The organism is Actinoplanes oblitus (assembly GCF_030252345.1).
Taxonomy (GTDB): Bacteria; Actinomycetota; Actinomycetes; order Mycobacteriales; family Micromonosporaceae; genus Actinoplanes; species Actinoplanes oblitus.
In genome coordinates, this window is sequence record NZ_CP126980.1 from 9,153,039 (window position 1) to 9,264,699 (window position 111,661).

Annotated in this window: 116 protein-coding genes (2 of these 116 only partly in view); 45 read left to right on the forward strand and 71 right to left on the reverse strand. The window is 71.3% G+C overall.

All coding sequences use genetic code 11. From position 1 onward, the window contains the following. From Actob_RS40740 to Actob_RS40750, 3 genes are all read right to left on the reverse strand, one after another. A protein-coding gene (locus Actob_RS40740; protein ID WP_284917302.1) for a molybdopterin molybdotransferase MoeA crosses the window boundary here: on the reverse strand, positions 1–49 show its 5' end (the start). Its footprint begins 1,265 nt before the window's first position; 49 of the gene's 1,314 nt are visible here — the first part of the coding sequence; the start codon lies at positions 47–49; the stop codon falls past the left edge of the window. Next, a complete protein-coding gene (locus Actob_RS40745) occupies positions 46–957 on the reverse strand; it encodes a UTP--glucose-1-phosphate uridylyltransferase (RefSeq protein ID WP_284917303.1) in 912 nt (303 codons plus the stop codon). The genes Actob_RS40740 and Actob_RS40745 overlap by 4 nt, the downstream gene beginning before the upstream one ends. Before the next feature lie 81 nt (positions 958–1,038). Next, a complete protein-coding gene (locus tag Actob_RS40750) occupies positions 1,039–3,276 on the reverse strand; it encodes a diguanylate cyclase (RefSeq protein ID WP_284917304.1) in 2,238 nt (745 codons plus the stop codon). An 81-nt stretch (positions 3,277–3,357) separates the two neighbouring features. Here Actob_RS40750 and Actob_RS40755 point away from each other — a divergent pair, with 81 nt between their 5' ends. After that, entirely contained in the window at positions 3,358–3,969 is a 612-nt protein-coding gene (locus Actob_RS40755) for a 5-formyltetrahydrofolate cyclo-ligase (RefSeq protein WP_284917305.1), read from the forward strand. 421 nt (positions 3,970–4,390) lie between these two features. Here Actob_RS40755 and Actob_RS40760 read toward each other — a convergent pair whose 3' ends face one another. Then, a complete protein-coding gene (locus Actob_RS40760; RefSeq protein WP_284922555.1) occupies positions 4,391–4,546 on the reverse strand; it encodes a hypothetical protein in 156 nt (51 codons plus the stop codon). Positions 4,547–4,854: 308 nt separating this feature from the next. Here Actob_RS40760 and Actob_RS40765 point away from each other — a divergent pair, with 308 nt between their 5' ends. Continuing rightward, complete coding sequence (locus Actob_RS40765) at positions 4,855–5,313, forward strand: hypothetical protein (protein WP_284917306.1); 459 nt, start codon at positions 4,855–4,857, stop codon at positions 5,311–5,313. 233 nt (positions 5,314–5,546) lie between these two features. On the opposite strand, the gene Actob_RS40770 is transcribed toward Actob_RS40765, so the two are convergent. Continuing rightward, complete coding sequence (locus Actob_RS40770) at positions 5,547–5,726, reverse strand: hypothetical protein (protein ID WP_284917307.1); 180 nt, start codon at positions 5,724–5,726, stop codon at positions 5,547–5,549. A 64-nt stretch (positions 5,727–5,790) separates the two neighbouring features. Between Actob_RS40770 and Actob_RS40775 the strand changes: the two genes are divergently transcribed. Further along, the gene (locus Actob_RS40775) at positions 5,791–6,123 is read left to right on the forward strand and encodes a translation initiation factor 2 (protein WP_284917308.1); all 333 of its coding nucleotides are present in this window, start codon (positions 5,791–5,793) and stop codon (positions 6,121–6,123) included. A gap of 155 nt (positions 6,124–6,278) precedes the next feature. On the opposite strand, the gene Actob_RS40780 is transcribed toward Actob_RS40775, so the two are convergent. Next, positions 6,279–6,752 (reverse strand): DUF2231 domain-containing protein, encoded by a 474-nt coding sequence (locus Actob_RS40780; RefSeq protein ID WP_284917309.1) that lies wholly within the window; start codon positions 6,750–6,752, stop codon positions 6,279–6,281. 146 nt (positions 6,753–6,898) lie between these two features. Here Actob_RS40780 and Actob_RS40785 point away from each other — a divergent pair, with 146 nt between their 5' ends. Continuing rightward, positions 6,899–7,330, forward strand: coding sequence for a Fur family transcriptional regulator (locus Actob_RS40785; RefSeq protein ID WP_284917310.1), 432 nt, complete (start codon positions 6,899–6,901; stop codon positions 7,328–7,330). Positions 7,331–7,358: 28 nt separating this feature from the next. Continuing rightward, positions 7,359–8,216: an oxygenase MpaB family protein gene (locus tag Actob_RS40790; protein ID WP_284917311.1), complete on the forward strand. Its 858-nt coding sequence runs from the start codon at positions 7,359–7,361 to the stop codon at positions 8,214–8,216. Here the strand turns inward: Actob_RS40790 and Actob_RS40795 are convergent, their stop codons facing one another. The 6 genes from Actob_RS40795 to Actob_RS40820 form a co-directional block, all read right to left on the reverse strand. Next, positions 8,217–9,041 (reverse strand): RecB family exonuclease, encoded by an 825-nt coding sequence (locus Actob_RS40795; protein ID WP_284922497.1) that lies wholly within the window; start codon positions 9,039–9,041, stop codon positions 8,217–8,219. It abuts the gene before it with no gap. 89 nt (positions 9,042–9,130) lie between these two features. Beyond that, positions 9,131–9,748, reverse strand: a complete 618-nt coding sequence (locus Actob_RS40800; RefSeq protein WP_284917312.1) for a MarC family protein — start codon at positions 9,746–9,748, stop codon at positions 9,131–9,133. A 51-nt stretch (positions 9,749–9,799) separates the two neighbouring features. Then, entirely contained in the window at positions 9,800–10,654 is an 855-nt protein-coding gene (locus Actob_RS40805) for a PHP domain-containing protein (protein WP_284922498.1), read from the reverse strand. Further along, entirely contained in the window at positions 10,651–11,421 is a 771-nt protein-coding gene (locus Actob_RS40810) for a PH domain-containing protein (RefSeq protein WP_284917313.1), read from the reverse strand. Before Actob_RS40810 ends, Actob_RS40805 begins: the two co-directional genes overlap by 4 nt. Before the next feature lie 9 nt (positions 11,422–11,430). Then, positions 11,431–11,589 (reverse strand): hypothetical protein, encoded by a 159-nt coding sequence (locus Actob_RS40815; RefSeq protein ID WP_014447648.1) that lies wholly within the window; start codon positions 11,587–11,589, stop codon positions 11,431–11,433. Between the two features lie 108 nt (positions 11,590–11,697). Beyond that, positions 11,698–12,315 carry a DUF6758 family protein gene (locus Actob_RS40820; RefSeq protein WP_284917314.1) on the reverse strand — a complete coding sequence of 206 codons (618 nt, stop codon included), beginning with the start codon at positions 12,313–12,315 and terminating at the stop codon, positions 11,698–11,700. Between the two features lie 665 nt (positions 12,316–12,980). Between Actob_RS40820 and Actob_RS40825 the strand changes: the two genes are divergently transcribed. The 3 genes from Actob_RS40825 to Actob_RS40835 all read left to right on the forward strand — a co-directional run bounded on the left by Actob_RS40825 (position 12,981) and on the right by Actob_RS40835 (position 16,302). Continuing rightward, entirely contained in the window at positions 12,981–13,394 is a 414-nt protein-coding gene (locus tag Actob_RS40825) for a thioredoxin family protein (protein WP_284917315.1), read from the forward strand. Positions 13,395–13,527: 133 nt separating this feature from the next. Next, on the forward strand, positions 13,528–15,471 hold the full coding sequence (locus Actob_RS40830; RefSeq protein ID WP_284917316.1) for an intein-containing Rv2578c family radical SAM protein: 1,944 nt from the start codon (positions 13,528–13,530) through the stop codon (positions 15,469–15,471). Between the two features lie 423 nt (positions 15,472–15,894). Continuing rightward, positions 15,895–16,302 (forward strand): CoA-binding protein, encoded by a 408-nt coding sequence (locus Actob_RS40835; RefSeq protein ID WP_284917317.1) that lies wholly within the window; start codon positions 15,895–15,897, stop codon positions 16,300–16,302. Positions 16,303–16,594: 292 nt separating this feature from the next. On the opposite strand, the gene Actob_RS40840 is transcribed toward Actob_RS40835, so the two are convergent. From Actob_RS40840 to Actob_RS40850, 3 genes are all read right to left on the reverse strand, one after another. After that, complete coding sequence (locus Actob_RS40840; protein ID WP_185037959.1) at positions 16,595–17,530, reverse strand: SDR family NAD(P)-dependent oxidoreductase; 936 nt, start codon at positions 17,528–17,530, stop codon at positions 16,595–16,597. A gap of 162 nt (positions 17,531–17,692) precedes the next feature. Then, positions 17,693–18,304, reverse strand: coding sequence for an OTU domain-containing protein (locus Actob_RS40845; RefSeq protein WP_284917318.1), 612 nt, complete (start codon positions 18,302–18,304; stop codon positions 17,693–17,695). A gap of 230 nt (positions 18,305–18,534) precedes the next feature. After that, positions 18,535–19,479 carry a DMT family transporter gene (locus Actob_RS40850; RefSeq protein WP_284922499.1) on the reverse strand — a complete coding sequence of 315 codons (945 nt, stop codon included), beginning with the start codon at positions 19,477–19,479 and terminating at the stop codon, positions 18,535–18,537. Positions 19,480–19,613: 134 nt separating this feature from the next. Between Actob_RS40850 and Actob_RS40855 the strand changes: the two genes are divergently transcribed. Both Actob_RS40855 and Actob_RS40860 read left to right on the forward strand, forming a co-directional pair. After that, a complete protein-coding gene (locus Actob_RS40855; protein WP_284917319.1) occupies positions 19,614–20,312 on the forward strand; it encodes an HAD family hydrolase in 699 nt (232 codons plus the stop codon). Between the two features lie 123 nt (positions 20,313–20,435). Then, a complete protein-coding gene (locus Actob_RS40860) occupies positions 20,436–20,957 on the forward strand; it encodes a hypothetical protein (protein ID WP_284917320.1) in 522 nt (173 codons plus the stop codon). A 1,148-nt stretch (positions 20,958–22,105) separates the two neighbouring features. Here the strand turns inward: Actob_RS40860 and Actob_RS40865 are convergent. Next, on the reverse strand, positions 22,106–22,981 hold the full coding sequence (locus tag Actob_RS40865) for a PhzF family phenazine biosynthesis protein (RefSeq protein ID WP_284917321.1): 876 nt from the start codon (positions 22,979–22,981) through the stop codon (positions 22,106–22,108). Positions 22,982–23,008: 27 nt separating this feature from the next. Between Actob_RS40865 and Actob_RS40870 the strand changes: the two genes are divergently transcribed. The 3 genes from Actob_RS40870 to Actob_RS40880 are packed head-to-tail and all read left to right on the forward strand — an operon-like array spanning position 23,009 to position 25,988. After that, positions 23,009–24,286 (forward strand): magnesium transporter MgtE N-terminal domain-containing protein, encoded by a 1,278-nt coding sequence (locus Actob_RS40870; RefSeq protein ID WP_284917322.1) that lies wholly within the window; start codon positions 23,009–23,011, stop codon positions 24,284–24,286. Next, positions 24,283–24,807, forward strand: coding sequence for a DUF1003 domain-containing protein (locus Actob_RS40875; RefSeq protein WP_284917323.1), 525 nt, complete (start codon positions 24,283–24,285; stop codon positions 24,805–24,807). The genes Actob_RS40870 and Actob_RS40875 overlap by 4 nt, the downstream gene beginning before the upstream one ends. Positions 24,808–24,839: 32 nt before the next feature. Beyond that, positions 24,840–25,988 (forward strand): Mrp/NBP35 family ATP-binding protein, encoded by a 1,149-nt coding sequence (locus tag Actob_RS40880; RefSeq protein ID WP_284917324.1) that lies wholly within the window; start codon positions 24,840–24,842, stop codon positions 25,986–25,988. Between the two features lie 46 nt (positions 25,989–26,034). Here Actob_RS40880 and Actob_RS40885 read toward each other — a convergent pair whose 3' ends face one another. Both Actob_RS40885 and Actob_RS40890 read right to left on the reverse strand, forming a co-directional pair. Further along, positions 26,035–26,481 (reverse strand): Sec-independent protein translocase subunit TatB, encoded by a 447-nt coding sequence (locus tag Actob_RS40885; protein ID WP_284917325.1) that lies wholly within the window; start codon positions 26,479–26,481, stop codon positions 26,035–26,037. A gap of 71 nt (positions 26,482–26,552) precedes the next feature. Beyond that, on the reverse strand, positions 26,553–27,833 hold the full coding sequence (locus Actob_RS40890; protein ID WP_284917326.1) for a S1C family serine protease: 1,281 nt from the start codon (positions 27,831–27,833) through the stop codon (positions 26,553–26,555). Positions 27,834–28,068: 235 nt separating this feature from the next. Between Actob_RS40890 and Actob_RS40895 the strand changes: the two genes are divergently transcribed. Then, positions 28,069–28,677, forward strand: a complete 609-nt coding sequence (locus Actob_RS40895; RefSeq protein ID WP_284917327.1) for an O-methyltransferase — start codon at positions 28,069–28,071, stop codon at positions 28,675–28,677. Here the strand turns inward: Actob_RS40895 and Actob_RS40900 are convergent. Together Actob_RS40900 and Actob_RS40905 are read right to left on the reverse strand one after the other, a co-directional pair. Continuing rightward, positions 28,654–30,042, reverse strand: coding sequence for a leucyl aminopeptidase family protein (locus Actob_RS40900; protein WP_407653502.1), 1,389 nt, complete (start codon positions 30,040–30,042; stop codon positions 28,654–28,656). The two genes, Actob_RS40895 and Actob_RS40900, sit on opposite strands and share 24 nt — an antisense overlap. Positions 30,043–30,119: 77 nt before the next feature. Next, complete coding sequence (locus Actob_RS40905; RefSeq protein WP_014694782.1) at positions 30,120–30,287, reverse strand: DUF3117 domain-containing protein; 168 nt, start codon at positions 30,285–30,287, stop codon at positions 30,120–30,122. 272 nt (positions 30,288–30,559) lie between these two features. On the opposite strand from Actob_RS40905, the gene Actob_RS40910 reads away from it, so the two are divergent. Together Actob_RS40910 and Actob_RS40915 are read left to right on the forward strand one after the other, a co-directional pair. Next, entirely contained in the window at positions 30,560–31,357 is a 798-nt protein-coding gene (locus Actob_RS40910; protein WP_284917328.1) for a PaaX family transcriptional regulator, read from the forward strand. Next, positions 31,354–32,139, forward strand: a complete 786-nt coding sequence (locus Actob_RS40915; protein WP_284917329.1) for an enoyl-CoA hydratase-related protein — start codon at positions 31,354–31,356, stop codon at positions 32,137–32,139. The genes Actob_RS40910 and Actob_RS40915 overlap by 4 nt, the downstream gene beginning before the upstream one ends. 76 nt (positions 32,140–32,215) lie before the next feature. Here the strand turns inward: Actob_RS40915 and Actob_RS40920 are convergent, their stop codons facing one another. From Actob_RS40920 to ndhC, 5 genes are all read right to left on the reverse strand, one after another. Next, a complete protein-coding gene (locus tag Actob_RS40920; protein WP_284917330.1) occupies positions 32,216–32,725 on the reverse strand; it encodes a hypothetical protein in 510 nt (169 codons plus the stop codon). Positions 32,726–32,729: 4 nt separating this feature from the next. After that, positions 32,730–33,308 carry a DNA-3-methyladenine glycosylase I gene (locus tag Actob_RS40925; protein ID WP_284917331.1) on the reverse strand — a complete coding sequence of 193 codons (579 nt, stop codon included), beginning with the start codon at positions 33,306–33,308 and terminating at the stop codon, positions 32,730–32,732. After that, entirely contained in the window at positions 33,305–33,778 is a 474-nt protein-coding gene (locus tag Actob_RS40930) for an SRPBCC family protein (RefSeq protein ID WP_284917332.1), read from the reverse strand. The genes Actob_RS40925 and Actob_RS40930 overlap by 4 nt, the downstream gene beginning before the upstream one ends. Continuing rightward, on the reverse strand, positions 33,775–34,251 hold the full coding sequence (locus Actob_RS40935) for a DivIVA domain-containing protein (protein ID WP_284917333.1): 477 nt from the start codon (positions 34,249–34,251) through the stop codon (positions 33,775–33,777). Before Actob_RS40935 ends, Actob_RS40930 begins: the two co-directional genes overlap by 4 nt. A 180-nt stretch (positions 34,252–34,431) precedes the next feature. After that, a complete protein-coding gene (gene ndhC / locus Actob_RS40940) occupies positions 34,432–34,809 on the reverse strand; it encodes an NADH-quinone oxidoreductase subunit A (protein ID WP_284917334.1) in 378 nt (125 codons plus the stop codon). Between the two features lie 251 nt (positions 34,810–35,060). On the opposite strand from ndhC, the gene Actob_RS40945 reads away from it, so the two are divergent. Together Actob_RS40945 and Actob_RS40950 are read left to right on the forward strand one after the other, a co-directional pair. Further along, on the forward strand, positions 35,061–36,839 hold the full coding sequence (locus Actob_RS40945) for a 2-oxoacid:acceptor oxidoreductase subunit alpha (RefSeq protein ID WP_284922501.1): 1,779 nt from the start codon (positions 35,061–35,063) through the stop codon (positions 36,837–36,839). Then, positions 36,832–37,848 carry a 2-oxoacid:ferredoxin oxidoreductase subunit beta gene (locus Actob_RS40950; protein ID WP_284917335.1) on the forward strand — a complete coding sequence of 339 codons (1,017 nt, stop codon included), beginning with the start codon at positions 36,832–36,834 and terminating at the stop codon, positions 37,846–37,848. Before Actob_RS40945 ends, Actob_RS40950 begins: the two co-directional genes overlap by 8 nt. Positions 37,849–38,961: 1,113 nt before the next feature. Here the strand turns inward: Actob_RS40950 and Actob_RS40955 are convergent. The 3 genes from Actob_RS40955 to Actob_RS40965 all read right to left on the reverse strand — a co-directional run bounded on the left by Actob_RS40955 (position 38,962) and on the right by Actob_RS40965 (position 43,315). Continuing rightward, on the reverse strand, positions 38,962–39,978 hold the full coding sequence (locus tag Actob_RS40955; RefSeq protein ID WP_284917336.1) for a potassium channel family protein: 1,017 nt from the start codon (positions 39,976–39,978) through the stop codon (positions 38,962–38,964). Between the two features lie 75 nt (positions 39,979–40,053). Next, complete coding sequence (locus Actob_RS40960; protein WP_284917337.1) at positions 40,054–42,639, reverse strand: ATP-binding protein; 2,586 nt, start codon at positions 42,637–42,639, stop codon at positions 40,054–40,056. A 460-nt stretch (positions 42,640–43,099) separates the two neighbouring features. Beyond that, positions 43,100–43,315: an FmdB family zinc ribbon protein gene (locus Actob_RS40965; protein WP_284917338.1), complete on the reverse strand. Its 216-nt coding sequence runs from the start codon at positions 43,313–43,315 to the stop codon at positions 43,100–43,102. Positions 43,316–43,394: 79 nt separating this feature from the next. On the opposite strand from Actob_RS40965, the gene Actob_RS40970 reads away from it, so the two are divergent. Continuing rightward, on the forward strand, positions 43,395–44,633 hold the full coding sequence (locus Actob_RS40970) for a murein transglycosylase (RefSeq protein WP_284917339.1): 1,239 nt from the start codon (positions 43,395–43,397) through the stop codon (positions 44,631–44,633). 87 nt (positions 44,634–44,720) lie between these two features. After that, complete coding sequence (locus Actob_RS40975; RefSeq protein WP_284917340.1) at positions 44,721–45,737, forward strand: GNAT family N-acetyltransferase; 1,017 nt, start codon at positions 44,721–44,723, stop codon at positions 45,735–45,737. 9 nt (positions 45,738–45,746) lie between these two features. Here the strand turns inward: Actob_RS40975 and hemB are convergent, their stop codons facing one another. The 8 genes from hemB to Actob_RS41015 form a co-directional block, all read right to left on the reverse strand. Next, positions 45,747–46,736, reverse strand: coding sequence for a porphobilinogen synthase (hemB, locus tag Actob_RS40980; protein ID WP_284917341.1), 990 nt, complete (start codon positions 46,734–46,736; stop codon positions 45,747–45,749). Positions 46,737–46,791: 55 nt separating this feature from the next. Next, positions 46,792–48,378: a bifunctional uroporphyrinogen-III C-methyltransferase/uroporphyrinogen-III synthase gene (locus tag Actob_RS40985; RefSeq protein WP_284917342.1), complete on the reverse strand. Its 1,587-nt coding sequence runs from the start codon at positions 48,376–48,378 to the stop codon at positions 46,792–46,794. Continuing rightward, positions 48,375–49,337 carry a hydroxymethylbilane synthase gene (gene hemC, locus Actob_RS40990; protein WP_284917343.1) on the reverse strand — a complete coding sequence of 321 codons (963 nt, stop codon included), beginning with the start codon at positions 49,335–49,337 and terminating at the stop codon, positions 48,375–48,377. Before hemC ends, Actob_RS40985 begins: the two co-directional genes overlap by 4 nt. Positions 49,338–49,422: 85 nt before the next feature. Then, positions 49,423–50,736 (reverse strand): glutamyl-tRNA reductase, encoded by a 1,314-nt coding sequence (locus Actob_RS40995; protein WP_284917344.1) that lies wholly within the window; start codon positions 50,734–50,736, stop codon positions 49,423–49,425. Next, positions 50,733–51,473, reverse strand: a complete 741-nt coding sequence (locus Actob_RS41000; RefSeq protein WP_284917345.1) for a redox-sensing transcriptional repressor Rex — start codon at positions 51,471–51,473, stop codon at positions 50,733–50,735. The genes Actob_RS40995 and Actob_RS41000 overlap by 4 nt, the downstream gene beginning before the upstream one ends. 286 nt (positions 51,474–51,759) lie before the next feature. Further along, positions 51,760–52,401: an HAD family hydrolase gene (locus Actob_RS41005; RefSeq protein ID WP_284917346.1), complete on the reverse strand. Its 642-nt coding sequence runs from the start codon at positions 52,399–52,401 to the stop codon at positions 51,760–51,762. A gap of 9 nt (positions 52,402–52,410) precedes the next feature. Further along, positions 52,411–52,659: a glutaredoxin family protein gene (locus tag Actob_RS41010; RefSeq protein WP_284917347.1), complete on the reverse strand. Its 249-nt coding sequence runs from the start codon at positions 52,657–52,659 to the stop codon at positions 52,411–52,413. Further along, positions 52,656–54,182, reverse strand: coding sequence for a class I adenylate-forming enzyme family protein (locus tag Actob_RS41015; protein ID WP_284917348.1), 1,527 nt, complete (start codon positions 54,180–54,182; stop codon positions 52,656–52,658). The genes Actob_RS41010 and Actob_RS41015 overlap by 4 nt, the downstream gene beginning before the upstream one ends. A 351-nt stretch (positions 54,183–54,533) precedes the next feature. Here Actob_RS41015 and Actob_RS41020 point away from each other — a divergent pair, with 351 nt between their 5' ends. Next, positions 54,534–55,478, forward strand: coding sequence for an ECF subfamily RNA polymerase sigma factor, BldN family (locus Actob_RS41020; RefSeq protein ID WP_284917349.1), 945 nt, complete (start codon positions 54,534–54,536; stop codon positions 55,476–55,478). A gap of 175 nt (positions 55,479–55,653) precedes the next feature. Then, on the forward strand, positions 55,654–56,808 hold the full coding sequence (locus Actob_RS41025) for a DUF5667 domain-containing protein (RefSeq protein WP_284917350.1): 1,155 nt from the start codon (positions 55,654–55,656) through the stop codon (positions 56,806–56,808). 87 nt (positions 56,809–56,895) lie between these two features. Here the strand turns inward: Actob_RS41025 and Actob_RS41030 are convergent, their stop codons facing one another. The 5 genes from Actob_RS41030 to Actob_RS41050 all read right to left on the reverse strand — a co-directional run bounded on the left by Actob_RS41030 (position 56,896) and on the right by Actob_RS41050 (position 60,617). Further along, the gene (locus tag Actob_RS41030) at positions 56,896–57,903 is read right to left on the reverse strand and encodes a lysophospholipid acyltransferase family protein (RefSeq protein WP_284917351.1); all 1,008 of its coding nucleotides are present in this window, start codon (positions 57,901–57,903) and stop codon (positions 56,896–56,898) included. Next, entirely contained in the window at positions 57,900–58,979 is a 1,080-nt protein-coding gene (locus Actob_RS41035; protein ID WP_284917352.1) for an NAD-dependent epimerase/dehydratase family protein, read from the reverse strand. Before Actob_RS41035 ends, Actob_RS41030 begins: the two co-directional genes overlap by 4 nt. A gap of 73 nt (positions 58,980–59,052) precedes the next feature. Continuing rightward, on the reverse strand, positions 59,053–59,154 hold the full coding sequence (locus tag Actob_RS41040) for a 30S ribosomal protein bS22 (RefSeq protein ID WP_007465623.1): 102 nt from the start codon (positions 59,152–59,154) through the stop codon (positions 59,053–59,055). Between the two features lie 169 nt (positions 59,155–59,323). After that, positions 59,324–59,536 (reverse strand): helix-turn-helix domain-containing protein, encoded by a 213-nt coding sequence (locus tag Actob_RS41045; RefSeq protein WP_014694808.1) that lies wholly within the window; start codon positions 59,534–59,536, stop codon positions 59,324–59,326. A gap of 160 nt (positions 59,537–59,696) precedes the next feature. Further along, complete coding sequence (locus Actob_RS41050; RefSeq protein WP_284917353.1) at positions 59,697–60,617, reverse strand: proline dehydrogenase family protein; 921 nt, start codon at positions 60,615–60,617, stop codon at positions 59,697–59,699. Positions 60,618–60,706: 89 nt separating this feature from the next. Here Actob_RS41050 and Actob_RS41055 point away from each other — a divergent pair, with 89 nt between their 5' ends. After that, entirely contained in the window at positions 60,707–61,264 is a 558-nt protein-coding gene (locus Actob_RS41055) for a CGNR zinc finger domain-containing protein (protein WP_284917354.1), read from the forward strand. Between the two features lie 39 nt (positions 61,265–61,303). On the opposite strand, the gene Actob_RS41060 is transcribed toward Actob_RS41055, so the two are convergent. Continuing rightward, positions 61,304–62,116 carry a sugar phosphate isomerase/epimerase family protein gene (locus Actob_RS41060; RefSeq protein WP_284917355.1) on the reverse strand — a complete coding sequence of 271 codons (813 nt, stop codon included), beginning with the start codon at positions 62,114–62,116 and terminating at the stop codon, positions 61,304–61,306. A 133-nt stretch (positions 62,117–62,249) separates the two neighbouring features. On the opposite strand from Actob_RS41060, the gene Actob_RS41065 reads away from it, so the two are divergent. Next, entirely contained in the window at positions 62,250–63,083 is an 834-nt protein-coding gene (locus Actob_RS41065) for a hypothetical protein (protein ID WP_284917356.1), read from the forward strand. 131 nt (positions 63,084–63,214) lie between these two features. Here Actob_RS41065 and Actob_RS41070 read toward each other — a convergent pair whose 3' ends face one another. Together Actob_RS41070 and Actob_RS41075 are read right to left on the reverse strand one after the other, a co-directional pair. Continuing rightward, positions 63,215–63,898 (reverse strand): response regulator transcription factor, encoded by a 684-nt coding sequence (locus Actob_RS41070; protein WP_067697652.1) that lies wholly within the window; start codon positions 63,896–63,898, stop codon positions 63,215–63,217. Between the two features lie 117 nt (positions 63,899–64,015). Continuing rightward, entirely contained in the window at positions 64,016–65,302 is a 1,287-nt protein-coding gene (locus Actob_RS41075; protein WP_284917357.1) for a sensor histidine kinase, read from the reverse strand. A gap of 197 nt (positions 65,303–65,499) precedes the next feature. On the opposite strand from Actob_RS41075, the gene phoU reads away from it, so the two are divergent. Further along, positions 65,500–66,153: a phosphate signaling complex protein PhoU gene (gene phoU, locus Actob_RS41080; protein WP_284917358.1), complete on the forward strand. Its 654-nt coding sequence runs from the start codon at positions 65,500–65,502 to the stop codon at positions 66,151–66,153. A 58-nt stretch (positions 66,154–66,211) separates the two neighbouring features. Here phoU and Actob_RS41085 read toward each other — a convergent pair whose 3' ends face one another. Continuing rightward, positions 66,212–66,958 (reverse strand): phosphoglyceromutase, encoded by a 747-nt coding sequence (locus tag Actob_RS41085; RefSeq protein ID WP_284917359.1) that lies wholly within the window; start codon positions 66,956–66,958, stop codon positions 66,212–66,214. A gap of 113 nt (positions 66,959–67,071) precedes the next feature. On the opposite strand from Actob_RS41085, the gene Actob_RS41090 reads away from it, so the two are divergent. Together Actob_RS41090 and Actob_RS41095 are read left to right on the forward strand one after the other, a co-directional pair. Further along, positions 67,072–68,334 carry an MDR family MFS transporter gene (locus tag Actob_RS41090; protein ID WP_284917360.1) on the forward strand — a complete coding sequence of 421 codons (1,263 nt, stop codon included), beginning with the start codon at positions 67,072–67,074 and terminating at the stop codon, positions 68,332–68,334. A 619-nt stretch (positions 68,335–68,953) separates the two neighbouring features. Beyond that, on the forward strand, positions 68,954–70,183 hold the full coding sequence (locus Actob_RS41095) for an MFS transporter (RefSeq protein ID WP_284922502.1): 1,230 nt from the start codon (positions 68,954–68,956) through the stop codon (positions 70,181–70,183). A gap of 1,029 nt (positions 70,184–71,212) precedes the next feature. Here Actob_RS41095 and Actob_RS41100 read toward each other — a convergent pair. After that, a complete protein-coding gene (locus Actob_RS41100) occupies positions 71,213–71,854 on the reverse strand; it encodes a type III secretion system chaperone family protein (RefSeq protein ID WP_284917361.1) in 642 nt (213 codons plus the stop codon). Further along, positions 71,848–73,173 carry a D-inositol-3-phosphate glycosyltransferase gene (gene mshA / locus Actob_RS41105; protein ID WP_407653503.1) on the reverse strand — a complete coding sequence of 442 codons (1,326 nt, stop codon included), beginning with the start codon at positions 73,171–73,173 and terminating at the stop codon, positions 71,848–71,850. Before mshA ends, Actob_RS41100 begins: the two co-directional genes overlap by 7 nt. Positions 73,174–73,248: 75 nt before the next feature. Between mshA and Actob_RS41110 the strand changes: the two genes are divergently transcribed. Together Actob_RS41110 and Actob_RS41115 are read left to right on the forward strand one after the other, a co-directional pair. Next, complete coding sequence (locus tag Actob_RS41110) at positions 73,249–74,004, forward strand: SDR family oxidoreductase (RefSeq protein ID WP_284917363.1); 756 nt, start codon at positions 73,249–73,251, stop codon at positions 74,002–74,004. Between the two features lie 3 nt (positions 74,005–74,007). After that, the gene (locus tag Actob_RS41115) at positions 74,008–74,760 is read left to right on the forward strand and encodes a class I SAM-dependent methyltransferase (RefSeq protein WP_284917364.1); all 753 of its coding nucleotides are present in this window, start codon (positions 74,008–74,010) and stop codon (positions 74,758–74,760) included. Between the two features lie 29 nt (positions 74,761–74,789). Here the strand turns inward: Actob_RS41115 and Actob_RS41120 are convergent, their stop codons facing one another. Together Actob_RS41120 and Actob_RS41125 are read right to left on the reverse strand one after the other, a co-directional pair. Beyond that, positions 74,790–75,191: a response regulator gene (locus Actob_RS41120; RefSeq protein ID WP_284917365.1), complete on the reverse strand. Its 402-nt coding sequence runs from the start codon at positions 75,189–75,191 to the stop codon at positions 74,790–74,792. A gap of 119 nt (positions 75,192–75,310) precedes the next feature. Then, positions 75,311–76,537 (reverse strand): S8 family peptidase, encoded by a 1,227-nt coding sequence (locus Actob_RS41125; RefSeq protein WP_284917366.1) that lies wholly within the window; start codon positions 76,535–76,537, stop codon positions 75,311–75,313. 248 nt (positions 76,538–76,785) lie between these two features. Between Actob_RS41125 and Actob_RS41130 the strand changes: the two genes are divergently transcribed. Together Actob_RS41130 and Actob_RS41135 are read left to right on the forward strand one after the other, a co-directional pair. Further along, positions 76,786–76,998, forward strand: a complete 213-nt coding sequence (locus Actob_RS41130) for a DUF7455 domain-containing protein (protein ID WP_284917367.1) — start codon at positions 76,786–76,788, stop codon at positions 76,996–76,998. A gap of 47 nt (positions 76,999–77,045) precedes the next feature. Next, positions 77,046–78,647 carry a sensor histidine kinase gene (locus tag Actob_RS41135; protein WP_284917368.1) on the forward strand — a complete coding sequence of 534 codons (1,602 nt, stop codon included), beginning with the start codon at positions 77,046–77,048 and terminating at the stop codon, positions 78,645–78,647. A gap of 51 nt (positions 78,648–78,698) precedes the next feature. Here the strand turns inward: Actob_RS41135 and Actob_RS41140 are convergent, their stop codons facing one another. The 7 genes from Actob_RS41140 to Actob_RS41170 form a co-directional block, all read right to left on the reverse strand. Then, entirely contained in the window at positions 78,699–79,577 is an 879-nt protein-coding gene (locus Actob_RS41140) for an SRPBCC family protein (protein WP_284917369.1), read from the reverse strand. A gap of 85 nt (positions 79,578–79,662) precedes the next feature. After that, positions 79,663–80,358 carry a hydrolase gene (locus Actob_RS41145; protein ID WP_284917370.1) on the reverse strand — a complete coding sequence of 232 codons (696 nt, stop codon included), beginning with the start codon at positions 80,356–80,358 and terminating at the stop codon, positions 79,663–79,665. Between the two features lie 172 nt (positions 80,359–80,530). Continuing rightward, on the reverse strand, positions 80,531–80,764 hold the full coding sequence (csrA, locus tag Actob_RS41150) for a carbon storage regulator CsrA (protein ID WP_328518404.1): 234 nt from the start codon (positions 80,762–80,764) through the stop codon (positions 80,531–80,533). A gap of 97 nt (positions 80,765–80,861) precedes the next feature. Continuing rightward, on the reverse strand, positions 80,862–81,299 hold the full coding sequence (gene fliW, locus Actob_RS41155; RefSeq protein WP_284917371.1) for a flagellar assembly protein FliW: 438 nt from the start codon (positions 81,297–81,299) through the stop codon (positions 80,862–80,864). A 2-nt stretch (positions 81,300–81,301) separates the two neighbouring features. Then, positions 81,302–82,255, reverse strand: a complete 954-nt coding sequence (locus Actob_RS41160) for a flagellin N-terminal helical domain-containing protein (RefSeq protein WP_284917372.1) — start codon at positions 82,253–82,255, stop codon at positions 81,302–81,304. 29 nt (positions 82,256–82,284) lie between these two features. After that, a complete protein-coding gene (flgK, locus tag Actob_RS41165; protein ID WP_284917373.1) occupies positions 82,285–83,724 on the reverse strand; it encodes a flagellar hook-associated protein FlgK in 1,440 nt (479 codons plus the stop codon). After that, on the reverse strand, positions 83,724–84,209 hold the full coding sequence (locus tag Actob_RS41170) for a flagellar protein FlgN (protein ID WP_284917374.1): 486 nt from the start codon (positions 84,207–84,209) through the stop codon (positions 83,724–83,726). The genes flgK and Actob_RS41170 overlap by 1 nt, the downstream gene beginning before the upstream one ends. A gap of 247 nt (positions 84,210–84,456) precedes the next feature. On the opposite strand from Actob_RS41170, the gene Actob_RS41175 reads away from it, so the two are divergent. The 14 genes from Actob_RS41175 to Actob_RS41240 all read left to right on the forward strand — a co-directional run bounded on the left by Actob_RS41175 (position 84,457) and on the right by Actob_RS41240 (position 98,047). Then, positions 84,457–85,692: a flagellin N-terminal helical domain-containing protein gene (locus Actob_RS41175; protein WP_284917375.1), complete on the forward strand. Its 1,236-nt coding sequence runs from the start codon at positions 84,457–84,459 to the stop codon at positions 85,690–85,692. 119 nt (positions 85,693–85,811) lie between these two features. Further along, entirely contained in the window at positions 85,812–87,215 is a 1,404-nt protein-coding gene (gene fliD / locus Actob_RS41180) for a flagellar filament capping protein FliD (protein WP_284917376.1), read from the forward strand. A 58-nt stretch (positions 87,216–87,273) separates the two neighbouring features. Continuing rightward, on the forward strand, positions 87,274–87,657 hold the full coding sequence (fliS, locus tag Actob_RS41185) for a flagellar export chaperone FliS (RefSeq protein WP_284917377.1): 384 nt from the start codon (positions 87,274–87,276) through the stop codon (positions 87,655–87,657). Between the two features lie 7 nt (positions 87,658–87,664). Then, positions 87,665–87,985 (forward strand): hypothetical protein, encoded by a 321-nt coding sequence (locus Actob_RS41190; RefSeq protein ID WP_284917378.1) that lies wholly within the window; start codon positions 87,665–87,667, stop codon positions 87,983–87,985. A 180-nt stretch (positions 87,986–88,165) separates the two neighbouring features. Next, positions 88,166–88,513: a flagellar basal body rod protein FlgB gene (locus Actob_RS41195; RefSeq protein WP_284917379.1), complete on the forward strand. Its 348-nt coding sequence runs from the start codon at positions 88,166–88,168 to the stop codon at positions 88,511–88,513. A gap of 2 nt (positions 88,514–88,515) precedes the next feature. Next, a complete protein-coding gene (locus Actob_RS41200; protein WP_284917380.1) occupies positions 88,516–88,908 on the forward strand; it encodes a flagellar basal body rod protein FlgC in 393 nt (130 codons plus the stop codon). Between the two features lie 2 nt (positions 88,909–88,910). Next, positions 88,911–89,255 (forward strand): flagellar hook-basal body complex protein FliE, encoded by a 345-nt coding sequence (fliE, locus tag Actob_RS41205; protein ID WP_284922503.1) that lies wholly within the window; start codon positions 88,911–88,913, stop codon positions 89,253–89,255. A gap of 1 nt (position 89,256) precedes the next feature. Continuing rightward, a complete protein-coding gene (gene fliF, locus Actob_RS41210) occupies positions 89,257–90,879 on the forward strand; it encodes a flagellar basal-body MS-ring/collar protein FliF (RefSeq protein ID WP_284917381.1) in 1,623 nt (540 codons plus the stop codon). 12 nt (positions 90,880–90,891) lie between these two features. Further along, positions 90,892–91,917, forward strand: a complete 1,026-nt coding sequence (gene fliG, locus Actob_RS41215) for a flagellar motor switch protein FliG (RefSeq protein ID WP_284917382.1) — start codon at positions 90,892–90,894, stop codon at positions 91,915–91,917. Next, positions 91,901–92,569, forward strand: a complete 669-nt coding sequence (locus Actob_RS41220; RefSeq protein ID WP_284917383.1) for a FliH/SctL family protein — start codon at positions 91,901–91,903, stop codon at positions 92,567–92,569. The genes fliG and Actob_RS41220 overlap by 17 nt, the downstream gene beginning before the upstream one ends. Further along, the gene (locus Actob_RS41225) at positions 92,566–93,873 is read left to right on the forward strand and encodes a FliI/YscN family ATPase (RefSeq protein ID WP_284917384.1); all 1,308 of its coding nucleotides are present in this window, start codon (positions 92,566–92,568) and stop codon (positions 93,871–93,873) included. The genes Actob_RS41220 and Actob_RS41225 overlap by 4 nt, the downstream gene beginning before the upstream one ends. Before the next feature lie 660 nt (positions 93,874–94,533). Continuing rightward, the gene (locus Actob_RS41230) at positions 94,534–94,998 is read left to right on the forward strand and encodes a flagellar export protein FliJ (protein WP_284917385.1); all 465 of its coding nucleotides are present in this window, start codon (positions 94,534–94,536) and stop codon (positions 94,996–94,998) included. Beyond that, positions 94,995–95,981, forward strand: coding sequence for a transglycosylase SLT domain-containing protein (locus tag Actob_RS41235; RefSeq protein ID WP_284917386.1), 987 nt, complete (start codon positions 94,995–94,997; stop codon positions 95,979–95,981). Before Actob_RS41230 ends, Actob_RS41235 begins: the two co-directional genes overlap by 4 nt. Before the next feature lie 41 nt (positions 95,982–96,022). Continuing rightward, positions 96,023–98,047: a flagellar hook-length control protein FliK gene (locus tag Actob_RS41240; RefSeq protein ID WP_284917387.1), complete on the forward strand. Its 2,025-nt coding sequence runs from the start codon at positions 96,023–96,025 to the stop codon at positions 98,045–98,047. A gap of 85 nt (positions 98,048–98,132) precedes the next feature. Here the strand turns inward: Actob_RS41240 and Actob_RS41245 are convergent, their stop codons facing one another. The 15 genes from Actob_RS41245 to Actob_RS41315 form a co-directional block, all read right to left on the reverse strand. Then, positions 98,133–98,354, reverse strand: a complete 222-nt coding sequence (locus tag Actob_RS41245; RefSeq protein WP_284917388.1) for a hypothetical protein — start codon at positions 98,352–98,354, stop codon at positions 98,133–98,135. After that, complete coding sequence (locus Actob_RS41250; RefSeq protein WP_284917389.1) at positions 98,351–99,697, reverse strand: hypothetical protein; 1,347 nt, start codon at positions 99,695–99,697, stop codon at positions 98,351–98,353. The genes Actob_RS41245 and Actob_RS41250 overlap by 4 nt, the downstream gene beginning before the upstream one ends. Before the next feature lie 187 nt (positions 99,698–99,884). Further along, entirely contained in the window at positions 99,885–101,927 is a 2,043-nt protein-coding gene (locus Actob_RS41255) for a flagellar biosynthesis protein FlhA (RefSeq protein ID WP_284917390.1), read from the reverse strand. A 148-nt stretch (positions 101,928–102,075) separates the two neighbouring features. Next, a complete protein-coding gene (locus Actob_RS41260) occupies positions 102,076–103,167 on the reverse strand; it encodes an EscU/YscU/HrcU family type III secretion system export apparatus switch protein (RefSeq protein WP_284917391.1) in 1,092 nt (363 codons plus the stop codon). A gap of 51 nt (positions 103,168–103,218) precedes the next feature. Further along, positions 103,219–103,983 (reverse strand): flagellar biosynthetic protein FliR, encoded by a 765-nt coding sequence (locus tag Actob_RS41265; RefSeq protein ID WP_284917392.1) that lies wholly within the window; start codon positions 103,981–103,983, stop codon positions 103,219–103,221. A gap of 1 nt (position 103,984) precedes the next feature. Continuing rightward, positions 103,985–104,941, reverse strand: coding sequence for a flagellar type III secretion system pore protein FliP (fliP, locus tag Actob_RS41270; protein WP_284917393.1), 957 nt, complete (start codon positions 104,939–104,941; stop codon positions 103,985–103,987). A gap of 4 nt (positions 104,942–104,945) precedes the next feature. Further along, the gene (locus Actob_RS41275; protein ID WP_284917394.1) at positions 104,946–105,383 is read right to left on the reverse strand and encodes a FliO/MopB family protein; all 438 of its coding nucleotides are present in this window, start codon (positions 105,381–105,383) and stop codon (positions 104,946–104,948) included. A gap of 11 nt (positions 105,384–105,394) precedes the next feature. Next, entirely contained in the window at positions 105,395–106,159 is a 765-nt protein-coding gene (gene fliN, locus Actob_RS41280) for a flagellar motor switch protein FliN (protein WP_284917395.1), read from the reverse strand. Further along, positions 106,156–107,106 (reverse strand): flagellar motor switch protein FliM, encoded by a 951-nt coding sequence (locus Actob_RS41285; protein ID WP_284917396.1) that lies wholly within the window; start codon positions 107,104–107,106, stop codon positions 106,156–106,158. The genes fliN and Actob_RS41285 overlap by 4 nt, the downstream gene beginning before the upstream one ends. A gap of 112 nt (positions 107,107–107,218) precedes the next feature. Then, positions 107,219–107,674, reverse strand: a complete 456-nt coding sequence (locus Actob_RS41290) for a flagellar basal body-associated FliL family protein (RefSeq protein ID WP_284917397.1) — start codon at positions 107,672–107,674, stop codon at positions 107,219–107,221. A 20-nt stretch (positions 107,675–107,694) separates the two neighbouring features. Then, positions 107,695–108,756: a flagellar motor protein MotB gene (locus tag Actob_RS41295; protein WP_284917398.1), complete on the reverse strand. Its 1,062-nt coding sequence runs from the start codon at positions 108,754–108,756 to the stop codon at positions 107,695–107,697. A gap of 4 nt (positions 108,757–108,760) precedes the next feature. Continuing rightward, positions 108,761–109,552: a flagellar motor protein gene (locus Actob_RS41300; protein ID WP_284917399.1), complete on the reverse strand. Its 792-nt coding sequence runs from the start codon at positions 109,550–109,552 to the stop codon at positions 108,761–108,763. A gap of 1 nt (position 109,553) precedes the next feature. After that, the gene (locus Actob_RS41305; protein WP_284917400.1) at positions 109,554–109,805 is read right to left on the reverse strand and encodes a flagellar FlbD family protein; all 252 of its coding nucleotides are present in this window, start codon (positions 109,803–109,805) and stop codon (positions 109,554–109,556) included. A 254-nt stretch (positions 109,806–110,059) separates the two neighbouring features. Then, positions 110,060–111,316: a flagellar basal-body rod protein FlgF gene (gene flgF, locus Actob_RS41310; protein WP_284917401.1), complete on the reverse strand. Its 1,257-nt coding sequence runs from the start codon at positions 111,314–111,316 to the stop codon at positions 110,060–110,062. Between the two features lie 50 nt (positions 111,317–111,366). Continuing rightward, positions 111,367–111,661: the 3' portion of a flagellar hook assembly protein FlgD gene (locus tag Actob_RS41315; RefSeq protein ID WP_284917402.1), read on the reverse strand. The gene runs 149 nt beyond the window's last position; the window shows 295 of its 444 coding nt (coding positions 150–444); its start codon lies off the right edge, out of view; its stop codon occupies positions 111,367–111,369.

Consider the following 111,661-nt stretch of genomic DNA (forward strand, 5'->3'; position numbering starts at 1 on the left):
GAGGCATCAGCTCGTTGGCGGCCGCCTCGGCATCGGCCGTAGCGGTCATCCCTTCCGACCACCGACGAATTCGGCGAGCCAGGCTCGGAACTCCTCGCCCAGGTCGGGTCGCTGGGCAGCGAGCTGGACGACGGTCTGCAGGTAGCCGAGCGGCTGACCGGTGTCGTACCGGACCCCGCGGTAGACGATGCCGTGCACCGGGGTGCCGGCCTCCAGCAGCGCCGCCATCGCGTCGGTCAGCTGGATCTCGCCGCCGCTGCCTGGCTTGGTGTCGGCGATCGCCGCGAAGATCTTGCCGGGCAGCACGTAGCGGCCGACCACCGCGAGGTTGCTCGGCGCCTCGGCCGGCGACGGCTTCTCCACCAGGCCGGTCACCTCGACGACGCCCTCACCGAGATCGGACTCACGCACCGAGGCGATCCCGTAGCGAGACGTCTCCTCCGGGGTGACCTCGATGAACGCGAGGACGATGCCGCCGGTGCGAGCCTGCAGGTCGAGCATGTCCGGCAGCAGCGGGCTGCCCTCGTCGACGAACTCGTCGCCGAGCAGCACCGCGAACGGGTTGTCGCCGACGTGCGAGGCCGCGGTGCCGACCGCGTGCCCGAGCCCGAGCGGCTCACCCTGCCGGACGGTGTAGATGTCGGCGAGCTCACTGGTGCGGCGCACCGCCGCGAGCCGCTCGGTGTCGCCCTTGTCCGCCAGCCGCTGCTCCACGTCAGGGCGGCGGTCGAAGTGGTCGACCATCGAGGTCTTGCCCCGCCCGGTCACCAACAGCACGTCGGTGATCCCGGCCGCGGCCGCCTCCTCCACGATGTACTGCAGCACCGGCCGGTCGACGATCGGCAGCAGCTCTTTCGGCACCGCCTTGGTGGCCGGCAGGAAACGCGTGGCGAGACCGGCCGCCGGGATCACCGCTTTCACCGCGCGCTTGCCGGGCTCTTGCGCGTTCGTTGTCATCAGTCACCGCACCTTCGCTGGAATGTGCCTCGCTGTGTCGTCCGTGGCACGCAGCCGTGCAACCACGAACATGCCGCGAGACTATCGGCCAGGACCACGAACCGGCGGTTGCGGCCCGCTACCGGCCCGGGCCGGATCGAAATTCCCCTCGGGTACGCGGGACGAAACGCTCTCCGCGAGACGATACGTATCCCGGCCGGCGTTCTTCGCCGCGTACAGCGCCTCGTCCGCGGCATCCAGCACTCCCTGGGCGGTGGCGCCGTGCTCGGGGAAGACCGCGATGCCGATCGACACGCTGATCGGGATCCGGTCGTCGAGGCCGGGCCGCCGCGGATCGACGCGCACCGGACGGTCGCGGATCAGGGCGCCGAGCCGCTCGGCGACGATCAGCCCGCCGTACGCGTCGGTCTCCGGCAACAGCACCACGAACTCCTCCCCGCCCTGGCGGAACGCCACGTCCACCTCGCGCAGGCCGACCCGGATCCGCCGGGCGAACTCACCCAGCACCTGATCGCCGGCCGGATGCCCGTACGTGTCGTTCACCTCTTTGAAGTGATCGAGGTCGAGCACCAGCACGGTCAGCATCCGGCCGAACCGGTTGGCCCGCTCCACCTCCCGGCGCAGCACCTCGCGCAGATAACGGTAGTTCCACAGCCCGGTGAGCGGATCGGTCAACGACAATCGCTGCGCCTCCTCGTGCAGCCGCACGTTGTGCACCGCGATACCGGCCTGCCCCGCGAAGGTACGAAGAGTGCGCAGGTCGGCGTCGTCGAAGCAGGGGCTGCCGAGCCGGTCGTAGAGCGCGAGCACGCCGAGCGTGCCCGGCCCGGGATCCGTGTCTTCACCCGAAGGTGGCGCGCAGATCGGCACCGCGAGGTAGGACTCGCAGGCGGGTTCCCCGGCGCCGACACCCGTCACCCCACGCGATACGGGCTCCCCGGCACCGTCACCGGTCATCCCACGCGATTCAGGCTCCCCGGCGCCGAGACCCGTCACCCCGTGCAACGCCGTTCCGGAGGCGGCCACCGCGCCGAGCACCCCGCGCCCCGGCGCCAACCGGCGTTTGACCAGGTCCGCCGACGGCAGGTCCCACTCACCGGTCAGCCCGGCCGCGCAGCGGGCGGTGAGGCTGCCGTCCGCCGGGTCGACCAGCAGCACCAGCCCGGCCCGGGCGCCGGTAGCGGTCATCGCGGTGCGCAGGATCACCGGCAGGATCCGGTCCAGGTCGTGGGTGCTGGACAGGGTGTCCCCGAGAATCGCCAGGTGCCGGCGCAACTGGTCACGGCTGGCGGTCAGCGCCTGCACGTAGGACTGCAACTCCCGGGTCATCCGGTTGAAGGTCCCGGCCAGCCGGCCCAGCTCGTCCGGTCGCGGGATCGGCACCCGGGTGTCCAGGTCGCCGTTCGCCACCCGGTCGGCGGCCCAGGCCAGGTCGCCGATCGGACGGGTGGTGGACCGGGCCAGCCAGCGGGCGGCGAGCACCGCGGCGAGCGCGGTGGCCAGGACGATGAGCGGGAGCACGGCGTACCGGAAGGTCGGCCGCGCCGGCGGCGCGTCCAGCGTGAGCGCCAGCGGCTGCCCCGGCCCGGGCGCCAGTCCCCGCCGCGTCGGGCCGCCCCCGTCACCCGCCCCGAGCGTCACGGTGACCCCGGCCGCCGCCCCGAGCCGCGCCAGCAGCCCCGAGTCCACTCGCCGTGCCGCGAACACCGTGACATCTGCCGCACGAGCGGACGCCGCGAGCCCGGTGGCCCCCGTCCCGCTCGGCGCCGCGCAGTCCTGCCACCCGGCCTGCGTCACCGTCTGCTCGGGCCGCGCCCGCCGCCCCAGTCCCGCGATTTCCCCGGCTCCCGTGGACTCCCCGGACCCGGCGGATTCCCCAGATCCGGCGAACCCGGACCTCGCCGACTCCCCGGACCCGACGGATTCCCCGGATCCGGCGAACCCCGACCTCGCGGACTCCCCGGACCCGACGGATCTCCCGGCTCCCGCAGGCTCGCCGGCCCCCGCGGCTCTCCCGAGCACACCGGATCCCGCGCCGGTGAACCGGATGTCAGCGGCCAGGCCGCGGGCGATCAGCTGGTCGGCGACAGCGGATCGGGACCGCGCCGGTACCACGGCGACCGCGTCGGCAGCCGCCTGCAACTGTCCGCAGATCGCACCGACAGCGGTCCGGACGGTCGTCACGGCATGATCGAGGCGCTCGTTCGTCCGGTCCCGGCTCACCGCGGCGACGGTCAGCGCGACGAAGATGGACCCGAGCAGGACCGGACCGAGCACGACCACCAGGAAGGCACTGGTGAGCCGGCCACGTAATGTCACACATCCTCCCGGGAGTGGCCCTCTTTGGAGCGATGCTGACATAGTGTGCACCGTTTGCCGCTTTTCAAAAGGGGGTGTTGCATGTCGGATTTAGCCGCTGGAGCGGAAAAATCACCCCAAAACAAGATCACGCTGCGCGCACAGCTACTCACCGCCCGTAGATCACTTACGGCCACCGACCGAGCCGCGGCCGCCACCCAACTTCAAGATCAAACCCTTGCTTTCGTACGCCGCTCCGCCCCGAAAACCCTCGCCGCCTACGTCCCGTCCCCCTCCGAGCCCGGCGGCCCCGCCCTGCCCGGCCTGCTCCGCGCCGCCCTGCCCACCGGCGGCCGCCTTCTCCTGCCGGTCCTCCTCCCCGACAACGACCTGGACTGGGCCGAGTACACCGGTTCCCTCACCCCCGCCACCCGAGGCCTCCACGAGCCTCCCGGCCCGCGCCTGGGCGTCACCGCCCACCGCGCCGCCGATCTGATCCTGGTCCCCGCCCTGGCCGTCGGCCGGGACGGCGCCCGCCTGGGCAAGGGCGGCGGCTCCTACGACCGAGCCCTGTCCCGCCTGCCACACCCGGGCCCTCTGGTCGTGGCGCTTCTCCACGAGCACGAAGCCCTGGACCACGTCCCCGCCGATCCCCACGACCGCCCGGTCGACGGCGCCCTCACCCCGTCCGGCTTCTCCCCACGTCCTATCTGACGCGGGACCACTGCCACGCCGCACCCCGCCCCGGACTCCTTACCGGGCCTCCAAGGCCCCCTCCGATCCTGGGTGCCTCCGCCGGGCTCCGGGGCTCTCTGCCACTCGCAGCCCAGTGGTCTTGTCGCGCCGCGCGCGTAGTTCGTCACATACGGCGGCTCGCCGGGGCCTCAGACACGGGCTGGAGTGGACGAATTGACCTCCGATGCCGCAACATTGGCACTCGGAGTTGGCGAGTGCCAGCAGCCGACAGATCCGGAGGAGCCGTGCCTACCTACCAGTACGCCTGCACCGAGTGCGGTGAGCAGCTCGAAGCCGTGCAATCGTTCTCCGACCCGGCACTGACCGAGTGCCCGAACTGCCACGGCAAGCTCCGTAAGGTGTTCAACTCGGTCGGCATCGTGTTCAAGGGCTCCGGGTTCTACCGCAACGACTCCCGGTCGGGCACCGTGAGCGCGGAGAAGTCCGCCGGCTCCGGCGACTCGGCGGCGAAGAAGCCGGAGAGCACCCCCGCCGCGGCCTCGGCCGCGTCCAGCTCGTCCACCACCGCGAGCAGTTCGTCCGCATCGAGCAGCACCTCCTCGAGCAGCGGTTCGACCTCCGGCGCGAAGGCCGCCGCAGCTTCCTGACACCTGACAAAAGGGCGTGCCGGACCCCGGCATGCCCTTTTGCGTGCCCGGCGTCCGATTCGACGCGCCAACGCTAGTCCCGGCCGGCGCCCGGTCCGGAGTTATCCACATTCCGCCGTTGTCCACAGGGCGCCCCGCACCCCTTCCGGATACCGCCTAATCTCGCCCGCCTGAGCAAGCGACCGAGGCGAGCGAACGGCGACGGGAGGGCGAGACCATGGGCCGAGCCGGCAATCGGAGCGACCGCCTGGATCCGGTGCGCCTGCGGCCACCCCGCCGCGGCACAGTGATCCGGCTGGGCGCGGTCCTGGTGCTGCTGGGCATCGCGGCCGTGCTGATCCGCTCCGGGCCGCCGGCCGGCCGCTGCGCTGCCCCGGTGGCCACCGCCAAGACCACGGCATCCACCGCGACGAGAAGCGGGCAGCCGGCGAGCAGCGGGCAGCCGGCGATCCCGGCCGGCACGGTCGGCGTCCCGGTGCGGCTGGCCGATCCGACAGCACTGGCCCTGGTCCATCCCGGCAACCGGGTCGACCTGTTACGGCTCGACGACGAGGGGGACACCACCCCGGTGGCCAGCGCCGCCCTGGTCCTCGACGTCACCGGCGCCGACGACCCGGCAACGGGCGGGCTGCTCCTGGCACTCGGCGGGGATCAGGCGGCACAGGCCGTCGCCGCCCCCGGCCGCGGCTTCGCCATCCTGATCCGCCCCGGCTGAGCAGGCGGCACAGGCCGTCACTGGCGGCATGGCTTCGCGCTCCCGATCCGCCCCGGCTGAGCGGGCAGCACGGGCCGTCACTGCCCCGACATGGCTTCGCGCTCCCGATCCGCCCCGGCTGAGCGGGCAGCACGGGCCGTCACTGGCGGCATGGCTTCGCGATCCCGATCCGCCTCGGCGCAGCAGCAAGCGACCCCCGGCCACCCGGTCGGGAGTCCGTGCGGCAGGCGAGCTCAGTCCCAGTGCGGGGGACGGTCGTCGAGCAGGCGATCGTCGTTGGAGTAGTCGCGCTCGCCCCAGCCACGCTCGGTGTCGTCCCGAGTCTGGTCGGGCAGCACCGGCGCCTCCTCCGAGTCGAAGTCGACCTCGCGCTCGGCGTCGTGATCCCGCTCGGGGCCATCCAGGATGTCCACGCCTAGAAGGGTAAGCCGACATCGCTTCGGCCGTCGTCCCCCTCCGGCTGTACCGTCGGTGAACGTGAGCTCCCCCACCCGTGGCCCGGACGACGACGCGTACTGGCAGCGGCCCACGCCGGACGCCGCCCCGCTCGCCCGGCCGCCTCAGGACCAGCCTGCCACCCCGGCGCCGCCGCCGTACCCGGGACCGCCGCGCACCGACCCGCCGGCGGCGTTCTGGCGCCCGCCGACGATCGCCACGCCGCCCCCGCCGCGGCAGATGCCCGCCCAGGACATGGACGCCATCGACGAGGCGGAGGGCTCGGCGCGGACCGTGACGTACGGGGTGGGCCTGGTCGCCGGCGCCGTGGCCCTGATCCTGATCTGCCTGCTCTGCGGCCGCGCCCTGCTCTGACCAACCGAAGGAGCGAAGCGCAGCCACAGAGCGAAGCCCAGCCACAGAGCGAAGCGCAGCCACAGAGCGAAGCGCAGCCACAGAGCGAAGCCCAGCCGAAAGCCAAAACGCCGCCGAGCCCAAGGCCCGGCGGCGCCGACAACCACACCGAAGGATCAGTAACTACCCCACACCGCGGTAGCCCCCGAGTCCCCGGTCTTGAACACGTAGTACCCGCTGCCCGCCGCCAGCACCAGCGCCAGCACGATGAACGCCACGTTCGCCACCGCCGGCAGCTGCCTGCCGGGCCGGAAGGTCAGCCCGACCATCACCAGGCTCACCACGCTGAGGCCGAGCACGAACCAGAGAAGCATCGAGCCGTAGTCCATGTGGTCGTTGAGGATCTCCAGGCCCTTGCCCTTCAAACCGTGCGAGACGAGCCGGTTGTACAGCTGCTCCCCGGACTCCTTCGCGACGAAGGTGGAGACCGGCGCCGCCACCGCGAGCAGCGCCACCGCCCAGCCGAGCCGTGGACGCCACTTCGCCGCGAGGGCGTAGACCACCGCGAGGACCGCGAGCAGTGGCACGAAGACCACCGCGGCGTGCAACACGAGCGCATGTACCGGCAAGCCGTTGACCTGGTCGAACACTTTTCCTCCTCGGTCCGGGGTGATCGCAAGCTTAGAAGTTATGTGACAGCGCAAACATCCCCCCGTCAGCATTTACCGCGGGATTCCGGTTCCGGTTCAGTCACGGACCAGTTGGGGAAACCGCCCACCCGTGTTGTCATGAACGCATGTCCACCGGTGAAGAGCTGTTGCGTACGCATGGTCTGCGCGTCACCCGTCCGCGCCTGGCCGTGCTCGAGGTCCTCACCGGCGGCGGGCACCTGGAGGTGGACGAGATCGCCCAGCGGGTGCGCACCCGGCTCGACTCGGTCTCCACCCAGGCGGTCTACGACGTGCTCGGCGCCCTGTCCCGGGCCGGCCTGGCGCGACGGATCGAGCCGGCCGGCAGTCCGGCCCGTTTCGAGGCCCGGGTCGGCGACAACCACCACCACATCGTCTGCCGTGGTTGCGGCGCGATCGCCGACGTGGACTGCGCGGTCGGCGAGCGGCCGTGCCTCACCCCGAGCCAGGGGCACGGGTTCGCGCTGGACGAGGCCGAGGTCACGTTCTGGGGTCTCTGCCCGGACTGCCAGACCCGGCGCCTGGCCGACACCGCCTGACCCACACCGGCGGCCGTGGCAGGCTGGGATGATGACGGGCGATGTTGGTCTCTTCGGACCGGACTCGATCACCTGGAAACTGCACAGCGAGCCGATCCTCATGCTCGGCGGTCTGCGCTCCCTCTACCTGCAGGCCCTGCACCCGCGCGCGGTCGCCGGCGTCGCGCAGAACTCGAACTACCGCACCGACATGTGGGGCCGCCTGGCCCGCACCTCGGACTACGTGGGCACGGTGGTCTACGGCAGCACCGCCGAGGCGGAGCAGGCCGGCGCCCGGCTGCGCCGGCTGCACTCCCGGCTCACCGCTGTCGATCCGCGCACCGGGGAGCGGTTCCGGCTCGACGATCCGGACCTGCTGCGCTGGGTGCACATCGCCGAGGTGGAGTCCTTCCTCACCACGGCGCGGCGCGCCGGAGTGCCGCTGACCCCGGCCGAGGTCGACGCCTACTACACCGAGCAGCTGCGGGCCGCGGAGCTGGTCGGCCTGGATCCGGCGACCGTCCCGGCCACCGCCGCCGAGGTGGCCGACTACTACGCCGCGCTGCGCCCGGAGCTGGGCCTGACCCGGGACGGCGCGGAGGCCGCGGCCTTCCTCACCGTCCCGCCGGTCCCGCGGAGCTGGGGCAGCCGGGCACTGCGCCTGGGCCTCACCCTCGGCCCGCCCCGCTGGGCCTACCTGGGCCTGGCCAGCACCGCGCTCGGCCTGCTCCCGCCGTGGGCCCGCAAGATGTACGGCGCCCCCGGCTGGCCCACCACCGACCTGGCCGCCGCCCTGTCCGCCCGTGGCCTGCGCGGTCTGCTGGCCGGCATCCTGGCCGTGCTGCCGGCGGATTATCGCGTGTCGCCGGCCCACCAGGCCGCCCTGGCCCGGGCCGGCCTCGGCTGATCACCCGGCCAGGTGCTCCACAGCGGCCCACGGCTCTTTCGCCGCGACGGAGGCACCGGCCGGGCACACCTTGCGGAAGTCGCACCAGCCGCAGAGCGATCCCGGGTTGGTCGGGAAGGCCTCGTCCGGGTCGGCGCCGGCGGCCACCGCTTTCTCCGCCGCCATGATGTCGGTGGCGGTCTCCTCGGCCCGGCGCACCTGCCGCGCGAGCGACTCGTCGGTGTGCTCGTGCGCGGCCACCGTCCCGGTCGGCAGGTGGTGCAGCTCGACGCGGTGGCACGGCCGGCGGAACACCCGCTGCGCCGCGTACGCGTACAGCGCGAGCGCCTGGGAGCCGCGGGCGTCGTCGGCGTCCAGCCCGGTGCGCCCGGTCTTGTAGTCGACGATCACCGCCTCCGGCCCCTCCGGACCGGTCCGGGCGTCGATCCGGTCAGCCCGGCCGTTCAGCGCGAGCACCGACGTCTTGGCGGCGACCACCCGCTCGACGCCGAGCGGCTCGTCCTCCGGGTCGAGGGTCGCCACGTAGGTCTCCAGCCAGTCGAGCGCCCGCCGATAGGCCGCGCGCTCCAGCTCGACGTCCCGGTAGCCCTCCCGGACCCAGGTGCTTTTCAGCAGGGTGGGCAGCGCGGCCGGCGCACGGCGCTCGGGCGGCAGGGCATACCAGTTCTTCAGCGCGGTGTGCACGCTGGCGCCCAGCGAATTGTGCGCCCAGGGTGGCCCCTTGGGCGGGACGGGACGGTCGACGTAGGAATATCGGTACCGCCGGGGGCAGTCGAGATATGCCCCGAGCTTGCTCGGAGTGCAGACGAAGAGACGCTCGGGCATCCCGGCGAAGCCGAGTTGCTCGGGGACGGCGGCACGGTTCCTGGTGGGGGGCACACGACAATCCTGCCAGCACCCACCGACAGGAAACGTCAGAGGCGCGGCGCGTACAGCTGCACGAAGGCGAAGATCGCGTCCGCGATGAGCTGCACCGCGATGGCCGCGAGCAGCAGACCGGCGATCCGGGTGAGCACCTCGATGCCGGCCGGCCGCAGCATCCTCACGATCAGCCCGGAGAACCGCAGCACCAGCCAGACGGTGGCCATCACGGCCAGGATCGCGGCCCCGAGGACCAGGTACTCGTCCAGGCTCTTCGCGCGCTGCACGAAGAGCATGGTGGCGACGATGGCACCGGGACCGGCCAGCAGCGGCGTGCCCAGCGGGACCAGCGCCACGTTGCTGGTGCCGCCCTGCTCGGCGGGCTCGTCGGTCTTGCCGGTGAGCAGCTGCAACGCGACCAGCACGAGGAGCAGGCCGCCGGCTCCCTGCAGGGCGGGGAGCTGCACGTGCAGGTAGTCCAGCAGGGTCTGCCCGGCGACCGCGAACCCGATGATCACACCGAGGGCGAGCAGCACCGCCTGGGTGCCGGCCCGGTTGCGGGCCTTCGCGGGCAGGGCGCCGGTGAGCGCGAGGAAGACCGGGACCATGCCGGGCGGGTCGACGATGACCAGCAGGGTCACGAAGAACTCACCGAACAGCTTGAGATTCACCCGATCAAGGTAGGACGCGGCACTCGTTCGCGCAGGCTGGTGCGGCGATCGTCACCCGAGGACGGTAACGCCGGTGGCCGCGGCGGCGATCTTCTCGAAGACTTCCGGGGCGGTGACGAAGGCACCCAGCTGGACCGTCTTGTGCGTACCGTGAAAATCGGACGAGCCAGTGACCACCAGGCCGAGCCGGTCCGCCAGCGATCTGATCTCCGCCCGCTCCGCGGGCGAATGGTCCTCGTGGTCGGCCTCCAGTCCGAAGAGGCCGGCGTCAGCCAGCTCGACGATCAGCTCGTCCGGCACCACCCGCCCCCGCTTGGTGGCCCGCGGGTGCGCGAAGACCGGCACCCCGCCCGCCGCACGCACCGCCGCGACGGCATCGAAAACATCAAGATCCGTTTTGGGTACGAAGTACCGCGCGCCCAGCCACGTCGACGCGAACGCCTCGGTGGTGCTGCCCACCAGCCCGGCCCGGATCAGCGCCTGCGCGATGTGCGGCCGGCCGACCGAGCCGCCCGCCGCGTACCCGTGCACCTCGTCCCAGGTGATCGGCACCCCGTCGGCCCGCAGTTTCTCCACGATCCGCTCGCCCCGCTGCTCCCGGTCGGTGCGCAGCAGCAGCATGGCCCGGGCCAGCGCCGGCTCCGCCGGGTCGAACAGGTACGCCAGCAGGTGCAGCGAGATCGACGGCTGCACCCCGTGCCACCGGCAGGAAAGCTCCGCCCCGCGCACCAGGCGGAGTCCGGCCGGACGGGCCGCCTCGGCCGCCGCCCAGCCGCCGGTGGTGTCGTGGTCGGTGATCGCCATGACGTCCAGCCCGGCTGCGGCGCCGGCCCGGACCAGCTCGGCCGGGGTCAGCGTGCCGTCGCTGGCGGTGGAGTGGCAGTGCAGATCGATCCGGCTGCTCAGGCGTCGTCTCCCTCGTCGTCCTTGCCCAGCCGGGCCTCGACCGCCTGCGGCTCGTACATCTCCTCGACCACCCGCAGGTACAGCTCGTTCGGGTTCGGCAGGTGCTTGACCTCGCGCAGCGCCTGGTCCTGGCCGGCCGACTCGAGAACGAACGTGCCGTAACTGAGCATCCGGCCGAGGGCGGACTGCTCGTACTTCATGTCGGTGACCCGCAGCAGGGGCATCATGGCCACCTTGCGGGTGACGATGCCGTTGACCACCATCACCCGTTTGTTGGTCAGGATGAAGCGGTCGAAATACCAGTCGAAGACCTTCCAGGCGACCCAGCTGATCACGCCGAGCCAGATCAGCACGGCGACGGTGACCATGCCGTTGATGTTCTGCCGGGTCAGGAAGCCGGCCAGGTAGCCGAGCAGCAGTGTCGCGCCGGCGCCGATGCCGAGCGGCGCGGACAGGTGGATCCAGTGCCGCTTCCACTCACCGCGGTAGCGCTCGGTGGGGAACAGATAGCGGGCGACCAGTGTGGTCGGTTCATCCTCCAGGGGGAGGAAGCGCCGCGGGCCGCCGCTGCGGTCGAGGCCTTCCAGCTCCTCCGGGGTGAAGGTGGGGTCCTCGTACTCGACCCGCTCCTCCGTGTAGGTCTCGGCGCGTGTCCGGCCAGGCTCGGTGTCCTCCATGGCGGGGTCCCGAAACTGGAAGTCCTCGTCGTCCTCCCGAGAGCGATGGCCGCCCTCGCCTCGCGGGTCGCGCGGCTCACCAGGATCCATGTAGAGATGCTACGCGACGAGGTCGGTGAAGAAGGTGCCGAAGCCCCGGGCGATGTCCGCGATCGTGCCTCCGAGTGACTCGAAGACGGCCGCGGCCGATCTCGGGTTGAAGGCGATAAAGAAGATCAAGAACGCAATACCAAGCCAGGTGAGGACCTTCTTGATCATGGCGGGCCTTCTCCTCTGGTGCGGGTGACAAACAGCGCCGCGGCAGTACTGACGGTATCAGCTTGGTCGCTTCGTGTGAACAAAGTGCCCAGAAAGCCGATTCTCCGGTCACACACGTCCGTGCAGGTACGGCGATGGCGCTCCGAACACGAGCTCGGGCGGCACTCCGTCGGAGAGGTCGTGCAGGACGACATGCTCCGCGAGGAGATAGCCCGCGCTTGCCGGCCACGCTACCGCATAGAGCCACATTCCCTTGGCCTCACTCACGTACGCGCTTCGATCCTCCGGAGACTTGACACACCACAGAGGAGTGGGGTGTCCGCCCACTTTGATCTTCGCGTGCGGGCCGCATCCGGCGCCGTGCTCGGCGAGCGCCTCGGAGAGCAGATAGCCGGGGTCGATGCCGGGAATGCCGGCGAACCGGGTGCCCAGGCCGACGCCCGGCTGCTCGGCGATGAAGACCAGGTCGGCCGGCCCGCCACCGAGCGGCTCCGGACCGCTGCAGGCGAGCGCGGTGGCGCGTACGCCGGAACGGTCGTCACCCGCCCAGCCGACCCCGGTGATCGTCCAGCCGGGCGGCAGCGGCCAGGGTCCCCAGAGCGGAATCCGCTCCGGGGCCGACGACGACTCCCGCAGCACCGTCCCGACTATCTCCGCATTGATGTGCTCGGCGACGTGGAACGGCGGAACGTCGCCACAGTTGTCGCAGCGCCAGTGGCTGTGCATCAGATCCGGCTTGCGGACCTGAGCAGCACATCTGGGGCAACTCACCGTGACACCCACACCTCATACCGTGCTGGTCCGGCAAGCCGCCGTCAAGCGGATCGGCAGAACACGGAAACCGGGGAGCAAGCCCCGGACCGGCGGGTATACACATGCACTTCGCCGCGGGGGCCCGGCGGATTCACCCTTGACCCGGGCATTTCACGGGCTAGGCTGTCGACTCGGTGGCGCCGTGGTTCGCACGCCGCGACGTTTCCGACAGGAGACGCAATGAGCGGCGGGGCCCTCCCCGGCACCCGCCGCCCACGCTCTGTTGGGAACGAGTTTGCCTTACCGTCCGTATCCATGTGAAGGACTTTCGGATGTGACGCAGCTCACATTTAGGTTTATTTACAGATCGTTTTGACGTCTGGTCGCGTTCCCAAAAACGGGACACAGGCAGGGCAAATGACCCAGATCACATGACCATGGAGAGAACCGCCGATGAGGCAGTGTCGGCAACCTGACACCATCTGCCTACTATCAGTTACGATATGGGCTCCCAGGTCGCCACGCCGTCCTCGCGCCAAAGGTGCCGCACACCACGTGTCGCGGCCCGCAGAGCGGGAATGGTGAACAGGTACCAGGAGTTTCATCCGACGAAAGCGATTCCCGCAGACGGAGGCATCATGGCGACGGTTGCGCTGACCACAGCGAACTTCGACGAGGTCACCAGCAAGGACGGCATCGTGCTGGTCGACTTCTGGGCCAGTTGGTGCGGGCCCTGCGTCCGCTTCGCCCCGACGTACGAGCGCTCCTCGGAGAAGCACCCGGAGATCACCTTCGGCAAGGTGGACACCGAGGCGGAGGCGGCCCTGGCCGCCAAGTTCGACATCCGGTCGATCCCGACGATCATGGCGGTGCGCGACGGCATCGTGGTGTTCGCCCAGCCCGGAGCTCTCCCCGAGCCGGCCTTGGAGAGCCTGATCGAGAAGGTCGAGCAGCTCGACATGGACGAGGTGCGCGAGCAGATCGCCGCACACAAGAAGGGTTCCGAGGCCAAGGCGCGCAGCACCGAGGAGCCCGCTCGCGCAGCGAGCTGACCAGCCACGACGAGGGCCCGCGGACCGTAACCGGTCCGCGGGCCCTCGGCTTTTCCACAGGGGTACGCCGTTGGTGTCCACAGTCTCCGGAAGTGGTGGACACGGGTCTCGTACGTGTGTTCGAATAACCGCCATGCGATGGTCCCATCTGTCGGCTGCCTCCGATTCGTTGGCCGGCCCCGACGACGGCTCGCTCCCGGACAGGGCAGCGCCGGCGGCTCCACCCCTGCCGCTGGCGCTGCCCGGCGCGACGGTCCGCACGTTCGACACCCCCGGGTTCGCCGGCATGACGTTCTACGAGATCCGCGCCAAGTCGCTGATCAACCGGGTGCCCGGCGCCTCCCGCGTGCCGTTCGAGTGGACCCTCAATCCCTATCGTGGCTGCTCCCACGCCTGCACGTATTGCCTGTCCGGTGACACCCCGATCCTGCTGGCCGACGGGTCCACCCGGCCGCTCGCGCAGCTGCGCCCGGGGGACTCGGTGATGGGCACGATGGGCGCCGGCCCGCACCGGCGTTACGTGCCGACCACCGTGCTCGACCACTGGGCCACCAGCAAGCCCGCCTTCCGGGTCACCCTCTCCGACGGCACCCGCCTGGTCTCCAGCGGCGACCACCGGTTCCTCACCGATCGCGGCTGGCGGCACGTGAGCCCGGCCGAGCCGCACCAGCCGGCTCTCGCCGTCGGCGACCTGATGTTCGGCGTGGGCCACTTCGCCGAGCCGCCCAAGGAGTCACCCGACTACCAGGCCGGCTTCCTCTGCGGCCTGCTCCGTGGTGACGCCGCCAGCCGGGCCGTCCGGGAGGGCGACGCCTGGGTCCGCGCCGACCTGTACCTGCAGGACGTCTCCCTGCCCGACGCGCTGCGCTGGCCCGAGCTGCCGTCCGGGGAGTGGTTCCGCGGTTTCCTGGCCGGCGCGTTCGGCGCGGTCGGCCGGGCCGAGCGGCTCGCCCTCGCCTTCGAGAGCACCGACCGGATCTACCTGCGCTGGATCACCGAGGCGCTCACCCACCTGGGCCTCACCAGCCGCACCGCGGTCCGCTGCCACGCGGGCCGTCCCGGCCGGGTGGAGACCGGACGGGACCTGTGGGCGGCGCTGCGCTTCCGGCACCTCACCGGCGTGCTGGACGCCCCGCTGGACGCCTCCGGCGTCGGGGTGCGGGCCGACCGGCGGCTCGCCGTCGCCGACATCGAGGACCTCGGGCTCACCCTGCCGCTGTTCGACATCTCCACCGGCACCGGCGACTTCATCGCCGACGGCGTGGTCAGCCACAACTGTTTCGCCCGCGGCACCCACAAATACCTGGACCTCGACTCCGGCCGTGACTTCGACACCCGAGTCGTGGTGAAGGTGAACGCCGGCGAGCTGATCCGCCAGGAGCTCGCCGACCGCCGCTGGTCCGGCGCCCCGATCGCGATGGGCACCAACGTCGACGTCTACCAGCGCGCCGAGGGCCGCTACCGGCTGATGCCGCAGATCCTGGCCGCGCTGCGCGACCACGCCAACCCGTTCTCCATCCTCACCAAGGGCACGCTGATCCTGCGCGACCTCGACCTGCTGCGCCAGGCCGCCGAGGTGACCCGGGTCAGCCTGGCCTTCTCGATCGGCTTCGTCGACGAGCGGGTCTGGCGCTCCGCCGAGCCCGGCACCCCCAGCCCGCGCCGCCGCCTCGACGCGGTCCGCCGGCTGACCGACGCCGGCTTCCCGGTCGGCGTCCTGCTGGCCCCGATCCTCCCGGGCCTCACCGACACCGAGGAGTCCATCGACGAGACGGTCAGCGCCATCGCCGCGGCCGGCGCCACCAGCGTCACCCCGATCCCGCTGCACCTGCGCCCCGGCGCCCGCGAGTGGTATGCGCCGTGGCTGGCCCGCGAGTACCCGGAGCTGGTCCCCCGGCACCGCGCCCTGTTCGCCAACGGCGCCTATTCCCCCCGCTCCTACCAGGACGAACTCTCCGCCCGAGTCCGCATGGCCGCCCGCCGCCACGGCCTGCACCGCCCGGCGAACGCCCAGTTCCGCTCGCTCACCCCGCAGGAGCCGCCCACCCCACGCACCGACCAGCTGACCCTCCTCTAAGCCGGCCGCGACCACTCCGGCGCAGCCGGCCGGCGGCCCACTCCGGCGCAGCCGGCCAGCGGCCCACTCCGGCGCAGCCGACCGGCGGCCCACTCCGGCGCAGCTCCCGGCACCCACCACGAACCAGCGGCCCCGCCACTGGCCGCGCCGTCCAATCGCCGCGCCGTCCAATCGCCGCGCTGCTAGGCGCCGCCCTGCCAGGCCGTCCGCTCGCCGCGCCGCCCAAATACCGCGCCGCCGACCCTCCGACGGCTACCTGCCGCTCCCCAACCGCCAGCTGCGGCCACCTGCCCCACCCGCCATGCCGGCTGCCACCTGCCCCACCCGCCATGCCGGCGGCCACCTGCGCGACGGGTGCGGCGCGCTGATGGGCACCGGCGACGAGACGTGGGTGGCGGGTGCGGAAGTGGATAAAGTCGAGGCATGCGAAGCGCTCAGCAGATCCTGGCGGACGCCAACGTCATCGCAGTGGTCGGAGCCTCCCGGGACCCGTTCAAGCCATCGCACACCGTCCCGCTCCAGATGCTGCGGCACGGTTGGCGGATCATCCCGGTCAACCCGTTCGTCGACGAGGTCTTCGGGGTGCGGACCGTGCCCACGCTGGCCGACCTGGACGAGCCGGTCGACCTGGTCGACATCTTCCGGCCGGCCCGGGACGCCGTCGAGGTGGTCCGGCAGGCCGTGGCGATCGGCGCGCCGGCGGTGTGGCTGCAGAGCGGCATCGTCTCCACCGAGGCCCGCAAGATCGCCGAGGAGGCCGGCATCGACTATGTCGAGGACCGCTGCCTGGCCGTCGAGCGGGCCGTCGGTCACCTCACCAAGCTGGCCTGACCCGCCGGCCCGGAGCCGCCCGAGCGGCCCGGACCGCGCAGCACCACCCAGGCCGGGAAAGCAGCACCACCCGGCCGGGTCGGGAAAGCTGCACCGGCCGCGCCGGGGAAGCAGCAGCACCCAGGCCGGGAAAGCAACACCAGCCGGGCCGGGAAAGCTGCACCGGCCGCGCCGGGGAAGCAGCAGCACCCAGGCCGGGAAGGCCACACCGGCCAGGCTGGGGAAGCAGCACCACCCAGGCCGGGAAGCAGCCAGGCCGGACCCCGGAACGGGACCCGGCCTCGCGGAAGACTCAGCGGAACTGGGCCTCGCGGACGCTGTTGCCGCCGTCGACCACCAGCATCTGCCCGGTGATGTACGAAGCCGCCGGCGAGCAGAGGAACGCCACCGCCGCCGCCACCTCGTCCGGCGTGCCCGGCCGCCCGATCGGGGTACCCAGGCCCTGCTTGATCTCGGTGACCGTCGACGCCGCCGTGTAGATCGTCCCCGGCGCCACGCAGTTGACGTTCACCCCGTCGGCGACCAGTTCCATCGCCAGCGCCCGGGTCAGGCCGACCACCCCGGCCTTCGCCGCCGCGTAGGCCGCCTCGGTGGGCAGCGCGTTGACCGGGCCGGCGGTGGCCGCCAGGTTCACGATCCGTCCCCAGCCGCGCTCCGACATGCCGCCGACGAACGCCCGGCTGCACAGGAACGCGGTGCTCAGGTTCCGGTCGATCTCCGCCTTCCACTCGTCGAGGGTCAGCTGGGCCACCGGGCGGAGCACCTCGGGGCTGGCCCGGCTCGCCAGGCCGGCGTTGTTGACCAGCACCTCGACGTCGCCGAGCTGGTCGGTGATCGCGTCGGCGAGCGCGCCCACCTCGGACTCGTCGGTCAGGTCCGCGACGAACCCGGTGATGCCCAGCTCGGAGGCCCGTTCGTGGATGCGCCGGGTGGTGGACACGATCGCCACCCGGGCGCCCAGGTCACGCAGCCGGCGTGCGGTCGCGTAGCCGATCCCGTCCGGGCTTCCCGCGCCGGTGACCAGCGCGACCTTTCCGTCCAACCGCAGTGTCACAGCAGCCTCCGCGCTCGCCTCCTCGAATTCGGCCTCGACCACCTCGGGAGTGATCTCGGCCGGACGGTCCGGGTCACTGCCGGGCACACCGGACCGGGGTGGGCGGCTGTCGGCCGGTCGGGTGGCGTCACGCCGTGAGGGGCTGCCACCGGAGGTGCGGGCGTCGAAGACCATGCGGCGATCCTGCCCGCTCCCGGGAGCCGGGGCAAACATCCGCGGTGCCGTGGCGTACGCAGCGTTCCGGCCGGGCACGACGCCCGACCTGCGGACCGACGCCCGCGGTGACGATTTTCCGACACGCCGGTAAGCCTGTCGTGGTCTCCCGGAAGAGGTGAACTAACCGCTGGTCAGCGGGGTGACCGGGGCCTCCTCGACGAACATCAGCGGGGCCTGGGCGCCGTAGTGGGCGGGCAGTTCGCGGCGCGCCCGGTCCACGTCCCGGGTGCCGATCTCCACGCCGGCGCCGTCGTGACGACTCCCCACGGTGACGATGCGCACCCCGCGCGCCGTCCAGAACGCCAGATCCGCCACCACCCGATCGTGCCAGTCAGCGAGCTCCGCGACGGCGTGTGCCGCGTCCCGGACGACGACGCAACTGTGCTCCGCGGCGTGCCGGATGAAGTCGTCGAACTCGGCGGCACCGGCCGGCACACGGTAGACGATCGCGCGTACCCGAAGCTGATCCACCTCGATCCCGGCGTAGCTGTCCCGGAACCGCGTCCGTCCGCCCTGCTCGATCCGCTCCATCGCGGCGCGCAGCGGCGCGGGGGTGACCGGCATCCGCACGCCACCCAGCACGGTGTGCTCCGGGGCCCGGCTGAACTCGCACCCGGCGGTCCGCCAGCCGCCCGCCAGCCCCGGCGCCGCGGGCTGGTCGGCGCCCTCGAACTCGCCACATCCGCCGATCATGAGCGCTCCGGCGAGGAGCAGCCGGCCGAGCCGTGACATCGCATCCTCCCTCAATACCCCGCGCCCGCCCGGCCCGCCACCGGAGCCGCTCTGGATGCAACGAGCCGGCCGGCCCACCGGGACGCGCCATCCACCGGAACCCCGCGAACCGGCGGCGCACGCCGAGGGTCCCGGCAGCCACGCCGGTCGCGGGCCGCTTCCGGACAATCAACCCCCTTTGGGGTACGCGCTGGGCAGCGCGCCACCGGCGTACCGAAAACCGGGGTTGATCAGGTCGGCAGGGACTCGTCGGCCAGGGCGGGAGCGGCGCGGGTCTGGCGAGCGGCGCCCAGGATCACCACGGCGACCCCGGCCACCAGCAGGGCGAGGCCCGGGAGCGCGCCGGATCGCGGGGACTGGCCGAGCCAGAGCCAGGCGAGCAGCGCGGCGCCCGGCACCTCCAGCAGGATCAGCACGCTGACGGTGGTGGCCGAGGTGTGCTGGAGCGCGTAGTTGAACATCGAGTGCCCGAGCAGCTGCGCGCCCACCACCAGCGCGAGGATCGCCGCCCAGGTGTCCCGGTCGTAGCCGGTCAGCCGGATGCCCGCGACCAGGCAGCCGGCCAGCAGGAGCAGCGCGCAGACGCCGTAGCAGATCCAGGTGTACGTGGTGGTGCTCAGCGCCGCCCGGGCCTGCTCGCCCAGCGCCGTGTAGACCGCCGCGAAGATCGCCCCGGCCAGCGCGAGCACGTCGGCGAGCACCGCCTGCCCGGAGACACCGACGTCGGCGCCGGTCGCCCAGGCCGCGCCGGCCACCGCCAGCACGATGCCGATCCAGCTCGCCGTCGACGGCCGCCGGCCCTGCCAGGCGGCGATCAGGCCCTGCCAGACCGGCTGGGTGGCGACCAGCGCTGTCGAAGTGGCCACCGTGCCCAACTGCACGCTCGGCATCCAGGTCGCGAAATGCGCTGCCAGGGCCACCCCGGCGAGCAGGCAGAACACCCCGGCCCGGCGGTGCGACCCGCGGATCGCCGCGCGCACCTCACCGCGCCGCGGCCCGGCGGCGACCGGGGTGAGCGCCACCGCCGCCAGCCCGTTGCGCCAGAACGCGACCGCCAGCGCGGGGGCCGCCGCGAACGCGATCAGCGGCCCCGACGACGAGACCGCGCACACCGCCACGGCCAGCGCCAACGCGGTCAGCAGCCGGATCGGTTGCCCTGATGAACGCACATTCATCACCGGCCGTCGCTATTCGCAGAGTGCAGCGGCGAGGTTTGCCACTGTCGGTTGGCGGACAGTGACGGAGTCGCTACAGTCACCGACGGCCGCATGGCCATTTCCATCCCTCGATGCCCAGGAGGCCGATTTCCATGCCCGCATACCGTGCGGTGGTGTTCGACTTCTTCGGCACCCTGACCCGCTCGGTTCAGCGCGGTCCGCAGCACGCCGACATCGCCCGGTCGCTCGGCGCGGACCCGGAAGCGATGCTCGGCGTGCTGAACCGGACGTTCCGGGCCCGGGCCTGCGGCCGATACGGATCGGCCGAGGCCACCCTGCGCTGGGTGATCGAGCAGGCGGGCGCCCGCCCGGCGCCGGCCGCCATCCGCGCCGCGATGCCGGCCCGGGTCGACGCCCTGCGCGCCGACACCCAGCTGCGGCCGGACGCGGTCAGCGCACTCACCGCGATCCGCCACCGCGGCGTCCGCACGGCGCTGATCAGCGACTGCACCCACGAGCTTCCCGCCTTCCTGCCCGGGCTCCCGGTGGCGCCGTTGCTGGACGCTCAGATCTTCTCCGTGGAGCTCGGTGTCTGCAAGCCGGACCCGCGGATCTACCTGGCGGCCTGTTCGCAGTTGGACGTCGCCCCGGAGGACTGCCTGTATGTCGGGGACGGCGGCAGCCACGAACTGTCCGGCGCGGCCGCCGTCGGCATGACGCCGGTGCGCCTGGCCGCCCACGACCTCGCGAACCACCTGGTCTTCGACGCGGACACCAACTTCGCCGGGCGGACCGTCCGGTCGCTCAGCGAGGTGCTCACGCTGCTGGACCACACTCCCGCTCTGGTCTGAGCGGCTTCGGCACCGGGCCGGCGGCCGGGCGGCGCTGTCACCTGAGGGCGCGTGGTGCGGCCGGGCGGCGCTGTCACCTGAGCACCTATGGTGCAGCCGCGCGACGCTGTCACCTGAGCGCGCATGGTGCGGCTGCGGGCGTGGAAGGATGACGGCGTGGCTGGTGTGCTTGAAGAGGCGATAAAAAAGGCGTCCATCGCCTGGATCTCGGTGGGCGACGGTCCGGCGTACGCGCTGTGGTGCATGCCCGTGGAGACGTCACTGGCCGTCATCACCGGGCCCGGCGAGCAGTTCGCCCCCGGCCTGGCCGAGGCCACCCGCGCGACGATCCGGCTGCGCGGCGACCACGGCGGCCTGATCGTGCGGACCGAGGCCACGGTGACCCGGCTGGATCCGTCCGGCGAGGAGTGGGCCGAGGTCGCCCCGCAGCTCGCCGGCAAACGCCTGAACGCCTCCGGCAGCGCCGAGGAGGTCACGGCCCGCTGGGCGGCGGGGTGCGCGCTGCTCCGGCTCACCCCGGTCGACGAGACGCTGCTCGCCGCCCCGGACCTCGGCGCCGACTCGGGTGCCGCGGCGCCGCGCGAGACTCCGGCCCGGGTACCCACCCGCAAGCCGTTCCGCCTCCACAAGGTGGTCCGCCGCTAGGCCGTCGGTCTCCCCCGGTTGCCGGCTGGGCGGGTTCCCTTCCGAGGTCGCCCTGTCCGGTGGCGAGGCGGCTCCTCGCAACGTCCGCCCCGGAACGTCGTCTCACCGGCAGGGGATCGCCTGACCGCCGCCCGCCGCCAGTCACGGTCCGCCACCGGTAGAGGTCCGCCACCGGTAGAGGTCCGCCACCAGTCGCGGCCCAGCCGCTGGTCACGGCCCACCGCCGGTCACGGTCTGCCCGCCAGGCCACCGGCGCTGCTGCTCACGACTCCGGCCGCCAGTCGCGACCCGCCGCCAATCACGGCCTGCCCGCCAAGCCAGGGCGCTCCTGCTCACGACCCCGGCCGCCAGTCGCGACCCACGGATGACCCGGGTCACATCGGGTTGCGATCCGTGGCCCGTTTCAGGTCGCAGTCCGACATTTCCGGTACGCCCCACGCTCCCGCACCGCCGCGCACAGGCCGGCTGGGCATGACGGTGGTGTCCAGGCCCGGGACAGCACCCTGAGCACCAGCCGAGGACTCCCGGCTGGCCGTGACGGTGGTATCCGGTCCCGGGACAGCACCCTGAGCACCAGCCGAGAGCTCCCGGCTGGCCGTGACGGTGGTATCCGGTCCCGGGACAGCACCCTGAGCACCAGCCGAGAGCTCCCGGCTGGCCGTGACGGTGGTATCCGGTCCCGGGACAGCACCCTGAGCACCAGCCGAGAGCTCCCGGCTGGCCGTGACGGTGGTATCCGGTCCCGGGACAGCACCCTGAGCACCAGCCGAGAGCTCCCGGCTGGCCGTGACGGTGGTATCCGGTCCCGGGACAGCACCCTGAGCACCAGCCGAGAGCTCCCGGCTGGGCATGACGGTGGTATCCAGGCCCGAGACAGCACCCTGAGCACCAGCCCGAAACCCCCGGCTGGCCGTGACGGTGGCATCCAGGCCCGAGACAGCACCCTGAGCACCAGCCCGAAACCCCCGGCTGGGCATGACGGTGGTGTCCGGGGCTGGGACAGGACCGTGAGTGCCAGCCGGGGGCTCCGGCTGGGTGTGACGGTGGTGTCCGGGGCCTGGACAGGACCGTGAGTGCCAGCTGGGGCTCTCGGCTGGGTGTGACGGTGGGGTGAGGGGCCGGGACAGGGCTGTGGGTGCCGGGCGGGGTCAGCCGATGAAGGGTGGGACCGCAATCCGGCCGGTGGCTACCGGGTGGACGTGGCCGCTCACCGTGGCGGAGGTGGCGACGCCGGCGCCGGCCGTCACGGTGCAGGTCAGCAGGGACTGGCGTTTCATCTCCAGGCCCTGGTGGACCCGGTAGGAGGAGACGCCGTCGCCGGGGAGCCAGCCGGCGCCGACCAGCCACACGCCCAGGCCCAGGGCGGCCGAGCCGGTGGCCGGGTCCTCCCAGACCGCGTCGCCGGGGACGAAGACGCGGGCGTGTGCCTCGCCGTCCGCCCAGGAGAAGACGCTCAGTTCGGTGATGCCGTGCCGTTCGGCGGCGCGGACGTCGAGGCGGACGGCGGGGAGGGCGGATCGGCGTACCGGAAGGAAGGTCCAATCCAGGCCACAGCCGGCCGTGCGGGGTGCCGCGGCCGTGTCCCCGACGAGATCCTCGGCCGTCAGGCCGGTCACCTCCAGCAGCGCGCCCGGATCGACCGGGTCGCCGAGCCGGGGCGTCGCGCCGGTGAGGGTGGCCGCACCCGCGGCGGTCACCTCGATCGGCAGCAGTCCCGCGCCGCACTCCTGCACCACCCGGCCGGGGCCGAAGCGGCCCTGGCGCATCAGGGTGACCGCGGTACCCACGCTGGGGTGCCCGGCGAACGGCAACTCGGTGGAACTGGTGAAGATCCGCACCCGGTAGGTCGCCTCGGGTGTGGTCGGCGGCAGCACGAACGTGGTCTCGGCCAGGTTGAACTCGCGGGCCAGGGTCTGCATCTGCTCGGCGGCGAGGTGCTCGGCACCGAACACCACCGCGAGCGGATTGCCGGCGAATGGTCGTTCCGTGAACACGTCGACGATCTCGTAGGCCACGGTGGACATGTCCGGACCCTAACCTAATCTGAGGCGGTGACCATGGGGACGAGGGTTTATCTGGCCCGACTGGCCGGGCTTCCGGTGTTCGACCCCAACGGCGACCGGGTCGGCCGGGTGCGGGACGCGGTGGTGCGGCTGCGCACCACGAACCGGCCGCCGCAGATCGTCGGGCTGGTGGCCGAGATGGCGCTGCGCCGACGGATCTTCCTGCCGATCGGCCGGATCACCAGCATGGACGCCGAGTCGGTTGCGCTCGGCACCGGCTCGCTGAACCTGCGCCGGTTCGAGAAGCGGCCGAACGAGCTGCTGGTCCTGGAGGACCTGCTGGACCGCCGGGTGACGGTGGTTCCGGAGCAGCGGGACGATCAGGAGCACCAGGCCGTGGTCGTCGACATCGGCATGGAGCTCAACCGCAACACCGAATGGGTGATCACCCGGGTCGCGGTCCGCGAGCACACCGGGCGGCTGGCCCGGCGCGGGCACGTCTACCAGGTGGAGTACGACCGCGCCCGCGGCCTGGTCGGCCCCACCGACACCCAGGGCACCTCGAGCCTGCTGGCCCTGCTCGACCAGATGCGCCCCGCCGACATGGCCAACGCGCTGCAGGACCTGCCGGACGCCCGGCGCAACGAGGTGGCCGCCGCGCTGAGCGACCGCAAGCTCGCCGACGTGCTGGAGGAGCTGCCCGAGCACGACCAGGTGGAGATCCTGGCCCGGCTGGACCGGGAGCGGGCCGCCGACGTACTGGAGCGGATGGACCCGGACGATGCCGCCGACCTGCTGGCCGAGCTGCCCAAGGCGGAGCAGACGGTGCTGCTGGACCTGATGGAGCCGGAGGAGGCAGCCCCGGTCCGGCAGCTGATGAGCTACCGGCCGGGCACCGCCGGCAGCGTGATGACCTCGGAGCCGGTGATCATGACGCCGGACGCGACGGTCGCCGAGGCGCTGGCCCGGATCCGCGAGCCCGACCTGTCACCGGTGGTGGCCGCGCAGGTGTTCGTCGCCCGCGCGCCCAGCGCCACGCCGACCGGGAAGTATCTGGGGATGGTGCACTTCCAGCGACTGCTGCGCGAGCCGCCGTCCTCGATCGTCGGCGGGCTGGTGGACAGCGGGATCGAGCCGCTGCGGCCGGACATCGGGTTGCCCGAGATCACCCGGCGGATGGCGACGTACGACCTGGTGGCGATGCCGGTGGTGGACGGGACGCACCGGCTGCTGGGCGCGGTCACCGTCGACGACGTGCTGGACCACTCGCTGCCCCGGGACTGGCGTGACCGCGACGCCCACGACGACGAGCTGGAGGCGTCGTGAGCGAGCCGCGGCGGGACCGGCTGGATCAGCCCCGGGAGCCGGGGCGGGTCCGGCTGCCGAAATTCGACCCGGAGGCGTTCGGCCGCTGGTCGGAGAGCATCGCGCGGTACATGGGCACGGCGAAGTTCATCGTCTACATGACAGTGGTGATCGGTGTCTGGTTCGCCTGGAACCGGGTGATGCCGGCGAAGCTGCAGTTCGATCCGTACCCGTTCGGCTTCCTCACCCTGGTCCTGTCGCTGCAGGCGTCGTACGCCGCGCCGCTGATCCTGCTCGCGCAGAACCGGCAGGCCGACCGGGACCGGATCGCCATGGACGAGGATCGACGCCGGGCGCAGATGCAGAAGGCCGACACCGAGTACCTGGCCCGCGAGATCGCCTCCCTGCGGATCGCCGTGGGCGACGTCGCGACCAGGGACTTCATCCGCTCCGAGCTGACCCGGCTGGCCACCGAGCTGGACGACGCGGCGCTGCGCCGGGAGAAGCGGGCGCGTATGGAGTGGGAGGAAGACCACCCCTGACCTCGGCATTACCGGGACGTAGCATGGGCAGCATGTCCGCTCCAGCCTCAACTCTCGAGGACGCGATCCAGGCTGCCTTGGCGACCGTCGACGACCCCGAGATCCGCCGCCCGATCACCGACCTCGGCATGGTCCAGGGTTTCACCGTCAGCGACGGCCTGGTCAAGGTCGATCTGCTGCTCACCGTCGCCGGCTGCCCCCTGCGCGACAAGCTGAACGCCGACATCACCGCCGCCGTCACCAAGATCCCTGGGATCACCGGCGCGGAGATCAACTTCGGGGTGATGAACGAGGAACAGCGCAAGGCACTGCAGACCACGCTGCGCGGCGGGGGGACCGCCGAGCCGGTGATCCCGTTCGCCCAGCCCGGCTCCCGGACCCGAGTCTACGCGGTGGCCAGCGGCAAGGGCGGGGTCGGCAAGTCGAGCGTCACGGTCAACCTGGCCGCCGCGCTCGCCAAGCGCGGCCTGTCGGTCGGCGTGGTCGACGCCGACATCTACGGCCACTCGGTGCCCCGCATGCTCGGTGTGGAGAGCAAGCCCACCCGGGTGGAAGACATGATCATGCCGCCGCAGTCGCACGGCGTGAAGGTGATCTCGATCGGCATGTTCACCGCCGGCAACGCGGCGGTGGTCTGGCGTGGCCCGATGCTGCACCGGGCGCTGCAGCAGTTCCTCGCCGACGTCTACTGGGGCGACCTGGACGTGCTGCTGCTCGACCTGCCGCCGGGCACCGGTGACGTGGCCATCTCCCTGGCCCAGCTCCTGCCGAACGCGGAGATCCTGGTGGTCACCACCCCGCAGATGGCCGCCGCCGAGGTGGCCGAGCGGGCCGGCGCGATCGCGCTGCAGACCCACCAGCGCCTGGTCGGCGTGGTGGAGAACATGTCCTGGCTGGAGCTGCCGGACGGGTCCCGGATGGAGGTCTTCGGCGCCGGTGGTGGCGAGACCGTCGCCGAGTCGCTGACCAAGACGGTCGGCGCGCGGGTGCCGCTGCTGGGTCAGATCCCGCTGGACACCCGGGTGCGCGAGGCCGGCGACGCCGGAAACCCGATCGTGCTGGCCGACCCGGCGGCTCCGGCCGCCAAGGCGCTCGACGAGGTCGCCGACAAGCTGGCGGTCCGCCGCGAGTCCCTGGTCGGCAAGCCGCTCGGCCTGATGGTCAACGCCAAGCGCAGCTAGGTCGTGATAGCCAACCGGTGACGTGGCGGGAAACCGCGGAGCGCGCCTACGTGGCGTCGAGGTCGAAACGCTGCGCCGGTCGGGGAGCCTGAGGCACCTCGGCCGGCGCGGTGCTTTTCGCCGGCGAGGAGGCGGTCCGCAGGTCGGACGCGGTCTCGCTCAGGTGCGACTTGACGCCGTCGAGGTCGGTCTTGACCCCGTTCAGATCCTGCTTCACGTCGTCGAAGAGGCTCTGCAGCGGCTGGCGCAACGCCTGCTCGTCCTCCTCGCTGAGCAGGTGCTTGCGGATGAACGCCTTCGGATGCAGGTCCTCGAGCTGGATGTCGGTGCCGAGCTCCTTGCTCAGGTCGGAAGTCGCGTTCTGCGCCATGGCGCGCAGCCCGCGCAGCATCCGCAGCCCGTCACCGATGACCTTGGGCAGGCGCTCCCCGAAGATCAGCAGCGCGAGCATGAGCAGCGCGCCGATCTCCCACCAGTTCAGATTCTCGAACACGAGTGGCCCTCCCAAGGCGTCCGGGAGCAAGCGTACGCACGAGACCTGTGGCCGGACACCCCACCCGGCGGTCAGTTCGTGTCGGCTGCCAGGGTGACCGAGGCGGAGGCGGTCTTGGTGCCGCGGCGGTACTCCACCGCGACCACCGCTCCGGGGGCGTGTTTGCGCACCAGGGCGACCAGATCGGTGCCGTCCTGCAACGGGTGCCCGTCGAGTTTGGTGAGCACGTCACCGGCTTTCAGACCGGCCGCCGCGGCCGGGCCGGCCGGCTCCACCGAGCGCAGTTTGGCCCCAGCGGTGCCGCTGCCACCGGCCGCCGTCGCGCCGATCACCGTCCGCCGCGCCTTGCCGGAGTCGATGATGTCCTGGGCGATCCGCTTGGCCTGGTTGATCGGGATGGCGAAGGCGAGCCCGATGTTGCCGGCCTCGGTCTCGGTGCCGCCCACCGAGCGGATCACCGAGTTGACCCCGATCACCTGGCCGCCCGCGTTCACCAGCGGGCCGCCGGAGTTGCCCTGGTTGACCGCGGCGTCGGTCTGGATCGCCGCGTAGTAGCGCGTCGGGCCGCCGGACTCGCCGGCCTCGATGGTCCGGTCCAGGGCGCTGACGATGCCGTACGTGACGGTGTTCTCCAGGGCCAGCGGCGAGCCGAAGGCGAGCACCGGGTCGCCCACCGCGATCGCGTCCGAGTCGCCGAACTCGATCGCCGGCAGCCCGGACTTTGCGATTTTGATCACGGCGATGTCCGACTCCTGGTCGCGGCCGACCAGTTTCGCCGGGGCCGTCGAGCCGTCGCTGAAGGAGACCGACATGGACTCGCCGGCGCCGTCCACCACGTGGTCGTTGGTGATCACGTAACCGTCGGCGGAGACGATGAAGCCGGAGCCGATGGCGCCGGTCACGTGCACCGTGACGACGCTGGGCTGCACGTTCTTGGCCACCCCGGCGAACGAGTCGGGGTCCCGGTTCACCTGCTGCGGGGCCGGCTGGCCGGTGCCGCCCAGCTGGGTGCCGGGGCCTGCCACATAGCCGCCGCGGACCGCGAAGACGAATCCGAGCGTGCCGCCGATGCCGCCCGCCAGCAGGGCCGTGAGCAGGCAGATCAGCAGCACCGGGGTGTACGACCGGCGAGGCGCGTCCGGATCGGCCACCGGATCGAGGGCCGGTCCACCGGACGGCGGGGGCGGCGGCAGCACCACGGCGGACGGGGCCTGCGGATCGCGCCAGGGATCGTGGAGCGCGTCGGTCCACCAGGGCGACCCGGGTGGCGGCGGCTGGTGCCCGCCGGGCGCGGACGCCGTGGGTGGCCGGCGCCAGTTCCAGCCGTCGGTCACGTCGGGGCCTCCAGTCATCGCTCGCCCGGCACCGCATCCAGGATGACACGGATCCGCCCGCTCCGGCCGTCCAGCCGTGGCCGGGCCGTCCCGACTGGGTAGTTGATCCATCGACGGCACCGTGCATCACCGGTGGTCATCGCTCTACTCTCTATTCCGATGTGCGTGGTTACACCGCGACATCACCTTTTCGCCACGGAGGTTCGTCATCATCGGTCCCGCCCGCTCCTTCGGTCAGACACCGGGCCACGCCATGCCGTTCGCGGAGACGTACGCGACCGAGGACCCGGTGCTGCAGACCGCCCGTTCGCTGGCGCACGAGCTCGGCCTGCCGTGCGTCTCCCCCGGTGCCGGCTCGGTGCTGCGCCTGCTGGCCGCCGCGGGCAACGCCAAGGCGGTCGTGGAGATCGGCACCGGCACCGGGGTGAGCGGGGTCTGGCTGCTGCGCGGCATGCGCCCGGACGGGGTGCTCACCACCATCGACGTGGAGCACGAGCACCAGCGGATCGCCCGGCGGGTGTTCGTCGAGGCCGGCTTCGCCCCGTCGCGGACCCGGATCATCAGCGGGCGGGCGCTGGACGTGCTGCCCCGGCTCGCCGACGGGGCGTACGACCTGATCTTCGTGGACGCGGACACCACCGAGTTCGCCGCCTGCACCGACGCGGCACTGCGGCTGCTGCGCCCGGGCGGTGTGCTGATCGTCAACGGGGTGCACGCCGGCGGCCGGATCAACGACCCGGCCGCCCGCGACGTGGACACCCTGACGATCCGCGAGACGGTGAAGGCGATCCGCGAGTCGGAGGACTGGATCCCGGCCGTCATCTCGTCGGGTGCCGGCTTACTGACCGCCGTCAAGCGCTGAGAGGTACCGGATCAGCGTCCGGGCGCCCCAGCCGGTGGCGCCCTTGGTCAACTCCAGGTCGTGGTCCTCGGCCCAGGACGGCGCCGACATGTCCAGGTGCGCCCACGGGGTGTCGCCGAAGAAGTCGCGCAGGAAGAGCGCGGCCATCACCGACCCCGGACCGGGCGGCGTGCTGATCCGGTCGGCGATGTCGCTGCGCAGGTTCTCCAGGTAGTCGTCGGCCAGCGGCAGCCGCCACATCCGCTCGCCGGCCGCCGCGCCCGCCTCGGCGAGCGCCCGGGCCAGCTCGTCGTCCGGGGTGTACAGGGCTGCCGTGCGCTTGCCCAGCGCCACTGCGTTCGCCCCGGTCAGGGTGGCCAGATCGAGCACCAGGTCGGGCCGCAACCGGTCGGCGGCGTAACCGAGCGCGTCGGCCAGCACCAGCCGGCCCTCGGCATCGGAGTTGGTGTTCTCCGTGGTGGACCCGTCGTAGTGGGTGATCACGTCGCCGGGGCGGAACGCGGAGCCGCTGATCGCGTTCTCGGCGAGCGGGACCAGCGTGGTGATGCGGACCGGCAGGCTCAGCTCCGCGGCGGCGAGCGTGGCCGCGACGACCGCGGCCGCCCCGCCCATGTCCTTCTTCATCAGCTTCATGCCGTCGCGCGGCTTGATCGAGATGCCGCCGGTGTCGAAGGTGATCCCCTTGCCGACCAGCACCACGTGCCGGGCCGGCCCGGCGGGCGTCCAGCTCAGCTCGACGAACCGGGGCGGGGAGACCGAGCCGCCGCCGACCGCGAGCAGGCCGCCGAAGCGCTCCAGCTCGGCGCCGGCCAGCACGGTCGCGGTCAGGCCGGGCCGGTCGGCCGCCAGCGCGACGACCTGGTCGGCGAACCACTCCGGGTTCTTCGTCGAGGCCGGCGTGTTGGTCAGGTCCCGGGCCAGCCAGGTGGCGGTGGCGGTGGCACGCGCCTGACGCAGCAGCGCCACCTGTTCCGGCGAAGCGGGCGCCACCAGATCCACCCGCCCGGACCGCGGTGGCGTCGGCGCGTCCCGATAGCGGTAGCCGCCGAACCAGACGCCCTCGGCGAGAGCGCGCACCGGCGCGTCGGCGGGCAGCAGGATCTGGGCGCGTTCGTCGTCGCCGAGCGCCCGGACGATCCCGGCACCGGCGGCCCGCCAGCCGGCCTCGTCGCCGGCTCCGACACCGGCCAGCAGCACCCGGGCCGGACGCCGCAGCGGGCGGGGCAACACGGTGATCTCGCCGGCACAGGCCGGCCCGGACAGCGCGGAGACCTCCGCGCCGAGCTCGCCGTCAGGCACGTGACCAGCGGGAACAACCCAGGTCTGCGCGTCGTCGAGCTCTTCAGTCAACCCGATTGCGAACACGGGAGGATGACCTTTCGGTAAGACGTGGAAAGCCCGCCGGTACGGGCGGTACCGTACCGGCGGGCTCGCGTGAAACGTCAGCCGGCGATCGACTTCAACGCGTCACCCAGCGCGCTGGCCTCGTCCGGGGTCATCTCCACGACGAGACGGCCACCACCCTCCAGCGGGACGCGCATGACGATGCCACGACCCTCTTTGGTGACCTCCAGCGGACCATCGCCCGTCCGCGGCTTCATCGCCGCCATTTTGTCTCCCCTCAGACCTACGTCAGGGTTGGTGGGTTACCCCACAGCCACTTGCTCCTGGAATGCCAGCAGCGCGTCACGTGCTCAGCCCCACGTGACGCGGTGCTCGTTTCCGACCGGCGGCCGTACAGGCCGTTTCACGTCTTCACGCGTAGCGGCCCACCGTGCCGATCAAACATTTTCCCTGATGAACACCGGCGAACCCAAACCCAGCCCGGGCGGATGTGACAGCGTCTAGCATATCGTCTTTCGGGCTGTCACAATGTGCGGTCATGCAGGCGCGGTCCGCACTCTTCGACCTGTACGGCGACTACCTGCGCACCCGTGGTTCGCGGGCCCCCGTCGCCGCCCTCGTGCGGCTGCTCGCTCCGCTGGACATCGCGGCCCCGGCGGTCCGCACGGCAGTGTCGCGAATGGTGCGACAGGGGTGGCTGCATCCGCTGCGCCTGGCCGCCGGACCGGGCTATCTGCTCACCCCGAAGGCGGCGCGCCGGCTGGACGAGGCCGCCGCCCGGGTGTACCGAACCGGTCGTGGCGGCTGGGACGGCCGGTTCGACCTGATCGTGGTCCGGGATCCCCCGCTGGCCCGCCGGGACGCCGAACGGCTCGCCTTCCTCGGCTACGGCCCGCTCAGCGATCAGGTGTGGGTGGCCGCGCGCGCCTCGGACGAGGTGGAGGCGGCGCTGCACGAGGCCGGCGCCGGTTACGAGCGCTTCAGCGCCAGCCACACGGCCGGCTCGGCGGGCGCCACCGAGATCGTCGGCAAGGCCTGGGACCTGGACCGGATCGGCGAGTCGTACCGGGAGTTCGAGGCGGAACTGCGGCCGGTGGTCAAGGCGGTCACCGGGCGCAGCTCGGACGAGGAGGCGTACGCCGCCCGGTTCCGTCTGGTGCACGCCTGGCGCTCGTTCCTCTTCCGCGACCCGCAGCTGCCCGCCGCACTGCTACCGGCCGGCTGGCCGGGCATCCGGGCCGCCGGCTTCTTCGACAAACATGCCGCCCGGCTGCGCCCGGCTGCCGATCGCTACGTGGAACGCTGCCTGCACGACAGGGGTAGATTCGCGCCATGACAGACGTGCTCCTGGTCGACCGCACCGACGCGGTCGTCACGCTGACCCTGAACCGCCCCGAGGCGATGAACTCCTTCACCGTGGACCTCAAGGAGGCCCTGCGGGACACCCTGGCGGAGCTGGAGACGGACCGGTCCTGCCGGGCGATCGTCCTGGCCGGCGCCGGGCACGCCTTCTGCGGCGGCCAGGACCTGCGCGAGCACGCCACGCTGCTGGAGAAGAGCACCGACCTGGACACCGTCCGGGTGCACTACAACCCGATCGCCCAGCGGCTGGCCAGCATGCCCAAACCGGTGATCGCGGCGGTGCGCGGGATGGCCGCCGGGGCCGGCGCGTCGCTGGCCATGCTCGCCGACTTCCGGGTCGGCGGGCCGGCCACCAAGTTCCTGATGGCGTTCGCCAACGTCGGCCTGGCCGGCGACAGCGGCATCTCCTGGTCGCTGCCGCGGATCGTCGGGCACGCCCGGGCGGTCGAACTGCTGCTGCTGGCCGAGCCGGTGCGGGCCGAGCGGGCCTACGAGATCGGCATGCTCTCCCGGCTGGTGGACGACGACGAGCAGGTGCTGCCGGCCGCCCAGGAGCTGGCCGCGCGCCTGGCCGCCGGCCCGACGGTGGCCTACGGCGCGATCAAGCGGGAGCTGTCCATCGGTGACGCCGGGACGCTCTCCGACGCGCTCGCCGCCGAGGCGCAGGCCCAGTCGATCTGCGGCGCGACGGCCGACCACAAGAACGCGGTCGACGCCTTCGTCAACAAGCGGAAGCCGGTCTACGAGGGCCGCTGACCGACTCGAGGTCCGCTTTCCACCGATTTACGGTACGCCGCTCCGGTCGTACCGTAAATCGGTGTTGATCTTGTGATTAGTCCTCGTCCTCTTCCTCGGGATCCTGGTTCGCCTCGATCCCCAGGACGAAGGCCTGCATGGCCAGCTCGTCCCCGGACGGCCAGACATAGGTCGGCAGCTCGCGCGGCCCCAGGTCGGACACGTGCGACCAGAACTGCCGCACCGCCTCGGCCGGACCGGCCGCCTCGATCGGCAGCGCCACGCTGACCAGCCAGCTCCGTTTCGGCAGCGGCCGGCCCAGCCGCTCGGCGAAGCGCTCGAAGTCCGCCTCCGCCACCGCGCCACCGGCGACCAGGTCACCGGCCGGGATCGGCTCGTCGAAGGCGCGGCGCAGGTAGGCCAGGGCGAGGTACTCCCCGGCTTTCTCCACCCGGCCCAGGGCCACCACGTGGTCGTCGGCGATCAGCAGCGCCTCGTCGCCGGGCGACACGCCGGCCGGGCCGCCCTTCACCACCACGACGTCCTGCTGGAACAACCGCTCCGTCGCCCACTGCTCCGACGGGATGACCACCGACCATCGCACCATGGCCCTATCCCATCACGGGAACCCAGCAGCCGATGAGGTGGTCGTCAACCATGCCGGTGGCCTGCATCAACGCGTACGCCGTGGTGGGCCCGACGAACTTGAAACCGCGCTTCTTCAGCGTCTTGGCCAGCGCGGTGGACTCCGGTGTCACGGCCGGGATGTCGGAGCGTCGCGCCGGCCGGGGGCGGGGTGCCGGCGCGAAGGACCAGAGCAACTCGGTCAGCTCGCCGGGCGCCAGCTCGGCGGCGACGCGGGCGTTGTGCAGCGCGGCGTCGACCTTCATCCGGTTCCGCACGATGCCCGGGTCGGCCATCAGCCGGGCCGCGTCGGCCTCGCCGAACGAGGCGACCTTGGCGATCGCGAAATCCTGGAAGGCCGCCCGGAACGCCGGGCGCTTGCGCAGGATGGTGATCCAGGACAGCCCGGACTGGAACGCCTCCAGGGTGAGCCGCTCGAACAGCGCGTCGTCGCCGCGGACCGGCTTGCCCCACTCCTCGTCGTGGTACACCGAGTAGTCCGGCGAGCCGGCGCCCCAGAAACAGCGGGCCCTGCCGTCGTCGCCGATCGCCAGGTCGCCGGTCACGGCAGCCGGCCCTGCTCGACCAGGCGGCCGAAGCGCTTCAGGGCGCCGGTGAAGCTGAGCTTGGAGCCCGGCCAGAGGACCGGCCAGGCGATCTTGCCGACCGGGCCGGGTGGCAGGTGGAACCACTCGTGCAGGACCACCTGGGTGCGGTCGCCGGACATCGCGGTGCAGCGCATCGAGCCGGGGCCACGCAGCACCTTGCCGCAGTGCACGACGCGGACCTCGTACGGCGCGTTCACCTTCACCACGCGCAGCTCGTCCCGCAGCACCGCCGGGCCGAGCGCGGTGACCGCCTCGACCAGGCTGCCCTCGCCACCGTCGCCCTCGACCACCCGGACCCGGGTGAACGGGATCCACTCGGACTGTTTCTCCCAGTCCATGAACGCGGCGAAGACCTTCGCGGCCGGGGCGTTCACGATCACCGTGGCGGTGACCTCCCCGGTACCCGGTTCGGCGGCGTCGTCGCTCATCGGCTCTCCGCCGGCTCCTCGTCGGCCTTCTCCTCGACCTGGTCCGCCGCGACCTCGTCGGCCGGCACCTCGTCCGCCGGGACCTCCGCCACGACGGGCTCGGCGGAGCCCGGCGCGACGGCTGCCTCGCGGGCCGCCCGCAGCGCGTCGGCGTCCGCCGTCCGGCCCTCGCGCAACGCCGTCACCTCGGCCTCCAGCACCCCGATCAGTTCACCCTTGTAGCCGATGTCGTACGCCGCCCGCTGCAGCGCCTGATCGACCTGGGACATCCGGTACCCACGCCAGGCGGTGTCGAACTTCGTCCTGGCGATGTCGTCCTCGCCGAGCGGCCGGTCCCCGGGCAGCGGCACCGACTTGCCGTCCGGCTCGACCGGGGTGAGCCCGGAGTCGCCTCCGCTCAGAAGAACGGTCACGCCGAAGACGATCGTCCCGACGACCAGTGCTACGACAATGAAGAGCAGAAGCTGACTCATGCGCACGATGTTGACATGTCGGCTTTCCGTAGGCGAGTCCGCCACCCACCCTCAGCGCCCGGTGCGTCTCTCCGGACGCGGACCGGAAGCCGGTGATCATGGCAGTCGGTCCGCCGGCCGGTGGTCCGGATGGTGGCCGCGGTCCGGCCCGGTGCGCGGCCTGCCTTCCGGGCAGGCGCTTCAGCTCCAGGTCAGCACGCGCTTGCGCCAGGCGTAGAGGATGCCGAGCGCCAGGACGGCCACGAAGACACCCATCTCGGCGATCGCGGCGCCACCGAAGCCGGGCCGATCGAAGATCACCGCCCACGGGAAGAGGAAAACGGCTTCCACCGCGAAAAGCACGTAAAGGTACGCATAGACGTAGTACCTGATCTGGACCTGCGCCCAGTCCCCGCCGACCGGATCGATGCCGCTCTCATAGGGGATGCGCTTGCCGACCGGCTCGGCGGGCCGGGCCGGACGCAGCAGACGGTTCGCGCCGAACGCTGCCACGAACAGCAAAACCCCAGCTAGCAGGACCAGCCCGAGGGTGGCGTAGGAGCCGAGATAACCGTCCACGATCGTGCAGCCTACCCAAGACCACTAGCTCGGGGGAGCACCGGATGGCTACTGTGGGCAACGGTCCGCGGCGGCTCAGGTAAGGGGCGGCGAAGTAGTGTGGAAGTGACGATTGTGCGGGCCGGCTCATCGACGTGCGTACACAAGATCGGCCCGCGCTCTTTGGAGGTTGAAACGTGGCCGCTCCCGCGAAACGAGTCGAACAGCTGGACCGGGTGGTCATCCGGTTCGCCGGTGACTCGGGCGATGGCATGCAGCTCACCGGTGACCGGTTCACCTCGGAGACCGCGCAGCTCGGCAACGACATCTCGACGCTGCCGAACTTCCCCGCCGAGATCCGCGCGCCCGCCGGCACCCTGCCGGGCGTCTCGAGTTTCCAGGTCCATTTCGCCGACTACGACATCCTGACCCCCGGCGACTCGCCGAACGTGCTGGTCGCGATGAACCCGGCCGCGCTGCGGGCGAACCTGTCCGAGCTGCCGGCCGGCGCCGATCTGATCATCAACACCGACGAGTTCACCAAGCGCAACCTGGCCAAGGTGGGCTATGCGACCAGCCCGCTGGACGACGGGTCGCTCGCCGACTACGCGGTGCACCCGGTCGCGCTGACCTCGATGACCGTCGGCGCGCTGGCCGGCCTCGGCATCGCGAAGAAGGACGCCGAGCGGGCCAAGAACATGTTCGCCCTCGGCCTGCTCTGCTGGATGTACTCGCGACCATTCGAGTCCACCCTGCGCTTCCTGGAGCGCAAGTTCGCCAAGCGACCGGAGCTGGTCGAGGCGAACAAGACGGCCTTCCAGGCGGGGTGGAACTACGGCGAGACCACCGAGGCCTTCTCGGTGCGCTACGAGATCAAGCCGGCCCGGATGCGCCCGGGGACGTACAAGAACATCACCGGCAACCAGGCGCTCGCGCTCGGCCTGGTCGCCGCGGCGGTGCGGTCCAAGCTGCCGCTCTTCCTCGGGGCGTACCCGATCACCCCGGCCTCGGACATCCTGCACGAGCTCGCCAAGCACAAGCGGTTCGGCGTCACCACCATGCAGGCCGAGGACGAGATCGCGGCGGTCGGTGCGGCGCTCGGGGCGTCCTACGGCGGCGCGCTCGGCGTCACCACCACCTCCGGGCCGGGCGTGGCGCTCAAGGGCGAGACCATCTCCCTCGCGATCGCGCTGGAGCTGCCGCTGGTCATCGTCGACGTGCAGCGGGCCGGGCCGTCCACCGGCATGCCGACCAAGACCGAGCAGGCCGACCTCAACATGGCTCTGTACGGCCGGCACGGTGAGGCACCCCTGGCCGTGATCGCGCCCCAGTCCCCGTCGGACTGCTTCCACGCCGCGTTGGAGGCGGCGCGGATCGCTCTGACCTACCGGACGCCCGTCATCCTGCTCTCCGACAACTACGTGGCGAACGGGTCCGAGCCGTGGCTGCTGCCGTCGGTGGACGAGTTGCCGGACCTGTCGGTGGAGTTCACCACGGCGCCCAACTCCCCGGACGGGAAGTTCCTGCCGTACCTGCGAGATCCGCAGACGCTCGCCCGGCCGTGGGCGGTCCCCGGCACGCCCGGCCTGGAGCACCGCATCGGCGGCCTGGAAAAGGCGGACAAGACCGGCGACATCTCCTACGATCCCGCCAATCACGAGTTCATGGTGCGTACCCGGGCCGCGCGGATCGAGGCGATCCAGGTCCCGGACGTCGACGTCGAGGATCCCGAGGAGAACGCCCGGGTGCTGGTGCTGGGCTGGGGCTCGACCTACGGCCCGATCGGCGCGGCCTGCCGGGCGCTGCGGCAGCGCGGCCTGACCATCGCGCAGGCGCACCTGAGGCACCTGTCGCCCCTCCCCGACAACCTGGGCGAGGTCCTGAAATCCTATGACAGGGTGGTGATCCCGGAGATGAACCTCGGCCAGCTCGCCCACGTGATCCGGGCCAGATACCTTGTCGACGCGGTGCCGTTCAACCAGGTCAGCGGCCTGCCGTTCACCGCGGCCACGCTGGAGAGCATGCTGGAGGACGTGGTCAAGAATGGCTAGCCCGACGATCCCGTTGAAGCTGACCGCCAAGGACTTCAAGTCCGATCAGGAAGTCCGCTGGTGCCCCGGCTGCGGTGACTACGCCATCCTGGCCGCGGTGCAGGGCTTCATGCCGGAGCTGGGCATCCCCCGGGAGAACATCGTCTTCGTCTCCGGGATCGGCTGCTCGTCGCGATTCCCGTACTACATGAACACCTACGGGATGCACTCGATCCACGGACGCGCGCCGGCGATCGCCACCGGCCTGTCCGCGTCCCGCCCCGACCTCAGCGTCTGGGTGGTGACCGGCGACGGCGACGCGCTCTCGATCGGCGGCAACCACCTCATCCACGCGCTGCGCCGCAACGTCAACCTGAAGATCCTGCTGTTCAACAACCGGATCTACGGCCTGACCAAGGGGCAGTACTCGCCCACCTCCGAGCTCGGCAAAATCACCAAGTCGACGCCGGCCGGCTCGGCGGACTCGCCGTTCAACCCGCTCTCGCTCGCGCTGGGCGCCGAGGCGACGTTCGTGGCTCGCACCATCGACTCGGACCGCAAGCACCTGCAGTCGGTGCTGCGGGCCGCCGCGGCCCACGAGGGCTCCGCGTTCGTCGAGATCTACCAGAACTGCAACATCTTCAACGACGGCGCCTTCGACCTGATCAAGGACGCCGACACCCGCGACGAGCACCTGATCCGCCTGGAGCAGGGCCAGCCGATCACCTTCGGCGCCGACGGCCAGTATTCCGTCGTACACCCGGAGGGCAGCTTCGGCCTCCAGGTCCAGCAGGGCGGCCAGGCCATCGTCCACGACGCGACGGTCGACGACCCGGCCTACGCGTTCGCCCTGAGCCGCCTCTCCGGCTCCGACCTGCACACCACCCCGATCGGCGTCTTCCGCGACGTCAAGCGGCCGTCCTACGACGAGATCGTCCGCAAACAGCTCCTGGACGCCACGACCACCGGCACCCCCGAGGAGATGCTCACCGACCTCCTCAACAGCGGCGACACCTGGACCATCATGTAAACCCCACGCTCCCCGAGACGTCTGATCCGGCGCCTCCGGCAGTCCCGGGGTCCCCCGACCGCGCGAAAGGTCCGGCACCGCTTCGGTGCCGGACCGTCCTTTCCGGTACGCCCTTCCCGTCCCCACCCGCACAGCCCCGTCCCGTGCCTCGGCGCCAGGCCGCCCCCACCTCACGACCGCGAGGCCGCATCCGGGCCAAGCCGCCCCTTCCGGTGGTCCGCCCAAACCCCAACCCCGTCGGCTGGTGCTCACGGTGCTCTCCGACCCGCCGACACCACCATGCGCGCCAGCCCGCCCGACTCGTGGGCCCCGGCTGGCCGTGACGGTGGCCTCCGAACCCGCGACACCACCATGAGCACCAGCCCACCAGTCACGGCTGGCCGTCACGGTGGTCTCGGGGCCCGGGACACCACCGCCAGCACCAGCCCACCCGGTCACGCCGGTCGCGGCTGGCCGTGACGGTGGCCTCCGAACCCGCGACACCACCATGAGCACCAGCCCACCGGCCACGGCTGGCCGTCACGGTGGTCTCGGGGCCCGGGACACCACCGTGAGCACCAGCCCACCCGGTCGCGGCGGTTGCGGCTGGTCGTGACGGTGGTCTCCGGGGACGGGACACCACCGTGAGCACCAGCCCACCCGACTCGTGGGTTGCGGCTGGCCGTCACGGTGGTCTCCGGGGACGGGACACCACCGTGAGCACCAGCCCACCCGGCCGCGGCGGTTGCGGCTGACCGTGACGGTGGTCTCCGGGGACGGGACACCACCGTGAGCACCAGCCCACCCGGTCACGGCGGTTGCGGCTGGCCGTGACGGTGGTCTCCGGGGGCGGGACACCACCGTGAGTGGCAGCTCACCCGACTCGTGGGAGCGGCTGGTCGTGACGGTGGGGTCTGGGGCGGGGGACCACGGTGCATGGCAGCCGGGGTGGGAGGGGCCGGGGTTGGCGGTCGTGGGCGGCGGCGGGCGTCGCCCTGGAGGGGTGGGCGTTTTGGACGCGCCAGCGTCCTGCCCGGCCCGGAAGGGTCCCTGGCGGGAGCGACGATCAGTGATCAGCGCGGATCCGAGTCAGCGAGATCTTGAATTTGATCTTGCTGACTCGGATCCGGCGACTCAGACCGACACCCCTGTCGACGTGCTGTCCTCGTCGCGGATGTAGACCAGCAGGTCGCCGGTTTCGATGGTGACGGCCTGCTCGCCGCCGAGCGGGAGCACCTTGCCGCGCCGGATCAAGGCCACCACCAGCGTCGGCAGCTCGCGCGGGTTGCGGCCGACCTCGGCGCGTTCCGCCGAGCGCATCGCCAGCGCCATCCCCTGGCCCGGGGTGAGCAGGTCCTCCACGACGTCGATCAGCGGCGGCGCGGTGGTGGTCAGGCCGAGCAGCCGGCCCGCCGTGGACGACGAGACGATCACGTGGTGCGCGCCGGACTGTTTGAGCAGCGCCGCGTTCTCCTGCTCGCGGACCGCCGCGATGATCCGCACCTGGCCGGCGGTCAGCTGTCGCACGGTCAGAGTGATCAGCACCGACGCCTCGTCCTGGTCGGTCGCGATGATCACCGACTTGCAGTTCTTCACGTCGGCGTCGAGCAGCACCGCGGAACGGGTGGCGTTGCCCTCGATCACCGCGAAGCCGTTCGCCGCGGCCTGCCGGACGGCCGACTCCCGGTTCTCCACGATCACGATGCGGGACTTGTCGTAACCGGTCTCCAGCAGCGCGTCGACAGCGGCCCGGCCCTTGGTGCCGTAACCGCAGATGATCACGTGGTCCTTCAACTTGCGCCTCCACCGGGCGATCCGCAGGCCCCTGCGGTACTGGTCGGTCAGCACTTCCAGCGTGGTACCGACCAGGATGATCAGGAAGAGCACCCGAGCGGGGGTGATGAACAGGACGTTGATCAGCCGGGCGCTCTGGGTGGCCGGGGTGATGTCGCCGTACCCGGTGGTGGAGAGCGAGACGACCGCGTAGTAGAAGCAGTCGAGCAGGCTGAGCCCGTCCCCGTTGACGTCGCGGTACCCGTCGCGGTCCGCGTAGACGATCGCCACCGCGGTGACCACGAGGGTGAACGCCATCACCAGCCGGACGGCGAGGGCTCTCAGCGGTCCCTGTCGGACCAGTGGGAGGTGAATCATGGGGCCGCCTGCACGGACAACACCCTAACGGCATCGGGCGCAATGATCCGCATCACCCGCCCGGCGCGGCACCGGTCAGCGAACTATCTGCGCGAACCGGGCGGCGTCGCCCTCCAGATCCGGGTGCTCGACGGCCAGCGCCATCGCCACGATGCGGTCGAAGCCCAGCCCGGCCCCGTCGGCGTAGGCGGCGTCGAACGCGGCGTCACCCAGCGCGGTACGCACCTCGGCCTGCCGCGCCGACCAGAACGCGCCGAACGACTCGGTCCGCCGGGCGCCGCGCGCCGCCTCGGCCCCGCCGAACAGCACGGCCGCCGTGGCCGGGTCCCCGCCCAGCGCGCACCGGACCGCGATGGCCGCCACCGCGTCCGCGGCAGCGCCCCGGAACCCGTGCCGCAGCCGGGACCGCAACGCCACCACCAGGTGGTCGTGCGCGGCCACCAGGTCACCGCGGCACAGCGCGACCATGCCGAGCATCCAGTCCACCGCCCGCCGGCCGCGGTCCGCCGGGCGCGCCGCCTCCATCTGCCGGGCCGAGCCGAGCAGCTCGGACGCCTCGGTCAGCGCACCCCGGCGCCAGCACAGCTCGGCCAGCGCCAGCACGGCCGGCAGCGACTCGGCCGCCACCCCGGCCCGCTCGGCCTGGGCGATCACCGATCGGCACGACTGTTCGGCGTCCTCGGTGCCGCGCTCGTCCAGCCGGATCCGCCGGCTACCCAGCGCCCGCACCAGCAGGGCCGGGTCACCGGCCGCCCGCGCGGCCCGCTCGGCCCGGCGCAGGAAGTCGTCCCGTTCCGTACGGTCGTCGGTGAGGTCGGCCTGGATCAGGTACGCCCGGGCCAGCTCGGCCGGTCCGGTCTCGGCGCCGACCCGTTCGCAGAGCCGGCTGAGCAGGCCACGGCCCTCGCCGGTGCCGCCATGCTCGTGCCACCACGGGTTCAGCGCGCCGGCCAGGCGCAGCCCGGCCCGGACGTCACCGTCGGCGGACGCCCAGCGCAGCGCGGCCTGCCACTCGTCGACGTACGGGCCGAGGTCGGTCAGCGAGACGGTCCGCTCCTGCCCGTCGGTGTCCACCGCGACGGTCTCCAGCACGTTCAGCGACCAGGCCAGGTGCCGGGCCCGCACGGCGGCCTCGTCACCGGCGGCGGTGAGCTGGCGCAGGGCGTACGACCGGACGTGCCCGGACATCCGGTACCGCGGCCCGGGCACCACCTCGATCAGCGACTTCTCGGCCAGCTCGGAGAGCGCGCTGAGCGCACCCTCACCGCACCAGTCGACGGTGGCCAGGTCCACCGGCCCGGCGAAGACCGCGAGCCGGCGCAGCAGCTCGGCGGCCCGGCTGCCCAGGGTCCGGTACGACCAGTCCAGGTTGTTGCGCAGGCTGTCGTGCCGCCCGTCGCCGCACGCGTCGTGGTCCAGCGCGCCGATCGGGTCGTCCAGCCGGCGGGCCAGCAGGTCGGCCGGCATCAGCCGGAGCCGGGCGGCGGCCAGCTCGATGGCCAGCGGCGAGCCCTCCAGCCGGGCGGCCAGCTCGGCGAGCTGCTCGTCGTCGTCACCGCGCCGCCCGCCCCGGGCCGCCGTGGCCCGGTCGCTGAGCAGCGCGAACGCGTCGGCCGGCGCCATCGGCGGGATCCGCCACACGGTTTCCCCGGCCAGCCCCAGCGGGGCCCGGCCGGTGGTCAGCACGTCCAGCCGGCGGCAGCGGGCCAGCAGCCGGTGCGCCAGCGCCGCGGTCAAGCCGGGCGCCGCGTCGCAGGTCTGCAGGATGACCAGCATCCGGCGCTCGGCGCACTGCTCGACCAGGGTCTCGATCATCGGCCGGCCCGGCTCCGGCCGCAGGCCGAGGGCCGTGGCGAGGGCGGTGGGCAAGCCACCGGACGCGGTGGCCGCGTCGATCGTCCACACGCCACCGGGGTACGCGGCGAGCACCTGCTCGGCCACCGCCAGGCTGAGCCGCGTCTTGCCGGCACCGCCCGGACCGACCACGCTGACCAGCCGGTGCCCGCTGAGCAGCTCGGCCAGCTCGGCCAGCTCGGCCTGCCGCCCGACGAACGTGGTGTGCTCGGCCGGCAGGTTGTGCCGGGGCGCCTCGGCGGTGCGCGGCCGCGGGAACTCGCGTTCCAGGCCGGGCGCGACCACCTGGTAGAGCTGCTCGTCGTCGTCGAAGCCGCGCAGCCGGAACGCGCCGAGCGCCTGCAGGTCCACGGTGGCCAGGGTGGCCGCCGCGGCGGCGGCGGTCCGGCTGTGCCCGGCGGTGGCGTAGGTGGCGGTCACCGCCAGCGCGGTGGCCGCCGAGCAGAGCACCTGGCCGCCGTGCGCGGCGGCGGACACCCGGGCGGCCCGGTGCACCTCGGCGCTGGCGTACTCGGTGCCGACCGGGGTGGCGCGCCCGGTGTGCAATCCCATCCGGACCTTCGGGACGGCGTCGGCGCGCGGCCAGGGATAGCCGGCCAGCCGGCGCTGTGCCTCCACACAGGCCGCCACCGCGGCGTCGGCGTTGTCGAAGGCCACGAAGAAGGAATCACCCTCGGTGAGAAGTTCGACGCCACCGAAGTCGCTCAGCGCGCCACGTAACAGAGAGCGATGCGCGTTCAGCACAGCGCGATAGCCGTCACCGAGCATCCGGGCCAACCGTGTCGAGCCCTCTATGTCAGTGAACATAAAGGTCACGAGGCCACTGGGTAGCTCGATCCGTCCCGACACGGTGGAACCTCCGCCCCCTTTGGAAGTCGCGACTCATGCTGCCGTATCTCTGAGTCACCGCCCATCGTAGAAACGGACGGTAACCGTCTGCCCGCCACGGCCGACCCCTTACGGAGGACATCCCTCATCCCGGGATCGACGTCGGCATACCGGACTACGCGTGTCGTAACGAAAGAGATCGAACGCGGAAACGACGCGGTCGGCCAAAACCGCCGGGCCGTTCGGGTGTACCCGTACGTGTCATCCCAGGACCTGGGACACCAGGCCTGAGCAGGGCGAATTTTATCGGCAACCGGTTCAGAGGCAAGCACGTACGGTGAGATTGGACGGCCAGTTGACCACCAATGTCGACGCACGACCGGAATCTTGGGTTTTGCGGTAAGGAGTGGTGTGGATCACTCGGTCGAGTGATCGTCGATCAGCAGCCGCATCCCCCGCCACAGCAACCGCCGCCACCACCGGACGGCCCGGCCGGAGCGGCGCCACCGCGACCGGTGACGGCGACAGTGGACAGCAGCTTGACCGTGTCGCCGTGACCCTGCGGGCAGGTGGCCGGCTCGGCGGCCTCCCGCATCGGGCGGCTGACCTCGAAGGTGGCGCCGCAGGCGCGGCAGCGGTAGTCATAACGTGGCATCGCACCAGCGTAGGGCCCCTCGCCGGGACCGGCGTCCGCGACCTCCCGCCGGTGGTCCCGGCCCGGTAGGGTCGAGCCCGTGGCGGAGGCACCGAAGATCCCAGCAGAGCGGCCGGAGTTGCGGGCGGCGGCGCCGAAGGGCGGGCCGCTGGGCGGTTCCGGGGCCGCATCGGCCGGTGCCGCGCCGGCGGACCCCGGCAGCGCGCCGGCGGTCAAGGATCCGGTCACCCCCGCGAAGAAGTCCGAGGAACCCGTGCCGCCCGCCGAGAAATCGGCCGAACCGGCGACGCCCGCCAAGAAGTCCGAGGAACCGGCGCCGCCCGCGAAGGACGCCAAGCCCAGCCTGCTCCGCCGCTCCGCGGGTGCCCTGGGGCGCGGCGGTCGCGGCGTCGTCACCTGGTCGAAAGGTCCCAGCGGCCGAGTCGTCCTGCCCAGCGCCGTGGTGGTCGCGCTGATCGCCGGTGCCGGCACGGCGGGCGCCTACCTGGTCCCCCGCGCCCTCGACGCGGCACCCACCCCGAGCGCCACCCCGGCCTTCGGCGGCGCCCCGCTGCCCTCGGCGGGCGACCCGAACGCGCTGCCCACCGGCGGTTTCCCGACCGATCCAGGCATCGGCACGCTGCCGGGCGCCACGTTCCCGACCGCCGCGCTCCCGGCGACCACGCTGCCCGCGACCACCGTGCCCGGCGCGCTGCCGACCACCGCCGCCACCGGCGCGGCCGGCGGCCGCCCGGCTGACACCCTGGCCGCCTGGGCCCAGACGATCGGCGGCAAGGTCGGCATCCCGGTGGTCGCGGTGCAGGCTTACGGGTACGCCGAGCTGGTCACCAGTCGCACCACCCCGAGCTGCCACCTGACCTGGACCACGCTCGCCGCGATCGGCAAGGTGGCCTCCGCGCACGGCAGCGCGAACGGCGCGGTGCTCGGCGTCGACGGGGTGGCCCGGCCGGGCATCATCGGCCTGCCGCTGAACGGGCAGGGCGGCCGGCCCCTGGTCCCGGACACCGATCAGGGCACGCTCGACCAGGACCGCAGCTTCGACCGCGAGGTCGGCCCGATGAAACTGACCCCGGGCACCTGGCAGGCGAACGCGGTGGACGCCGACCGCAACGGCGCCTCGGAGATCAACGACATCGACGACGCCGCGCTGGCCACCGCCACCGCGCTCTGCAAGGACCCGAAAGGCACGCCGCGCGACCTGTCCCGGGCCGATTCCTGGTGGGACGCGGTGCTCACGCTGAACAACGGCGCCGTCCGCCCGTCCGCGCAGAAGGTCTTCGAGGCCGCCAACGACTACGGCCGCACCAGCCGCCAGTGACGCATGCTCGCGACGCTCGGTGAGTGCGCGCGTACTTTTGCGTGGTCAGCACTTCCCTGAAGGTCGGGTAAACGGCACGATGTACGGGTGAGGGTGCGTGAATGGGATCCCCGCTCCGCGTCCCCGGCTGAGGTCCGCTCGCTGGTGGAGACGGTCAACGCGGTGCTGGCGGCCGACCTCCCCGACGATCCACCCTGGCGGGACGTGCAGGTCCGGGAGTACCTCGCGGAGACCATGCCCGGCGAGCGCCGGATCTGCTGGGTAGCCGAGGACGACCGCCTCGCGGAGGGGGAGAGCGAGATCTACGCCCTGGTCAGCATTCTGCTGCTGGGCGACATCGGCGTGCTCGAGATCCTGGTCAAGCCGCACCTGCGCCGCCGTGGCCTGGGGCGCGAGCTGCTCGCCGTGGCCGCTCGCCGGGCGTACCTCGAAGGCTTCTCCTCGATCGGCGTGGAAGCGATCGGCGGCACCCCGGCCATCGGCTTCTACGAGGCGCTCGGCTTCGAGCGGGAGTATGTGGAGACGCGCAGCGTTCTCGGTCTGGACACCGTCGACTGGGCCGCGCTCGGCACCATGGCCAGCGGCATCAGCAGCGGGTACCGGGTGGAGTACCACCCCGGCGGCCCGCCCGCCGAGCTGCTGGAGGCCTATGCCCGGGCCAAGGCGGAGGCGCAGACCGACGACGACGATCTCGACCTGACGCCGCGCTCGTCCGACCCGCAGCGGCTCCGCGAGTCACTGGAGACGCTGCACCGGCGGGGCCTGAAGCCGTACATCGTGCTGGCCATCCACGAGGCGACCGGGGCGGTGGCCGGCCTGACCGAGCTGGTGGTCCCGGCCCAGCATCCGGAACGCGCCGACCAGTACGACACGATTGTGGTCCGCGAGCACCGCGGTTACGGCATCGACCGGGCGATCAAGGCGCGCATGCTGTTCGAGCTGCGCGCCGCCGAGCCCGGCCTGAGCCAGGTGCAGACCTGGAACGCGCAGCACAACGAGTCGATGCTGAAGGTCAACGCCGAGCTGGGCTACCAGTCCGACCGCGACTGGTACGAGTACATCGCGGACGTGGGCCAGCTGGTCCAGCGTCTGGAGCCGCGCTAGCCTCCCGGATCAATACCGGGTGCGGAGCAGCTGCGCGGCTTCCAGGGCCCAGTAGGTGAGGGTGATCTGGGCGCCGGCTCGTTTGATCGAGGTCAGCGTCTCCAGGATGGTGCGCTCGCGGTCGATCCAGCCGTTCGCGGCGGCCGCCTCGACCATCGCGTACTCGCCGGAGACCTGGTACGCGGCGACCGGGACGTTCACCCGGTCGCGGACCGCGGCGATCACGTCGAGGTAGGGCAGGGCCGGCTTCACCATCACCATGTCCGCGCCCTCGGCCACGTCCAGGTCGACCTCGCGCAGCGCGTCCCGCAGGTTCGACGGGTCCTGCTGGTACTGCCGCCGGTCACCCTTCAGCGTCGACTCCACGGCCTCCCGGAACGGGCCGTAGAACGCGCCGGCGTACTTCACGGCGTACGCGAGCACCGCCACGTCCTGGTACCCGGCCCGGTCGAGCGCCTTGCGGATCACACCGACCTGGCCGTCCATCATCCCGGACGGACCGACCACGTGCGCACCGGCGGCGGCCTGGGCCACCGCCATCTCGGCGTAGATCTCGAGGGTCGCGTCGTTGTCCACCGAGCCGTCCGCGGCGAGCACCCCGCAGTGCCCGTGCGAGGTGAACTCGTCGATGCAGAGATCGCCCATGATCACCGTGGCGTCGCCGACCTCGGCCCTGAGGTCGCGCAGGCCGACGTTGAGGATGCCGTCCGGGTCCAGGCCGGCCGAGCCGGTCTCGTCCTTGCTCATGTTGTCCGGCACGCCGAACAGCATCAGCCCGCCGATGCCGGCGCTGACCGCCTCGTGGGCGACCTTGCGCAGCGACTCGCGGGAGTGCTGGACGACGCCCGGCAGGGAGCTGATCGGCCGCGGCTCGGTCAGCCCCTCCTTGACGAAGAGCGGCAGGACCAGCTCGGCCGGGGAGAGCCGGGTCTCCTCGACCAGGCGGCGGATCGCCGGGGTGCGCCGCAGGCGGCGCGGGCGGATGTCGGGGAAGGACATCGAACGCTCCTCAGGAAAAAGCGCGCCGGGGGACATCCCCCGGCGCGCGAAAAGATCAGCGGAAGCGGAGCGCCGTCGGCCCCTGCACCTTGGAACCGCGGCGCTGCTTGGCGGGCATCGCCGCCAGCTTCTCGCGCAGCTCCATGGCGTACTCGGCGAGCGCCTCGACCAGGTCGGGTACCGAGGCGTTCTGCGGCTGGGTGTCCACCCGCAGACCGAACTCGACAGCGGTCTCCGCGGTCTTCGGGCCGATCACCGCGACCACCGTACGGGCGTGCGGCTTGCCGGCGATGCCGACCAGGTTCCGGACGGTCGAGGACGAGGTGAACAGCACCGCGTCGAAGCCACCCGACTTGATCGCGTCACGGATCTCGGCCGGCGGCGGCGCGGCCCGCACCGTCCGGTACGCGGTCACGTCGTCCACCTCCCAGCCCCGCTCGATCAGGCCGGCCGCGAGGGTCTCGGTGGCGATGTCGGCGCGCGGCAGCAGCACCCGGCCGACCGGGTCGAGGATCTCGTCGTGCGGTGAGAACTCGGCCAGCAGGCCCTCGCTGGACTGCTCGCCGGCCGGGATCAGCTCCGGCTGGATGCCGAACGCGCGGACCGCCTCGGCGGTGGCCTCACCGATGCAGGCGATCTTCACGCCACCGAAGTGGCGGGCGTCCAGGCCGTGCTCGGCGAACTTCTCCCAGACCGCGCGGACCGCGTTGACCGAGGTGAAGACGACCCAGGCGTACCGGCCGTCGACCAGGCCCTTGACCGCGCGCTCCATCTGCGCCGGGGTGCGCGGCGGCTCGACCGCGATGGTCGGCACCTCGCACGGGATGGCGCCGTACGCCCGCAGCCGCGCGCTCATCGCCCCGGCCTGCTCCTTGGTGCGCGGGACCAGCACCTTCCAGCCGTACAGCGGGCGGTTCTCCCACCAGCTCAGCGGGTCGCGCTCGGCCACCTCGGCGCCGACGGTGAGCACCACCCGGCCGGTGAAGCCGAGCGCGGCGGCGACGAAGCTGTCCACCGTCGAGGTGGTGGTGTACTGCGTCTCGCCGGTGCCGTCGCCGGTCACGCCGACCGGGACACCCGGCTCGACGCCGGCCGCGAGCAGCCCGTCGCGGACCGCGGCCAGGTCACCGGCGTCCACGGCGACCGCGAACGAGCCCTTCTGGGCCGCGCCGGCCAGCGCGTCGAAGTCCAGCGTGGTGACGTCGTCGACGTCGGCGGCGATGCGCACGCCGGGCAGCGGCACACCGGCGTACGCGGCGACGCCCTCGGCCTGCCCGATGCCCGGGATCACCTCGAAGTGCACGGCGGTACGCGCGACCGCCTGCACCTCCTTGACCACCGACTCGTGGCCGAACGGGTCACCGGCCACCAGGTGGACGGCGGCCAGGCCGGACTTGGCGGCGGAGAGCAGCACCTTGGCCACGTCGCCGGGGGCGCCCTCGGCGGGGCTGAACTGGGCGTCCTCCTTGGCGTCCGCACGGACCGCGGCCAGCAGGGACTCGGGCACGCCGCGGTCGTAGACCACCTGGTCGGCATCGGTCAGCGCGGCATAGGCGCGGCGGGTCAACAGCTCCGGGTCGCCGGGTCCGGCGCCGATGAACGCGATGCGTCCGGCTGGCTTGCGGGCGGTGCGGGTGGTCATTCTGTGCTCCCCATCAGGGTATCGGCGCCGGCGTCGAGGAGATCGGCGGCAAGTGCCTTGCCGATCTCCGCCGCCCCGGCGGGCGTTCCGGTGCGCGACAGCCGGATGGCTCGAACCCCATCCGGGCTGATCACCGCACCGCGCAGGTGAATCATCTCCTCGCCGCGCCCGTCCCCGAGGACAGAGCCGGCATGCCCACCCCGGACGAGGCGGGCGTAAGCGGCGACCGGGGCGGCACACCCGGCCTCCAGCGTGGCCAGCAACGCCCGTTCCGCCAGCACGGCGGCCCGGGTCGGTGCGTGGTCGAGCGTGGCCAGCAGCTCGACCAGGTCGGTGTCGCCGGACCGGCACTCGACAGCCAGCGCACCCTGGGCCGGGGCGGGCAGCATGAGCGTCGGGTCCAGCGTCTCGGTGATCTCGTCGGCACGGCCGATGCGGGACACCCCGGCCCGGGCCAGGATGACCGCGTCGAGGTCGGCCTCCGGACCGAGCACCCGCGCCATGCGGGTGTCGATGTTGCCTCGGATCGGCGTGACCTGCAACTCCAGGCCGAGAGCCCGGAGCTGGGCGATCCGCCGGACGGCGCCGGTGCCGACCACCGAGCCGGGCGGCAGGTCGGCCAGGGCGCGCCCGTCCCGGGCGATCAGGACGTCCCGCGGGTCCTCCCGCCGGGGCACCGCCGCGATGTGCAGCCGGGGGTGCTCGCCGGTGGGCAGGTCCTTGTACGAGTGGACAGCGAAGTCGATCTCGTCGGCCAGCAGCGCGTCCCGCAGCGCGGAGACGAACACCCCGACGCCGAGCTGGGCCACCGGCGCGGACGAGGTGTCACCGGGCGTGACGATGCGGACCAGCTCGACGGCACGGCCGGTGGCCGCGGTCAGCTCGTCGGCGACCATCCGCGACTGGGTGAGCGCGAGTTTGCTGCCCCGGGTACCGAGGCGCAGCGGCTTGACGGTCATGCTGTGCCCACCTTTCGCATGCCCTTCTGGCCCTCACCGGCAAGATCGTCGTCAGGTCCGGCTTGGCGCAGTTCGGTGCAGGCGGTCATGCCTTACCTCCGATCTCCGGTACCGCGTCAGCGTGCGTGGCCAAGGGGACGTCCAGGTCGAACAGCTCGCGGAGCAGAGCGGCGTACTGATCCCCGCCCGGCTCGGCGGCCAGCTGCCGCACCCGCACGGTCGGCGAGTGCAGGATCTGCTGGACGACCCGGTGCAGGGTACGGGAAACGTCGGCCCGTTGCTCCTCGGTGAATTCCGGCCGCCGGCCCAGAAGCTTGCGCATCTCGGCGGAGACCACCTCCTCCGCGCGGGTACGCAGCGCGGCCACCGTCGGCGCGATCTCCGCGCCGCGCATCCAGCCGAGGAAGTTGTCCACCTCACTGGTGACGATCTGCTCGACCGCGGCCGTCTCGGCGGCGGCCGGGGCGGCCCGGCGACCGGCGGCCAGCCCGTCGATGTCGATCACGATCAGCCCGGGCAGCCCGGCGGCGTCCGGGGCGACGTCCCGCGGCACCGCGAGGTCGAGCACCACCAGCGGGTTCCCCGCGCCACGGGAGTCGAGCACGGTGCTCAGCAACTCCCGGGTCAGCACCGGCGTGGTGGACGCGGTCGCGCTGACCACGATGTCCACCTCGGTGAGAACCGTGGCCAGCGAGTCGATCGGCACGGCGACCGCGCCGTACGCCTCGGCCAGCCGGTCCGCCCGGTCGGCGCTGCGGTTGGTGATCCGCAGCGGGCCGACCCCGGTCCGGGTGAGCGTGGCGACCGACAGCGAGCCCATCGCGCCGGCGCCGATGACCAGCGCGGGACGGCCGGTCAGGTCGCCACCGAGGTGGTCGGCGGCCATCTCCAGGGCGGCCGTGACGACACTCTGCCCGGCCCGGTCGATGCCGGTCTCGGCGTGCGCCCGCTTGCCGACCCGCAGCGCCTGCTGCATCAGCTCGTGCAGCAGCCGGCCGGCCGAGTCGGACTCGGTGGCCGAGTGGTACGCGTCCCGCAGCTGGCCGAGGATCTGCGCCTCGCCGACCACCATCGAGTCGAGCCCGGAGGAGACCCGGAACGAGTGCTGGACCGCCGCCTCGCCGTAGTGCACGTAGAGGTGACCGGCCAGCTCGTTGGCCGGGATGCCGGAATGCTGGGACAACACGTTGCAGATGTCGCCGAGGCCGCCGTGGAACCCGTTGACCGCGGCGTACACCTCGACGCGGTTGCAGGTGGAGACCACCACTGCCTCGCTCACGTACGGCTGCGTGACGAGTTTCTGCAGGATCTCCGGGACCTGGGCCTCGGGGATGACGAGGCGCTCCAGTACGGAGACGTCGGCGGTGCGGTAGGACGCACCGATGCTGAGGAGATTCACGACCCGACTGCCTCCTGGTCACCCGTGGCGTCGCCGCCCCCGCCGGGGAGGGCGGTCAGGGACGCCTTGCGGTGTTCGTGGAACGAGAGGATCTGCAACTCGATGGCGAGATCCACCTTGCGCACATCGACGTTCGGCGGGACGGCCAACACGCAGGGCGCGAAGTTCAGGATGCTGGTCACACCGGCGGCGACCAGCACGTCGGCCACCGCCTGCGCGGAGCCCGGCGGGGTGGCGATCACGCCGATCGCGATGGACTCCTCGGCGGCGACCCGCTCCAGCTCGCCGATGTGCCGCACGGTCAGCCCGTTGATCACCTCGCCGACCTTCTTGCGGTCGGCGTCGAAGAGCGCGACGACCCGGAAGCCCCGGCTGGCGAAACCGGCGTACCCGGCCAGGGCGTGGCCCAGGTTGCCCACGCCGACCAGGCAGACCGCGCGGTTCTCGTCCAGCCCGAGGATGTACTCGATCTGGTCGACGAGCAGGGCGACGTCGTACCCGACGCCGCGGGTTCCGTACGACCCGAGATGTGAGAGATCTTTCCGGAGTTTCGCGGAGTTGACCCCGGCTGCGGCGGCCAGACCCTCGCTGGATACCGTTTCCGCGCCGGCCTCGGCCAGATGGTGAAGGGCGCGCAGGTATTCGGGCAGCCGCGCGATCGTCGCCTCCGGGAGGTCCGGGAAGGCCGGGACGCCACCGGCATCGCCGGGCGTGCTTCCGTGACGCTGCTGACTCATCTGACTCCGTGCCGACGAGGCGAACCTGCGGTGAGCCCGTTCTGTGCGATACCGGTGAGACCCTCGTGGGGCGACTGTGGTAGCGGGGCTCGTCGAAGCCACAGAGTAGGCGCTTGTGAAGGCGTGCACAAATCGCGATCTTGCCGGGACAATTGGACAAGATCGACCCGGCTGTGCTAGCCGAGCCGACCTGTCGAGTATTACTTGCCGACCCCCGTCAGGACCACCCAGGCGGTGTTTCGGGACCCAGCCGAGTGCGAGGCGGGGGCCGGAAACACCACCCGGCTCAGAGCGACATGGCCATCTTTACCGCTTCGACGAGCGAATCGGCGACCGGACGGCCCGATTCACGCAGCCGTGCCGGGTGGGTGAACCCGCCGGTGTACAACACCGAGGCGGCGCCCACCGAGTCGGCGGCGGCCGCGTCGTCCAGCGAGTCGCCGATCAGCACCGCGTCGCCGCCGGCCACCCCGAGACCGTCCAAGTGCCGAGCCAGATGCGCGGCCTTCAGGTCCCCGCCCACCTCGGTACGCAACCCGTCGATCCGGGTGAACACCCCGGCCAGCCCGTACGTCTCCACGGCCGGCACCAGCTCGCTGTGGAACCACATGGAGAGCAGCGACTGGGTACCCGGCCAGGTCTTGATCGCGGTCATCGCGTCGTGCGCCAGGGTGATGTCGGTCAGGCCCAGCCGGTACGCGTCGTGGAAGATCCGGTCGAGCCGGCCGAACTCCTCCTCGTCCACCGCCCGGCCGAGCATCTCGGCGTAGAACTCGGCGACCGGCCGCCGGAACAGCCGCCGGTGCTCGTCAGCGCCGACGGCCCGGCCGCCGGCGGTGGCGAAGGCCTCGTTGGTCGACGACACCACCAGGTGAAGATCGTCGAGAAGGGTTCCGTTCCAGTCCCAGACCAGGTGCTTTGCTGTCACCCCGAGAATTTACAGGTGCGGCTCACCGGGCTGTCGAGCCAAATCCCGGAGCAGGCGGGCCTCCTCGACCCGCCAGTACCCGTGCTCCTTGCCGTCCAGCAGGATCACCGGCACCCGGTCGTCGTAGTCGCGCTGCAACTCGATCGACGAGTCCACGTCCACCCGGGTCCAGTCGCCGGGCGCGATCCGGTCCAGCGTCTGCTCGGCCACCTCGCACAGGTGGCAGCCGTCCCGGCTGATCAAGGTGATGCGGGTCAAGACAGTTCCCTCTTCCGGATCTTGCCGCTCACCGACCGCGGCAGCGAACCGACCAGCTCGATGGTCGGCAGCTTGAACCGGGCCAGCCGCGCGGCGCAGTGCACCTGCAACTCGGTCACCGACGGCGGCGGGTCGCCGGCCACCACCACGTAGGCGTGCGGCCGCTGCCCGGCCTCCGGGTCCGGCCGGCCGACCACCGCCGACTCGACCACCCGCGGATGCGCGTCCAGCACCCGTTCGATCTCCGCGGGGTAGACGTTGAACCCGTTCACCAGGATCAGCTCGCCGATCCGGTCGACCAGCACCAGGTCGCCGTCGCCGTCCGCGTAGGCGATGTCCCCGGTCGCCCACCACCCGTCCGCGTCCGGTCCGCCGGCGGCGTCCGGCCAGTAACCGGCGAACAGGTTGGGGCCGCGCACCACGATCTCCCCCGGATCGGTACCGGCCGACACGGCCACCGCGAGATCCAGCTCGGCCAGGTCCTCCTCCGGGGAGGCGGTCCCGTCCCGCCACAATTCAACACCGTTTCCGGTACGCAGGGAGAGTTCCACGCCGGGCAACGGCCGCCCGATCGAGCCGGTCTTCTCCGGGTGACTGACGGCGGTGGTGGTGAGCACCGGGGCACACTCGGTCAGCCCGTACCCGATCAGAATGGTCTTGCCGGTGGTGGCCCGGAACCGCGCCGCGGTCGCCCGGTCCAGCGGCGCCGCGCCGCACACCGCGGTCCGGACCCCGCGCAACGCCTCGCCGGCGCCTGCCTGCCGGGCCCACGCCTGGTACATCCCGGGGACGCCGACCACCACCGTCACCCCGCGCGCCGCGATCAGCTCCAGCGTGGCCGCCGGGTCGAACCGCTCGGCCAGCACCCCGGTCGCCGCGTGGTGCACCACGCTGCCCAGCCCGGTGTTCAGCCCGTACGCGTGGAAGAACGGCACGCAGAGCAGCACCACGTCGTCCGGCCCGACCACGGCCGGCTCGATCCGGTCCAGCTGCTCGTGGTTCGCCGCGAGCGCGGCGTGGGTCAGCATGGCAGCCTTCGGCCGCCCGCTCGTGCCGGACGTGTAGAGCAGCACGGCGAGATCGTTCGCCGCGACTCGCGGAAGGTCCACGGGCCCGGCCGGATCAAATTCCGGACGAACGCACGACGCGCCCAGTCCGAGCCGTAACTCGTCCTCGTGTCCGATGACGATCAGCGCGCACCGTGCGTCGGTGATCGCGTAGCCGGCCTCGTCCGCGGTGTAGGCCGGATTGATCGGCACCGCGACCCGGCCGGCCCGCAGGGTGCCGAACCAGGTCACCACGAAGTCCACGGTATTGCCGAGCACGGATCCGACGCGATCTCCGGGCGCCGTCCGGGCGGCCAGGAAATGCGCCGCCGCGGTGACCTTGGCATCCAGATCCGCCCAGGTCAGGACGGTGTCGCCGGCGATCAGAGCGACGGCCTCCGGTCGGCGGGCAGCGGCCTGCGCGACCGGATCAGGGGCGGGTTCCTCCACGACGCCCGAGTCTGGCACAAACGTCACCCGACCGGGATAGCGGACAGCCGGTCCGTTGCCCTGGCGGCCCGGATCGGCGAGGGTGACCTTGATACCGGATGCCGAGTTCGGACGGATTCGCGGCTTTGCGCGCAGCGCACATGGTGTGCGACTCCCCGTGTCCGAACTCGGTGATACTTCCGGTCTGTGTAACAGACTCCACACGAACGGGTGAGGTTACCGGCGATTTCCGCGGGTTGCCCCACCCCTTTTGTATGCGAGTGACCACCCTCATCCCGAGGAGGCCGCTGTGCCACACAAAGGACGGAATCGCCGTGAATCCCTGCCTGGCGGGGCGGATTCACGGACGCCGCAGGCCCGCCGGGTTGAGGAGGCGCAGTGACCGATGTGTACGCCGGGGACCCGTACCACCACGACGGCCTCTCCTCCAGACGAGCGCTCTCCGAGGGCCTGAACGCGATCCGGGAGTCAGTGGACGGAATGATCACCAACGCGATCCGCGGTGACGGGCCGAGGCGCACCGGCAACCGCCGTCCGCTGAACAACTCGCCGTCCGTGCCGGCGCCCGGCGCCAACGGCAAGTTCGGCGGGAACCGGCTCGGTGCCCGGCCGCCCGCCCAGCCGACCGCCGGGCAGCGCTCGAACCTCCCCGAGGGAGAGGCGATCGGCGGCGACCACACGGTGGTGCTGCCCACCCAGAGCAAGACCGGCCCGCCCACCGAGACCCAGCCGCCCAAGGCCCGCCCGGACCGGGGCGACCCGGCCGCCGAGGTGTGGGCGCTGGTCGAGCGGGCCCAGGCCGGCGAGTCCGAGGCGTTCGGCCTGATCTACGACAGGTACGTGGACACCGTCTTCCGGTTCGTCTACTTCCGGGTCGGCAACCGGCAGCTGGCCGAGGACCTCACGTCGGACACCTTCCTGCGTGCCCTCAAGCGGATCGGCAGCTTCACCTGGCAGGGCCGCGACCTGGGCGCCTGGCTGGTCACCATCGCCCGGAACCTGGTCGCCGACCACTTCAAGTCGGGCCGTTACCGGCTCGAGGTGACCACCGGCGACGTGCTGGACGCCGACCGCGAGGACCGGGGCCCGGAGGGCAGCCCGGAGTCCGCGGTGGTCGACCACATCACCAACGTCGCCCTGCTCACCGCGGTCAAGCAGCTCAACCCGGAGCAGCAGGAGTGCATCGTGCTGCGGTTCCTGCAGGGATTCTCGGTGGCCGAGACCGCGCAGACCATGGGCAAGAACGAGGGTGCCATCAAGGCCTTGCAGTACCGCGCCGTCCGCGCCCTCAACCGGCTGCTGCCGGAAGGATTCCAGTCTTGATCGGCCGCTCTCGGATGTCGATCTCCGATACCCGATGGTCCCCCTCCGCACCCGTAACCGGAGCCGCGTGTCGCGCGTTTGTCCGGTTGCGACCCGTGGCCGCCATCCGTGGCCCGATCGCCGACGCCGGCATACGGACCGGCGGGACACTCACGAGCGAGGGGAGGTGCCCACGGTGAAGTTCCCTTTTCTGGATCGCCGGAGCGCCGAGCGCTTCGCGGAACAGGTCGACGATCCCGGTGGCGCCGGTCGGCACCACACCCGTGGGCACGCCGATGACGAGCTGATCGAACTGGTGGCGCTCAGCCACCGTCTGGCCGCCACCCGGCCGGCCGGCCAGGTCGACGCCGAGTTCCGCGTCGGTCTGCGCGCCATGCTGGTCGCCACCGCCGAGCGGGACGGCATCGGCCGGACCGCCGTCGAGGCGGACCCCGAGCCGATCGCCGAGCTGCCGGAACGCGGAGGCCGGGCGATCTTCGGCCGGCGGATCCGCACCCGCGGCGCGATCGTGCTCGGCGTGGCCGCCGGGGCGATGGCCGTCTCCGGGATCTCCGCGGCGAGCGAGAGCGCGTCGCCGGGCGACGCCCTGTACAGCGTGAAGCGCTCCACCGAGCGGGCCCAGCTGGCCATCGCCGGCTCGGACGCCAGCCGCGGGCAGCTGTCGCTGGACTTCGCGCGCAACCGGCTGACCGAGGCCACCACGATGAGTGGCGACGCCGCGGCCTTCCGGGACGTGCTGGACGACATGGACGCGGACACCCGCAAGGGGGTCCGGCTGATCACCACGTCCGCGGTGTCCCGCACCGACGCCAAGCAGCTGACCACGCTGGACACGTTCGTCGCCGATCAGCGTTCGACCTTCGAGCCGACATTGCGGGGTCTGTCCACACCGAACCGCGAGCGCGCGCTGACGTCGCTGGGCCTGCTGTCCGAGGTGGCGCAGCGCACCGAGCAGCTGCGTACCGGGCTGGACTGCGAGAAGGTCGTGACGGCCGGCTCCGACGACCTGGGCCCGAAGCTGCGCGGCTGCGGAGACGGTGCGGGGCCCGCCGACAAGACGCCGCCGACCGGCACGCACTCCGGCGGTGACAAGTCGTCGAAGCAGAGCGGCCAGAACGGCACCCAGGGCAAGCCGGCCCGGACCGGCTCGGCCGCTCAGCCGGGCAGCTCCGCGGACGCCACGACGCCGGACGCCAAGGCCTCCACGACCCCCACCGCGGCGGTGAAGTCGGCGGGAACCAGCCCGTCACCGGCGCGGACGCCTGCCGGTGACGGCGAGGAGTCGCAGGACGACGGGGTCCTCGGCGGGGTACTGGGCGATCTGTTCTAGTTCGCGGTGAGACGTGGCGAGGGGCGGTGCCGGAAGAATCCGGGGCCGCCCCTCAACAGTCACTATAGGACGATTCGCTGACGCCTGTCACCGAGCGAACGGATCCGGCCGTTTCTGCAGCAGCTCGTGCAGAGTCGCCTGAATCGTCTCCCGGACCTGATCGGCCAGGTTGTAGACGACCAGCGGGTCGTCCGCGTACTCGGTGAGGTGCGCGGTCGGGATCGGCGGGCAGAACTCGATCAGCCACTTGCTCGGCAGCGGGACCAGGCCCAGCGGGCCCAGCCACGGGAACGTCGGGGTGACCGGGAAGTAGGGCACGCCGAGCAGCCGGGCCAGCGGTTTCAGGTCGGCCAGGATCGGATAGATCTCCTCGGCGCCGACGATGGCGACCGGGACGATCGGGGTGCCGGTGCGCAGGGCCGCCGAGACGAACCCGCCGCGCCCGAACCGCTGCAGTTTGTACCGCTCGGAGAAGCGTTTGCCGATGCCCTTGAAGCCCTCCGGGAAGACGCCGACCAGCTGATCGTTGTGCATCAGGCGCTCGGCGTCCGGGTTGCAGGCGACGGTGGCGCCGGCCGCCCGGGCCAGCTCGCTCAGGCCCGGCATCCGGAAGACCAGGTCGGCGCCGAGCAGCCGCAGGGCCCGCCGGCGCGGATGGTTCTCGCGCAGTGCCACGGTGAGCATCAGCGCGTCCAGGGCCAGCGTGCCGGAGTGGTTGCCGACCACCAGGCCGGGACCGTCGGCCGGCACGTTCTCGACACCGAACACCTCGGTGCGGAACCAGTCGCGGTAGAGCACCCGCAGCATCGGGTGGAACACCGCGTCGGTCAGCTCGGGGTCGAAGCCGAACTCGTCCACCTCGTACGCCCCGGCCAGGCGCCGGCGCAAGAAGGCCAGGCCGCCGGCGATCCGCTGGTCCCAGACGTCGATGGTGTCCGGGCCGGCCGAGGCCGCCGACGACTCCAATTTGGCCACCTGCTCATCCGGTTTCTCCGGGATCGGGCGGCGGCCGTTCAGCTTTCTCGGCGGGGCCGGCTCGGGCAGCCGGAAGTCGGCGTGCCCGGGAAGCATGTCGCGGAATTCGTCCTGACTCACGAGCGGTCACTCCCGGCGGGGGTGGCGTCGGCAGTCGCCCGCACCCGCCGGATGCCGTCCAGGATCGCCTGCTCGGCGGCGGCGAGCCGGTCGGCGGTGAGCGAGGAGCCGGCCGCGTGCGCCTGGATGAACTCCTCGAACGCGACGGCGGTGGTGCGCGGGGTGAAGCCGAACTCACGGATCAGCCGGCTGGTGTCGACCACCCGGCCGTGCACGAAGAGGTCGATCTGGTCCAGGCCGATCTGCTCGACGCCCAGCTGACGGGCGAGGGCGGCGGCGGTGGACAGCCCGCTCTCGGGCAGCGGCAGGGCGATCCGGCCGGCCCGGCGAACCGCCTGGGACAGCATCAGGACGCCGGCGCCGGCGACGTTGTAGGTGCCCGGGTGGTCCTCGGTGACCGACCGGTGCAGCACCTCGAGCGCGTCGTCCACGTGGACGAACTGCAGGCGGGCGTCGCGGCCGAGCACGGTGGGCACCAGCGGCTGGGCGAAGTAGCGGGTCAGCGACGTCTCGGCGGAGGAGCTGATCATCGGGGCGAACCGGAGCACGGTGGCCGCGACCTCGGGACGGCGGCGGCGGAACCCGCGCACGTAACCCTCGATGTCGAGGATGTCCCGGGCGAACGGGCCGCGCGGGACCGCCCGCGGCTCGGTGTCCTCGGTGAAGACGGCGGGGTCGCGGAACGAGGCGCCGTAGGCGGCAGTCGACGACCGCACCACCAGTTTGCGCAGTCGCGGCGCGGCCTGGGCGGCGGCGAGCACCTGCATGGTGCCGATGACGTTCTGTTCTTTCATCCCGGCGCGGCCGCCGTGGGCCTGGTCGGGGACGCTGGCCACGGCCAGGTGCACGACCGCCTCGGCGCCGAGCTCGGCGATGGCCTCGGTGGCCGCGCGCGCGTCGGCCCGGATTCGCTCCACCCCATCCAGCAAGCCGAGCAGGCGTGCTGGCGGGTCATGCGGATCCAGGCCGACGACACGGTCGATCCGGGGATCTGCGGCAAGGCGGGCGGCCACCCGAGCGCCGAGGTATCGGCTGACTCCGGTGACCACGACAACGCTGGGCGGTGAGGTCACCACGAGCGCACCTTTCGATGCGGAGCCTGCGGACGGCAAGCGACGGCGTCAGCCGGGTAGTGCACCCGGCCGGCCGTCACTTGCCCAAACGGCGACGCTGGACGCGGGTCTTGCGCAGCAGCTTGCGGTGCTTCTTCTTCGCCATACGCTTGCGGCGCTTCTTGACCACGGAGCCCATACGAAAGCCTCTCGAACCATGTTTGAGTGGAACCGGCACGCGGCCGGAACCGATCTGGACGGCGCCCGGAACGGCGCCGCTAGGTAGCGGCACGCGTCGGACCGGGAACCAACCGGTCCAGCGTACCGGCCCGCTCCGTGTGGGCCAACACGACCCCGGCAGCCCGCTCTCAGGCGGTCTGCGAGAACGCGCCGCGCAGATACTCGTGTACCGCGTGCTCCGGCACCCGGAACGAGCGGCCGACCCGGACGGCGGTGAGGTCACCACCGTGCACGAGCCGGTAGACGGTCATCTTGGAGACCCGCATCAGCGTGGCCACCTCGGCTACGGTCAGGAAGCGCACTTCCGAGAGGCGTTCCTCGGTCTGGGCTGGACCCGTCATCTCGTCGCACCGATCCTTTCGCAGGCACGCTCTGCCTGGCGAACGTGCGTGTCATCAGAACCGTATCGATGCGGCTGTGACCAGGGCGTCGCGTTCCGTAATTTGCCCATAAAAAGTCAAGTGCGACACGCCTGATCTGTGACCGATTAGCCCGAAAGAATCACTTCCGCGACGAAACGGCCTTCACGAAGAAGGCGACGTTGGCCGGTCGCTCGGCGAGCCGGCGCATCAGGTAGCCGTACCACTGCCGGCCGTACGGCAGGTACACCCGCACGGTGTGCCCGCCACCGGCGAGCCGGGCCTGCTCCTCCGGCCGCACGCCGTAGAGCAACTGGAACTCGTACTCCCCGGTGGAGCGGTCGAACCAGCGCGCCCGGTCCTCGGCGATCGCGATCAGCCGCGGGTCGTGGGTCGCCACCATCGGGTAACCCGCACCGGACATCAGGATGTTCAGGCACCGCACATACGACTTGTCCACGTCCAGCGGCGACTGGAAGGCCACCGACTCCGGCTCCGCGTAGGCGCCCTTGCAGAGCCGCACCCGGGACCCGGCGACCGCCAGCTCGCGGCAGTCCCCCTCGGTCCGCCGCAGGTACGCCTGCAGCACCGCACCCGTACCGGGGAAGTCCTTGCGCAGCTCGAGCAGGGTTTCCAGGGTCGCGTCGGTGGTGGTGTGGTCCTCGGCGTCCAGGGTGACGGTGGTGCCCGCCTCGGCCGCCGCGGCGCAGATCGCCCGGGCGTTCTCCCGGGCCAGCTTCTCGTCGAGGCGCTGGCCCAGGGCGGACAGCTTGACGCTGACCTCGGCGGCCGGGGTCAGCCCGGAGTCGTGCAGCCGGGTCAGCAGCGACACGTACTCGTCGCGGGCGGCCCGGGCCTGCTCGGCCGTCTCGGTGTCCTCGCCGAGGTGGTCCAGGCTGATCGCCAGCCCGTCGTCGGCCAGCTCCCGGCTCGCCCGCATCGCCTCCTCGGCGCTGCCGCCGGCGACGAAGCGCCGGACCATCCCTTTGCTGACGGGTGCGGACTCGACCAACCGCTCCAGCCGGGCGGAGCCGGCCGCGGCGAGAAACAGGGAACGGAGCATGCGTCGAGCGTAATCGCCCGCCCCGGCCGGGGCGCGGCAGTGCGGGCGAGGAATCGCACCTCGCGGCCGGTTGCGGCTACCGTGGTCGGGTGAACTTCGATGCGTACGCCCGGACGGCGGTCGACCTCGTCAACGCCGGCCTGGACGATCTCGCCGGGCTGCGGGCTCTGCTCTCCGGCGACCTGGACTACATGCGGGACCAGGTCGTGGAGAAGGACCTGGCCGCCTTCCGCCGGGCCCAGCGCCGGCTGCGCGAGGTTTTCGAGTACGGCACCGCCGGGCGCGACGCCGACGCCGTGCGGGAGCTGAACTCACTGCTCGAGGCGTACCCGGTGCAGCCACGCATCTCCGGTCACGACGCCAGCGACTGGCACATGCACGTGACCAGCCGCGGTTCCTCGGTGAGCGCGGAGTTCCTGGCCGGCGCCGTCTGGGGCCTGGCCGTCTGGCTGTGCGAGTACGGCAGTGCCCGATTCGGCATCTGCGCCGACGAGCGCTGCGGCAACGTCTACCTGGACACCTCGTCCAACAACTGCCGCCGGTTCTGCTCGGAGCGCTGCGCCACCCGCTCGCACGTCGCGGCCCACCGCGCCCGCAAGCGTGCCGCCGCGGCTCCGGAGAACTCGGAGACCCTCACGCCCGCCTGATCCGGGTCCGCCGCCCGGCGCCGCGCACGCCGTTCCGGATCACGCCTTGCTGATCGCGGAGTCGGCGGGCGCCAGGTTCCGCCGCGCGAACTCCAGCGACTCGCGCAGGTCGGCCTCGCGGACGGCCCGGCTGGCGGCCTTGCGGGTGTTGATCTCACAGGCCACGGAGCCGGTGAAACCGCGGGCGGCCAGCGACCGCAGCAGCTCGGCGCAGGGCTGGTTGCCCCGGCCGGGCACCAGGTGCTCGTCGCGGCCCTCGCCGGAGCCGTCGCCGAGGTGCACGTGGCGCAGGCCGGCACCCATCCGGTCGGCCATGTCCAGGGAGTCGATCCGGGACGCGGCGCAGTGCGACAGGTCCAGCGTGTACGCGTCGAAGCCGGTCTCGGTGGGGTCCCAGCCGGGGGTGTAGGGCACGAACCAGCGGCCGGCCATCTTGACCGGAAACATGTTCTCCACGGCGAAGGTGAGGTCCGGGTGCCGGTCGCGGACCTTGGCCAGGCCGGCCGCGAAATTCTTGGCGTAGTCACGCTGCCAGGTGAACGGCGGGTGCACCACGACGGTGGGGGCGCCCAGCGACTCGGCGAGCTGGGCCGCCCGGGTCAGCCGCTCCCACGGGTCGGAACTCCACACCCGCTGGGTGACCAGCAGGCAGGGGGCGTGCACCGAGAGGACCGGCACGTCGTAGTGGTCGGCCAGGCCTTTCAGCGCGCCGGCGTCCTGGCTGACGGCGTCGGTCCAGACCATCACCTCGAGCCCGTCGTAGCCCACCGTGGCCGCCATCTCGAACGCGGCCGCCGTCGGCTCGGGGAAGACCGAGGAGCTGGAGAGAAGCACGGGAACTCGGGAACTCACGCCCCCCAGCCTAACCACGTCCGGCACCGCCGGATATATCCGCTCCAAACGGTCATGATCCATAAGGCCGGTCCGGCCGCGCCACGGCCCGCTTGACCGGCCGGCGGGATCCGGCCCGCGTAGGCTGTTCGGGATGAGCCGCGCACGACGCCCCGTGGAAGTGAAGCTCGACTTCCCTCGGGAATGGATCGAGTTCCTCGACCCCGCCGACGAGCAGCACCTGGTCCGCGCCGACCTGACCTGGCTGCTCTCCCGCTGGACCTGCGTGTTCGGCTCCGCCTGCCGGGGCATTCTGCCCGGTCGCGCCGAGGACGGCTGCTGCTCGCACGGGGCGTTCTTCACCGACGCCGACGACGAGAACCGGGTGAAGGCGGCCGCCGCCCGGCTCACCCCGCAGACCTGGCAGCACCACCGGCGCGGGTTCAAGAACTGGACCGAGATGGACACCGTGGACGGCACCAAGCCGGCCCGGCGCACCGCCACCCGATCCGGTGACGGCCCGTGCGTGTTCCTCAACGACGCGGACTTTTCGGGCGGCGGCGGATGCGCCCTGCACGCCCAGGCGCTGCGCGACGGCGTGCACCCGCTGAAGTACAAACCGGACGTCTGCTGGCAGCTCCCGGTCCGCCGGGAGCAGGATTGGATCACCAGACCCGACGGTACGAAGGTGCTCCAGTCCACGCTGACCGAGTTCGACAGGCGCGGCTGGGGCCCGGGCGGTCACGACCTGGCCTGGTGGTGCACCTCGTCCCCGGACGCACACGTGGGCACCGAGCCGATGTACCTGTCCTACGCCCCGGAGCTGACCGAGCTGATCGGCGAGGCGGCGTACCGAAAACTCGCCGACCTCTGCACGGCCCGCATCAAGACCGGCCTGATCGCCATCCATCCCGCCACCACGGCGGCAACAACCCCGCCGACCGCACCCAAACGCCAAGGCGGCCGCGAACCCGCCTCCCCGCCTTAACCGCTACCCGGCGCATTTCGCCCGTCGTTGCCGAGAGTGCCGGAAAACAACTGCGCTTCGCTGGTTGTTTTCCGGCACTCTCGGCAACGACTCAAGGGGGCGAAATGCCCGCCGAGCGGAGCGAGGCCATGTTAGGGCTCGAACTTGTAGCCCAAACCTCGGACGGTGACGATGTAGCGCGGGGCGCTCGGCTCCGGCTCGACCTTGGAGCGCAGCCGCTTGACGTGCACGTCCAGGGTCTTGGTGTCGCCGACGTAATCGGCTCCCCAGACCCGGTCGATCAACTGGCCGCGGGTCAGCACCCGGCCGGCGTTGCGGAGCAGGAGCTCGAGGAGCTCGAACTCCTTCAGCGGCAGCTGCACGCCGGCGCCGTCGACTGTCACCACGTGCCGTTCGACGTCCATCCGGACCGGGCCGGCGGCCAGCGTCGGCGTGCTCACCTCGGCGGCCTCGCCGCCCTGGCGACGCAGCACGGCGCGGATCCGGGCGACCAGTTCACGCGGCGAGTACGGCTTGGTGACGTAGTCGTCGGCGCCGATCTCCAGGCCGACCACCTTGTCGATCTCGCTGTCCCGGGCGGTGACCATGATGATCGGGACTGCGGACCGCTGCCGGAGCTGGCGGCACACCTCGGTGCCGGACATCTCGGGCAGCATCAGGTCGAGGAGCACGATGTCGGCACCGGTCCGGTCGAACTGCGTGAGGGCCGAGGTTCCGGTCGCGGCGACCGAGACCTCGAAGCCCTCCTTGCGCAGCATGTACGACAGGGCGTCGGAGAACGACTCCTCGTCCTCGACCACGAGCACGCGGGCCAATGAAGTTCCTTCCGTCGTCGGCGACCGGTTCAGCGGGGTTGTGCGGGTCCTGCGGCGAAGCCACCCGGAAGACTCGGCGGGGTTGTGCGAGTCTCGCGGTGAAGCCGCCCGGCAGACTCAGCGCCCGGCCACACCGGACTCGATTTCCATTGCCGTCGGTGACGGCGAGGGGGATTCGGGCGGTCGCGCCGGTAGGCGCAGTGTGAACGTAGAGCCCTCGCCGAGAGCGCTGGTCACGTCCACTCGGCCACCGTGGTTGGTGGCGATGTGCTTGACGATGGCGAGGCCGAGACCGGTCCCGCCGGTCGCCCGGGACCGAGCCTGATCAGCTCGGTAGAACCGTTCGAAGATCCGGTCCACGTCCTGCGGGGAGATGCCGATGCCCTGGTCGGCGACATCGATCTCGATCCACTCGGCTTCCTGCCGCATGGTGAGCTCGACCTTGGTGTCCGGTCCGGAGTAGGCGATGGCGTTCTCCACCAGGTTCGTCACCGCGGTGGCGAACTGGCTGTCGCTGCCGTACGCCATCAGGCCCTTCGGCCCGGAGTAGGCGATCTCGATGTTCTTCGCCGAGGAGGTCGTCCGGGTGCGGTCCAGCACCTCGGCGATCACCCAGTCCAGGGCCACCGGCTCGGGGTGCGGCAGCGGCTCGGCGCCCTGCAGCCGGGACAGCTCGAGCAGCTCGCTCACCAGGCGGCCCATCCGGGCCGACTCGTGGTGGATGCGCTCGGCGAACCGGCGGGCGGCCAGCAGGTCCTCGGACTGCGCCTCGGGCGCCGAGTCGGGCAGCTGGGTGGCGTCCAGCAGTGCCTCGGCCAGCAGTTGGAGGGCACCGATCGGGGTCTTCAGCTCATGGCTCACGTTGGCCACGAAGTCCCGCCGGACCCGGGCCAGGCGGTGCGACTCGGTGACGTCGGCCGCCTCGACGGCGACGTGCGTCGCGTTCAGCGCGACGGCGCGCAGGTGCAGGCCGAGTGGCGCCTGCGCCCCACCGGCGCGACCACGCGGAAGATCAAGTTCAACTTCCCGGCGTACGCCGGTCCGGCGCACCTGGCCGGCCAGGGTCCGCAGGATCGGGTGCGCGGCGATGGTGCCCGGCGCGCCACCCGAGCGCAGCAGGCCCATGGCCCGCGCCGCGGGGTTGACCAGCACGGGGTAGTCGTCGGCGTCGAGGACGACGACGCCGACTCGCAGCGAGTCGAGACTCTTGCGGCCGAGTCCCTTGAGGCCGTGCTTGCCTGCCGGGCGCTCGTCGTCCGGTTCGATGGCGGCTCTCCCCTCCGGCGAACCGGTCCCGGCCATCTCCTCCGACGCCGGTCGGCGGAAACGGGCGAGGACCAGCCCGGCACCGACACCGACGGCCAGCGCGGCTGAGACCGAGCCGACGGCGTATTCCCACTCCACGCTGCGATCGTAGGGTCATTGTTTACCTGGACCACAAGGCCAAAAGGGCAAATCGGGCCCACGTTGAATAATGTTCACCACCAGGCCTGGCGTCGTTCACCGGCGTTCATGTCCAGTAAGCCGAACCGACCTAGCGTGAGCTGCACATCGGCCGTCACTGCGAGGTGGGACGGCCCCGACATTCGGGACTTTAGAACATGCGCGAGGAGTTTCAGGCCGATCTCATCGAAGTGAGCCGGCTGTTGGTGACCATGGCGGAGTCGGTCCGCGCCGCGCTGCGCAAGGCGACGACTGCGCTGCTGACCGCCGACCTGGCCGCCGCCGAGTCCGTCATCCAGCGCGACGCCGAGGTGGACGCCGTGTTCGCCCAGGTGGAGGCGAAGGTGTCGGACATCATCGTCCGGCAGGCGCCGGTCGCCGTCGACCTGCGCCGGGCGATCACCGCCCTGCACATCTCCGCCGACCTGGAGCGGATGGGCGACCTGGCCGAGCACGTGGCCAAGACCGCCGCCCGGCGGCACCCGTCGCCGGCCGTGCCGGCCGAGCTGCGCCCGGTCTTCAAGGGCATGGCCGAGATCGCCGACCAGATGGCCGAGAAGATCACCGACGTGCTGGCGCACAGTGACGCCGGTCTCGCCGCCGAGCTGGAGAAGGACGACGACGCCATCGACGACCTCGAGCGCCAGCTGTTCAAGATCATGCTGGCCGACGACTGGCCGTACGGCGCGGAGACCGCCATCGACGGCGCGCTACTGGGCCGGTTCTACGAGCGGTACGCCGACCACGCGGTGAACATCAGCGAGCACACCATCTACCTGGTCACGGGGGAGCCGGTCGCGGGTCAGGACTGACCGCCCGGCAGTGGAACAGGCCGGGACACCACGGGAGTGTCCCGGCCTGTTCCGTGACTCAGCGGCCCTGGTTCGCGACAGCGGCCGCGGCCTCCTTGGCCGCCTCCGGGTCCAGGTAGGTGCCGCCCGCGGTGATCGGACGCAGGCTCTCGTCCAGGTCGTAGCGCAGCGGGATGCCGGTCGGGATGTTCAGCTTGGCGATCGCCTCGTCGGAGATCTGGTCCAGGTGCTTGACGATCGCGCGCAGCGAGTTGCCGTGCGCGGCGACCAGCACCGTCTTGCCGGCCCGCAGGTCCGGGACGATCGCGTCGTACCAGTACGGCAGGGCGCGCTCCAGCACGTCCTTGAGGCACTCCGCCTTCGGCTTGATCTCCGGCGGCAGGTCCGCGTACCGCGCGTCGGCGGCCTGCGAGAACTCCGAGTCGTCCTCGATCGGGGGCGGCGGCACGTCGTACGACCGGCGCCAGAGCATGAACTGCTCCTCGCCGTACTCCTCGAGGGTCTGCTTCTTGTCCTTGCCCTGCAGAGCGCCGTAGTGCCGCTCGTTGAGCCGCCACGAGCGCTTCACCGGGATCCAGTGCCGGTCGGTGATGTGCAGGGCGATCTCGCTCGTCCGGATCGCGCGGCGCAGCAGGCTGGTGTGCACGACGTCGGGCAGCACGTTCTGTTCTTTGAGCAGCTCTCCACCGCGGCGGGCCTCATCCTCGCCCTTGGCGTCCAGGTCCACGTCGACCCAGCCGGTGAAGAGGTTCTTGGCGTTCCACTCGCTGTTGCCGTGTCGCAACAGCACCAGGGTTCCAGTCATGCCCACATCTTCCCCGCCGGATCCGGTGACGGTCCGGGCGGGTGGAAAATCCGTTGCGCGATCCCCTAGGTTGTAAGGGAGCAGAACCGGGTTCAGTGCTTACGGGGGACGTTGTGCGAGGTTGGTTGCGGCAGGCCGCCGGCGGATTGCCCCGGCAGTTCTGGTTCCTCTGGACCGGCACCCTGATCAACCGGCTGGGCTCCTTCGTGGTGCTGTTCCTGAGCATCTACCTGACCGGCGAGCGGCACCTCAGTCAGAGCCAGGCCGGCCTGGTGCTCGGCCTGTACGGGGTGGGTGGCGCGGTCGGCACCATGACCGGCGGGGTGCTGGCCGACCGCTGGGGACGCCGGCCGACCATGCTGACCGCCCAGTTCGGTGCGGCGGCGCTGATGCTGACGCTCGGGTTCGCCGATTCGTACCCGCGGATCCTGGTCGTCACCGCGCTGCTCGGCGTCTTCACCGAGGGGGTGCGACCGGCCTTCTCGGCGATGATGGTGGACGTCGTGCCGGAGCGGGACCGGGTCCGGGCGTACTCGTTGAACTACTGGGCGGTCAACCTGGGCTTCGCGCTCGCCGCGATCGCCGCCGGTCTCGCCGCGCAGGCCGACTTCCTGCTGCTGTTCGTGGTCGACGCGGCCACCACCGTGGCCACCGCGACGATCACGCTGATCTTCCTGACGGAGAGCCGGCCGGCGCACCGCCCGATCGCCGGTGGCGCCCCGCGCGGCGGCATGCTGACCGTGCTGACCGACCGGGTCTTCCTCGCCTACTGGGTGGTCAACCTGCTGGTCGTGCTGGTCATCATGCAGCACATGTCGACCCTGCCGCTCGCCATGCTGGCCGACGGCTTCTCGGCGGCCACCTACGGCTGGGTGATCGCGGTCAACGGCATCATGATCGTGTCCGGGCAGCTCTTCGTGCCCCGGCTGCTCGACGGGCACCGCGCCCACCGCGTGCTGGCGATCGGCGCGGTGATCATCGGGGCCGGGTTCGGCCTGGTCGCGGTCGCGCACTCCGCCTGGATGTACGCGGTGACGGTGGTGATCTGGACGCTCGGCGAGATGATCCAGTCCCCGAGCAACGCGGCGACCGTCGCGGACCTGTCGCCGGCCGCGCTCCGCGGGCGGTACCAGGGACTCACCTCGCTGTCCTGGTCGATCGGGTCGGCGCTGGCCCCGATCCTCGGCGGGCTGGTGCTGCAGGGGTTCGGCTCGGCGACGCTCTGGGTGGGGTGCTTCGGTCTCTGCGCCCTGGCCGCCGCCGGTCACCTGCTGGCCGGGCCGGCCCGCGAGCGGCGTGCCGCGCTGCGCCGCGCGGAGGAGGACGCTCTGCTGAACACCGCCGGCACGACTGCGGCACCCGCGCCCGCCTCCTGACCGGCACCCTCCCGAGGTCCGCTCAGGACCGGCACCCTCCCGAGGTCCACTCAGGACCGGGACGACTCGGGATCGCCGCTCGCCGTCGGCGCGACCCCAGAACCCGCCCACCACCGGCATCGGCCGCCGCAAGCCGACCACACCCCCACTGCCCGCACCGGCGACCCGCTCCTGGCCGCAGGCCTCCACGCTCGCAGCCACCCCCCGCGCCGAGCCCGCCGCACCGGCCGGCCACAGCCGCACCCGCGGCCCGCTCCCGGGTGGCACATCTCCGCGTTCGCACCCGTCCCGTGCCGGGCCGGCCGCACGAGCGGGCGCGCGGGACCGCCGGCCGCCGGGGTGGTGCCGACGAGCAAGGCCCATCGAGCCCGGGTGAGAACCCGTCGCGACGATGCGGGGCGCGACTCGCCCGGCGACCCCGGCCAGCTACGTTTAGGAAGGTTTGCAGTTGGGTGTGGGGTTGGCGATCGGGGCCACCTGCGGGCGTCGCCCCGGAGGGTCTCGCGTTCTGGACGCGCAGCGGCCAGCGAGGCCCGCAGGGGTCCCTGGCGGGAGCGACGATCAGTGATCAGCGCGGATCCGAGTCAGCAATCTCTTGATCGTGAAGTTGAGGACAGGCATGCGGTGGTTGCGCGGGGCGGTCGGCGGGCTGCCGGGGGTCTACTGGTTCCTCTGGACCGGGCTGCTGATCAATCGGGTCGGCGGGTTCGCGGTGCTCTACCTGTCGCTCTACCTGACCGCCGAACGCGGCGCCGGGGCGGCGCTGGCCGGCTTGGTAGTCGGCACCTACGGGATCGGCGGGGTGATCGGCACCCTGGCCGGCGGCGTGCTCACCGACCGCTGGGGACGCCGGGCCACGCTGCTCTGGTCACATCTGGCGTGCGCCGCGGTACTGGTGGCGCTCGCCGTCAGCACACCGCTTCCGGTGATCGCCGGGCTGTGCCTGCTGCTCGGCCTGACCCAGGCGATGCCCGGACCGGCGTTCGTCGCGGCGATCACCGACGCGGTGCCCGCCGATCACCGGCTGCGCGCGTTCAACCTGCAGTTCTGGGCCTTCAACCTGGGCACCGCGGGGGCGTCGCTGCTGGCCGGGGCGCTGGCCCGGTGGAGCTATCCCGGGCTGTTCCTGCTCGACGCGACGAGCACGCTGGTCACCGCGCTGATCATCGCGTGGAAGGTGCCGGAGACACTCACCCGGGCCGGCCGGTCCGAGCCGTCGGCGGGCGGGATGCGGACCGTCTTCGCCGACCGGATCTTCCTGGCCTTCGTCGGGCTGACCGTCCTGCAGGCGCTGCTCACCAGCCAGACCAACACCATCGTGCCGCTCGCCATGCACGGCGACGGGCTGGGGCCGGGCGCCTATGGGCTGGTGACGGCGCTCGGCGGGGCGCTGATCGTGGTGGGGCAGCTGTTCGTGCCCGGGTTCATCGACCGGCGGCGCAAGGACCGGGTGCTGGCCCTGTCGATGGCGGTGATGGCGGCCGGGTTCGCGATCCTGGCGGTGGCCGACAGTCTGCCGGTCTACCTGGTGGCCGCGGCGATCTGGACGGTCGGCGGGATGCTCGCCGCACCACCCAACGCGGCGATCAACTCGGAGCTGGCGCCGGCGCTGCTGCGGGGCCGGTATCAGGCGGTGTTCTTTCTGAGCTTCCCGGCGGCGTCGTTCGTGGCGCCGGCGCTGGGCGGGGCCGGGCTGGAGTACTTCGGGGCCGGCCACTGGGTGGTCGTGGCCGGGGTGGGCCTGATCGGGGCCGGCTTGCACCTGGTCGCCGGACCGGCCCGGGAGCGGCGGGTGGCCGGACGGCCGGGCTCCACAGCGGACAGGCGGCCCGCGGACCGCACATTGTGAACAGATCGGACGGCGGAACGGCGAGCGCCGGAATCGACGTGACCGGGCCCTTGCGAATGGCCCGGCGGAATTCGATGAACGAAAGATCGTGAGGCGTGTAACAGACGTAACATGCCCGCAAACAAAAGCACCGGCGGCGGCGGGCGACCCCCATCCCCATAGGCGTCGCCCGCACTAACCGCCGGTCTCGGGTCGCGCCGTCCCCCAACGGCTCATGCCACCCGTCCCCAAACGCCGAACCGCGGCGATCATTACTGATCGTCCCGTTCCCCGAACTGACGGCTCGGCGTCCATCGACCACGCTAGTTGGGGCAGTCAAGCCTCACAAGCCGTATTCGTGTCGACATCTGTCTCAGGCGTCACAATCGCCAACAACCAACCGATCGGACGATCCGCCAATCACTCATCCGGCCTCCGCGACACGGCGGAAATTACGACTCTTACCGAGCTGGGGAAATGATGTCCGTCGAATCAGCGGGACTCCGGCGGGATCTTGCCGGCGGGTGTCATCCGGATGAATTCACGACTGCCTTGATCACGTTTCCGCACGTCAACGCGATCTTGTCGGATTGCCGGCGATGGGTGGATGGCCCGAGGTGGGGCGATCGATCATCTACGCGGGTGGATGGGCGTGCGCGGTGAGCGGCGGACCGGCGTGACGGCGGCGAGCGAGCCACCGGCGGGATGGCGGCGAGCGAAGCGGCCGACTTGATGGCGGCGAGCGAAGCGGCCGACTTGACGGCGGTGAACGGAGCGGCCGACTTGACGGCGGTGAACGGAGCGGCCGACTTGACGGCGGTGAACGGAGCGCCGGTGTGATGACAGTCAGCGGAGCGGCGGGCGAGACAGCGACAAGCTCGTGCGTCAGAGGAAGCAACGGGCGGCTCTCACCTCACGCGCCCGCGACGAGTCCGGTGATCGCCCCACACCGCTTCGGAGTCGACGGCCGGCCTGCCGAAGCCGCGATCCGGACGGCAGTCTGGGGACCGAGCGCGGACCGCGGCGGATCAGTTCATTGTGGACGAGGACTCAGGGCGTGCCGTCGTCGGCGCCGCCGGACGTGCCGTCGGAGGTGCTGCCGGACGTGCCATCGGAGGTGCTGCCGGACGCGCCGCCGAAGGTGCTGCGGGACGTGTCGCCGGACGTGCCGTCGGGCGCGGCGAAGTGTTTGAAGGCCTGCAGATTGGCCAGCGACTCGCCGCGCTTGACCCGCCACTCCCACTCCCGGCGGATCGACGTAGCGAAACCGATCTCCAGCATGGTGTCGAACGACTCGTCGGCATAGCTCAGCACCGCGCCCAGCAACCGATCCAGCTCGTCCTCGTCGAGGCTGTTGAGCGAGACCCGCCCGGTCAGATAGATGTCGCCGGCCGCGTCGATGGAGAAGGCCACGCCGTACATCCGGGCGTTGCGCCGCAGCAGCCAGGCCCACAGCTCCTCGCGGCGCTCGTCCGGCTGGCGCATCACGAACGCCTCGATCCGCAGCGCGTGCTCGCCGACGATCAGGTTGCAGGCGGTCTTGAGTTTGTGCGAGCCGGGCAGGCTGACCACATAGGACGACTCACCGGTCGGCTCCCACTCCAGCTCGCGGTCGGTGAGCACGCTCTCGATCAGTCCCGCCGGGGTGTTGCTCGCGGCACCGCGAAGCGGTTCGGACGGCTCGGTCACCATGCGCAGGTCGCCCCCTCCAACCGGGCGGTGATCAGCGCCCGGTGCTCACTCACCGCGTCCCGGTAGACCCGGAGCAGGTGGTCCACTGTCCGATCCCAGGAGAACTGGCTGGCGTGCGCGACAGCCCCGGCCGACAGCCGGCGCAGGTACCCCGGCGCGTCCAGCAGTTTCTCCAGCACTCGTGCCCAGTCGGCCGGATCGTGGCCGTCGACCAGCACGCCGCTCTCGCCGTCCCGGACCGCGGTGACCAGGCCGCCGACAGCGGCCGCCACCACCGGCGTGCCGCAGGCCTGCGCCTCCAGCGCGACCAGTCCGAACGACTCGTTGTAGGAGGGCACCGCGACCAGGTCGGCGGCCCGGTAGAGGGCGGCCAGGTCGGCACCGGTCTGCGGGGGCAGGAAGACCACCGAGTCGGCGACGCCGAGCGAGGCGGCCAGCTCGATCAGCGAGGAGGGCCGGTCCAGCCCGCTGCCGCTGGGCCCGCCGCAGATCACCACGGTGACGTCCGCGGCGCCGCGGGCACGCAGCTCGGCGACCGCGGAGATCAGCACGTCGGGGGCCTTGAGCGGCTGGATGCGGCCGACGAAGGCGACGATCCGGCCGTGCTCGGGCAGCCCGAACCGGGCCCGGTCGGCCGCACCGGGGCGGAACCGGTCCAGGTCGACGCCGGGCTGCACCACGCTGACCCGGCTCGGATCGGCCTGGTAGTACGTCATCAGGTCCTGAGCCTCGAACCGGGTGTTCGCCACCAGCCGGTCGGACTCGGCGACCACCTGCTCCTCGCCGATCACCCGCGCTTTCGGCTCCGGGCGGTCACCGGCGGCGATCAACCGGTTCTTCACCTTGGCCAGGGTGTGCGCGGTGTGCACGTGCGGCACGCCCCAGCGCTCCCGGGCCAGCCAGCCGACCTGGCCGGAGAGCCAGTAGTGCGAGTGGATCAGGTCGTAGTGGCCCGGCGGGTGCGCCGCCTCGGCCCGCAGCACGCCGGTGGTGAACGCGCAGAGCTGGGAGGAGAGCTCCTCCTTGTCGAGCCCCTCGTAGGGCCCCGCGGTGACGTGCCGGACGTGCACGCCGGGCAGCATCTCCACCATCGGTGGCAGGTCGCGCGCGGTGGCCCGGGTGAAGATCTCCACCTCGACACCGGCCGCGGCGAGCCGCTTGGACACCTCGACGATGTAGACGTTCATCCCGCCGGCGTCGCCGGTGCCCGGCTGCTCCAGCGGCGACGTGTGCACCGAGAGAGTGGCTATCCGCCGGGGTGTGGGCCAGCCGACCTCAGCCACGATAGTTCCCTCCGCTCGGACTCGTACTCCAGTCATCTTCCCCATCGGCGTGGGCTGAACCACTACGCAGCGGGGCGAGGGTGACTCAGGTCATGAGGTTAGATCTGAGTCATGCAGAGAATCGCAGTGGTCACCGGGGCGTCCAGCGGCATCGGCGCGGCGACCGCCCGCAGCCTCGCCGGTGCGGGCTTCCACGTGGTGGCCGCGGCCCGCCGGGTGGACCGGCTGGACGCGTTGGTCAAGGAGATCGGGCCGGACGCGACAGCGGTGGCGTGCGACGTCACCTCGGACGAGTCGGTGGCCGGGCTGGCCGCCGCGGTGACCGAGCTGGGCGGTCCGCTCGCCCTGCTGGTGAACAACGCCGGCGGCGCCCGCGGGGTGGACCCGGTCGCGAGCGGTTCGGTCGCCGACTGGCAGTGGATGTACGACGTGAACGTGCTCGGCACGCTGCGGGTCACCAAGGCGCTGCTGCCCGCGCTGGAGGCGAGCGGCGCCGGGACGATCGTGACGATCGGCTCGACAGCCGCCTTCACGCCGTACGAGGGTGGCGGTGGCTACGTCGCTGCCAAGCACGCGCAGACCGCCCTGGTCGGGACGCTGCGCCTGGAGATCGTCGGCAAGCCGGTCCGGGTGGTGGAGATCGACCCGGGGATGGTGCGCACCGACGAGTTCGCGCTCAACCGCTTCGACGGTGACCGGGACAAGGCGGCCGCCGTCTACGCCGGGGTGAAGGAGCCGCTGCTGGCCGACGACATCGCGGACATCGTCACGTTCGCCGCGACCCGGCCGCAGCACGTCAACATCGACCGGCTGGTGGTCCGCCCGATCGCCCAGGCCGCCCAGCACAAGGTGCACCGAGAGTCATAACCGATGAAGCCGGTCGGCGCGATCACCCGGGGGACGACGAACCCCAACCGCCTGCGGCGGGTGGACAACTTCATCGCGTTCCGGTGCGCCGATCGGTTGCTGGCCGCTGCCGCACCGCTGGTGATGGATCTGGGGTACGGCGCCACGCCGGTCACCGCCGTTGAGCTCCGGGGGCGGCTGGCGGCCACGGTCCGCCCGGACGTCACGGTCGTCGGTGTGGAGATCGACCCGGTACGGGTGGCCGCCGCCCTGCCGTACGCCGACCCGCCCCGGCTGGAGTTCCGGCGGGGCGGGTTCGAGCTGGCCGGTCTCGCCCCGGCGGTGGTGCGCGCGTTCAACGTGCTCCGGCAGTACCCGGAGGACGAGGTGGCGGCGGCCTGGCGGCAGATGACGAGCACCGGCGCGACCCTGATCGAGGGGACCTGTGACGAGCTGGGCCGGATCGCCACCTGGGCGGTGGTCGAGGACGGCGTGCCGGTGACCCTCACCCTGTCGGCCCGGCTGCCGGTGCTGGCACATCCGGCGGTCTTCGCGGAGCGGCTGCCCAAGGCGCTGATCCACCACAACGTGCCCGGGCATCCGGTGCACGAGCTGCTACGCGCGCTCGGGCGGGCGTGGGAGACCGAGGCGACGCCGTTCGGGCCGCGGCAGCGGTGGCTGGCAACGGTCCGCCGGATGCGCGCCGAGGGCTGGCCGGTGCTCGACGGCCCGGCCCGCTGGCGCCTGGGCGAGCTCAGCCTGCCGTGGCCGTCGTGACTTGCCGCAACCCGGGCGGAGCGAGGTGATCAAGCACTGCCCTCGCCCAGCACGCTGCGCAGCGCCTGGAGGAGGGCGTCGGCGGTGAACGGTTTCTTCACCAGCAGGGCGTCGTCACCGACCAGGCCCTTGGTGACAGCGATGTCCTTGGGCAGTCCGGAGATGAAGACCACGCCGGTGCCGGGACGCATCTCGATGATCGCGCCGGCCAGTTCGCCGCCGGACTTGCCGCCCGGCAGGGTCAGGTCGGTGACCAGGACGTCGATGTCGCCCGGGTGGTCACGGCAGACCGAGATGGCCTCGTCGGGATCGCCGGCCACCAGGGCCGCATACCCTTTGCGCTGCAGCATGCGGCGCATGATGTCGCGGAGATCTTCTTCGTCGTCGACGACCAGGATGGTCGGCGTTTCGGCGACCGGCGCCTCGGACATCGGTCCTCCTCGCGGGCTGGGGTCGATCTCACGCTAGCCGCCGGAGGGCGCCGGGCGGCCACGGTTCGGAGAAAAGCCGAACGCCGCCCTCCCGGCGGGAGAGCGGCGTTCGTGGTGGGTCAGCGCTTCTTGGCGGCGGTGGCGGTGCTGTCCGCCAGGTAACCGGTGTAGAGCACCTTGTTCGGCGAGCCGGTGCCCGCGCTGCGGACCAGGCCCGAGCCGGCGTTGCCGACCAGGTCGTCACGGACCTGCTGCGGGGTCCAGGCCGGGTGAGCGCCGAGCACCAGGGCGGCCGCGCCGGCCACGTGCGGGCTGGCCATCGAGGTACCGCTCATCGTGGCGGTGGCCGAGTTCGAGTTCTTGCCGGCCGACTTGATGTCGACGCCGGGCGCGAACAGGTCGACGCAGGTGCCGTAGTTGGAGAAGGACGCCCGCCGGTCGGCGCTGTCCACGGCGCCCACGGTGATCGCGTTGGCGGTGTCGGCCGGCGAGTACTTGCAGGCGTTCCGGTTGTCGTTGCCGGCCGCGATGGTGTACGTGACACCCTTGGCGATCGACCGGTTGATCGCGTCGTCGAGCACCTTGCTCACCGGGCCACCGATGCTCATGTTGGCCACCGCGGGCAGCTTGGCGTTCTTGGTGACCCAGTCGACGCCGGCGATGAAGTCGGAGTACGAGCCGGAGCCGTCGCAGCCCAGCACCTTCACCGCAACGATCTTGACGTCCTTGGCGACGCCGTACGTCGACCCGCCGATCGTGCCGGCCACGTGGGTGCCGTGCCCGTTGCAGTCGTTGGCGGTCTTGTCACCGTCGACGAAGTCCCAGCCGTTGGTGGCCCGGCCGCCGAACTCCTTGTGCGAGACCCGGACACCGGTGTCGATCACGTACGCGGTGACGTCCTTGGCCGAGCCGTACGTGTACTTGCGGTCCAGGCCGCGCGAGCGCTGGTCGATCCGGTCCAGGCCCCAGGTGGCGTTGGGCTGCACCGAGGCCGGGGCCATCACGGCGTCCTGCTCGACGTACCGCACGGCCGGGTCGGTGGCGAGCCGAGCCGCCTGGGTCGCGGACATCCGGGCGTGGAAACCGGATACCGTGGCCTGGTAGTTCTCGAGCACCTCGCCGCCGTAAGCGGCGGTCAGGGCTCGCGAGTCGGCGTCGTGCCCGGGCTTGAGCACGACGATGTAGCTGTCCGGGATGGCGGCGGCGCCGGCCTCCAGGACCGTCCCGGCCTGCGGCACGGCCGGAGCCGCGGCGGCCGGAACGGCGAAACCGTGAAGAGAAGCGGTGGCGGCGCTCGCGACGGCCAGGAAACGGAAGGCCAGGCGACGGGCGTCGGAACCGAGCATCAAGTATCTCCCTCAGGTAGGTGCCCCGGCCCGGAAGTGCATGCCGTGGCGACTTGAGGGAAATCCTGAAGAAGAAGAAGTGCTGGTCCAGGTCTCATCGGGTTGCGGCGACGTTGCACCTTTCACAGCGGATCCCCGGGGTGGAACCACTAAGGCCACCCATCGCAGAACCGATCTAGTCCGCTGTCAGGACCGCTGCACACCGCCGTTGAGCCCCGTTTCATTCGGCCATGAGCAAGGAGAGCGATATGACCACCCTGCTGTCGCCCGAGATCGACACCGTCGGCGAACTGTCCGAGCGCTGCGATCGCTGCGGCGCGGCCGCCAAGCTGGAGGTGACCCTGAGCAGCGGCGGCGACCTGGCCTTCTGCGGCCACCACGCGAACCGGATGCATGCCGAGATCTCGCGAGTGGCCAGCAAGATCCGCCTGGAGGAAGGGTTCGGCTGGGCGGGTAAGTAACCGCGCCTGCCGCGATATGCTCATTTCCTCACGTCATGGGGGGATATGTGCGTATCGCGGCACGCGGCGTGGGCAGGTCGTCCCGGCTGATCGCCGGCTGTGCCGGAGTCACGGTCACCGTGCTCGGCCTCCTGAACACGCACACGTCCGACCTGAACGCGCCGCCGGAGGGGCTCTCGCCCGCTCCGGCGTTCGTGTTGATGCCGGCCGGTCTGGCCCTGCTGGTGCGGGTGCTGCCGCTGGCCGGCCCGGCGACGCGGTTGCGCACCGGCGCGGCCGCCGTTCTCGCCCTCTCCGCCGCCGTGCTGGGCGCCGCCGCGATCAGCCGGCACCCGGCCGCCGGGCTGGCCACCGGGCTGGCCGGTCTCGCGCTGGCCGGCCTCGACGTGCGACTGCTCCGAATCGGCCGGGTCGCCGTGCGGATCACCGACCCGCTGCTGCTCGGTGCCGCCACCATCGCCCTGGTCGCCCTGGTCGCGCGGCTCTTCACCGCCACCGGGATGATGCCGCTCGACCTGGCCGGCGGCCTGCTCCTGCTGACCGCCGGCGCCGTCCTGGCCCGGCCCGAGGCCGAGCCGCCGAGCGCCCCCGACACCGCCGACCAGCGCCTGGTCGCGGAGCTGCGGGACCGGCAGGACTTCGCGGACACGCTGCTCCAGTCGATGAACGAGGCGGTCATGGTGCTGGACGCCAACTACCGGGTGATCGACGTGAACCGGCGCTGGCGCGAACTCACCGGCCAGCCGGACGACGTGCGGGAGCCGCCGCCGCTGCCGCCACCGGGTCACGGCGGCGACTGGCTGCTGCCCCGGGCCGACGGCACCGAGGTGCCGGTGCTGGCCACTATGGCCGCCATCCCGGACGCCGCCGGCGCGCCCCGCGGCTACGTCGCCACCTGCGTCGACATCGGCTCCCGCAAGCAGGCCGAGGAGGCGCTCAGCGAGCACGCCGCCGAGCTGGAGCGCGGCAACGCCCAACTGGCCGCGGCGAACTCCCAGCTGGCCGCCGCGCTCTCCTTCAAGAACGACCTGACCTCGATGCTCACCCACGACGTGGCGCAGCCGATCAGCTCGATCGCCAGCCTGGCCGAGCTGCTCTGCGCGGACTGGGCGGACCTGCCGGAGGACATCCGGCTGGAGCTGTCCCTGAAGATCGACAAGAACACCCGCCGCCTGGTCAAGATGATGAACGACCTGCAGCTGCTGTTCCGCCTGGACACCGGCGCGGTGACCGCCCGGCGGGTGCCGGTGCCGCTGCTCGAGGTGGTCCGCGCGGCTCGCGCCGAGACGGCCGGGGCGGACGAGGTGGAGATCGCGATCGACGAGGACCTGTCCGCGCTGGCCGACCGCGGGCACCTCGCGGTGGTGGTGGAGAACCTGTTGAAGAACGCCATCGCGCACGGGGCGGCGCCGATCCGGGTGGGCGCCGAGCGGCAGGACGGCACGGTGTTGCTCCGCGTGCAGGACAGCGGCGCGGGCATCCCGGAGGACCTGCTGCCCAACCTGTTCGGCAGGTTCATCAGGGGTGCCGGGCTGGGCCTGTTCATCGTCCGGCACCTGGTGGAGGCGAACGGCGGCTCGGTCCGCTACGAGCACGCGGTGCCCCGGGGCGCCCGCCTGCTGGTGACCCTGGAAGCCGCACCGCGCTGAGGTACGACGAAGGCCGGCCCGCCGGGCCGGCCTCGGTGGTGCCGCCGCGGATCAGCCGATGCCGCGATCCTCTTCGTTGATCATGCCGTTGCCCCAGATGTCGCCGGAACTCGTGCGGCCGCCCATCCGGGCCGTGCCGGCCGCGCTCCCGCTCGTCCGGCCCGAGCCGCGTTTCGCCGCCGCGGGGCCGCCCGGCCCGGCGACGGCGCCGGGGAGGTTGCCCGTCGCGGCGGAGGCGCCGGGAAGGTTGCCCGGGCCGGCCGCGTGGTGCAGCGGGTTGTCGGCGAGGCCGGTGCCGGTCGGGTCGGCGTTGCCGAGGTCGGCGGCGCCGGTGTCCCAGCCCGCACCCGGACCGCCCTCCGGGGCGTGCGGCACGGCCGGGCTGGTCGGCGCGTTCCGGTGCACGCGGGTGGCGACCGACGCCGGCGAGGCGTAGTCCGGCTTGGTGAACAGGGTGTGCGAGGGGCCGGGCAGGCGCTTGACGCTGGCTCCGGTCGGGATCGGGCGGCCGCCGAGCACACCGCTCTCCACCAGCCCCTTGAAGGTGGTCAGGTCGGCCTTGAGACGGCGGTTCAGCGACTCCTGACCGTGCCGGTCGCTGGGCATGAGGAACGCGATGTCCGCCTCCAGCTGCGCGACGACCTGGGTCTTCGTCTCGCCCATCGGGCGCAGCGTGAGCGTCTCGGCGAGGAGCGGCCCCTCCATGGTCGACCAGGAGACCCGCTCGTCCGGCGACCGTTCGATGATCTGCGCGTCGAACTCCCGGCGCTTGCCGTCCACGTCCATGATCCAGTGCGTCTGGTCCGCGCCGGTGGTGGTCACCTGGCGGACCCCGGTCATGAACCTCGGGTAGTTCTCGAACGCGGCGAGTTGCTCGTACACCGTGTGCAGCGGTGCACTCACCTCGATGGCCTGCTGAACCATACTCATCGCATCTCTCCCATGCTGAAGTGCTGGCATGACAGAGAGTACGGAGGCGAGTGCGACCCGTGTTCGCTTTCGCGGAGACCGGCTTTCAGACTCTGCGCAGGTACTGCCAGCCGCCCACCTCGGCGGCGTACCGGGCGTCACTCGCGGGCACCAGCGTCACCGCGGCGTCGCGCAGCAGCGCCACCAGGCGCGGGGACGGGCTGCGCCACGCCTCACTGATCTCCACCAGGGTGCCGGTGGCCCGGCAGGCGGCGGCCAGGTCGGCGAGCAGGGCCGGCGAGACCGCCGCGTCGTCGACGCCGGCCTGGGCCAGCAGGGCGAGCGGGCGGGCCAGCTGGGTGGGCACGTAACGGCAGGCTCGCTCCAGGCCCCGTACGGTGGCCTCGACCAGCCGCTCGGCGACCTGCTCGGCGGTCAGCTCGCCGGCCTCGACCCGGGCGCGCACGGCCCGGGCGTCCAGCAGTTCGTCGCCGAGCGGGAGGGCGGAGACCGCCACCGACAGCGCGTCCAACTGGGCCAGGTCGGCGGGCAGCGCCAGCCAGCCGTCCGGGCGGACCACCTCCACCTCGGCGGCCACCCGCAGGGTCATCTCGGTACGGTGCCGGGCCCGGCGCACGGCGTCCGCGTACGCGGTCAGCCAGGTGGTCTCCGGCCCGGCCTGGTCGGCGAAGGTCAGCGAGGTCAGCCCGGCCCGGTCGGCCGCCGAGGCCACCACGCCGACGGCGTCGCGCCCGGCCGCGAACCCGGTGTGCACGTGGGCATCCACCGTCAGGTCCAGCACGCATGCGGTTCCGACCGCACCGCCGCCGATGACTGATTCCCGCTCTGCCGCCACGTTCGCTCCCCGACTGAAGTTCACCGTCGGGGAGAAGAATGCGGCCCCCGCGTTGTCTCCGGGGTCAGCAGCCGGTGCAGCTGAGGTGCGCCGCCACGCCCGCCGTGGCGGCCGCCCCTCACTCCGGCTTCTCGAGCATCCTGGTGACCGCCTGCACGGCGTCGTCGCTGGGCGACGCGGCCGCCCGGTTCGCCTCCTGCAGTTCGCGGTACACCTCTTCACGGTGTACGTGCACGTCGCGCGGAGCCTGGATACCCAGCCGGATGACGTCGCCGCGGGCCTCCAGCACGGTGATCACGATGTCGTCGCCGATCATCACGCTCTCGCCGGCCCGCCTGGTCAGCACAAGCATCGACGTCTCCTCCTCCAGTCGGCATGGCAAAGGCGCGGCCGCGAAGGAACGCGACCGCGCCTGCACTGAGGGTCGTGGACCGCCCCCGGCTGGAGAATCAGAACGCCCGATTCATGATCGCGCGTACCGGGTAGCCCGAGCCGGTGAGAACCACCTGCTGCGCGCGCATGGTGTCCCGGTCCACCACGATCGGGGCCAGCAGGTTGGCGGTCGTCTCGTCCTGGCTGGCCGAGATGACCGTCAGCAGCAGCAGCCGGTCGGGGTCCTTGGTGTTCAGAGCCGCGAACGTGCTCTCGTCGATCTCGGGCGCGTACTCCGGGAAGAACGGCTCCGGCGGTGCGACCAGGAAACGCAGCTCAGGGTTGTCGAGCGACGTCAGGGCGTACAGCAAACCGTCTTCGTTCAGGCGCACCAGGACGAAATCCCGGTGCGCCGGGAACCCCGGCATGGGCGTCGCCATCGTGATGGTCGGCAGGCCCAGCGACGGGTCGGTCATCGTGGCCTCGATCGGTCGGGACATGGTGCGAGTAGTCATGGTCACCTCAGGAAATCGATGAGCGAGGGCTGGATCACCTTGGCCGTGGCGGCCAGGGCGGCCTGATACGAGGTCTGCTGGAGCTGCAATTCCATGATCGCCTTGGGCAGGTCGACATCCTCGATATCAGACAACTGCGACGACACGGACATCAAGCGATCCTCAGCGGACTGCTTCATCTGGGTAACCCGATTGTATCGGGCACCTACGTCCGAAAGAGTGGATTTCAGGAGATCAGACGCTTTGTCAAGGTTCTGCACCGCCGAGCTCACTGACGCCCCGTCCCCGGACTTCATCGCCGCGGAAAGGTCGTCGAGCACCTTGAAGAGCTGCGCGGGGTTCGGCACCTTGTTGGCGGCGGTGACCGGCTGGCCGGCCGCGTCGACGAAGCCGCCGTTCGCGTCGACCAGATAGTCGGACCCGAAGACCTCCGGACCCCGGACGTCGACCCGCACCTTGGCGTTCGGCCCGATGGCCCGTTCCACCACCCCGGACGCCTCGCCGACATATTTACCGGCCTGATACGCGTCGGCGTCCGGAGTGGCACCGCCGAAGACCGGCCGGTCCAGATACTTGGTGTTGGCGAACTGCAGGAGCGTGCCCTTGATCTGGTCGATCTCCACCGCGCGGGCGTTGTTCGCCTCCGGTGTGCTCTGGCTGCCTTCGCTCATCGCCTCCAGCGCCAGCTCACGGACCTTGCTGACCAGAGTGGTGGAGCTCTGCAGGGTGTCCTGCACGGCGCCGAGCCGGCCCACGGCGTCGTCGGCGTTCGCCGAGTACTTCTTGTTGGCCCGGACCTCGCCGCGCAACTGCAGCGCGGTCACCGTGCCGGTCGGTGAGTCCGACGGCCGGCTGAGCTGCTTGCCGCTGGAGATCTGGTCCTGCGCCTTCTGACTCGCGCTCAGTCCGCGCTGCAGGCCCGCCATCGCCCGGATGCGGGCGCTGCTCTCGGTCACTCGCGGGCTACTACTCATGAACGCTCCCCCTACCTACCGACCATGCCGGTTCGGTTGATCAATTGGTCGAGCATCGAGTCGATGGTGGTCAGCACCCGGGACGCGGCCTCGTAACCGCGCTGGTAGGTGAGCAGGTTGGTCATCTCCTCGTCGAGGTTGACCCCGGACTCCGCGTCGCGGGAGGCGTCCACCTGGTCGGTCACCGCGTTCTGCACGTCGCGCCGGCGGATCGAGGACTGCGCGGCGACGCCCAGGTCGCCGATCAGCGACTGGTACTCGGAGTCCGCGCCGCTGCGCGACGTGGCCAGGTCGGCCAGGGTGTCCGCCACCGTGCCGTCCAGGGCCTTCGCGGTCAGCCGGCCGGTGGGGTCGCCGCTGGAGACGGCCACCTTGGCCGGATCGGTCACGCCGACCGAGATGGTCGCCGCGGTCACCGCCGTGCTGGTCGGGTCGTCACTGCGTACGAAGAAATCGAGGTTGGTGCTGCCGTCCGTGCTGTACCCGCCGTGATGCACCGGGTTGACCGTGTCGGCCAGCGTCTTGGCCACCTTGTCGAGCCGCTTGGCGACCCCGTCGATGGTGCCGCCCGCGGTGAGCGACTCCATCATGGAGCCCATCGTGCCGCCCGGCCCGACCGCCGCCTGGGTGTCCGCCCAGCGCAGGTTCACCTTGCTGCTGGCGAGGTCCGCCAGGCGGTTGGCGCTGCCCGTCTCGATCTCGACCTTGCGGGTGGTGAACTCGGCGACCAGGGGCGAACTCCCGACGTAGACGCTTGTCGCGCCGTTCGGCAGGTCGGTACTGGTGGCGCCGGTCAGCTCGGAGAGCTTGAGGATCTGCTGCGACCGCTGGTCGATCAGCTCGTTGGCCTGCAACCCGGAGGCCTTGGCGAGGACGATCTCCTTGTTCAGCTTGGCGACCGACTCGGCCGCCTTGTTGACGTCCCCGACGTAGGTGTCCAGCCCCTTGCGGACCGACTGGAACTGGTTGTCCAGCGCCTTCGCCGCGTCGTTGAGCGTCGCCGCCACAGTGGTGGCCTGCTCGATCAGCGCGGATTTCGGCGCCGCCTTGTCCGGGTTCATCGAGACCGCGTTGAAGCCGTCCCACATGTCCTGCATGCGGGCCTGCAGGGCGGTGTCACTGGGCTCGGCGAAGACATCCTCGATCAGCGCGTACGCGCCGGCCTTGTCGTTGAGGTACGCCGAGTTCGCGTGCTCGGTGTAGGCGCGCTGGTCGAGGGCGGTGTTGCGGAGCTGCTCCACCGAGGAGACGGTGACGCCGTTGCCTACCGCGTCGGTGGTCGCGTACACGCCCGCGACCAGGTTGGCGTTCTGGGATTGCATCACCACGCGTTGCCGGGTGTACCCCTCGGTGTTCGCGTTGGCGATGTTCTGGCCCGAGATGTCCAGGCCGCGGCGCTGCGCGTAGAGCGAGGTCAGCGCGGTGTTGAGTCCACTGAAAGTGCTTCCCATCAGATCGCCTCATCAACGAGGGTGGGGCGGCGCACGCCGCCGGTGACGGTCTGGCCCTGCGGCCCGTACGTTTCCACAGTCTCGGCGAACACGAGCATGGTTTCGCGAGCCGCGCGTTGCCCCGCGGTGAGCAGGTCACGGTTGACGTCGGCCAGGGCCCGGATCTCCGACGTCAGGAGCAGGAACGCCTTACGGTGCTGGTGCAGCAGGTCCGACCAGGGGTCCGGAGCGGCGTCGGCCAGTTCACCGAGGGACGCTTCCGGGTTCAGGCCGAGCTCGGCGGCGACCTCCTGCGCGTAGGCGGCACGGATGACCTCGGTCTGCCGGATCTGGTCCAGTACCACCTCGACCTCCCGGGTGGCGTGGCTCAGCCAGCGAGATCGGTTCGCCGCGAGGAGCAGCTGCTCCTCCTCCAGCTTGAAGAGCAGCATCTCCAGCAGCTCGCGTGAGCGCCACAGGACACTGGCCAGATCGGTCAGGCTCACCCGGTCCTCCGTCGGTTCGCTGGTCGGGCCGCAACCGTTCGGCAACCCGCTCATTCGGACAGGTCGGCATGTTCGCGGTGCCGCTGAGCGGTTTCCCCCAATCAGCATTTATCCGGTTCGCCGGAAAAGCCCGAGCGAATTTCGCAGAATCGCTCAGTGCCTCTCGGCCACCCGCCGAAGGGAACAGCGCAACACCACGGCTCACGGACGGGCCGGTACCAGACCCCAGTCAAGGAGGAGTTTTTCCATGGGTCTCCGCATCAACCAGAACATCGCCGCGCAGAACGCCTACCGGAACCTGTCGGTCACCGACAGCCAGATGTCGAAGTCGCTGGAGAAGCTGTCCAGCGGTTTCCGGATCAACCGGGCGGCGGACGACGCGGCCGGCCTCTCGATCTCCGAGGGCCTGCGGTCGCAGACCGGCGGTCTCAAGGTCGCCGTGCGCAACACCCAGGACGGCGTCAGCGTCGCGCAGACCGCTGAGGGTTCGCTCAACGAGGTCACCTCGATCCTGCAGCGTATGCGTGACCTGTCGGTGCAGACGTCGAACTCCGGCTCGATGGACGCCGACGCCAAGGGCGCCGCCGACAAGGAGATGCAGCAGCTCAACCAGGAGCTGGACCGGATCGGCAGCACCACGTCGTTCGGCAAGGCGAAGCTGCTGGACGGCTCGTTCGGCGCCACCGCCAAGACCACGGGTTCCACCCCGATCACCGCCGGCGCGAACATGACCGCCGCCGCCACCGCGCTCGCCGCGGGCGGCAGCTTCACCATCGACTCCGTCGACGGGCAGACGGTCTCCGGCGGCGTCTCGGTGAGCATCCCGGCCGGCGCGGTCTCGGCGACCTCCAGTGGCCAGGACATCGCCAAGGTCGTCAACGACGCGATCTCGACAGCGCTCAAGGGCAAGGGCTTCCAGGGCAACGAGGTCTCGATGTCCGCCAGCACCGCGTCCAACGGCGACGTCACCTTCAGCATGTCCGGCGTCGGTTCGTTCGGCATGACCGACGGCACCAACACGCCGCTCGGCGCCGTCGGCATGAGCGCCGCCCTGACCGGCGCCGCCAACTCGGTCTCCGGCGGCAACACCGGCCGGTTCCAGGTGGGCGCGAACGCCAACGCCAACGAGCGGATCGGTGTCGCCATCGGCGCCGTCAACTCGAACACGCTCGGCACCGCGAACCTCAGCCTGACCAGCTCCAACGGTCCGGCTGACGCGATCACCGCGATCGACAAGGCGATCAAGTCGGTGTCGGACACCCGGGCGAACCTCGGTGCGGTCCAGAACCGGTTCGAGCACACCATCAACAACCTGAACGTCGCGGTGGAGAACCTCTCCGCGTCCGAGTCCCGGATCCGGGACACCGACATGGCCCAGGAGATGGTCTCGTTCACCCGGAACCAGATCCTCACCCAGGCCGGCACCTCGATGCTGTCGCAGGCGAACCAGTCGGCGCAGGGCGTGCTGTCGCTGCTCCGCTAACCGAACTGAAACCGAGAGCAACTGAATCGGTGGCCTGATCGGCCGAAGAGGTAGGGGTAGCCGGCGAAAAAGTCGGCTACCCCTCCCCATTCCAGCCCCTCTACCGAAAGCGAGCTAACGTGAGCAGCTCTGTTGACGGCCTCGTCAGCGGCATGAGCACCTCCAGCATCATCAGCCAGCTCATGCAGGTGGAGGCGGCCCCGCAGGACCGGCTCAAGACCAAGGTCAAGACCGCGCAGACGACGGTGGCCTCGTACCAGTCGGTGAACAGCAAGCTCTCCGCGCTGAAGAGCGCCGGCACCACCCTGGGCGACCTCGCCACCTGGCGCTCGATCAAGGCGACGTCCAGCTCGCCCTCGGTCACCGCGACCGCGATGAGCAGCCTCACCAGCGCCGCCGGCTCCACCACGTTCGACGTGGTGCAGACCGCCGCGGCCCAGGTCACCACCACCGAGTACGCCGCCGGCAGCACCGACATCACCGACGGCACCGGCGTGCTGACGGTCTCGCTCGGCTCGGGCGACCCGGTGACCGTGAACCTGACCGAGGACCGGACGCCCGCGGGCATCGCGGCCGCGATCAACAGCACCAGCGGCGTCGGTGTGCGCGCCGGCGTGGTGACCACCGCCTCCGGTGACAGCATCCTGCAGATCAGCAGCGCCAAGACCGGTGTCGCCAACGCCTTCACCGTCAACGGCCTGAGCGGTACCGGCAACGTCGTCACCGCCGCCTCGGACGCGAAGATCCGGGTCGGCTCGCTGGTCGACCCGAACGACGAGAACAGCGGCCTGACCCCGGGCAGCTACGAGGTCACCAACAGCAGCAACACCTTCACCAACCTGCTCAGCGGCGTCAACATCACGGTGACCAAGAAAGAGCAGAACGTCACCATCGACGCGCAGTCCGACGTGGCCGGCATCGCGGACAAGATGCAGGCGCTGGTCGACGCGGCCAACAGCGTGCTGTCCGAGGTGAGTTCACAGACCGCGTACGACGCCAGCACCAAGAAGGGCTCGCCGCTCACCGGCGACTTCATGGTCCGGAACATGACCCAGACCATCCTGGGCGCGGTCAGCGGCGGCCTGTCGTACGACAACCCGGACTACGTCAAGCCGACCGACCCCAACGACCCGGTGGAGAGCCCGGAGAACCCGCTGAAGATCGCCTTCGGCAGCCTCTCCAAGCTGGGTATCCAGCTCGACAGCACCGGCAAGCTGAGCTTCGACGCCACCAAGTTCACCGCCGCTTACAACGAGGACCCGGCCGCCATCAAGAAGGCCGGCGTCGGCCTCGGCGACAACTTCGAGGCCCTCGCGAAGAAGCAGTCGGACTCGGTCACCTCGGTCATCACCGGCCGGAACAACGAGATCGACAACATGAACAGCCAGATCGAGAACTGGGACAGCCGGCTCGCTGCCCGGAAGCTGGCCCTGCAGAAGCAGTACACGGGTCTGGAAACGGCCCTCGGCAAGTTGAAGAACCAGTCCAACTGGCTCGCCGGGCAGCTCAGCGGTCTGGGATGACCTGACTGACTGACGCCACCCGCACGGACGATCGCCGCCCGCACTACCGAGGAGACTCATGACCATGACCGCGCCCAACCTTCGTGACCGCTACCTGCAGGACTCGGTCAACACGGCGTCCCCGGCCAAACTCCTGATCATGCTCTACGACCGGCTCATCCTCGACCTGTCGCACGGCGAGGAGGCACTCAGCCAGGGCGACCGCGAGCTGGCCAACGAAAAGATCAGTCACGCTCAGGAAATCGTCATGGAGCTGATGGTCACCCTCGACGTGGAGGCCTGGGACGGCGCTCCCGGCCTGGCGAACCTGTACGGCTTCATCCTCACCGAGCTGATCGGCGCGAACGTCGCCAAGAGCCCGGAGCGGGTGGCCGGCTGCCGGAAACTGCTCGAGCCGCTGCGCGACGCGTGGCGCGAGGCCGCGGCCGCGGCGGCGGGCTGAGCCGGCCATGACCACGGACTGGCGGGGCGCCTGGACGGCGGCGCTCGACGAGCTGGAGATGGACGTCGCGGCGGTCGAGGCGATGCTCGCCGACGAGCACCGGCACGCCGAGACGCCGCCGGCCGACATCTGGAAGCCGCCGACCGACCTGGGCGCGCTGCCGTTGGAACTCAAGCCACGGGCCGACGAGATCCTGACCCGCCAGCTGGCGGTGGCGGAGGAGCTGGCCCGCCGCCTCACCACCAACCGGCAGCAGAGCGCGATGACCTCGCGGATCGAGACCGGCGAAGCAGTGAAACGTCCGGTTTATCTAGACTGCGCCATGTAAATCCCGATGAACGTCCCGGAACCCCGGCCAGGGGTCCGGGACGTTTTCGTGTGCAACCTCGCAGCAACCGTCTGGCCCTCAGCGGATCGCCGGGCCCGCCGAACTGCATGGTACGAGCACGGATTGCTCACCGAAGTGCCACGGAACGGCGACCAGACGGATCGATCAGGGAGCTGCGAAGTGTTCGACGACATTTCCACGGCTGCGCTGCGCGTCGCTGTCACCGGCCTGTCGGCCCGGCAGAACGCCATTGCGAACAACATCGCGAACGTCGAGACCCCGGGCTTCCATGCCCGTAAGGTCAAGTTCGAGGAGGCTCTTCAGGGCGCCGTCGCCCGCGGCCAGTCGCCGCTGGGCATCAACCCGAGCGTCCAGGAGTCGCTGGAGCCCACCCGGCTCAACGGCAACAACGTCAACCTCGACGAGGAGACGCTGTCGCACATCGACACCACGATGCGCTACCAGCTCACCCTCCGGGCCATCGACAGCAAGTACGGCCTGCTGCGCGACGCCATCAAGGGAGCCTGAGGATGAGCATCTTCAACGCCATCGGGGTCGCGGGCACCGGCGTCACTGTCTATCGCAAGTGGCTCGACGCCGTCTCCGACAACATCGCGAACATGAACAACACCAGCCGGACCTCGGAGAACGCCTTCCAGGCCCGGTACGTGCAGGCCCGCGCCGCGCAGGACGGCAACGGCGCCGAGGTGGCCGGGGTGCAGCTCGGCAACGCCGAGGGCGTCCTCGCCTACGAGCCGGACAACCCGCTCGCCGACGCCGAGGGCTACGTTCGCCGGCCGGATATCGACATGGGTAGCCAGATGGCTCAGATGATGATGGCGCAGCGCTCCTACCAGGCCAACCTCTCGGTCGTGGACCGCGCTCGGGACGCGTACGCGGCCGCCATCAACCTCGGGAAGTGATCATGATGTCGGCGATCAATCCCATCGGCGGAATCTCCGGCTTCAGCGGAATCTCCGGAATTTCGGGTATGTCAGGTCTGAGCGACAAGCTCGACCTCGACGAGGCCGCCAAGACCAGCAGCCCCAACACCGACTTCGCCCGCATGTTGTCCAAGGGCCTGGAGAGCGTCCAGGCCTCCCAGGACAAGGCGAACGACCTCGCGGTCCAGGTGGCCAACGGACAACTGCAGGACCCCGCCCAGTACACGATGGCCGCCAACGAGGCGTCCCTCGGCCTTCAGATGACGCTGGCGGTCCGCAACAAGGCCGTCGAGGCCTTCCAAGAGATCATGAGGATGCAGGCCTGAGATGACTGACCGCCTTCCCGCTCCGGTACGCCGCATAACGGACACCTTCAAGTCCTTCACGCCGGGACAGAAGGCTGTCACGATCTTCGCCGTCATCGCCATCCTCGTCGGTGGCTACTTCTTCGCGACGTGGGCGGCGAAACCGTCGTACGCGATCCTGTTCAACAACCTCTCGACGAAGGACGCGAGTGCCATCGTCGAGTCGTTGCAGAAGTCGAACACCTCGTACGAGCTGGCGAACGACGGACAGACCATCATGGTGCCGCGCGACCAGGTGAACGCGCTGCGGCTCCAGCTCTCCGGCGAGGGCCTGCCCAACGACGAGGGCACCGGTTACTCGCTGCTGGACCAGCAGGGCATCACCACCAGCGACTTCATGCAGCACGCCAACTACCAGCGGGCGCTCGAGGGCGAGCTCGCCAAGACCATCAAGTCGATCGACGGCGTCGAGGCGGCCACCGTGCACCTGGTGCTGCCGCAGAAGGACGTCTTCGCCGAGAGCGCCGCCAAGCCGACCGCCTCGGTGCTGGTCGCCTCCAAGTCGACCAGCCCGCTCAGCGGCGACCAGGTGCAGGCGATCGTGCACCTGGTCGCCTCCAGCGTCGAAGGCCTGGACCCCACCCAGGTCACGGTGGCCGGCGCGGACGGCAAGATCCTCTCCACCGGCGGCGGCGCGGCGATCGCGACCGGCGGGGACAGCGGCTCCGAGGCGCAGACCGTCGAGTTCCAGAACCGGATGAACGCCGCGCTGCAGACCATGCTGGACCGGCTGGTCGGCCCCGGGCACTCGGTCGTCACCACCACCGCCGACCTGGACTTCGACCAGACCGAGACGCGGAGCAAGACGTACAGCTCGGATCCGTCACTGCCGTCGCTGTCGGAGACCACCAGCTCGGAGACGTACAGCGGCAGCGGCACCGGCAACGGCGGCGTGCTGGGCCCGGACAACATCCAGGTACCGAACGGCGCCGGCTCCAACGGCCAGTACGCCAACAAGAACGAGGCCCGCAACAACGCGCTCAACGAGACGCAGGAGGTCCGGCGGAAGGCGCCCGGCAGCATCCGGCGGCTGAACGTGGCGGTCCTGCTGGACAGCACCACCGCCGCCTCGGTCGACCCCACCCAGGTGCAGCAGCTGGTCAGCTCGGCGGCCGGCATCGACGCCACCCGCGGCGACACCATCGCGGTCAGCGCCATGCCGTTCGACACCTCGGCGCAGCAGGCGGCCAAGAACGAGCTCGCCGCGGCGGCCGCCGCGGACAAGCAGAACAAGCAGATGACCCTGGTCAAGACCGGCGCGCTGGCCTTCGTGGTGCTGGCCCTGATCTTCCTGGCCTGGCGGGCCAGCCGGCGGGCCAAGCGCCGCCAGCAGCTCACCGCCGAGGAGAAGGCGCACCTGGAGGAGATGCAGGCCGCGCTGGAGGCCCAGCGGCAGGCCGAGCTGGAGGCCACCCAGGCGATGAGCGCCGCCGCGATGATCGAGGGTGGCGCCCCGATGCAGGTGCACGACGAGGCCCGCGAGGAGCGGCACCGGGAGATCGAGCAGATGGTCCAGGAGAAGCCGGACGAGATGGCCACTCTCCTGCGCGGCTGGATGTCGGCCGACGCGACCACGCACCACTAGGAGGAGTAGGCGTTGACCACACCCGCGCTCACCACGCTCTCCATGACGGGCGTACGCAAAGCGGCGATAATGCTGATCCAGTTCGGCAAGGAACAATCCGCGCAGGTGCTGGCGAACATGACCGAGAAGGAGGTCGAGGCGCTCTCCGCCGAGGTGGCGCGGCTGGGCAAGCTCGACCCCGTCCAGGTCGACGACGTGATGGACGAGTTCTACGCCATGGCGACCACCCGGTTCGCCGGGTCCGGTGGCATGGACTACGCCCGCGAGCTGCTGGAGGCGTCGCTCGGCAAGGACCGAGCGGCGCTGATCCTGGACCGGCTCGAGGCGTCGATGAACGACATCCCGTTCAACTTCCTCAGCCACGCCGACCCCCGGCAGTTGCTCTCCTACGTGCAGTACGAGCACCCGCAGACCATCGCGCTGGTGCTCGCCCACATCCCGGCCGGGCTCGCTTCGTCGATCCTGGCCGGTTTGCCGTTGGAGGTGCAGACCGAGGTCGCGCACCGGATCGCGATCATGGACCGCACCTCGCCGGACATCATCCGGCAGGTGGAGAGCGCGTTGCAGCGCAAGCTGTCCAGCGTGCTGCAGCCGGACGAACTCTCCACCGTCGGCGGCCTGCAACCCCTGGTGGACATCATCAACCGCGCCGACCGCACCACCGAGCGGCTCATCCTGGAGGCCCTGGAATCCCGCAGCCCCGAGCTGGCCGAGGAGATCCGGCGCCGGATGTTCATGTTCGAGGACATCGTGAACCTCGAGGACCGGGCGGTACAGCTGATCCTGCGCCAGGTGGAGCCGGCCGACCTGGCCACCGCGCTCAAGGGCGTGCCGGAGACGGTGCGCGACAAGGTCACCAAGAACCTCTCCGAGCGCGGCCGGGAGAACCTGCTCGAGGAGATGGACCTGCTCGGCCCGGTGAAGGTCAAGATGGTCGAGGAGGCGCAGGCCAAGATCGTCGGGGTGATCCGCACCCTGGAGGACTCCGGCCAGATCGAGATCCAGCGTGGTGGCGAGGCCGATGAGCTCATCGCCTGACCGGCCGGTGATCCGCGGGGCGGTGGCCGAGACGGCCACCGCCGCCCGGTTCGCCACCGACCTGAAGCTGCCCGACCCGAACGACCCGAAGCTGCTGGAGGAGGCCCGGCAGCAGGCCCGGGCCGCCGGCTACGCCGAGGGCTGGGCGCAGGGCAAGCGGGAGGCCGCGGCCGCCGCCGAGGCCGCCGCGGCGCGCGCGCTGGAGGCCGAGCACCAGCACGACCACCGGCGCTCGGCCGCCCTCGCGCACGCCGTGAACGCCCTCGGCCGGGCCGTCACCGAGCTGGAGAACCAGCTCATGCCCACCTTCACCGAGCTGCAGGAACTCGTGCTGGCCAGCGCGTTCGAGCTGGCCGAGGCGATCGTCGGGCGGAATCTGCACGACGATCCGGAGCGCGGCCGGGACGCGCTGCGCCGGGCGATGACCGCCGCGCCGGAGCACGGCGACGTGCGCCTGCGCCTGCACCCGGACGACTACGCCACGCTGGTCGCCGACGACGGCGCCGAGTTCGACTACCAGGGCCGCCGGATCACCCTGCACCCCGACCCCGGGCTGCGGCCCGGTGACGCGGTGGCCGAGACCGGCACCGCCACCGTCGACGCCACCATCGCGGCCGCGGTGGCCCGCGCCCGGGAGGCGCTGCGGATATGACCGACCTCTTCCAGCACCGCATCCAGAGCGCCATCGACGCGGCCCGGCCCACTGTCAGCGGCCGGGTAACCGGCGCCGTCGGCCTGCGGGTCACGGTGAGCGGGCTGGAAGCCCGGGTCGGTGAACTGCTGCGGATCGGCACCGGGCCGGACGCGGTGCTGGCCGAGGTCGCGGCCCTGGACGGGCAGCAGCTCAACTGCCTGCCACTCGGCCCGATCGCCGGGATCGGCGCCGGCACCCCGGCGGTGAGCACCGGCGGGCCGCTGCGCATCGCGGTCGGACCGGACCTGCGCGGCCGGATCCTGGACGGCCTCGGCCGCCCGATGGACGGCGGCCCACCGCTGCGCGGCGAGCTGGTCGGTATCGAACAGGCCCCGCCGTCGGCGATGGAACGCCAGCTGGTCGACCGGCCGATGTCGCTGGGCGTCCGGGTGCTGGACACCCTCGTCCCGTGCGGCCGCGGCCAGCGCATCGGCATCTTCGCCGGCTCCGGCGTCGGCAAGTCCACCCTGATGAGCATGATCACCCGGGGCACCTCGGCCGAGCTGAACGTGGTCGCCCTGGTCGGTGAGCGCGGCCGGGAGGTGCGCGAGTTCATCGAGCACGACCTCGGCGAGGAGGGCCTGGCCCGGTCGGTGGTGGTGATCGCCACCTCGGACACGCCGCCGCTGGTCCGGCTGCGGGCCGGCTCGGTCGCCACCCGGATCGCCGAGTACTACCGCGACGAGGGCGCCGACGTGCTGCTGATGATGGACAGCGTCACGCGCGCCGCGATGGCCCAGCGCGAGGTAGGCCTCTCGGTCGGCGAGCCGCCGGCCACCCGCGGCTATCCGCCCTCGGTCTTCGCCATGCTGGCCAGCCTGCTGGAACGCGCCGGGCCGGGCGCCCGCGGCAGCATCACCGGTCTCTACACGGTGCTGGTCGAGGGCGACGACCACAACGAGCCGATCGCCGACGCGGCCCGCTCGATCCTGGACGGCCACATCGTGCTGGACCGCAAACTGGCCACGGCCGGGCACTTCCCCAGCATCCAGGCCCTCGACTCGATCTCCCGGGTGGCCAACAAGATCACCAGCCGGGACCAGCGCGCGGACGCCACCGAGTTGCGCCGGCTGATGGCCGCGCACCGCGAGGTCCGCGAGCTGGTCGAGATCGGCGCCTACGTCCCGGGCACCAACCCGGAGGCCGACCGGGCCAACGCCGCCTGGCCGCGGATCAGCGCCTTCCTCCGCCAGGACCTGGACGAACGCATCACCGCAGACGACGCCTGGGCCCAGCTGCGAGCGCTGCTGGCCACCACCTGAGCCGGTAGCCCGCGCGCCGCTTTCCGGACAAACCACCCTCGCTGCCGCGATGCCGCCGGAACGTCTCCGGATCCTTTTCCGGTACGACTCGGAGTCCCGTGGCGGTCGGCTCGCGAGGCCCGGCCCCCGCACGACCGCGGCGCGTGTCGTGCGGGTCCGCTGTCCGGCACGGTCACGTCCGGGTCGTCCGTTGTCCGGCACGGTCACGTCCGGGTCGTCCGTTGTCCGGCACGGTCACATCCGGGTCGTCCGCTGTCCCGCGCTGGCACATCGGGGTCGTGCATGACCTCCGAGACAACCGTGAGCAGCGGCGGACCCGCATGACACGCGCTGCGATCCGGACCGGGCGCGGTCTCGCGCACTGACCAGCCCTGGAGCGACAAGTCGTACAAAATATGTTTTGTTCGGCGGATCGGCCAACCGGCGTGAAGCGGACCGGAAGCGGGCTGAGCAGCGCGCGGCGAGTCGGCGGCGGCGAGCGGGCGAAGTGCGGGTGTCCGGGCCGAAAACGGGCTGAAGAGGAGGCGCGGAGCGGACCGTGACGCAGCGTGGACCGCGCGGCCGGGCCGGCGCCAAAAGTTGGGTGCAACGGCTCAGCGAGTGGCGCGGGTGTGCCGAAGCGGTCAAGTGAGGGCCCCACGGCCCCGCTAGGAGGCCAGCATGAACCGCCTGTTCCGTCTCACTCCGGTGCTGCGCGCGCGCAAGGCGCAGGAGGACGCCGCTCGTGGCGAGCTGATCCAGTCCCGCGCCGAGATCCGGGAGGCGCAGGCTCTGGTCAAGCGCCGGCAGCTCGATCTGGTCGGAGCCGACGCACCGTCCGAGGGTTCGGCCCGGGCGATGGTCGCGGCCCTGGTGGCGCGGCAGTCGCTGGCGTCTGGGGTGTTCAGCGCGCAGCGGATGGTCACCGACGCCGAGGAGGTCGAGCGGGAGAAGATGGCCGCGCTGACCGACGCGGCGAAGCGCCGGCGGGCCGTGGAGATGCTCTCCGAGCGGCACGCCGCCATGGTCAAGGCCCACGACCTGCGCACCGACCAGGCGAACCTGGACGAGCTGGCGGTCACCTCGAAGGCCCGTAACGCCGCCCGCGGCGGCGCACCCGCCGAGGAGAACGGGAGTGACGCATGAGCCTCGGTGTCTCCGGTGTCATGGGGCGCATCGCCGAGCTGCAGGATCAGCTCGGTCTCACCCCTCCCCCGGCGTCCCTGGACCCGACCGGCAAGTCCGGTGACAAGTTCGCGTCCGCGCTGGCCCGGGCGACCGGCGCGGGCCGGGGCACCGGCACCGCGGCCGGCCCGTCCGGCGACGACGTGGTGGCGGCCGCGAAGAAGTACCTCGGCACCCCGTACGTCTTCGGCGGCACCGACCCGAAGAAGGGCCTGGACTGCTCCGGCCTGGTCCAGCAGGTCTACCAGGACCTGGGCGTCAAGGTGCCGCGCAACTCCTGGCAGCAGGCGACGGCGGGCCGCCCGGTGGCCAGCCTGTCCGACGCCAGGCCGGGCGACGTGCTGGCGTTCGACTCGCCGGTCGACCACGTGGCGATCTACCTCGGTGACAACAAGATGATCGCCGCGCCGAAACCGGGCGACCACGTCAAGATCCAATCGGTGTACGAGAAGCCGACCCACATCCGCCGCATCCTCGACGACGTGCCGGTCGCCGCGGTGCAGGACATGTCGTCGCTGCGCCCGGCCGGCCTGCGCGGGTCGGCGGCCGGCGGGCTGGCCGGGGTGCCGTACGCGGACCTGTTCCTGAAGGCCGGCGCCAAGCACGACGTCCCGCCGAAGCTGCTGGCCGCGGTGGCGAAGGTGGAGTCCGGGTACAACCCGAAGGCGGTCAGCCCGGCCGGGGCGCGGGGCATGATGCAGCTGATGCCGGCCACCGCGCACGGGCTCGGGGTGGACGACCCGTTCGATCCGGAGCAGGCCGTGGACGGGGCCGCCCGGATGCTGAAGGGCCTGCTGAAGGAGTTCAAGTCGGTGCCGCTGGCGCTGGCCGCGTACAACGCGGGCGGCGGAGCCGTGCACAAGTACGGCGGCATCCCGCCGTTCGGCGAGACCCAGGCGTACGTGCCGAAGGTGCAGAAGGCGCTGGCCGCGCTCGGCGGCTGAACCCGCCACCGAAACACCGGAGCAAGTGAGGAGCCCATCCCATGCCGAGTCCCGTGACCGGACCTGAGCACCGGCCCGTTACCGAGGCCACCCGCCGCCCCGGTGCGCGGCGCGACGAGGGGGCGGACTTCGGTTCGGCGCTCTCCGCCGAGCTGAGCCGCCCGGAGCGGGACGAGACCGAGCGGGACGAACGGCGTACCCAGACGCAGAAGACCGAAGGCCGGTCCGCCGCGGACCGGACCGCCGTGGAGCGGGCCGGAGCCGACCGCGCCCTGGCGGCCCGGATCGCGACGGAGCGGAGAACAGCGGATCGGGCTTCGCAGCGGACCGCCGAGCAGCGAACCGCCGAGCAGCGCGCCGCGAGCCGGGACATCGCCGACCGGACCGCGGCGGCTCGAACGGCGGCCCGCCGCGACGCCGCCGCCGGTCGCCCGGCCGCCCGGCCCGCCGTGGATCGCACCGTGGGCGACCGGGACGACCGGGTCCGCGACGACCGGGGCCGGGACGACCGGGTCGGCGACGACCGGGGCCGGGACGACCGGATCGACGACGACCGGGAGGACACCGGCGACGTCCAGGACACCGACGCGGCGCAGCCGCACGGGCCGGACCGCGCCGCCCACCGCCCCCGGGCCAAGGCCAAGGCCGCCGGCGCCGGCGAACCCACGGCGAAGACCGCGGAGGCCGGCGCCGAGCCGGTCACCGCCGAGAGCGCCGGGAAGAGCGGCCCGGGCACCGCCGAGCAGCCGGCTGCGGCCGGCCCGGCGGCCACGATTCCGCTGGTCAGCCCGATCCTGCCGACCATGGCCACGGCCGGGGGCGAGGTCGCCGCGAAGGCGGCCGGTCCGACGCCGGCCGCCGGTGTCACGGCACCGGGCAAGGCCGCGGCCACCACGGCCGGTCAGCCCGCCGCGGCGACGCCGCAGGCCGGCCGCGCCACGCCGGGCCCCACCACGCCCGGTGCCGCGACGCCCGGCCCCGCGACGCCCGGCCCGGCCACACCCGGCGCCGCGACGCCCGGTACCGCGACGCCCGGTACCGCGACGCCCGGTACCGCGACGCCGGTCACCGCACAGCAGGTCACCGCACAGCAGGCCACCGCACGGCCCGCCGGCACGACGGCGGCGGCGCCCGGTGGCGCTCAGGCGGGTGCTCCCACGCCGGCCGGCCGGCCGGCGCCCGACGCCCCGGCCGGCGGCGCGCAGCCCGCCGCCACCCCGGCCCGCCCGGCCTGGGCGAAGCCCGCCACCACCGGGACCGATCCCGGCACCGCGGCGACCGCGCAGGCCACCGCCGCCACGCCCGCCGGTCCGGCCGCCACGCCGGCACCACCGCCGGGCGAGGTACCGGCCACCGCCACGCCGATCCCGGCCGTCGGCACCGGGCCGGGCGCCGGCGGCGGGGGCGACGCGACGGGAGGGTCGGGGCAGCCCGGGGCGGAGACCTCGGGTACTCCGGAGAACAACCCGCCGGCCGCGACCGGGCCGGCTCCGCTGCCCACCGCGGTCCCGGCGGCACCGCCCGCCGACGCGGGCCTGCCGCCCGGTGCCGCCCTGCCCGGCGTGACCGGACCGCAGGCCGCGGCGCCCGCCGCGCCGGTCGCCCCGGCCACCCCGGCGCCGCCGCCGAGCACCCCGCTGCCGCTCCCGACGGCCGAGCAGCTGTCCATGCGGATCGCTCCGCTGCGGTTGGACGCGGACGGCATCCACCGCCTCACCGTGCAGTTGCACCCGGTCGACCTGGGCCCGGTCCAGGTGGTCGCGGAGATCCGCAACGGCGACATCAACGTGCAGCTCAGCAGCGGCACCGACGCCGGTACCGAGGCGATCCGGGACGCCCTCGACGACCTGCGCCGGGACCTGCAGGACGCCGGGTTCGGCAACTGCTCGCTGGACCTGCGCCAGGGTGGCGGGCAGGACCAGGCCCGGCAGCGGTTCGAGGCGGGCGGCGGGGCCGGCCGGCGGACCGGCGGGGACGGCGGCGGGACCACCGAACCGCCGGTCGAGCCGGCCCCGGTGGCGACCCGGCGGGTCACCCCGGCCGGGCGGTTCGACACGCACGCCTGAAACGCACGAGTCGGCGCCGGCCATGGCCGGCGCCGACTCGCGTGCGCGCACTGGCAGCTCTTCCCCAAGGCACCAGTGCGTTCGTTCAGTCCATCTTCTGCGGCTCGACCGTCGTGGCCGGGGTTTCCTCGGTGACGCCGTAACCGGCGGTGACGAACCGGAAAGCGGCGAGCAGCACCGCGGCGATCGGCACCCCGATCAGGAACCGGATCAGCACCTGGGTGAGGTCGAGCTGATCGAACAGCAGCCGGTACCACGCCGGCAGACTGATCAGCAGCGCGAACACCAGCACCGACGGTCGGATCATCGGCGGGCCGCGCGGATCGCCCGGCGTGGCGACGCGGCGGCCGGCATCACCTCGGCGGCGATCCGGGCGCAGAGCATCGCGGCCCAGGCGTGCGGGGTGGCCGGCTTGCCGTCCAGCGAGAAGATCGGCACGTCCAGCCCGAGCACCGACGCCGGGTCCGAGGTGAGCTCCACGCTGTGCACCACCAGCGCCTCCACCTCGCCCAGACTGAGCAGGTGGCGGGCGGTGTCGGCGGTCTTGCGGGTGGCGTCCACGACGGCCCAGAGCGCTGTGGCGCCGAGCGCGTCGCACATGTCGTTCACCCAGAACTCGTCGGTACCGCCGACCGGCGCGTCGATCACCACGATCCACGGGTGGTCCGAGGTCTGCAGCTTGTCGGCGCGCGACTCGGCGGCGTCCCGGCTGGAGATCAGCCGCGACGAGTGCAGGCCGGTGCCGGCCGTCGACGGCGCCGCCAGCAGCAGGTGGGTCTGGTCCACGTGGACCTGTTCCAGCAGATGCTTGGCGATCGGTACGGCGGTGTGCACCTCCCCGGCCAGCACCAGGATCTCGCCCGGGCCGTCCGGGATGCCGGGCGCGGCCGGCCGGGAGGCGAGCACGCTGAGCACCCCGGCGTAGGTGTCACCACCGGTGATCTGGCGGGCCATCTCCTCGGGCATGCCGACGGTCATCAGGTTGGTCTGCACCGGGTCGAGGTCGTCGGCGGCGCGCGGCCGGGTCGCCTTCGGCTTCGGCGCGGGCGGCGCCGGAGCCGGCGCGGCGGCCGGGGCGGCAGCCGGGGCCGGGGCCGGCTCCGCGTCCTCCGCCAGGCCGTAGACCTCGGCGGCGGAGCGCACCGGGGCCGGTGGCGGCTGTTGCTGGAACGCGGCCCGCGGTGGCGCCGCGCTCGGCTCGGCGGGCCGGATCGGCGCCGGGGAGACGGCGGCCGGGGAGACCGGCGCCGGCCGGTCCGGCCGGCTGGACCGGCTGGGCAGGGCGGCCGGCAGGCTGGGCCGGTTGCCCCCGTTGACCGGGGACTCGGACGCGGTGGCCGGGGTGAACGGGCGTACCCCGGCGGCGTCCGGATCGGCCGGCTGCCGCACCCGATGGCCCTGCCGGTGCGCCTCGCCCAGATGGCTGGCCACGTCGAGGCCGGCCATCAGCTCGGCGAACGCGGCGCCGGTGTCGCCCAGCACGGCCTCACGCGCCTCCGGCCGGGCCGATGCTCCCAGGTTCGGGATGCCCGGCCGCCCGGGCGGTGGGGCCGGCGGCACGTCGCCGGTGAACCGGTCCCGCGACTCGGCCCGTTCCAGGAGCCGTTCCAGCGGGTTCGCGCCGTTCTCGGCGACGGTCTGTTGCGCCATTTTCTCACTGTCCTCGTGTGCGTCCGGTACATCCAGAACGTCCGGTACCTCTACGGAGACTTCGTAATGCTGCTTCGCGAAGAAGCCTCCGATGCCACCGCTTCGTACTTTGTCGGCGGAGATGATCCGGACGCGCGAGCCGTACTCGTCACGTACCTGTTCCAATAACGGCTCGATGGCAGGTCCCTCAAGCAGCACCCGCGTAGGCACCGTTCACCACCCCTATCGTCTCGATCTGTGCGGTGGAACCAGAGATTTCGCTGTACGACAGCACCTGCACCCGGCGCGAGCCGGCGCGCAGCAGTCGCATCAGCGGCAACCGCAACTGTGGCGAGCAGGCCAGGACCGGGTTGAGGCCCTGCTGCTCGGCGGCCTCGGCGAGCCGGCTGGCCTCACTGACGATCGCCTCGGCACGCATGCCGTCGATCGCCATGAAGGCGCCTGTCTCGCTGGGCCGGAGTGATTCGAGCAGGCTCTGCTCGAGCATCGGGTCGAGTGTGATCACGGTGAGCCGGCCGGCGGTCGTGTACTGGGCGGCGATGGCCGGGCCCAGGGCACTCCGCGCGGCCTCGACCAGGCCGTCGTGATCCATCGACAGTTTGGCGCGCAACGACAGCGCCTCGAAGATCCGGACCAGGTCCCGGATCGGCACGCCCTCGTCGAGCATCGACTGCAGCACCTTCTGGATCTGGCCGAGGCTGAGCAGCCCCGGGGTCAGCTCCTCGACCACCACCGGGTGGGTGCGCTTGACCATGTCGGCCAGGGCGCGGACGTCCTCCCGGCCGAGCAGCCGGCTGGCGTTGCTGCGGACCACCTCGGCGAGGTGCGTGATGATCACCGAAGCCCGGTCCACCACCGTGGCCCCGGAGAGCTCGGCCTGGTAGTGCAGCTCGGCCGGGACCCACTTGCCGGCCAGGCCGAAGACCGGTTCGACACCGGCCCGGCCGGGCAGCGCCTGCAGCCCGTCGCCGATGGCCAGCACCGTGCCGGGCGGCGCCTGCCCGGTTCCGGCGTCGGTGCCGGAGATTCGGATCGCGTACGACGACAGCGGCAGGTCCAGGTCGTCCCGGGTACGCACCGGCGGCATGATCACCCCGAGTTCCAGGGCCATCTTGCGGCGCAGCGCGCGCACCCGGTCGAGCAGGTCACCGCTGCTGGCGTCGACCAGGTCGACCAGGTCCGGGGCGAGCGCCAGTTCGAGCGGGTCGATCCGCATCTCGCCGAGCAGCGACTCGGGCGAGTCGGCGGCGGGCATCTCGACCGCCTCGGCCACCGGCGCGATCTCGGCCGGGACCGGCTCCTTGATCCGCTGCGCGATCACCAGCACGCTGACGCCGACCAGCAGGAACGGGACCTTGGGCAGGCCCGGGATGACGCACAGGGCCAGGGCGGCGCCACCACCGATGCGCAGCGCCAGCCGGTTCTGGCTGAGCTGGGCCGTGACGCTCTGGCCCATGTCGCCGGAGGTGGCCGAGCGGGTCACGATCAGACCGGTGGAGACCGAGAGCAGCAGCGCCGGCACCTGGGAGACCAGGCCGTCGCCGATGCTCAGCATGCTGAACTGGTTCATCGCGTCGGCGGGCGCCAGGCCGTGCTGCACCACGCCGACGGCGAAGCCGCCGATCAGGTTGATCAGGGTGATGATGATGGCCGCGATGGCGTCGCCCTTGACGAACTTGGAGCCACCGTCCATCGCGCCGTAGAACTCGGCTTCGGCGGCCACCTCGGCGCGGCGCTTCTTGGCGCCGTCCTCGTCGATCAGGCCGGCGTTCAGGTCGGCGTCGATCGCCATCTGCTTACCGGGCATCGCGTCCAGGGTGAACCGGGCGCCGACCTCGGCGACCCGCTCGGCGCCCTTGGTCACCACGATCAGCTGGACGATGACCAGGATCGCGAAGATGACCAGGCCGATGACCAGGTTGCCACCGACCACGAAGCTGCCGAACGCGTGGATCACCTTGCCGGCGTCGCCGTCGCGCAGCACCAGCCGGGTCGCGCTGATGTTGAGCGCCAGCCGGAACAGCGTCATCACCAGCAGCAGCGCCGGGAAGACCGCGAAGTCCAGCGGCTTCTCGACAAACATGCTGGTCAGCAGCACCAGCAGGGCCACCGTGATGTTGACGGCGATGAGCAGGTCGAGCAGGAAGGTCGGCAGCGGAACGACCATCATGATGATGATGCCGATGACCCCGAGGGGCACGGCGAGCTTGCTCAGGTTCCGCTTCTTCACGACACCTTCCTGGCATGGGCAGTCCGGCGGCCATCAAGGTCCCGGTCGCCCGCCGACCCGGCGTGTCACTGGGACCCCTGTGGCACCGCCACGCCCCGATCTTCCCCGGTTACTGGGCGCTACGTGAGTAAATCTCCTGAAATTTCGGTTAGGTCATTGCCGGCGTGGGGTGGGGATTGCGGTGCAGGCCGGCCGCCGAGCCCTTCGCCTTGAGGCTCATCACGAACGCCAGCACCCGCGCCACCGCCCCGAAGAACTCCGCCGGGATCTCCTGTCCCACCTCGCACCCGGCGTTGAGCGCCCGGGCCAGCGAGACGTCCTGGACCATCGGCACCCGGTTCTCGGTGGCCAGTTCCCGGATCTTCGCGGCCAGCGGGCCCTTGCCCTTGGCGACCACTCGCGGGGCGCCCTTCTCCGGCTCGTAGCGCAACGCCACCGCGACGTGCACCGGGTTGACCACCACGACGTCGGCCGTCGGCACGTCGGCCATCTGCCGGTTGCGTGCCATGGCGAACTGCCGGGCCCGGATCTGGGCCTTGATCAGCGGGTCACCCTCGGCGTTCTTGTTCTCCTGCTTGACCTCTTCCTTGGTCATCCGCAGTTGCTTCTGGGTACGCCGGCGCACCACCAAGTAGTCCGCCCCCGCCATCGCGATACCGGCGACCGCCGCCGCCCGGATCAGCGACAGCGCCGCGTCGGTGACGATCGACAGCAGCGCGGCCAGCGGCAGCCGGCCCGCGGACATCAGCTGCGGCACGATGTCCTTCATCGTCATCCACAGCACCGCGCCCAGCACCCCGGTCTTGACCAGCGACTTGGTCAGCTCCCAGAGGGCGTGCGGGCCGAGCATCCGCTTCAGCCCGGGCCACGGGTTGAGCCTGTTGAACTTGGGGACGAACAGCTTGGTCGCCACCCGGATGCCGCCCTGCGCACCGGCCGCGGCGATGCCCACCGCCATCATGGTCAGCGCCAGCGGCAGCACCGTCCAGGCCGCACTGAACAGGCCCTCCTTGAACATCGACAGGGCCCGGCCGGGATCCGGATCCGCTATCGTCTCCGGCACCTTGGCGATCATTTCCTCGGCGTGCTGCATCGCCTTGGCCAGCGTGCGGGGCAGCATCACGCTGGCGGCCAGCATGCCGAACCAGGCACCGAGGTCCGGCGTACGCCCGATCTGGCCCTCTTGCTTGGCCTTCTTGAGCTTTTGCGCTGTCGGTTGTTCGGTCTTCTCGCCGGACATCTACACCCCCCTAGGTCGTGCCCCTGAGCCCGGCCGAGTGCGAGACACGCGCTAGCCGCCGCTGAGCCGGACCACCGCCGTCACCGCCCGCTCGACCAGCGTGTGCAGCGCGCCCGGCAGCATCGAGACGGCCAGCCCGGCCAGGGTGACCAGCAGGAAGATCTTGATGGGGAAGCCGAGCTGGAACGCGTTCAGCGCGGGCGCCACCCGGTTCAGCAGGCCGAGCGCCACGTCGGCGAGAAACAGCACGCAGACCAGCGGCCCGGCGATCTGCAGCGCCGCCACGAACATCTCGCCGACCCCGCTGACCAGCAGCCGGCTGAACGTCTCGAAGGAGAACGTGCTGTCCAGCGGCAGGGTGCGGAAGCTCTGCAGGAAGCCGCGCAGAATCAGCTGGTGGCCGTCGCTGGCGAACAGCAGGGTGATCGCCACCAGGTTGTAGAACCGGCCGAAGATCGAGCTCTGGCTGAAGCCCAGCGGGTCGTACGCGGTGGCCAGGGTGAACCCGCCGAACAGGTCGAGCATGTCACCGGCGGCCTGCAACGCGGCGAACAGCATCGCGGTGACGAAGCCGAGCCCGACCCCGACGAAGATCTGCATGATCACGCTGGCGATCAGCGCCGGCGTCTCCAGCGACGGCAGGGTGCCCCGCAGGTACGGCGCCATCGGCAGCGCCAGCCCGACCGAGAGCAGCGCCTTCACCGGCCCGGGGATGAGCCGCGAGTTGAACGGCGGGCAGATCACCATCCACGCACCGGTCCGGCAGGCCCCCAGCAAGATCGCCAGCAGCTCGGCGATCGGCACGTTGACGTTCATCTCAGGTCCGGTACGACCCGACCAGCGCCGTAATGATCAATCCCCACCCGTTGACCAGTACGAACAGCAGCAACTTGAACGGCAGCGCGACGGTCACCGGGGGCAGCATCATCATGCCCAGCGACATCAGCGAGGCGGAGACCACCAGGTCGATGATCAGGAACGGGATGAAGATGACGAAGCCGATGATGAACGCGGCCCGCAGCTCGGAGAGCACGAACGCGGGCACCAGCGTGGTCAGCGGCACCGCGTCCCGGTTCGCCGGCTTGGCCGCGCCGGACACCTTGATCAGCAGGCCCAGTTCGTCCTCGCGGGTGGTCTTCCACATGAAGTCGCGCAACGGCTTGATGCCGTCCGTGAAGGCCTGCGACTGGGTCTTGTCGCCCTTCAGGTAGGGCTGCACGCCCACGTCGTTCATCTGCGACACGGTCGGGCCCATGATGAAAAGGCTCAGGAACAGCGCCAGCCCGGCGATCACCTGGTTGGGCGGCATGGTGGTCAGGCCCAGCGCGTTGCGGGTGATCCCGAGGACCATGAAGACCTTGGTGAAACACGTGCAGAGCAGCAGCAGCGCGGGCGCCACCGAGAGCAGCGTCAGGCCGAGGACGATGACCAGGCTGGAGGCCGGGCGGCTGCCGTCGGGGTTCGTACCGTTGATGTTGAGGTTGATGCTCGGCGGCGACGTCTTCGGCGCCCGCGGCACCTTGCGCTCGACCGGTTGTCGCCGCGCCGCCGGGTGGGCCGGCGCCTGCGGCGCTTCCCGCGGTACGGCCATCGGCGCCGCCACCTCGGCTCCGGGCGCGGCGTGCACCGGGGCGGGCAGCGTGAACGCCAGTCCGGCACCCACGAACAGCAGCAGGATCGCGCGTCGCAGGGCCCGCCCGGCCCGCCCCCCGCGGCCCGCGCCCGCGATGTCGTCCGCCGGCGCGCGGCACTGCCGTTCGGTGCAGTCGGTCATGGCGCTATTTCCTCGTCGTTCGCTCGCGCAGAAATTCGAGGGTCGAGACCCAGGTCTTCGGCGACAGGATCGAACCGTGCTGCCCGGGACCGGTGGGCGCGGCCGGGTGCCGCCCGGGCAGCGTGGTCCCGTCCGCCTCGATCAGCTCGGTCGGCTCCAGCACCAGGTGATCCCGGTGCTCGTGCGGCCTGGTCTCGAACAGGTCGAGCTCGGCCTCGCCCAGGTAACTGATCTGCCCGTCGGTGACCCCGAGCACCATGGCCCGGTCGGCCACCCGGACCACCGCCACCGACGCGCCCCGGGTCAGCTGCTGCCGGTTGAGCACCGCCAGATGGCCGTGAGCGCTCTTGCCGAACGGGCGCCGCAGCGCCCGGGCCAGTCCCCACATCATGAACAGCACGATGAACAGGGAGAAGCCGACCTGGAGGAGGAGCCGGAACAAGGTGGTGACTCCTACTCGACGCCCGGCGCGACGATCTCGGTGATCCGGATGCCGAAGTTCTCGTCCACCACGACCACCTCGCCGCGGGCGATCAATCGGCCGTTCACCAGCAGGTCGGCCGGGCTGCCGGCGGCCCGGTCCAGCTCGACGATCGCACCGGGGGTGAGCGAGAGCAGCTCCCGCACGCTCATCCGGGTCCGGCCGAGCTCGGCGGAGACCTCCATCTCCACGTCGTGCAGCATGTCCAGCCCGCCGCGCCGGCCCACCGCCGGCGCGCTCCGCTGGGCCACCCCGCCGCCACCGGTCGCCGCGGCGACCAGCGGATCCTCGCTGGGCCACGGGCTGACCGAGAGGGCCAGCACGGCCCGGACGTCCTCGTCGTCGCGCAGCGGAATGGCGACCGAGCCCTCCTTGGCGGCCAGCGCGCTGATCGCCACCTGCGGCTCCATCACCTGCCCGGGGTCGAGGACCACCGGCCCGAAGACCCGGGAGGCCGCCTCCAGCGCCGGCCGGACCGCTGCGGTCAGGTCCAGCTCGCCGAGCGGGCTCTCCTTGAGCGCGTCCGCCAGGTCCTGGCCGACCACGACGACCACCTCGCCGGTGGCCGCTCCGCTGAACCGCGCGGTGACCGCCTGACCCTCGATCACCGTCCCGGCGTCGGGGATCACCGGATCGCCGGCGACCAGGGCGCGGCTGGTGGGCAGCACGGCCAGCGCGGCCTCGGCCGCGTTCCGCGCGAGGATGAGCTGCGGCGCGGTGATGGTGGGGGCGGTCATGAGCGGCCAGACTCCTTGGACTCGTTCTCGTGGGGCGACGGCACGACGAGACAGGCGAGCCGCGCACCCTGATTACCGGGAACGGCATGCGCGAAGACGATGTCGTTCACGGTCACCTCAAGCGGCCGGCTGGTCAGATGCCCGAGCGGCACGACGTCACCCGGACGTAGATCCACGATGTCATCGGTACGCATCCGGATGGGCTGGAATCGCACTGCTACGTCGATCGGAGCCGCGGAAAGTCCGGCCGTGAGGTTGCGCAGCGCCCGGTCCTTGGCCTGTCGCTCGGCGACGCTGAGCACCACCGTCTCGGTCCGGGAGAGCACCGGCAGGATGGTGTTGAACGGCAGGCAGATCGTGGAGATGCACTCCTCGGCGCCGATCTTGGTCTCGAACGAGGCCACCACCACCGCGTCGCCGGGCGCGTGCGCGCGCAGGAACTGCGCGTTGTACTCGATCTCCTTGAGGACCGGCTGGATGTCCACCAGGCTCTCGAAGCCGTAGCGCAGCTCGCCGAGCATCCGCTCGATCAGCCCGCGCAGCAGCGGCATCTCCACCTCGGTCAGCGGCCGTTCCGGCTGGGAGCCGCCAGGTCCGCCGAGCATGTGGTCGATCGCGGTCATCACCGCCGACTGGGCGATCTCGATCAGCACCGTGCCGGGCAACGGATCGAGGGTGACCACCCCGATGATCGTCGGGTTGGCCAGCGACGCCACGTACTCGTCGTAGTTCAGTTGCTCGATGGAGATCAGCGAGACGTTGCTGACCGCGCGGAGCCGGGTGGTGAGCAGGGTGCCGCAGCTGCGTGCGTACGTCTCGAACGCGATCTGCAGGGTGCGCACGTGCTCGCGGGAGAGCTTGATGGGACGGCGGAAGTCGTACGCCGTCGGCCCTCCACCTTGGCCGCGGCGCGAGATCTTGCCCGGGGTGCGTGCGGTGGTGGTCACGTCGTCCTGATCGGCGGACTTAGCGAACCGCTGAGCCCCGGGCCCGCTTTATGCCCTTAATACACGAATGGGCGGGTCTCCCGGAGGAGACCCGCCCTGCCGTCGCCGGCTGTTACTGCGTGACGAACGAGGTGTAGTAGATGTCCATGACCATCTTCTTGTCTTCCTCGGTGTAGGCCTTGACCAGCTTGGCGACCAGTTCTTCCTTGAGCTTCTCGCGGCCCGCGTCGGTGGAGAGCTCGGCCACCGTCTTGCCGGTGTACTCGTCGATCGCCAGCTCGTACGCCTCGCTCAGGTCGACCGCCTCCTCACCGGACTCCTCGGTCTGCTGCAGGGCGAAGCCGAGCTTCAGGTAGTGCCCGTCGGCCAGGTTCACCGTGATGGTGTTCTCCGCCGCCGTGACGATGCCCTTGACCGGCGCCTTCGCCTCGGCCTTGTCGCCCTTGAGCATGAAGAACGCCCCGGCGCCACCGCCGCCCAGCACGACCAGCGCCGCGGCGATCACGATCATCATCATCTTCTTCGACTTCTTCGGCGCCTCGGCGGCCGTGTCCTTCTCGTCTGCCATCAGAACTCCCCCCGGTCAGTTCAGTTACGCGTGTCAGCGGTGATGAGCGTGCTGTGGTCGGTAGTGCTGTCGGTGCCGGTCGTACCGGAGGCGTTGGCCGCCTCCACCTTCTTGGCCGCGGCCTCCGCGGCGGCCTTGGCCTCCGCGGTGGTCTGGCCGGCGTGCAACTTCGCGTCGCTGCCCGCCGCCGAGGGCAGCAGCGCCGCCTGGTCGGCCGTGAGCATGGTCAGCACGACCACGTCCACCCGGCGGTTCATGGTGATCGAGCGCGGGTCCTTCGGGTCGATCAGCGGCTTGGTGTCGGAGAAGCCGACAGCGCTCAGCCGCTTCTTCGGGATACCGTGCCCGGTGAAGTACCGGACCGTGGTGGAGGCTCGCGCCGCGGAGAGCTCCCAGCCGCTCGGGTAGTACTTGGTCTTCGCCTTGAGCTGGTTGGTGTTGCCGTCCACCTCAATGTTGTTCGGCAGCTTCGCCAGCGTCGGAGCGATTGCGCTCAAGATCTTTTCGCCGGTCGGGCGGAGGTCCGCCCGGTCGCCGGCGAAGACGACCTCGTTGGTCACCACGGTGATCACCAGACCGCGCTGGTCGATCGTGAACTTCACGTTGTTCAGCAGCTTGGCGGCCGCCAGGGCGTCCGAGATCTTGTTCTCGATCGCCTTCATGTCCTCGGCCTCCTTCGCCGCCTTCTCGGCGTTGGCGGAAGCCTTCTTGCGGTCCTCGGCCTGCATGGCCCGGTCGACCGCGGCCTTCTCCTTCTGGTTCAGGCCCTCGGTGCCCGAGGTACCGTCACCCGGGTTGGCGCCCGGGTCGATCTGCACGATCTGCGCGTTGTTCGAAGCGCCGTCCAGCGGGGCGTAGTTACCGGTGAAGGCAGCGCTCTTGGAGCCGAAGCTCGCGGAGAGACCCTGTGCCAGCTGGGCGAACTTCTTCTGGTTGATGTCACTCATGGAGAACAGGACGACGAAGAGAACGAACAGCAGGGTGAGCATGTCGGCGTACGACACGAGCCAGCGCTCGTGGTTGACGTGCTCCTCGTGCTCCTCGTGGCCGGCCTTCTTGCGCTTGCCACCACCGGAACTCATCGGATCAGGCCGCCTTCTTGGAGGAGGCCGCGGCCTCAGCCTTCTTCATCTCGTCCGGCGGGAGCAGGCTGCGCAGCTTCTGGGCGACCAGACGCGGGTTGGAGCCGGCCTGGATCGCCAGGACGCCGTCGATCACCAGCTCCATCTCCTCGGCCTCGACAGCGCTGAGCCGGGACAACCGGGCCGCCATCGGGAGCCAGATCAGGTTGGCGCTGAGCACGCCCCACAGGGTGGCGACGAACGCCGCGGAGATCGAGTGGCCCAGGGTCTCGGGCTTGTCGAGGTTCTCCAGCACGTGCACCAGGCCCATGACCGTGCCGATGATGCCGATCGTCGGGGCGTAACCGCCCATGTTCTCGAAGAACTTCTTGGCCGCGTTGTCGGCCTTCTTCTTCGCGCCGACCTCGGCGTGCAGGATGTCGTGCAGCTCGTCCGGGTCGGTGCCGTCGATGGCCAGCTGCAGGCCCCGCTTGAGGAAGGGGTGCTCGACCGTCTTGACCGCGTCCTCGAGCGCCAGCAGACCCTCGCGGCGAGCGCGCTCGGCCAGCTTCACGACGTTGTCGAGCAGCTGGGTCGGCGGCGTCACCTTGGCGGTGAAGGCCTTCTTCAGCGTGCCGACGAAGCCGGTCGCGTCCTTCAGGACACCGCCGGCCATGGCGGCGGCGAAGCCACCACCGAAGACCAGCAACATCGAGGGAACCAGGAGGATGGAGGCGGGCGAGCCGCCCTCCAGGATCTGGACGGTGAAGACGATCACCAGTCCGGCGAGCACTCCGACGATGGTTGAGATGTCCATGTCAGCGGTCCTTCCGGTGCAGCGGGAGCACCTTGGCGTCGAGCTCGTCGTCAGACGAGGCAGGGGCGGCAGCCACGGGCTCGGGCTCCATACGACTTGCTTGGGCGATCAGCGAGGCGCGGTAGTGACGCACCGAGTCGATGAACTCGGGTACCGACTCGGCGATGACGTACTTGGTGCCGTCCACCAGCGTGACGACCGTGTCGGGCGTGCAGTCCACACGCTCGACCAGGTCCGGGTTCAGCGCGAACACGGCACCGTTGATGCGAGTTACGAGGATCAAGACTGTCCCGTCCTTGGTTCGTCCTTGGCTGGTGAAGGCCGTCCGTTGCCTTCGCCTAGTACTTCGGCCCGACCTCGGTTGCCGATGAGATCGAGCCGGTCGCGGTTCGGGTGCGAGCCGCGGCGTTTCCTCGGTCGCTTCCCGCACCCTCAGGCCGTGCCTAAGCGACGGCGGCCGGGGCGGGCCGAAGCCCACCCCGGCCGCCGGCCGAGAGACTGCTGCTACTAACGCTTCATGCTGACGAGCTCTTGGAGGAGCTCGTCGGAGGTCGTGATGATCTTGGAGTTCGCCTGGAAGCCGCGCTGGGCGACGACGAGGTTGGTGAACTCCTGGGCGAGGTCGACGTTCGACATCTCCAGGGCACCACTGATCACCTGTCCCATGCCCGCCTGACCGGGCTGCCCGACCTGGGCGTACCCGGAGTTGACGGTGCTGCGGTACAGGGAGTTGCCGACCTTCTCCAGGCCGTTGACGTTCTTGAAGGTGGCCATGGCGACCTGCCCGAGCGTCTGCTTCAGGCCGTTGCTGTAGACGCCGACGATCTCACCGGTGTCCGACACGGTGTACGCCAGCGAGGTGAGCGCGCCGGCCGTCTGGCCGTCGACGTTGAAGACGCGGGCGTCGTCCTGCCCCGAGTACATGGTGAGGTCGGCCATCTGCAGGTCGTAGTTGCCGATCGTCATCTTCCCGTCGGCGTTGAGCTTGCCGTCACCGGGAACCGGGGTGTTGGTGATGATCGTCTTGCCGCTGCTCAGATCGAGTTTCCCGGTGGCGCCCGGGATGTAGGCGCCCGTCGGGTCCTTGAGCTTGATGTCCCACGTCGTCGCGGCCGCCGGCCGCACCGTGCGGGAGAACTCGGCGGTGACGGTGCTGGCGGCGCCCTTGTCGTCGAAGACCTTGATCGGGATGGTGACGGTGTGCGTGGTGGCCAGCGGGTCCTCGGGGAGGTCGCTGGTCAGGTTGCCCTTGACGGTGATGTTCTTGGTCGCCGCGGGCGGGATGGTGGCGCCGATCGGCATCTTGATGTCGCCGGGCTGACCGCCCGCGTTGACCACGCCGTCCACCGCCGTCCAGCCCTGCACCGGCTCACCCGTCGAGGTGACCAGCATGCCGTTGGCGTCGAACGAGAACGAGCCGGCCCGGGTGTAGAGCTGCTCGTTGCCGCTGCGGGTGATGAAGAAGCCGTCACCCTGGATCATCATGTCGCCGGACTTGCCGGTGGTCTGCGCGGAGCCCTGGCTGAAGTTGGCCGAGACGCCGGAGACCCGGACACCGAGGCCGACCTGGGCCGGGTTGGTGCCACCCATGCCGCCCTGCGGCGAGCCGGCCGCGCCGGTCATCTGGCTGAGCGTGTCCTGGAACTGAACCTGGGACGCCTTGTAACCCACCGTGTTGACGTTCGCGATGTTGTTACCGGTGACGTCCATCATCTGCTGGTGCGCGTGCAGGCCACTGATACCGGAGTAAAGAGAACGCAGCATGTAAGGCTTTTCCTTCGCTTGTCAGGAGCGGAAAGAGAGGGATTACGGAACTAGGCGGTCTGCTGAATCTCCGTGACCTTGGACAGCTCTACATCCGTGTTCCCGACCTTGAGCGTCGGTTCGCTGTCTCCGTTGAGCTTCGCCGCGGACACCACTCCGGTCTGGTACTGACCGGTCGGGTCCATGTACGTGACGGTCTTGCCGACCAGCGCGCTGGCGTTCATCATGCGCTGGCCCTTCATCATGCTGATCATGTCTTCCAGCTTCTCGACCTGCGTGAACTGCGCGGTCTGCGCCAGGAACTGGGTCGAATCAGCGGGATTCGACGGGTCCTGGTACTTCAGC

Excerpts from the sequence above, each read along its gene's own strand:
- Actob_RS40950 (WP_284917335.1), top strand. The coding sequence starts at position 36,832 with ATGGCTAGCCCGACGATCCCGTTGAAGCTGACCGCCAAGGACTTCAAG.
- Actob_RS40855 (WP_284917319.1), top strand. The coding sequence starts at position 19,614 with ATGCCCGCATACCGTGCGGTGGTGTTCGACTTCTTCGGCACCCTGACC.
- Actob_RS40965 (WP_284917338.1), bottom strand. The coding sequence starts at position 43,315 with ATGCCACGTTATGACTACCGCTGCCGCGCCTGCGGCGCCACCTTCGAG.
- Actob_RS40955 (WP_284917336.1), bottom strand. The coding sequence starts at position 39,978 with ATGATTCACCTCCCACTGGTCCGACAGGGACCGCTGAGAGCCCTCGCC.
- Actob_RS41120 (WP_284917365.1), bottom strand. The coding sequence starts at position 75,191 with ATGTCCGAGGCGCCGGTCGCCGAAACGCCGACCATCCTGGTCGTCGAC.
- Actob_RS40830 (WP_284917316.1), top strand. The coding sequence starts at position 13,528 with ATGCGATGGTCCCATCTGTCGGCTGCCTCCGATTCGTTGGCCGGCCCC.
- Actob_RS40880 (WP_284917324.1), top strand. The coding sequence starts at position 24,840 with ATGTCCGCTCCAGCCTCAACTCTCGAGGACGCGATCCAGGCTGCCTTG.
- Actob_RS41175 (WP_284917375.1), top strand. The coding sequence starts at position 84,457 with ATGGGTCTCCGCATCAACCAGAACATCGCCGCGCAGAACGCCTACCGG.
- fliP (WP_284917393.1), bottom strand. The coding sequence starts at position 104,941 with ATGACCGACTGCACCGAACGGCAGTGCCGCGCGCCGGCGGACGACATC.
- fliS (WP_284917377.1), top strand. The coding sequence starts at position 87,274 with ATGACCATGACCGCGCCCAACCTTCGTGACCGCTACCTGCAGGACTCG.
- flgK (WP_284917373.1), bottom strand. The coding sequence starts at position 83,724 with ATGGGAAGCACTTTCAGTGGACTCAACACCGCGCTGACCTCGCTCTAC.
- fliE (WP_284922503.1), top strand. The coding sequence starts at position 88,911 with ATGATGTCGGCGATCAATCCCATCGGCGGAATCTCCGGCTTCAGCGGA.
- Actob_RS40915 (WP_284917329.1), top strand. The coding sequence starts at position 31,354 with ATGACAGACGTGCTCCTGGTCGACCGCACCGACGCGGTCGTCACGCTG.
- hemB (WP_284917341.1), bottom strand. The coding sequence starts at position 46,736 with ATGTCCTTCCCCGACATCCGCCCGCGCCGCCTGCGGCGCACCCCGGCG.
- Actob_RS41130 (WP_284917367.1), top strand. The coding sequence starts at position 76,786 with ATGACCACCCTGCTGTCGCCCGAGATCGACACCGTCGGCGAACTGTCC.
- Actob_RS41290 (WP_284917397.1), bottom strand. The coding sequence starts at position 107,674 with ATGGCAGACGAGAAGGACACGGCCGCCGAGGCGCCGAAGAAGTCGAAG.
- Actob_RS40935 (WP_284917333.1), bottom strand. The coding sequence starts at position 34,251 with ATGAGTCAGCTTCTGCTCTTCATTGTCGTAGCACTGGTCGTCGGGACG.
- Actob_RS40845 (WP_284917318.1), bottom strand. The coding sequence starts at position 18,304 with ATGTCACGGCTCGGCCGGCTGCTCCTCGCCGGAGCGCTCATGATCGGC.
- Actob_RS40930 (WP_284917332.1), bottom strand. The coding sequence starts at position 33,778 with ATGAGCGACGACGCCGCCGAACCGGGTACCGGGGAGGTCACCGCCACG.
- Actob_RS41260 (WP_284917391.1), bottom strand. The coding sequence starts at position 103,167 with ATGTCCGGCGAGAAGACCGAACAACCGACAGCGCAAAAGCTCAAGAAG.
- mshA (WP_407653503.1), bottom strand. The coding sequence starts at position 73,173 with ATGACTGGAGTACGAGTCCGAGCGGAGGGAACTATCGTGGCTGAGGTC.
- Actob_RS41110 (WP_284917363.1), top strand. The coding sequence starts at position 73,249 with ATGCAGAGAATCGCAGTGGTCACCGGGGCGTCCAGCGGCATCGGCGCG.
- Actob_RS41050 (WP_284917353.1), bottom strand. The coding sequence starts at position 60,617 with ATGCTCCGTTCCCTGTTTCTCGCCGCGGCCGGCTCCGCCCGGCTGGAG.
- flgF (WP_284917401.1), bottom strand. The coding sequence starts at position 111,316 with ATGCTGCGTTCTCTTTACTCCGGTATCAGTGGCCTGCACGCGCACCAG.
- Actob_RS41250 (WP_284917389.1), bottom strand. The coding sequence starts at position 99,697 with ATGGCGCAACAGACCGTCGCCGAGAACGGCGCGAACCCGCTGGAACGG.
- Actob_RS41295 (WP_284917398.1), bottom strand. The coding sequence starts at position 108,756 with ATGAGTTCCGGTGGTGGCAAGCGCAAGAAGGCCGGCCACGAGGAGCAC.
- Actob_RS41200 (WP_284917380.1), top strand. The coding sequence starts at position 88,516 with ATGAGCATCTTCAACGCCATCGGGGTCGCGGGCACCGGCGTCACTGTC.
- Actob_RS41225 (WP_284917384.1), top strand. The coding sequence starts at position 92,566 with ATGACCGACCTCTTCCAGCACCGCATCCAGAGCGCCATCGACGCGGCC.
- fliN (WP_284917395.1), bottom strand. The coding sequence starts at position 106,159 with ATGACCGCCCCCACCATCACCGCGCCGCAGCTCATCCTCGCGCGGAAC.
- Actob_RS40755 (WP_284917305.1), top strand. The coding sequence starts at position 3,358 with ATGTCGGATTTAGCCGCTGGAGCGGAAAAATCACCCCAAAACAAGATC.
- Actob_RS41240 (WP_284917387.1), top strand. The coding sequence starts at position 96,023 with ATGCCGAGTCCCGTGACCGGACCTGAGCACCGGCCCGTTACCGAGGCC.
- Actob_RS40865 (WP_284917321.1), bottom strand. The coding sequence starts at position 22,981 with ATGTCCACCGTGGCCTACGAGATCGTCGACGTGTTCACGGAACGACCA.
- Actob_RS40850 (WP_284922499.1), bottom strand. The coding sequence starts at position 19,479 with ATGAATGTGCGTTCATCAGGGCAACCGATCCGGCTGCTGACCGCGTTG.
- Actob_RS40810 (WP_284917313.1), bottom strand. The coding sequence starts at position 11,421 with ATGGATCCTGGTGAGCCGCGCGACCCGCGAGGCGAGGGCGGCCATCGC.
- Actob_RS41220 (WP_284917383.1), top strand. The coding sequence starts at position 91,901 with ATGAGCTCATCGCCTGACCGGCCGGTGATCCGCGGGGCGGTGGCCGAG.
- Actob_RS40985 (WP_284917342.1), bottom strand. The coding sequence starts at position 48,378 with ATGACCACCCGCACCGCCCGCAAGCCAGCCGGACGCATCGCGTTCATC.
- Actob_RS41065 (WP_284917356.1), top strand. The coding sequence starts at position 62,250 with ATGAGCCGCGCACGACGCCCCGTGGAAGTGAAGCTCGACTTCCCTCGG.
- Actob_RS40835 (WP_284917317.1), top strand. The coding sequence starts at position 15,895 with ATGCGAAGCGCTCAGCAGATCCTGGCGGACGCCAACGTCATCGCAGTG.
- Actob_RS41000 (WP_284917345.1), bottom strand. The coding sequence starts at position 51,473 with ATGAGTCAGCAGCGTCACGGAAGCACGCCCGGCGATGCCGGTGGCGTC.
- Actob_RS40945 (WP_284922501.1), top strand. The coding sequence starts at position 35,061 with ATGCAGCTCACCGGTGACCGGTTCACCTCGGAGACCGCGCAGCTCGGC.
- Actob_RS40815 (WP_014447648.1), bottom strand. The coding sequence starts at position 11,589 with ATGATCAAGAAGGTCCTCACCTGGCTTGGTATTGCGTTCTTGATCTTC.
- Actob_RS40745 (WP_284917303.1), bottom strand. The coding sequence starts at position 957 with ATGACAACGAACGCGCAAGAGCCCGGCAAGCGCGCGGTGAAAGCGGTG.
- Actob_RS41100 (WP_284917361.1), bottom strand. The coding sequence starts at position 71,854 with ATGGTGACCGAGCCGTCCGAACCGCTTCGCGGTGCCGCGAGCAACACC.
- Actob_RS41265 (WP_284917392.1), bottom strand. The coding sequence starts at position 103,983 with ATGAACGTCAACGTGCCGATCGCCGAGCTGCTGGCGATCTTGCTGGGG.
- Actob_RS41115 (WP_284917364.1), top strand. The coding sequence starts at position 74,008 with ATGAAGCCGGTCGGCGCGATCACCCGGGGGACGACGAACCCCAACCGC.
- Actob_RS41230 (WP_284917385.1), top strand. The coding sequence starts at position 94,534 with ATGAACCGCCTGTTCCGTCTCACTCCGGTGCTGCGCGCGCGCAAGGCG.
- Actob_RS40795 (WP_284922497.1), bottom strand. The coding sequence starts at position 9,041 with ATGCCCGAGCGTCTCTTCGTCTGCACTCCGAGCAAGCTCGGGGCATAT.
- fliF (WP_284917381.1), top strand. The coding sequence starts at position 89,257 with ATGACTGACCGCCTTCCCGCTCCGGTACGCCGCATAACGGACACCTTC.
- Actob_RS40890 (WP_284917326.1), bottom strand. The coding sequence starts at position 27,833 with ATGACTGGAGGCCCCGACGTGACCGACGGCTGGAACTGGCGCCGGCCA.
- Actob_RS40785 (WP_284917310.1), top strand. The coding sequence starts at position 6,899 with ATGTCCACCGGTGAAGAGCTGTTGCGTACGCATGGTCTGCGCGTCACC.
- Actob_RS40790 (WP_284917311.1), top strand. The coding sequence starts at position 7,359 with ATGATGACGGGCGATGTTGGTCTCTTCGGACCGGACTCGATCACCTGG.
- Actob_RS41245 (WP_284917388.1), bottom strand. The coding sequence starts at position 98,354 with ATGATCCGACCGTCGGTGCTGGTGTTCGCGCTGCTGATCAGTCTGCCG.
- Actob_RS41045 (WP_014694808.1), bottom strand. The coding sequence starts at position 59,536 with ATGACGGGTCCAGCCCAGACCGAGGAACGCCTCTCGGAAGTGCGCTTC.
- Actob_RS40820 (WP_284917314.1), bottom strand. The coding sequence starts at position 12,315 with ATGCACAGCCACTGGCGCTGCGACAACTGTGGCGACGTTCCGCCGTTC.
- Actob_RS41085 (WP_284917359.1), bottom strand. The coding sequence starts at position 66,958 with ATGACTGGAACCCTGGTGCTGTTGCGACACGGCAACAGCGAGTGGAAC.
- Actob_RS40905 (WP_014694782.1), bottom strand. The coding sequence starts at position 30,287 with ATGGCGGCGATGAAGCCGCGGACGGGCGATGGTCCGCTGGAGGTCACC.
- Actob_RS40895 (WP_284917327.1), top strand. The coding sequence starts at position 28,069 with ATGCCGTTCGCGGAGACGTACGCGACCGAGGACCCGGTGCTGCAGACC.
- Actob_RS40920 (WP_284917330.1), bottom strand. The coding sequence starts at position 32,725 with ATGGTGCGATGGTCGGTGGTCATCCCGTCGGAGCAGTGGGCGACGGAG.
- Actob_RS41235 (WP_284917386.1), top strand. The coding sequence starts at position 94,995 with ATGAGCCTCGGTGTCTCCGGTGTCATGGGGCGCATCGCCGAGCTGCAG.
- csrA (WP_328518404.1), bottom strand. The coding sequence starts at position 80,764 with ATGCTTGTGCTGACCAGGCGGGCCGGCGAGAGCGTGATGATCGGCGAC.
- phoU (WP_284917358.1), top strand. The coding sequence starts at position 65,500 with ATGCGCGAGGAGTTTCAGGCCGATCTCATCGAAGTGAGCCGGCTGTTG.
- Actob_RS40825 (WP_284917315.1), top strand. The coding sequence starts at position 12,981 with ATGGCGACGGTTGCGCTGACCACAGCGAACTTCGACGAGGTCACCAGC.
- Actob_RS41040 (WP_007465623.1), bottom strand. The coding sequence starts at position 59,154 with ATGGGCTCCGTGGTCAAGAAGCGCCGCAAGCGTATGGCGAAGAAGAAG.
- Actob_RS40840 (WP_185037959.1), bottom strand. The coding sequence starts at position 17,530 with ATGGTCTTCGACGCCCGCACCTCCGGTGGCAGCCCCTCACGGCGTGAC.
- Actob_RS41140 (WP_284917369.1), bottom strand. The coding sequence starts at position 79,577 with ATGAGTATGGTTCAGCAGGCCATCGAGGTGAGTGCACCGCTGCACACG.
- hemC (WP_284917343.1), bottom strand. The coding sequence starts at position 49,337 with ATGACCGTCAAGCCGCTGCGCCTCGGTACCCGGGGCAGCAAACTCGCG.
- Actob_RS40960 (WP_284917337.1), bottom strand. The coding sequence starts at position 42,639 with ATGTTCACTGACATAGAGGGCTCGACACGGTTGGCCCGGATGCTCGGT.
- Actob_RS40910 (WP_284917328.1), top strand. The coding sequence starts at position 30,560 with ATGCAGGCGCGGTCCGCACTCTTCGACCTGTACGGCGACTACCTGCGC.
- Actob_RS41190 (WP_284917378.1), top strand. The coding sequence starts at position 87,665 with ATGACCACGGACTGGCGGGGCGCCTGGACGGCGGCGCTCGACGAGCTG.
- fliW (WP_284917371.1), bottom strand. The coding sequence starts at position 81,299 with ATGACTACTCGCACCATGTCCCGACCGATCGAGGCCACGATGACCGAC.
- Actob_RS41095 (WP_284922502.1), top strand. The coding sequence starts at position 68,954 with ATGCGGTGGTTGCGCGGGGCGGTCGGCGGGCTGCCGGGGGTCTACTGG.
- Actob_RS40860 (WP_284917320.1), top strand. The coding sequence starts at position 20,436 with ATGGTGCGGCTGCGGGCGTGGAAGGATGACGGCGTGGCTGGTGTGCTT.
- Actob_RS41125 (WP_284917366.1), bottom strand. The coding sequence starts at position 76,537 with ATGCTCGGTTCCGACGCCCGTCGCCTGGCCTTCCGTTTCCTGGCCGTC.
- Actob_RS41300 (WP_284917399.1), bottom strand. The coding sequence starts at position 109,552 with ATGGACATCTCAACCATCGTCGGAGTGCTCGCCGGACTGGTGATCGTC.